This window comes from Duganella fentianensis (genome assembly GCF_009857835.1).
Taxonomy (GTDB): Bacteria; Pseudomonadota; Gammaproteobacteria; order Burkholderiales; family Burkholderiaceae_D; genus Rugamonas; species Rugamonas fentianensis.
Window position 1 is genome coordinate 1,256,396 of sequence record NZ_WWCL01000001.1, and the last position, 113,199, is coordinate 1,369,594.

The following is a 113,199-nucleotide window of genomic DNA, read 5'->3' on the forward strand; positions in this document are numbered from 1 at the left end:
CTGCGGCAGACTGGGCCAATCAGGCCGAAGCTGATGCGCGGCTGGCCCAGAGCAAGGCCAATTCGGCCAAGGCGGCGCAGGCGGCGGAAGAAGTCCAGCGCAGCATACAGGCGTTGCGCGACGAGCTGTCGCGCAGCTCGGCACCGGTCACACGCTAGGGAGAACTATCATGTACATCAAGAAAAAACCTGAGACGGCCGCCGCAGCGCAGGCCGTACGGCCTGTGCAACGCTGGCCGCAGCTGCTGCCGAATCTGCTGTTGATCGTGTTGCTGGCACTGTGGCTGGCTGCCTGCGCGACCACCCCCATGAGCACCATGCTGCTGGACGAAACCCGCAATGACTATCAGGCAGCGCAGAACGATGCGGCCGTGGCCACGTATGCGGCGACGGAGCTGCGCGAGGCCGGCACGGCGCTGGAGAAAGCCAACGCGGCAGCCGGGCGGCGCGACAGCAGCGAGCAGGTGGACAAACTGGCCTATGTGGCGCGACAGAAGATCGCGACGGCACAGGAAGTGGCGCGCCAGAAGCAGGCCGAGGCCAGCGTGGCCCAGGCCGGACGCCAGCGCGACGAGCTGCGTCTGCAGCAGCGCACGGCCGAAGCAGATCAGGCGCGCAACGAAGCTCAGCGCGCCAAAGCGCAGGCCGACGCGGCCGCCAGCAGCGCGCGCGAAATCGAAGCGCGCAATGCCGCACTCCAGCAGCAGCTGGCCGACCTGCAGGCCAGGCAGACCGAACGCGGCATCATCATCACGCTGAGCGATGTGCTGTTCCAGGTCGATAAGGCGGAACTCAGTGCGGACGGCATGCGCACGGCGCAGAAGCTGGCCGATGTGCTGATGCAGGCGCCGCAGAGCGTGGTGCTGATCGAAGGCTTTACGGATAGCACGGGCACGGCAGACCACAATCTGCAGCTGTCGCAGCGGCGCGCCGAAGCCGTGCGCAATGCCCTGATCGGTCTTGGTGTGGCGCAGGAAAAAATCGCCACGCGCGGTTATGGCGAGGCCTATCCCGTAGCCAGCAATGCCGATGCGGCCAGCCGCCAGCTGAACCGCCGTGTCGAAATCGTACTGTCGCAGAACGGCGCCCCCATCGCCAGCCGGCGCTAAGCAAGGAGATCATCATGAGCGAACATACCATGCCCCATGCGGGCGGCATCGACGTTGCAGCCATCCGGGCAGCAGCACGCAATCTCAAGGACGGCCCCGTCACGGCCGGCTATCAGGGTGACCGCGTGGCCGTGCTGGCCATGCTCAACGATGCGCTGGCCACGGAGCTGGTCTGCATCCTGCGCTACAAGCGCCACTACTACACGGTGACAGGGCGCGAGCATGCCTCCATCAAGGCCGAGTTTCTGGAACATGCGCTGCAGGAGCAGGAACACGCGGACTGGCTGGCCGAACGCATCGTCCAGCTGAATGGCGAACCTGATTTCAATCCAGCAACATTGCTCGCCCGTAGCCATGCCGAGTATGATGTCTGTGTAGATGTGCAATCGATGGTGCGCGCCAATCTGGTGGCCGAGCGGGTAGCGATAGAGTCTTACCGGCAGATGGTGGAACAGATAGGCGATAGCGATCCCACCACACGGCATTTGTTGATCCGTATCATGGCCGTGGAAGAGGAACATGCCGACGATATGCGCGATCTGCTTGAATAAATGCTGTACAGTGAAGACTGCTGTACCGTTAAACCCCACCAGAACAGGAGCTTAATCATGCTGGAACAAAACTTCAGTACCGTGAACAACGATGTGAAAACCCTGGTGAAAGATGCCCAGGCATTGTTTACGGCCGCCACGGCGCTGACGGGCGAAAAAGCCGAAGAACTGCGCGGCCGCGGCATGCGCGCCCTCGACACGGCACTGGCCAAGGCACAGGAAGCCCAGCAGAGCGCCATTGCCGCCAGCAAGGAAGTGGCGAAGCAGGCGGATGAATACGTCAAGGAAAACCCATGGCGTTCCATCGCTGCAGCAGCCGGCATCGGCCTGCTGATCGGCGTGATCATCGGCCGCAAGTAAGCCATCGTGACGGAAACTCCGCAACGCCCGCCCGGCCTGATTGCTTCGCTGGGCAATATCGCCCGCAATAGCATAGGGCTGGTGCTGACGCGGCTGGAACTGGCCGCACTGGAACTGTCCGAGGTGCGCAACCATCTGCTGCAGCTGGTGCTGGTATTTGCCCTGGCGGTAGTAGCGGGCTGTTTCGCGCTGGCCTATGCCACCGTGACCATCGTCTATCTGGCGTGGAATGCCATGGGCTGGCTGATCCTGCCGCTGATGACGGCCGTGTTCGTGGCGCTGGCGGTGGGCATGATCGTGTATGCACGGCGTTTGATCCGTAGTGGCAAGCTGTCGATGCCAGCCACCATGGCGGAACTTAAAGCCGACCGTGACATGTTGCTGTGAGGGGAGGGACGATGAGTAAAGAAGCCCAACGTGCCGCCCTCGAAGCAGAAAAACAGCGGCTGATACGCGAAGGTGAGCTATACCGGATCAAGGTAGTGCATGCCAAAGCGCTGGTCGGCAATGCGCTGCAGCCTGATGCGCTGGTGCAGGGCGTGGTCGAACACGCGGTCGGGCTGGCCCAGTCGCGGCTGGGCGGCTTGCTGCAGCCCGGCGGCCTGCAGGGGGTGGACGTGAAATGGCTGATGCCGTATGCCATTACCGTCGGCTCCTATCTGATGCGCAAGCGCCTGTTCAAACCCATGCTGGCCCTGGTGGCTGCGGCGGGTCTGGGCGCGGCGTGGCTGCGACGCCGACGTGATAGCGCCGGTCCGGAACAGGAATGATGTAATGAACGCCGCTCTGCGGCGTTTTTTCGTTGGAGGGAATGGATGAGCAAGCAGGAACGTAATCTGAATCCGGCACGCCTGCGCGTGGTGCTGGTGCTGCAGGGCGGCGGTGCGCTGGGGGCTTATCAGGCCGGCGTGTTTCAGGCCATGCACGAGCACGGACTTGCGCCGGAATGGATAGTCGGCACCTCCATCGGTGCCATCAACGCCGCCATACTGGCTGGCAATCCCCACGAGACCCGGCTCGAGCGCCTGCGCGAATTCTGGCAGAGCATCGCCCATCGCGACAGCTACGATATGCGCCGCGTGCCCGACCTGCAGCGCCGCTCTAACGTGCTGCTGCAAACCTGGGATACGCTGATCCGTGGCGTGCCCGGCTTTTTCAGTCCGCGCTGGCCCAGCATGTTTCCGCTGGGCGCGGCCGTGGCGCCCGAACAGGCCAGTTTTTACGATACCAGCGCGCTCGAAACGACGCTGAACCGCTTGATAGACTGGGATTATCTGAATCAGCCGGGCGGCATGCGCCTGACCGTGAATGCGCTCAAAGTCACCTGCGGCACGCTGCGCAGCTTCGATAACCGCCAGCTCGCCATCAGCGCCGACCATATCCGCGCCAGCGGTGCCTTGCCGCCCGGTTTCCCGCCCGTGCGCATCGATGGCGAGCTGTACTGGGATGGCGGCCTGTATTCGAATACGCCGCTGGAGACGGTGCTCGACGACGACGAACACGTCGATACCCTGTGCTTCATGGTGGACCTGTGGAGCGCCGATGGTCAGGAGCCGACCACGCTCGATGAAGTGCAGACGCGCCAGAAGGATGTGACGTTTGCTTCGCGTTCGCAGCGCCACCTCGACGATTACGTCAAGCGTCATCGCATGCAGCAGAAAATCCGCGACCTGTATCTGGCTTTGCCCGGGCATGCGCAAAGCGAGCAGGGTGCGCGCGATCTGGCCGAACTGGGCTGCGGTTCCACCCTGCATGTGGTGCGCCTGCCGTATGCGGGACGCGACTGGAATATGGCGGCCAAGGATATCAATTTCTCGCGTGGCTCTATCGAGTGGCGCTGGGAGCAGGGCTATCAGGATGCGTTGCGCGGCATCCAGGCGGCTGGCTGGCTGAGTCTGGTCAGCGAGGATACGCCGCTGGTGGTGCACGAACTGCCGCCGCTGCAGAACGCGCCGCACAGCCAAGTTGCCTGAGCCAGCAGCGCGCCGCACGGCACGTGGCAGCACCGCCGGACCACTGGCGCAGCGCTGCCGCGGTACCAGAGTTTAGTAGCGGTAGACCCGGCCATCGATCAGACGCACGCGGTTGCCCACGCGCAGATCGTCGAGCATATCCTGGTTGATGATGCGGTAGTCGCCATTATCCATGCGCACGCTGATCTGGTATTGCTGGCGCGTCTGGGCCTTGCGCTGGCTCTCGATATTATTGCCGACCACAGCACCGCCGACGGCGCCCGCCACGGTGGCCGCTGTACGGCCGCTGCCCGAACCTACCTGATTGCCCAGCAGGGCACCGACCACACCGCCGGCCACGGCACCGGCGCCGCTATTGCTGTTATTTACCGCCACCACCTTGATGGCATCGACGGTGCCATAGCTGGCCGCGTCCGACTGATTGGCGTAATAGCCCTGCTGCACGGCAGGCTGGTTGCTGGCACAGCCGCCCAGCAGGGCAGCGCTGGCCAGCAGGAGACTGAGGGTAGTGGTTTTGGTGCGCATGGTATTCCTCCTTAAACAATGTCCACAGGGTAAGCCGCAGCTCAGGGATGGTCTGTGCGCTGCTGCACTCAGAGGGGGAAACGGTGTTTTTGTACGCTAGCGTACGGAGTACTGTCGGGATAGCGCGTACAACGTCAGACATCGGTGGTCATGTCGATCACCCGATAGCACAGCAAAATTCAACTGATAACAGCAAGGAGAATGCCATGAAACTGACCCGACATATTGCGACTGCTCTATTCACTGCCTCGCTGCTGGCTGCCGCAGGCTGCGCGCCGACGGCGACGCGCGAAGGCACGGGCGAATACGTTGATGACTCCGTTATCACCACCAAGGTGAAAGCCGGTATCTTCAATGAACCCAGCCTGAAGTCGACTGAAATCAACGTCGAGACCTTCAAGGGCACGGTGCAGCTGAGCGGCTTCGTGGCCCAGCCTGACGATATGGCCAAAGCCGCTGAGATTGCCCGCAATGTCAAAGGGGTGAAAGCCGTGAAGAATGATATCCACGTGAAGTAAGCGTGATGGCAGACCTCGCCCTGTTGCGTGATGGCTTGTCTCGGGCTGAATCTTGGCTAAGATAGGAACATGGGCGCAAGCCGGCATCGTGCTGGCCGCGCGCCGCAACAGGGGGATGCCATGGAACCCGAACACGAAAGACGCCAGCAATGGCAGGACGGAGTGAAAGCCGAAGGCTGGCAATCGCTCGAACATATCGTGCGGCAGGCTCTCACTGTGCAGCGTGATCTCGGCACGGCGAATGCCGTGGAATTTCTGCGCAAGATAGGCGTGAGCCCGGCCGTGATCGCCCGCGTGCTGGCGCCCGAAGCCCAGCTGCGTGAAGCGGATCAGCTGGCGCTGGCCAACAGCGTGGCGGTGGCCGAGCTGCCCGTGGCCTCGGCCGCGTATTACTGGCGCTGCCGCCAGCAATAGGCGCTCAGGCGGGGCGCATGCTGCCGCGCTGTAAAGCGTACTGGCGGGTGAATTCTGCCCCGAGGAAAAAGATCTGCGCCGAGTAATACACCCACAGCAGCAGCGCCACCATGGCGCTGGCAGCGCCATAGCTATCGGCCAGTGCACTGTGGCCGATGTAGACCCCGATGACATGCTTGCCTAGCGTGAACAGCGCTGCCGTGCCCAGTGCACCGGTCAGCACATCGCGCCAGGCCAGCCGCGCTTGCGGCAGCAGTTTGAAGATGGCGGCAAACAGGGCGCTGATGACCAGATAGGCGAACAGGCTGTTCAGCATGCCCAGCAGGGCGGCAAGGTAGCGGTTGTCGGCCGCACCCAGCTGGTCGAGCACGCTGAGGGCCGCACTCACGGCCAGTGACACCAGCAGCAGAAAAGCCAGTACCAGTATCATGCCCAGCGATAGTAGGCGGGTGTGTAGCAGTGCTAGCAGCGCGCTGTCGCGTACGGGCGGGATGTGCCAGATCTCGTCCAGACTGGCTTTGAGCTCGGCAAATACGGTGGTGGCGCCCACTAGCAGGATGACGGCGGCCAGCGCCGTGGTCCAGCGTCCGGCGGCGGGATTGCGGGCGCCGGCCAGCAGCAGTTCGATGGCTTGTGCGCCGTCGCGCCCCAGCAGGCTGCGCAGTTCGCCGAACAGCTGGCCGCGTGCGGCTGCTTCGCCATACAGGCTGCCGGCGATGGCCAGCACCAGCAGCAGCACGGGCGCCAGCGAAAACAGCGTATAGAAGGCCAGTGCTGCGCCCTTGCTGGCAGCCCGGTGCGCCAGCCAGTCGTTGAAGGTGGCGTTCAGCAGCCTGGTCAGCGAAGCTGGCGCACCCTGCATGGCTGCCCGCGCTTACTGCACGCGCCGCTCGATGGTGATCTGCTCGACTTCCACGCGGCGGTTGGGCGCGAGGCAGGCGATCAGGGCGCTGCGCTGTTTCTGCTGGCACTGGGCCACGGGATCTGCTGCACCCTTGCCCACGGCGTTGAGGCGCTGGGCTGCCACACCTTTGCCGACCAGATAGTCCTTCACAGCCTGAGCGCGCCGTTCGGAGAGCTTCTGGTTGTAGCGCGGATTGCCCAGCCGGTCCGTGTAGCCGGTAATCACCACTTGCTCCACGGCCGGATTGGCCGCCAGCAGATTGGCGATCTCGTCCAGTTTGGGCTGCATGTCCTGCAGCTTCGCGCTATCGAAGGCGAATAGCTCGGTGGCCGACATGGTGACTTTCTCGAAGCGGGCCGGTGGTGGTGGCGGCGGCACAGGCGTAGGCGGCGGTGGCGGTTCGGCCGCCACTGGCGGCGGTGGCGGCGGCGGTGCTACCGGCGCGGGTTTGGGGGGCGCATCGAAGGCGATGTTCAGGCCCACGGTAGCGTAGTAGTTGTTGCTCTTGCTGCTGGGGAAGGTGTCGCCGCGCAGGAAGCCATGCACATTGCGCAGATCGGCCTGCAGGCTGACGCGCTCGTTCAGGTCGGCCTGAAAGCCGATACCGGCACTCAGATAGGGCGAGGTCTTGCTGCGTTCGGCCATCAGCGGCAGATTGCTCTTGTCCCGCTCCGCGCCCGCGCCTATCAGCAGGAAGGGGCGGAAGCTCTGGCGCGAAAACAGATAGAGCCCGTCCACGCCCAGGGTGTTCTGCTGGTAGCGCCGGCCGCCGTCGCGCGAGCGCGCATAGCTGGTGCCCAGTTGCACGTCCCAGGCTTCGCTGACGGGTTTGCCGATGCGCAAGCCGAGGCCGTAGCCGCGGTGGTCCGTGCCGAAATCGCTATCGGGTTTGAGGCCATTCAGGCTGGGTTGCAGATACCACGAGGGATTGATGACCGCATCCTGCGCCTGCACCAGGCAGGGCAGGCAGAGGGCGGCGGTGGCAAGAGGAAGTGTTCGGGTGATGAAGTTCACAGTGTCGCTCCGTTTCTGATTGTTTGAGTGGATCGGCAGCAATGGCCGGACATCGCTGTTGGAGTGGAGATTAGGCCGATAGTTAGGCCTCATCCGTACGCTGACGCACGGAAGCTTGAGCTATCTCAATCGGACAACAATCGATGCAACTTCTGCCATTGCTATGGGTCACACACATAAACCCAGCTTCTGTGAGCAATGTTCGCTGCCGCACAGACTGAAACACTGCCTGCCGTCATTCTTGGCGCCAGAGTAGCGCGTACGCTGCGAATAAATCCGGCAATCGAGATAAGGAGTGTATCCATGTATGCAGAGCGACCAACCCAGACGGGGCCAGAGAACATGCCTGTACCTGCCGCCACCAGCAAGCCATCCGGACTGATAGAGCGTCCGGCGCCGCCACTTGATCGCAAGCCGGGCCTGTGCATGGCTTCCATCGAACGTGTACGGTCCACTTCGGCCACCATGCGCCGCATCGAGAATATGCAGAAGCTGATCGGCGAGCTGCAGCTGCATGAAATGCTGGCCGACGAAATTGCATGGTTCCTCAAATTTTCCCCTTCCGGTGCCCGCAAATACATCCGCGACCTGCGCGAAGCGGGCGTGATCGAACTGGCCCGCTATGTGGAAGGCACGGCCACCTATCTGGGCAAGGCGGTGTACCAGCTGACGCCCGATCCGGAGCGGGTGCGGGCGTTTCTGGCTGCCATTGTGCAGCCCAAACGCGAAGGCGCGCCCGCACGCAAGGAACGCCCCGGTCTGCGCGAGCAGGCCATGGCCGGCGCCGGCCGCCACTTCCACATACTGGCCGACGATACCCACTATGCCATCCGGGTCAACCGCAGCCCCGTGACGCGCGATCCCTTGGTGGCGGCCCTGTTCGGCTCTGCGCCGGCCCAGCAGAAAGAGCACAGTCTGTAAGGCTGCCGCCAGTGCGCTATGATGAACAGCCGGCCCTGCCGGCTGTTTGCATATTGAAAAGCCGTTGCAACGCCCCATGTAGGCTGGACTCGAACACTGAGGGATGCGCAAGCGATGGATGCATTGCTCTGGATAGCCTTGACGGCGCTGCTGATAGCGCTGCCGCTGTATTACCCGCGCTGGCGTTTGCGCCGCGTGCTGGCGCAGCCATTGCCTGCTGCGGCCCAGACCACGCTTGAGCGCTATCTGCCCGTCTACCGGCGCATGCCGGCCGAGCTGCAGCAGCAGTTGCAGCGCCTGGTCCGGCAGTTTTTACACGAGAAAAAATTTATCGGCTGCGAAGGGCTGGAAGTGACGGATGAAATGGCCGTGCTGATTGCCGCGCAAGCCTGCCTGCTGCTGCTGAACCGTCCCAGCAAAGTGTATCCGGCGCTGCACACCATCCTGCTGTATCCGGCCGAATTCGTCGCACCGCGGGCCCATGTGGGGCCGGGCGGGGTGGTCACGCCGGGCCACCAGAGCATGCTCGGTGAATCGTGGGATGACGGGCGGGTAGTGCTGGCCTGGGATGCGGTGCTGCGCGGCATGGCAGACTGGAGCGACGGCCACAATGTGGTGCTGCACGAATTTGCTCACCAGCTCGATAGCGAATCGGGCCGGGCCAATGGCGCGCCCTATCTGGGCAATCCGGCCAGCTACCGCGAATGGTCGGAAGTGCTCACGCGTGACTACAACAACCTGCGCCTGCATGCGCTGTACCGGCAGGATACGGTGATGGACCCTTACGGTGCCACCAGCCCCGCCGAATTTTTTGCCGTGGCGACGGAAACCTTTTTCGAGAAGCCGTATCAGATGGCAGAACACCATGTTGAACTGTATGCCGAACTGAGCAAGTATTACCGCGTCGATCCGCGTCAGTGGACCAGCGCGCCGCCACCTGTCATGCCAGCCAGTTACGGGGCGCCGGCCTACTGGTAAAGCCTTGGTCAGGCTGGCAATCATGCCGTTTCGGCACTGTTGTGATGGATTGTTGCTTATGCGAGACGCTGCCTGCACACCGCGCTTTTTTCGGTATGATAGGCGCATCAGGTTTTCAACCGGCAGCCGTTGCGACCGCGCGTTCTGATAGGAGATGCGTCAATGACTCAGGCATGGCTAGAGCTTACTCGCCCCGATGGCCGCGATGTGCGGGCACCGTCTGAAGCCCAGATGGCGGCGGCGCTGGCAGACGTCTACAGCGGCAAGGTGGCCAGTCCCGATGGTGGCCCCGGTAGTGCCGTGCTGCGCTTCGGCTATGACGACGGGCTGATGTATGAAGTGGAAGTCTCTGGCGGTGGCAATGTGCGTTTTGCCGAATGGTCGGACCGGGATTGCGAAATTGCGCTGGCCACACCGCGCACCATGCAGGCACTGAAACAGGCCGATGCCCTGCAACTGTGGCGCTTGCTGGCACAACGGCAAGTGGCCAAAATCCGCAGCCAGCCCTGGCTCAATAACGATTAGACGGCACTCGCTCATTCTAACCAGCGGCATGCCACGCGGCCTTACGCGGGCTGGGGACGGCCGTGCAGTTCGGCACGGGTCTGGCAATCGATGCACAGCCGCGCGTCGGGCCGCGCATTCAGGCGCGAGTAGCCGATATGGTCGCCGCAGCTTTCACACAGGCCGTAGCTGGCTTCCGCGAATTTGGTCAGCGCATGGCGCACGCTCTGCAACTGCTGCAGCGTGTGCGCGGCTGCTTCCATCTGCTGGGCTTCGAAACTGCGCTGGCTGGCGTTGTCCGAGGGCGAGGCTTGCGTCTCATGGGGCAGGGGACGGCGCAGCGCAGCCGTATGCAGCGTTTCGTCGGCGAGCTGGGCCAGCAAGCCGGCGTAATCCTGCCGCAGGCGCTCCTGCAAAGTCTCCCATTGCTGTGTTTCCAGTCCGTTCATGATGCTGCTCCCTAGGCCTCTGCGATTAGACCGGAGCGCCGGCGATTTGTTCAGTGTCAGGGCGCCCCGTGGTCCAGCGCATCGAGCTGGTGCTTGATATTTTCCAGTGGCTTGAGCACATGTTCGGGTTTGCCGCTGGCAATGGCGGCACCGAGCGCTAGCAGTTCGGCGCTGAAGTCGAACACGTCCTTGATGTGCTGGATGTGCTCCAGCGTGGCGCGGGCACGCGCTGTCACGGCCAGCACCTGCTGCTGGGCCGGATCGAGGCCGCTGGCGGCCAGCCGGGCGGCATCCAGATACAGGCCGTTGGCACACATGCGCAAAGCCACTTCACGCCCGAACAGCGCCTGTATTTCTGCCTGCGGTGCGGCGGGCGGGCGCATGGCCAGCAGGATGCGGCGGTGCAGGGCGGCGGCGCAGTCGCTGAGCTGACTGGCGACGGCTTCGATATTGCTTGCTGGGCTCATGGCTACTCCCGGGAAGTTGGTGCGGCCGGCAGTTGCGCCAGCAGGGCTTGATGGCTTGCGATGATGCTGTCCAGATGCTGGCGCGCCAGCGTGCTGCGCAGGCCGAATAAACGGTATTCATTGCGCTTTTCCTGCTGCAGCACCCCGGCCAGTGCACGCAGCAGGCGCTGGCGCTGCGGGTCGGCATACGGCAGTTCCGTTTCCAGCATGCCCAGCACAATGGCTTGTTCGTTCTCGCTGCTGCGCTGATAGAGCCGCAGCAGCGTCTGCATGGCGTCCAGCAGCTGCTGGACAGCCGGCGCGCCCGAGCGCAGCAAGTCCTGCAGGGCCGCCTGCTGGGCCGGCGCCGTCACGGCCCGCGCCAGCAGGCGGCTCAGGCCGGCAAACGCCGATACATGGCGGTCGTCCAGCCCCTGCTCGGGCCAGGCGCGCAGGCCGCTACCCATGGCTTTGACCTGATCTTCCAGATCGTACTGCTTGTCGCCGGCCAGCCGGCCCAGTGCCTGCATATAGGCTTGCACGCCGCCCTGCAGCTTGACGAAGTCGTCGCAGGCCTGCTGGCGCTGGCGGTCCTGCTGGCGCTCAAAAGCATCGGCCTCGGGCGTGAGAAAGGGCTGTTCGCGCTGGTAGGTGTGGCGGTAGCGTTCGGTCAGCTCGTGGTAGCTCTGCAGATTGGGTGCCAGCGCGGCGAATTCGCGCACGGCCGCCGTCTGCGGCGTGCTGCTGGCGCAGCCGGACAGTAGCAGGGTGGCAGCGAGCAGGCAGCCGAGCATGCCGCCCCGTAGCGCGGTGAAGGTGTAAGCAGGCATGGGCTCTCCGGTGTAGAAAAGGCCCAGTTTGGTATGCGTCTAGCGTGCGGTATTGAGCTAGCTCAAATGTGTGGCGGAATTTTGCCGGCGTTTAGCCCCGTCGTGCTGACTTCTTCGCCGCTAGCTGGCCAGTGTCTGGCGCCAGCCCAGCCCGGCCAGTGTTTCGCCGGCCGGCAGGTATTCGCAACCGAGCCAGCCGTCGTAAGCGAGTTCGTCGATCAGGCGGAACAGGAAGCGGTAATTGATCTCGCCGGTGCCCGGTTCGTGCCGGCCCGGCGTGTCGGCAATCTGCATGTGGCGGATCAGGGGCAGGCGGGCGCGGATGGTATTGGCCAGCTCGCCTTCCATGCGCTGCATGTGATAGATGTCGTACTGCAGGAACAGATTGGGGCAGCCCGCTTCGGCGATGATGTCGGCCGCCTGCTGGCTGGTATTGAGCAGATAGCCGGGCATGTCGTAGTGGTTGATCGGCTCGATCAGCAGATTGATGCCATGGGGCGCCAGCTGATCTGCGGCATAGCGCAGATTGTCGATATAGCTGGCGCGGGCCCGTTCGGGGGCCAGTCCGGCCGGCAGTTTGCCGGCCATGCAGTGCAGCTGTTTGACGTCGAGTTCCAGCGCATATTCGATGGCCGTGTCGACCCCGCTGCGGAATTCGTCCAGCCGGCGCGGATCGCAGGCCATGCCGCGGTCGCCCGCATTCCAGTCGCCGCATGGCAGGTTGAACAGCACCAGCTGTAACTGATGGCGGCGCAGGCGCTCGGCCAGCTGGTCCGCGTCGTAGGCATAGGGGAACAGGAATTCCACGCCATCGAAGCCGGCGTCGCGCGCCAGCGCAAAGCGCTCGAGGAAGGGCACCTCGTTGAACAGCATGGTCAGGTTGGCGGCGAACTTGGGCATAGTGATTCCGGCAGTCAGGCAGAACCGCTATCCTAGCTGAAAATCTGCCGGCCCAGATAGTTGCATGGCACTAGATGCCTGGCGCTGGCCTGTGAGGGAAGGCGGCCGTGGCCGCCAGTTGCAGCAGGGCGGGGCTGGCGCAGCGCATAGTGCTACGTAGCCCCGCCACGGGGGATTAGCGGCCGCGGCCGCCAGAGCGGTGCTGGGCGGCGCTGCGCGGAGCATTGCCGTTGCCACTGCTGCGTGGACCTGCCGCATTGCCGCGCGGGCCGTTGCCGCCATTGCTGCGCGCCGGATTACCGCCGCCATTGCCGCCACCGTTGCCGCGTGGAGCATTGCCGTTGCCGCCAGCATTGCGGCCAGCGTGATTGCCGCCACCGCCATTGCCACCACCGGCGCCAGCACTGCGCTGACCACCACCACTGCGTGGCTTGTTGCCGTGACGGCTAGGGCCGTTGCGGTGGCCGGGGCCGCCGCTGCGCAGCTGGATAGGCTGGGCGCGGGCATTCAGGTCCGGTTCGAAACCGGCGATCACTTCGCGTGGCAGGGTCTGCTTGATGAGCTTCTCGATATCTTTCAGCATCTCGTGCTCGTCCACGCAGACCAGCGACACGGCTTCACCCGTGGCGCCGGCGCGGCCGGTACGGCCGATGCGGTGCACATAGTCTTCCGGTACATTCGGCAGATCGTAGTTGACCACGTGGGGTAGCTGGTCGATATCGATGCCGCGCGCGGCGATATCGGTCGCCACCAGCACCTGCAGCGTGCCATCCTTGAACTCGGACAGGGCGCGGGTACGGGCCGACTGGCTCTTGTTGCCGTGGATGGCCATGGCGCCTATGCCGTCGGCGCCGAGCTGGTCTACCAGCTTGTTGGCGCCGTGCTTGGTGCGGGTGAACACCAGCACCTGGGTCCAGTTATGTGCCTTGATCAGGTAGGACAGCATGGGGTGTTTCTTGTCGCGGTCGACCGGATGGATTTTCTGCGCGATGACTTCTACCGTGGAGTTGCGGCGTGCCACTTCGATGGTAGCCGGCTTGTCCAGCAGGCCATCGGCCAGCGCCTTGATCTCGTCCGAGAAGGTGGCCGAGAACAGCAGGTTCTGGCGCTTCGCTGGCAGAGCAGCCAGCACTTTGCGGATGTCGCGGATGAAGCCCATGTCCAGCATGCGGTCGGCTTCGTCGAGGATCAGGATTTCGATCTGGTCCAGTTTGACAGTGCCCTGTTCCATGTGGTCGAGCAGGCGGCCCGGCGTGGCCACCAGAATATCGACGCCATGCTTGAGCTGTTTGATCTGCGGGTTGATGCCCACGCCGCCGAAAATCACGGTGGAATTGAGCTTGGTGTATTTGCCATACACGCGTACGCTTTCTTCCACCTGGGCCGCCAGTTCGCGGGTCGGGGTCAGAATCAGGGCGCGGATAGGACGTGGCGAGCTGTTATTGCTCAGTGCCAGGCCGCGCGCGTCGGTGGACAGGCGGTGCAGCACGGGCAGGGTAAAGCCGGCCGTCTTGCCGGTACCGGTCTGTGCGCCTGCCAGCAGGTCGCCGCCATTCAGGACGGCCGGGATGGCCTGCTGCTGGATGGGCGTGGGCGAGGTGTAGCCCGCTTCGGTAACAGCGCGGACGATGGCATCGGACAAACCGAGGGATGTAAAGGACATGGTAACTCTAAGTGAGGATAGGCCTGTCGCCAGTTGCTGGCGCCAGTCGCAGGCAATCTAGGTGGATGATACTGCGGCAGAGGACTGGTCAAGGGAGCCGCAGCGCAGAGTATAGCAGCTTCATCTATAAATTGTTTCAATGCGGAAATGAAAAAGAGAGCAAACGCTCTCTTTTTTTGTAACAAACTAGCCATTCCGCCTGAAAACCGCAGGGCAGGGCTGGCCTGCCCGCAAGCTTATTCGGCGGCCGGAGCGGCCGGCGCTACCGGCGTGGCGTGGAACGGAGTCAGCAGACCGACCATCTGGCCGAAGATTTTCGGGCTGGCGGCAATGATGTCGCCCTTGTACAGGTAGTCCGATTCACCGTTGAACTCGCCAACGATACCACCGGCTTCCGTCACCATCAGCGAACCGGCGGCGATATCCCATGGCTTCAGGCCTTTTTCGTAGAAGCCGTCCAGACGGCCCGAAGCGACGTAGGCCAGATCCAGCGCAGCGCTGCCGGGACGGCGCACGCCGTGGCAGCGTTCGGCCATGATGCCGTACATTTTCAGGTATTCGTCGAGCGCCTTGGCATTGCCGGCCACATAGCCGGTCGATAGCAGGGCGTTGGCGATGCGGTCCAGTTTGGTAACACGGATACGCTTGTCGTTCAGATAGGCGCCGCCGCCTTTGGTGGCGGTGAACAGGTCGTTGCGGACCGGATCGTAGATCACGGCCTGCGTGACCACGCCGCGCTGGGCCAGCGCGATCGAGATCGAGTACTGCGGGAAACCGTGCATGAAGTTGGTGGTGCCATCGAGCGGGTCGATGATCCAGGTGTATTCACTCTCGTCATGGGCGTTGGCGGAAGCGCCCGACTCTTCGGCCAGGAAAGCGTGCTCAGGATAGGCTTTGGACAGCACTTCGATGATCGCCTGCTCGGCGGCCTGATCGACATCGGTGACGAAATCCTTGTGGTTTTTCTCGTTGACGATCAGACGATCCAGATCGAACGAAGCGCGGTTGATGACCGCGGCGGCGCGGCGGGCGGCCTTCACCGCCGTGTTGAGCATAGGGTGCATGTAAGCTTTTTCCGTTAAAAGAACGCTAACGCCCAGCGGGGGCCTCAGCCTGCCCGGCAGCACGATAGAGTACAAGAGTGAATTAAAGAGCGGAGCGGCGCCGACAGGGTAAAATTCCGGAAAATCTTAGTATCGATACCGCGCAATAGCGCTATTTTAAATGAACCTGCCCGAAATCAACACGAATCTTTTCAAACGGCTGCGATTTATTCTGGTAGAAACTAGCCGTGCAGGCAATATTGGTGCTGTGGCAAGAGCCATGAAAACCATGGGTTTCACCGATCTGGTGCTGGTCACACCCCGTTTCGAAGGGGCGCTGGACGACCCCGAAGCCATCGCCTTTGCCAGCGGCGCCAGCGATATTCTCGCTTCGGCCCGGGTGGTCGGCAGCATGGCCGAAGCGCTGCAAGGCATTAATTTCGCGGCCGCCGTCTCGGCCCGTCTGCGCGAATACTCACCGCCCGTACTGACGCCGCGCGCGCTGGCCAGCCAGTTGCTGGCCCAGCCCGAGCTGCATGCGGCCTTGATCTTTGGCAATGAACGCTTCGGCCTGCCCAACGAGATCGTCGAGCAGTGCAATGTGCTCATCAATATTCCGGCCAATCCCGATTATTCCTCGCTCAACCTGTCGCAGGCGGCGCAGGTGCTGGCCTACGAATGCCGCATGGCCGCGCTGGACGGTGCCCCCAGCGTACGCCAGCCCGGCGGCGACGCCAACGATATCGGCTTTCAGGGCGAGGCGGCCAGCGTGGCCCAGATCGAAGGCATGTACCAGCATCTGGAACAGGCACTGGTCGAGATCGGCTTCCTCGACGCCAGCAATCCGCGCAAGCTGATGCCGCGCCTGAAGCGCATGTTTGCCCGGGCCCAGCTGGAACAGGAAGAGGTCAATATTCTGCGCGGCATTGCCCGCCACATGACAGGCCGGCGCCCGGCCGGCAGCGATAAATAGAACGTTCACTCTATTTTTGCTGACTCTGCGGTTAGTTGATTCACGTACACTAGTTAGACAAAAAAATAACCAGTAGGACGGAGACATGAGCAACCGCAGATCTTTTCTGAAGATAGGCGCTGCCGCGGCCATTACTTTGGCAGCGGGCGGGGCCATCTATCGCATGGTGACCCCGGCACCAGCGCCCCATCCCTTTGCCCTCGACGGTCAGGCCCGTGCGGCCCTGAACGCCATCATCCCCGTGCTGCTGGGCCCGCTGTTGCCGACCGAGGCCACGGCGCGCGCGCAGGCGCTGGCCGCCACGCTGGAACGCACCCATGGCGCCATACGTGGCCTGCCGCTGAGTACCCAGAAAGAAGTGCAGGACCTGTTCGGCCTGCTGGCACTGGCACCGGCACGGCGTCTGCTGGCCGGCGTCAGCGCCAGCTGGGAGCAGGCTGATCCGGCCGAAGTGGCGGACTTCCTGCAAAGCTGGCGTAGCCACCGGCTGGCCATGCTGCAGACGGCCTATCTGGCCCTGCACGATCTGGTGCTGGGCTCGTGGTATGCCGATCCATCTTCCTGGGCTGCCATCGGCTATCCCGGTCCGCGCAAGGAGTTGCTGAAATGAGCCGCACGAATATCCCGATTAATCAGACTAAGGCCCTGATTCCCGACCCGATACAGGCCGGGCTGGCCAGCGGCTGGCAGGTGACGGACGCCAGCCGGCTCGACACCGACCTGACGCTGGAAGCGGACGTGGTGGTGGTGGGCAGCGGCGCCGGTGGCGGCGTGACGGCGGAAATTCTGGCCCTGTCCGGCCTGCGCGTGCTGATCGTGGAAGAGGGGGCGTTGCATTCTTCCAACGATTTCAATATGAGCGAGGCGCAAGCCTACCCCCAGCTGTATCAGGAATCGGCCGCACGCAAGACGCGCGACAAGGCCATCAACATTCTGCAAGGGCGCACCGTGGGCGGCAGCACCACCGTCAACTGGACCAGCAGTTTCCGCACGCCCGATAGCACGCTGGGCTACTGGCAGCGCAAGTTCGGCCTGCATACCTACAGCACGCAAGCGCTGGCACCGTGGTTCGAACTGATGGAGCAGCGCCTCAACATCAGCGAATGGAATGTGCCGCCCAACGAAAACAATGACATCCTGCGGCGTGGCGCCAGCAAGCTGGGCATACCCACGGCGCTGATCCGGCGTAACGTCAACGGTTGCTGGAACCTCGGCTATTGCGGCATGGGCTGTCCCACCAATGCCAAGCAGTCGATGCTGATTACCACCATCCCTTCGGCGCTCAACCATGGCGCGGCACTGCTGACGCGGGCACGCGCCGAGCGGCTGGTGCTGCAGGGCGATAAGGCGGTGCAGCTGGACTGTCTGGCACTCGATGCGGCCGGTCTGGCGCCGACCGGGCGCAAGCTGACGCTGAAGGCGCGCCACTTCGTGGTGGCCGGTGGCGCCATCAACTCGCCGGCCCTGCTGATGCGCTCGGGTGCGCCGGACCCGCATGGCCTGCTGGGCAAGCGTACTTTCCTGCATCCGGTGGTGGTGTCGGCAGCCACCTTCGAGCAGCCCGTGAACAGTTTTTCCGGTGCGCCGCAAACCGTGTATTCCGACCACTTCCTGCACACCGAGGCCATTGACGGGCCTATCGGCTACAAGCTGGAAGTGCCGCCGCTGCACCCGCTGCTGCTGGCCACCACCAAGGCCGGCTTCGGCGCAGACCATGCGCACGATATGGCGCAGTTCCCCTACAAGCAGGCCACGCTGGCGCTGCTGCGCGACGGCTTCCACGCCGATGCACCGGGCGGCAGCGTCATCCTCGGCAGCGATGGCGCGCCCACGCTCGATTATCCGATCAGCGATTTCATCTGGGATGGGGCACGGCGCGCCTTGCTGACCATGGCGGAAATCCAGTTTGCCGCCGGTGCCAAAGATGTCGCGCCCGTGCATGAAGCCACGCCGCTATACCGCAGCTGGGCCGAAGCACAGGCCGGCATCAAGGCACTGCCCATGAAGCAGCTGGCCATGCGCGTGGTGTCGGCCCACGTGATGGGCGGCTGCGCCATGGCCGACGATGCGCGTCAGGGCGTGACGGCGGCCGATGGTCGCTATCAGGGACTAAGCAACGTATCGGTGCACGACGGTTCGCTATTCCCCACCTCGATCGGTGCCAATCCCCAGCTTTCCATCTATGGCATCGTGGCGCGGCTGGCCAGCACGCTGGCCGAACAGCTGAGCGGCAAACCGGCCGCGCGTCCGCTACGCAGCTGATTGCACGCCATTTCTCGAGTCGGGTTATGATGGCAGCATGATCCGACGCGTGGTGTTCCTCTTACTGGGTTTGCAGCTGGCAGCGGCCCTGATCGTCGCGGCCACGCTGCATAAATTCTGGCAGCCGGCCGGGCCGTTGTACTGGCAGTTGCTGCTCGAGCTGTGCTATCTGCTGCTGGGTGTAGCGCTGGTACTGGTACTGCGTCTGCTGATTTCGGCCAATAACTTCCGACTCAGCCTGCGCGACCAGCCTGCCGCACCCGTGCTGTCGCTACCGCGCTTGTGCATGCTGCTGGCGCACGAATACTGCTCCAACCTGAAAACCACCAGTTACGACATGCTGCATCCCGTGGGCCTGCAACTGCCGGCCGGACGGCATGGCTTGCCGGTGCTGCTGATACACGGCTATGGCTGCAACAGCGGTTACTGGCGTCCTTTGAGCGACCTGCTGAATCAGGCCGGCATCGCCCATCTGGGCGTGGATCTGGAACCACCGGGCGCGTCCATTGACGACTTTGCGCCGCAGGTGCGTAGCGCCATCGAACAGCTGTGCGCCGCGACGGGCCAGCAGCGCGTGGTGATTGTCGGGCATAGCATGGGGGGACTGGTGGCGCGGGCCTATCTGCGCCGCTACGGTGCCGATGCCGTGGCGCGCGTGATCACGCTGGGCACGCCGCATCAGGGCACGGCGCTGTCGCTGGCCCGTTACGGCATAGGCCAGAATGTGCAGCAAATGCTGTATGACAGCGAATGGCTGCGGACTTTGGCAGCCGGTGAGGCGAATCTGCAACGCGGCCTGTTCAGCACAATCTATACCTTGCATGACAATATCGTTGCGCCGGCGCAATCGGCGTTGCTGACTGGTGCGCGCCAGCTGGCGTTCGAGGGAATCGGCCATGTTGCACTGGGACGGCATGCGGAAACTCTGCCGCGTGTCATGGACGAAATTTTGACCGCCATACGCCCGTGACATTGTGTGAGTATTTTCGTTGACGGTTGCTGTATGTTGGTTAAGCTATAGCTAGCAGACAAAACAAGGTGCCACTATGCCTACTGATTTTGGTAGCTTGATACTCAATGAAACGCCGGATGCCGTCATCGTCACGACACTGGAGGGCGAGGTGGAGTGCTGGACCAATGGCGCGCAGGCCGTGTTCGGCTACACCCGCGAAGAAGCGCTGGGGCGCCGGCTGACCGAGTTGATCGTGCCACCCGGATTGCTGGACCAGGAGGCGGCAGTGATTGCCCAGACGCTCAGCAGCGGCTCGGCCAATTACGAATCCATGCGCCATGCCAAAGACGGTTCGCTGGTGTATGTCGATAGCAGTTCCAAACTGGTGCGCGACGCTACGGGCCAGCCTGAGCACATCCTGTGGAGCAAGAAGGACGTGACGGCACTCAAGGTGCTGCGCGACGCCAAGCTGGTGGAGGCGCGCTTCGACGGTCTGCTCGAATCGCTGCCGGATGCCATCCTGCTGGCCAATTCGGGCGGACGGGTGGTGCTGGCCAATCGTCAGGCCCATGCGCTATTCGGTTATCCGCAGGGCGCCATGCGCGGACTGCCGCTGGAACAGCTGATGCCGCCGCGTTTCCGTGGCCCCCATCTGCAGCACCGCAGCGAGTACATGAAGCAGCCGCAGGTCCGGCCCATGGGTTCGGGGCGCGATCTGTACGGGCTGCGCAGCGACGGCATGGAATTCCCCGTCGAGATCAGCCTCAGCCCTATCGTGACGGAAGAGGGCACGCTGATCATGAGTGCCATCCGCGACAACACGGAGCGCAAGCGCATCGAGCGTACGCTGCAGGAACAGAACACGGAACTGGCGCGTGCCAGCGCTGCCAAGGACCGCTTTCTAGCGGGTATGTCGCATGAATTGCGTACGCCCCTCAACGCCATCATAGGCTTCACCGGCACCATGCTGATGAAGCTGCCGGGGCCCATCAATGACGAGCAGGAAAAGCATTTGCGCACGGTGCAGAGCAGTGCCCGCCATCTGCTGTCGCTGATCAACGACCTGCTCGACCTGACCAAGATCGAAGCGGGCAAGCTGGAGCTGGAACTGGCGCCGCTACAGTGCCGCCAGCTGATCGATGAAGTGCTGCTGCTGTTCCGGCCGCAGGCGCGGCAGAAAGGGCTGGAGCTGGAATTCGTCAGCAGCGAAGACGACCTGACGGTGATGGCCGACCGCCGCGCGCTGCAGCAGATTCTGATGAATCTGGTACACAACGCCATCAAGTTCACCGAGCATGGCACGGTCAAGGTGAACCTCGATACGGCACAGGTGAGCGAGCGCGATTGCGTCACCATCAGCATCAGCGATACCGGCATAGGCATCGAAGCGGAAGACCGCGGCGCGCTGTTCCAGGCCTTTTCCCAGCTCGATGCGGGCAAGGTGCGGCAGTTCGAAGGAACGGGGCTGGGCCTGCACCTGAGCCAGCGGCTGGCTGCGCTGCTACAGGGCCAGATACTGTTCGATAGCGAATACGGCGTGGGCAGCACTTTTACGCTGGCCCTGCCCAGAGAATAGACCAGGAGGCAGCACGGTGACAGCACGGATCCTCATCATCGAAGACAATGCGACCAATCTGGAACTGATGGTCTATCTGTTGCGCGCCTACGGCCATAGCACCGTCAGCGCAAGCGATGGCGAAAGCGGGGTAGCGCTGGCACGCCAGCATCGTCCCGATCTGATCCTGTGCGATGTGCATCTGCCCAAGCTCGATGGCTATGGTGTGGTGGCGGCGCTCAAGGCCGATGCCACCATGCGCCATATTCCGCTGCTGGCCGTCACGGCGCTGGCCATGCTGGGCGACCGCGAAAAACTGCTGGCGGCCGGTTTCGACGGCTACATCGGCAAGCCGGTGGAGCCGGAACGTTTTGTCGGCCAGATCGAAGCGTTTCTGAAGCCGCGCGAACTGACCGCGGCCACCATTCTCATCGTGGATGACCACGTGCTCAACCGCGAATTCCTCATGACCCTGCTCGGCTATGACGGCCACCGCCTGCTGGAAGCGTGCAACGGCGTGGAAGCCTTGCGCATGGTCGAGGCCGAGCAGCCCGATCTGGTCATCTCCGACATCCTCATGCCCAGCATGGATGGCTATGAATTCGTCACCCGCCTGCATGCCAATCCGGCGACGGCCCAGGTGCCGGTGATTTTTTACACCGCCATCTACCGCGAACGCGAAGCCATGGCCGTGGCCCAGACCTGCGGCGTGCGCTGGGTGCTGCCCAAACCGTCCGATCCGGAAGTGATACGCCGCACCGTGCAGGAGGCGCTAGGCATGCAGGCCGAACTGGCGCCGGCACGGCATATGCCGGAGCCGCCGCTGGATGGCCGCTTCCACCATTTCGACGACAAGGTCGCCCAGTATCTGGATGAACTGGAGAACAGCAGCCGCCAGCTGTCGCGCATTGCCGACCAGTCGGGCGAAGTCGATAGCGCGGCGGCCGAACATCTGGAACGCATGACGCAGCGCCTCACCAGTTCGCTCTCCAGCCTGCAGGCCGTCAGCCTGCGCCTGACGGCACTGATAGAACTGGGCATAGAACTGGGCGCCGAGCGCGACCCCGGTGCGCTGATCGAAATCGGCTGCCGCGTGGCGCAGAATATCTGCGTGTCGAAATATGCCTGCATCGGCATGCTGGACGCCGAGGCCAGCGAACTCAGTTACTTTGCCAGCTGCGGTGCCGGCGTGCCGGCGCGGGCGCTGACCAAGGCGCCACGGGCCGGTGTGCTGCGCGGCCTGCTGGAATCGCGCCAGGCCTGCCGCCTCAACGATGTGAACGGCGATCCGGCCAGCGTAGGCTTGCCGGCCGAGCATCCGGCCGTGCATTCCTTCCTCGGCGTGCCGATTGCTTCGCACGAACGCGTGCATGGCTGGCTGTATCTGGTCGATAAGCTCGGTTCCGAGGGCTTTTCCGAAGTGGATGAAAGAGTGGCCGTGACGGTGGCGGCGCAGATTTCCGTGGCTTACGAAAACCTCGCGCTGTACGAAGAAATCAAGCAGCATCATGCCCAGCTGACGGCCGACATGAATGCCCGCATCCGTCTCGATGAAGACTTGCGCCGCTTCCGGCTGGCCATGGATGCCACGGCGGATGCCATCTTCCTGCTCGACCGCAGCACCATGAGCTTTGTCGATGTGAATGCCACGGCCTGCCGCATGCTGGGCTACGCGCGCGAAGATTTTTTGCGCGTGCATCCCGATGGCAGCGGGGTGGGCGAACTGGAGCCGCTGGAAGAGCTGTTCCGCAAGCTGCTCTCCGGCGAGCAGAGCGGCACCATGAGCGAACTGCAGCTGCATTGCCAGAATGGGGCGCTGCTGTCGGTGGAAGTGCAGCGCCGCACGCTGCGCTCGGGCTCGACGTGGATCATGGTGGCGGTGGCGCGCGATATCACCGAGCGCAAGGAGGCCGAGCAGCGCCTGCTCAAGCTGGCCCACTTCGATACGCTAACGGGGCTGCCCAACCGCAGCCAGTTCTACGATTCGCTGGGTCACTCGCTGCATCAGGCGGCCGAACATGGCTGGTCGCTGGCCGTGCTGTTCCTCGATGTGGACCGCTTCAAGAATGTCAACGATACGCTGGGCCATACGATAGGCGATGAACTGCTGCGCCAGTTCTCCAGCCGGCTGGTGGATTGTCTGCGCGTGCGCGACACCATAGGCCGCTTCGGTGGCGACGAATTTGCCGCCATCCTGATCCTGCCGGAAGGGCCGCAGGCGGCCGTGACGGTGGTGGACAAGATACGCGAATCGATGCGCCGTCCGTTCGATCTGCGCGGCCATGAAGTCACGCTGACGTCCAGCATAGGTATTTCCGTCTACCCCGATGATGGCGACGATCCCGACACCCTGATCCAGTATGCCGACACAGCCATGTACCGCGCCAAGGAAGCGGGGCGCGATGCCTTCCGCTTCTTCACGGCCGAGATGAATGCCCAGTCGATTGCCCGGCTGGATCTGGAAATCGCCTTGCGCCGCGCCATCGAGAATGAAGAATTCGTGCTGCATTTCCAGCCCAAGGTGAATATCGCCACGGGCCGCATCAGCGGTGCCGAAGCGCTGATCCGCTGGCGCCGGCCCGGCCACGGCATGGTGTCGCCGGCCCTGTTCATCCCTCTGCTGGAAGAGACGGGGCTGATCGTGCGGGTGGGGAACTGGGTGCTGCGCGAAGCCTGCCGCAAGATCGCCGAGTGGAGCCGGTCGGGCGTGGGCGCCGTGCACCTGTCGGTCAACGTGTCCGGCATCCAGTTCTTCGTGGGCGGGCTGGAAGAGGAAGTGCTGAAAGTGATGCGCGAATTTGATATCGCGCCCGAGTTGCTGGAGCTGGAGCTGACGGAAAGCTCGCTGATGTCGAATGCGGAAGAAACCATCACCGTGCTGCAGCACCTGAAAGCGCTGGGCATACGCATTTCCATCGACGATTTCGGTACCGGCTATTCCTCGCTGGCCTATCTGAAACGCTTCCCCATCGATAAGCTGAAGATCGACATTGCCTTCGTACGCGAAGTGACCAGCAATCCCGATGATGCCGCCATCGTGCTGGCCATCATCAATATGGCGCACAGCATGCAGCTGGAGGTGATCGCGGAAGGGGTGGAGAAAGATGCCCAGCTGGCCTATCTGCGCCGGCATAACTGCGACGAAATGCAGGGCTATCTGTTCAGCCGTCCGCTGCCGGAAGAAGAGTTCGAGCAGATGCTGCGTCAGGGCCAGTGTCTGCAGGCGCCGCAGGAAGTGGGCCTGGTCAGCCAGCCTACGCTGCTGATCGTCGATGACGATGCCTTCATGCTCGATGTGCTGTCGGACTTTCTGGCGCAGGACGGCTACCGCATCCTGACGGCGCAGACGGCGGCCGAAGGCTTCGACCTGCTGGCGCACAACCAGGTGCAGGTGATCCTGTGCGACCAGTGCATGCCGTCCATGAGCGGCACCGAATTCATGGAGCGGGTCAAGAATCTGGCACCCGATACTTTCCGCATCATGCTGTCGGCCTATACGGATCTGTCGCCCATCATGGAAGCCATCAACCATGGCGCCATCGACCGCTTCTATACCAAGCCGTGGCAGGGGACTGCGCTAAGAGAGAACATACGCGAAGGATTCCGTCTGCAGACCCAGCAGCACGGCACTGTGTTGCTGGCATCGCATTAGACCCATGGCTCTAGTTTTGCTGATTACAATAAAAAAATAATAACGCAAAACAACACGGGGACTTTCCATGATCAAGAAGTTGAAGCCGGAAGATGACGATCAGCGCATGGCCGATGCCATGCACATGTCGTCGCAGGAAATCTGGCAGGCCGGCCTGCACGCCTTTGCCAAAGCGCAGGAAGAGGGCGGCAAGATGTTTTCCATGCAAGTATTCGAAGAGCGCGTGCTGCGTGCCCTCAGTGCCATCGGCGTGCCCACGGCGGCTGAAGTGGCGCAGCTGCAGGCGCGCGTGGATGAACTGAGCGCCCAGCTGGCTGCCCTGCAGGCCAGCCATGCCGAGCGCTCGTCTGCACGCTGACAATATTTCTAACTTCGCGGTAACGGTGTTATGCTTGCAGGAGAATAAACAGAGGTTTCCTTGCTATGCTACAAAAAGCACCCCGCCGTACCCGCGAACGCATACTCGAGCTGTCGCTGCGCTTATTTAATGAATTTGGCGAACCGAATATCACGACCACCGTGATCGCTGAAGAAATGAATATCTCGCCGGGGAATCTGTACTACCATTTCCGCAACAAGGATGACATCGTCAATTCCATCTTCGTGCAGTTCGAGGCGGAGATCAACCGCATACTGACGGTGCCGGACGGGCGCCGCTCGAATATCGAAGACGTGTGGCTGTATCTGCACCTGATGTTCGAGCTGATCTGGCGCTACCGCTTCTTCTACCGCGACCTTAACGACCTGCTGTCGCGTAACCGCAAGCTGGAGCTGCACTTTAAGCAGATTCTGGCGCACAAGATCAAGGTCGCCAAGCAGCTGTGCGAAGACTTGCGCAGCGAAAAATCGCTGGAAGCGTCGGATACGGCGATCGACGCCATGGCCACCAATATGGTGGTGGTGGCGACTTACTGGCTGTCGTATGAATATGTGCGCAATCCGCGCAAATATAGCGAGCAGCAGTCGATGGCCGATGCGCTGGCCCGCGGCTGCTATCAGGTGCTGTCGCAGATCGGCCCTTATCTGCGCAACGAGACCAGTTTGCTGTTCCAGAAACTGTCCGAAGAATATCTGAAGAAACTCAAGTAGGCCGACCCGTATGGCGTGGACCCCTTTCCCGTATCCCGATCCCGCCTATGTGCAGACGCCGGAAACTCTGGCGCGCCTGTGGCCGCGCCTGCATGCGGGTGACCGCGAGCCCTGGCCCGATAATCCCAAGCTGGTGCAGGCCTGGATCGCCTTCCATGCGGGCGAGTTCGAACATGCGGCCCGCATCGGGCTCGATGTCGGCGTGCCCGGTTACTCGGTAGCACACAAGGCCATCTGCATCTATGCCCAGTATCTGGAACCGAGCCTGATGAAGAAGCTGGCCACCTTCGAATGCGTGGCCGAACGCTGCGAGCGCCAGCAGCAGGAGCAGCCCGATAATCCGGCCGGCTTTTACTGGCACGCCTATGCGCTGGGCCAGTATTCGCAAGGCATCTCGGTGGTCAAGGCGCTGGCCCAGGGGCTGGGCGCCAAGGTGCGCGGCAGTCTGGAAACCACGCTCGCGCTGGCGCCCCAGCGCGCCGATGCACAGGTGGCGCTGGGCATCTACCATGCCGAAATTCTCGACAAGGTGGGCGCGCTGCTGGGCGGCCTGACCTACGGGGTGAAAAAGGAAGAAAGTTATGCTGCGTTCGAACGGGCGCTGGCCCTGACCCCGGACTCGGCTATCGTCAAAGTGCGCTATGCGCGGGCCTTGCAGATGCTGGACGGAAAACGCAAACTGGCCGAAGCGCGTGCCCTGTATCAGGCCGCCGCGCGCTGCGTTGCACTCGACGCGCTGGAGCGGCTCGATGCCGATCTGGTAAGACGTCAACTGAATGAGGAAGAAGAGATTTGAAAGCGATTTGTGTGTATTGCGGTGCCAATCCCGGCCATGATGCCCGCTATGCGGAAGCTGCCCGTGCACTGGGACGGGCCATGGTGGAACAGAATCTGGCACTGGTGTACGGTGGCGGCAATGTCGGCCTGATGGGCGTGATAGCCGACGAAGTGCTCAAGCATGGCGGCGAAGTGACGGGCGTGATTCCCACCGCGCTGGTCGAGCGCGAAGTGGGCCATACCGGCCTGACGCGCCAGTTCATCGTCAAGGATATGCATGAACGCAAAGCCATGATGGCCAGCCTGGCCGATGGTTTCATTGCCATGCCGGGCGGCATGGGCACGCTGGAAGAACTGTTCGAAATGCTGACCTGGTCGCAGCTGGGCATACACCGCAAGCCGGTCGGCCTGCTGAATGTGGCGGGCTTTTACGACCAGCTGGCTGGCTTTATCAGTCACGCCAGCGCGCAAGGCTTTATCCGCCCCGAGCATGTGGGGCTGATGCAGATCGAAGCGGAACCTCAGCGCTTGCTGGCACGCCTGAAAACTCCCGACGTGTAAGCACGCCGTACGGCGGGCGCGTAGCGCTACACGCGCGGCGCCCTCAGGTCCATAATTTCTCGCCCTGGTTGTCGAGGTGAGTCAGGTAGAGGCGCAAATCGAACTCGTACTGGTGGTAGTTCGGTTCCATGTGCGTGCACAGCTGGTAGAACGCCTTGTCGTGCTGCTTTTCCTTCAGGTGGGCCAGCTCGTGCACGGCGATCATGGTGAGGAATTCCATAGGCACGGCCTTGAACATGGTGGCGACGCGGATTTCATGCTTGGCCTTGAGCTTGCCACCCTGGACGCGGGCGATGGCCGTATGCAGGCCTAGCGCATGGTTGATCACGTGGATCTTGCTATCGTATTCCACCTTGTTGACCGGTTCCGCATTGCGCAGATAGGCGCTGCGCAGTTCCTGCACATAGTTGTACAGCGCCTTGTCGGTGCGGTAGTCGTGTGCCTTGCCGTAGCGGCTGTTGAGTACAGCGGCCAGCTTGTCCTGCGCGATCAGTTGCGCTACCTGGCTCTGGGTCTGTTCGGAATAGGCACTCAGGTACTTCAGGCGGGACATGGGGCGGACCAGAAATCATCGAGGCGTGAATGTACCACAGCCGCCGGGGCTGGCGCTAAAAGCACGGTTTTTTCAATCGCTATATAATCGCGTATATTACGATTCTTGCCATAGGAGAACACATGTCCCGCCCTCGATTGAAGTTGGCTTGCGCAGCAGTCCTGAGTTTGGCTTTGACGCCCGTCTGGGCCGCTGATCTGATGGTGTCGGCCGCTGCCAGCCTCAGTAATGCCTTCAAGGAAATCGGTTCGGCTTACGAAAAGCAGCACGCCGGCGATAAAGTGCAGTTCAACTTTGCGGCCTCGGACCCACTGGTGCAGCAGATCGCCAAGGGGGCGCCAGTCGATGTGTTTGCTTCCGCCGATCAGGAGGCTATGGATAAGGCGGAAGGCCTGAAGCTGCTGGCGGCAGCGAGCCGGCGCAACTTCGCCAGCAATACCCTGGTGCTGATCCGGCCGGGCGATAGTAAAGTCGCGCTGGGTGGTGTACGCGATCTGGCTCAGGCGGCGGTACAACGTATCGCCATCGGGAATCCCGCCAGCGTGCCGGCAGGCCGCTACACGCAGCATGCCATGGAGCAGGCCGGCTTGTGGAACGGGATCAGTAACAAGCTGATCTACGGCACTTCGGTGCGCCAGTGTCTCGATTACGTGGCCAGAGGCGAGGTCGATGCCGGCTTTGTCTATGCCACGGATGCGGCGCTGTTCAAAGATAGGGTACAGGTGGTGGCCACGGTGCCGACGGAAACGCCGGTGACCTATCCGATCGCCGTGATCGCTGGCAGTGCGCAGCCTCAGGCTGCACGCCAGTTTGTCGAGTTCGTGCAATCGGCGTCAGGGCAGGCCATCCTGCTCCGTTACGGTTTCGGTCGGCCGTAAATGCTGGCGAGTTTGATGGCCGAGCCTGCCTGGATCGCGTTGCGCCTGTCGCTCAAGGTGGCGCTGTGGGCTACCCTGATCGATCTGGTGCTGGGCGTGGCATTAGGCTATCTGCTGGCACGCAAACGCTTTGTCGGGCGCGAACTGCTGGATGCCTTGCTGACCTTGCCGATGGTGATGCCGCCGACCGTGCTCGGCTATTACCTGCTGGTGCTGATAGGCCGCCATGGTCCGCTCGGTGCGTTCTTGCAGCAAGTGCTGGGCATACAGCTGATCTTTACCTGGCAGGCCGCCGTTATCGCTGCGGCCGTGGTGGCATTTCCGCTGGTGCTGAAGGGCGCGCGGGCAGCGTTCGAGGCGGTCGATACGCAGCTGGAACAGGCGGCCTATGTGCTGGGCTTGTCGCCGTTCGCGGTGTTTTTGCGGGTCACGCTGCCACTGGCCTGGCGTGGCGTGCTAGGCGGGACCTTGCTGGCGTTTGCCCGTTCCATGGGCGAATTTGGCGCCACCCTGATGGTGGCGGGCAGCATACCCGGTAAAACCCAGACGCTGTCGATCGCCGTGTACGAAGCCGTGCAGGCGGGGCAGGACGATACGGCCAATCTGCTGGTGCTGATTACTTCTCTGGTTTGTATCGTGGTGCTGGTCAGTGCCAACAAACTGACGCCGAACCGAACCTCGCAGGCCTGATATGACACTCGACGTTGATATACGCAAGACGCTGGAAGCCGCCGGGCGCCGCTTCACGCTGCAGGCACGCTTCCGCTCGGACAGCCAGCGCGTGGTGATCTACGGCGCCTCCGGTGCCGGCAAAAGCATGCTGTTGAAAGCGCTGGCGGGGCTGGTGACGCCGGATCAGGGGCGCATCGAGCTGGGCGGGCGCTGCCTGTATGCGTCGGCGCAGGGCATCAATCTGCCGCCGCAGCAGCGCGAACTGGCGTATCTGTTTCAGGACTATGCCCTGTTCCCCCATCTGAACGTGCGGCAGAATATCGCCTTCGGTCTGCAGCGTGGCTGGCGTAACCCGTCCAGCCAGACGGCACACGCCACGGTACGCCATTGGCTAGCCGCGCTGGAACTGGATACGGTGGCAGGGCAGATGCCGCATCAGCTGTCGGGCGGCCAGCGCCAGCGGGTGGCACTGGCGCGCGCCCTGGCGGCTGCACCGCGTGCCTTGCTGCTCGATGAGCCGTTTGCTGCACTCGATCCGGCGCTCCGTCAGCGTATGCGGGCCGAACTCGATAAGCTACAGCGGCAGCTGGGCATCCCCATGCTGCTGATCACCCACGATAAAGATGATGTGGAAGCGTTTGGCGATCACCTGCTCAGGATGGAGCAGGGTACACTGGTCGATACCGCGCTGGAACTGAAAGGTGTCACATATGAAGGATGAGGCGGGCGCGCAGAACGCCGGCATGGCCTTGCAGGGCAATGTCTGGATGACTGTCGACGGGCAGAAACTGGGCGGACGGGAACGCATGGATCTGCTTGCGGCGATAGGCGAACATGGTTCGATCACGGCGGCCGCCAAGGCGGTCGGGCTGAGCTACAAGGGCGCCTGGGATGCCATCGAAGCGATGAATAATCTGGCTGGCGAAGCCTTGCTGGAGCGGCTGGCAGGGGGTAAAGGCGGCGGTGGCACCCGTTTGACGGCACGCGGCCAGCAGCTGGTAAAAAATTTCGCCCAGATAGACGAAGCGCACCGGCGTTTCGTTGCTGCCCTGAGTAGCCAGTCGCATGCGCTGGCTGATGACCTTTTGATGATAAGGAATATCACTATGAAGACTAGTGCACGTAATCAGTTCAGTGGCAAAGTCGCTTCGGTGCAGCAGGGTGTGGTCAACGACGAAGTCACGCTGGGGCTGGCGGGCGGCCAGCAGATCGTTGCCACCATCACGCGCGACAGTAGCGAGAGTCTGGCGCTGGCGCCCGGTGTCAGCGCCTGGGCTTTGATTAAAGCCAGCTCCGTCATCGTGGTGACGGAACCTGAAGGTGCGCGCTTTTCGGCGCGCAACCAGCTGAGCGGCACCGTTAGTCGCGTACAGGAAGGCGCCGTCAATACGGAGGTCAGCATAGCGCTGGCAGGAGGCGCCACCATTGCTGCCATCGTTACGCGTGAAAGTGCTATCGCACTGGAACTCACCGTTGGTAAGCCTGCTACGGCGATTTTCAAGGCGTCCGCCGTCATCCTCGGCACCTGACTCCGCACGGTGACTTGCCCGCACCTGGGGCAATAGTGCGGAATCTGGCGGGAAGGAAGAGGGGATGGGCTTAGTGGCTGGCAGCCTTGCTGCTCTGACGGCTGGCGCTCTTGCTGGTTTGCTCGGAACTTCCCTGACCTGCAGTGCTGCCAGCGGCCTGCTGGGCTTTGGCCCGGGCAGCCGACTGCCGGCTTTCCCCGCCTTTGCGGCCTATGGTGGCCATGTGGGCGCGGTCGCGGCTGACGGCTTCGCCCCCTTTCTGGCCCGCCCGGCGTGCCTCTTCACTGTCGAACTCGTGCGCCGTACCTTTCTGGTGTGCGGCCTGGCCGCCTTTGCTGGCGATGCTGCGCTGGGTGGCTTCGTCCATGGCGGCAAAGCCCCGCTTGGCGCTGCTCTTGGGTTTGATGTTTTCATTGCCGGAATTACTGGCCATATGTCCTCCTAGATGGTGTGGCGACCTTGCGTCGAAGTGGCGGGCAGTGCTCGCTGCCCTGCATGATTAGAGAAGCAAGGTTGACGAAAGTTCCAGTGTGAGGCGGCTTTTAGTGGTGCGTAGCCGATGTTGCCACAGTGGTCTGCACGCTGGCGCGCGGTACAGCGTTGCTGGCCGCTTTGCCGGTTTGCTCCATGCTGCGTTCCAGTGCGGTCAGGTGCTCGTGCGTCGTCTGCAGCATGTTGGAATGGGCCATGCTGAGGATGTCGATCAGCTGCTGCTGGTAGTGCTGCCATGGTTCCAGCGTGGGGCTGTACAGTCCCGCATCCTTGCCCGCGAGCCAGCGGCCGTGATTGTCGCTGAGGTCGGACAGCAGTTCGCGCCCCAGTTGCAGGTGCAGTTCGCTCAGGCGCTGCATGGCGGTGACGATGTGCTGTCCCAGTTGCTGGTACAGCGTGATGAATTGCTCGTAGTTGGGCGAAGGCAAGGCGGGTTGCGGCAGCTTAGGCATGATGGAAGCTCCTGTTGCAGTGGCGGAATACGGCGAGAGAGGGCGAGGCCGGATCTACGATAGAGGCTGGCCGGCGCCAAAAGTTCCCCGTTTAGCCCCGGCATGTGTTGCATCCAGCGCCCGGTGGCCGCGCCAGACTGCTGATGAATTGGGCAGTTCCCGCCCAGCCGTGCGACAATACCGGCCTTGTATGAATTCTAACGATGGTGGATATGAGCAATCCCGAATACATTCTGACTCTCTCTTGCCTCGATCAGCGCGGTATCGTGCATCGCGTGTCGGGCTTCCTGGCCGAACATGGCTGCAACATCATCGACTCGGCCCAGTTCGGGGATAGCCAGTCGCAGCTGTTCTTCATGCGCGTGCATTTCTCGCTGGAAGACAGTGGCCTGAGCGATGCGGCCCTGCGCGCCGATTTCGCCACGCTGGCGGCCAGCATGGGACTGGACTGGGAGCTGCGCGATGCCCACTACAAGCCGCGCGTGATGCTGATGGTGTCGAAGATCGGCCATTGCCTGAACGACCTGCTGTTCCGCTATAAGAGCGGTTTGCTGCCGGTGGAAATTCCGGCCATCGTGTCGAATCACATGGATTTCTACCAGCTGGCTGCCAGCTACAATATTCCGTTCCACTATCTGCCACTGGCCACCGGCGCGTCGGAAGAAACCAAGCTGGCGCAGGAAGCCAGGATCATCGAACTGATCAACTCGCACCAGATCGATCTGGTGGTGCTGGCGCGCTATATGCAGATCCTGTCGCCCAGCCTGTGCGCCGCCCTGAAAGGCAAGGCGATCAACATCCACCATTCCTTCCTGCCTAGTTTCAAGGGCGCCAAGCCGTATGCGCAGGCGCACCAGCGTGGCGTCAAGCTGATCGGTGCCACCGCCCACTTCGTTACGGGCGATCTGGACGAAGGCCCTATCATCGAGCAGGATGTGGAGCGGGTCGATCATTCGATGGATGCCGATACCCTGTCCGCCATCGGCCGCGATGTCGAATGCGTGGTGCTGGCGCGCGCCGTGAAATGGTTTGTCGAGCACCGCGTTTTACAGAATGGCGACAAGACCGTCGTCTTCAAATAACACTAAAGAGTAGTCCTGATGGCCCTTAAAGCAACAATTTACAAAGCTGATCTATCGATTGCGGACATGGACCGCAATTATTACGAGTCGCCGTCGCTGACCATGGCGCGCCACCCGTCCGAAACGGACGAGCGCATGATGGTGCGGCTGGTGGCGTATGCCATCCATGCCAACGAAGCGCTGACCTTTACCAAAGGCCTGTTCGACGTGGAAGAACCCGATCTGTGGCAGAAGGACCTGACCGGCGCCATCGAACTGTGGATAGAAGTGGGCCAGCCGGACGAGAAGGTGCTGCTCAAGGCCTGCGGCCGTTCCGAGCATGTGGTGGTGTACAGCTATGCGGCCACCAGCCATATCTGGTGGAAGGGGCTGGCCAACAAGGTAGAGCGCTGCAAGAACCTCAGCGTGATCAATCTGAACGCCGATGCCACCGAGCAGCTGGGCCGCATGGCCCAGCGCACCATGCAGCTGCAATGCACCATACAGGATGGCCAGATCTGGCTGACCGACGGCACCACCACGGTGGAAATCGGCCGCGAAATCTTCAAAAGCGAGCGCGATTAAGCGCCGCAGGGGGCGGGCCTTGCGCGCCGCCCCCGTTCAGCTTCAGCCCGTCCTATTTGACGACGGCGCCACCCTTCATCACCCACTGCACGCGTTCCAGCGTGCTCACATCTTTCAGCGGATCGCCGTCGACGGCGATGATATCGGCGAATTTACCCGCTTCGATACTGCCCACGCGATCGGTCCAGCCCAGCAGCTCGCTGGCATTCACGGTGGCCGTGCGGATGGCCTGCAGCGGCGTCATGCCCAGCTTCACCAGCACGGCAAATTCGCGCCCGTTCAGGCCATGCGGATACACGGCCGCGTCGGTACCGAAGGCTATCGGCACGCCGGCCTTGATGGCGCGCGCTATATTCTGCCTTGCCGTCGGTAGTACCACCTTGGCCTTGGCCAGCAGTGGCGCCGGCAGCTTGATGGCTTCGGCGTTCGCGATCAGCCAGTCGCCCAGATACACGGTAGGCACCAGCCAGGTCTTGTGCTCCTTCATCAGCTTGATGCCTTCGTCGTCGATGTAGGAACCGTGCTCGATCGAATCCACGCCGGCCAGCACGGCCAGCCTGATACCGTCGCCGCCGTGCGCATGGGCGGCCACCTTGCGGCCCAGCCGGTGCGCATCGCTGATGATGGCCTTCAGTTCTTCCAGCGTGTACTGGGAAGTGCGCGGATCGTCGCCGAATGAGAGCACGCCGCCGGTGGCGCAGATCTTGATCACGTCGGCACCGTATTTGATATTGCGGCGGGTGACTTTCAGGGCTTCTTCCACACCGTCGGCCACGCCCAGTGCAACACTTTTGAATTCGGGCGCGTGCATGGTGTCGTCGCAGTGGCCGCCGGTAATCCCCATCGGCGGGCCGGAGGCGGCGATGCGCGGGCCGGGTACGTCGCCGGCATTGATGGCGTCACGCAGGCCGATGTCGGCATAGGCGTCCGCCCCCACGTCGCGCACCGAGGTGAAGCCGGCCTGCAGGGTCAGGCGGGCATTCTTGGCGCCCGTCAGGGTAATGCGCGGTACCGACTTGGCGATCACGGAATAGCCGAGATCGGCCGGATCGCCCGTCAGGTGGGTGTGCATATCGATCAGGCCGGGCAGCACAGTCTTGTCGCCCAGATCGATCACCTGTGCGCCGGCCGGTATCGCCAGCTTGCTGCCGGCCGCCGTGATGCGCTCGCCGTCGATCAGGATGACGGCTGCTTCGATCGTGTTGCCGCTGCGTACATCCAGCATGCGCGCGGCCTTGATGGCGGTGACGGCTGCGCTGGCGTGGCTGACTATGCCCAGGCCCAGCAGGGCCAGACTGAGGGCGCTGAGGCTAGCCCAGCGTGGGTAGTTGAGTTTCAAATCATGCTCCCCTGAGGTGGTGGTTGAGATGTCCGAACGGTGCTGCCCGAATTGCAGCATGCGGCTAGCGTAACTGCGTGGCCGGCAGGACGCCATCAAATTGTTGATGTTTGCGCCAGCCGTGCCGAACTACAACAGCCGGCCGGGGCTGGCGATGCGGTATCATGCGCCCTTGAAACGAACTACCGACGCTGCAACGCAGCAGAAACTGGACTCACATGCTGATCATCACCATCAAACAGGGCAAGGAAAAGAGCTTGCTGGCCGGCGACCCGTGGATCTATCCCACCGCCATCGAACGCGTGGATGGCAAGCCGCAGGAAAAATCGAAACCGGGTTCGACTGCCATCGTGCAGACTTCGTCGCGCCAGTTCATCGGCCGCGCTGCTTATAACGCCCATGCGCAGATCCGTGCCCGCATGTGGAGCTACAAGGAAGACGAGCCGGTCGATCACGCCATGATGAAGCGGCGCGTCAAGGCCGCCGTGGCCAAGCGTCTGCCGGCACTGCGCGCGGCCGGCCCGAATGCGCTGATGCCGGTGGTGCTGGGCGAGGAAGATGGCTTGTCCGGCCTGCTCGTGCATAACTGGGGCGGGCAGGATGGCTATCTGATCTGCCAGTTCAATTCCGGCGGCGTGGAAGCCTGGAAGGTGGCCATCGTGCAAGCCCTGCTGGCCGAGACGGGCTGCCCGAATGTGTACCAACGTTCCGATGAACTGATCCGCAAGGGCGAAGGCTTGCCGGTGATCTCGCGGGTACTGGCCGGCGAAGAACCGCCTGATCATGTATTGGTGATTGATGGCAATCAGCGTTACAGTATGGACCTGTGCACGGGATTCAAATTCCCCAAATTGCGTAGCTAATCACGGAGAGCATTGAGCTGATGGACCAATACCAATCGTCGCAAATTCGTACCCTGACCTATATCGAGAACGAAGACCATCCGGTTTTCGGTACCCTGGTCGAACAGATCCTCCACCTGCTCAACACCAAGCTGATATTCAGCGACATCCTGATCCACCAGAACAGCCCGCTGCTGCTGCGCCAGCCGGGCGGGCTGGTGGCCGTGACGGATTCGCCCATCACGCGCGAAGAGCTGCAGGAATTCTTCGAAGTGGTGGAGCCTAACTGGGCCGAGCGCATCCAGGACCGCGCGTTCGACCGCGCCGTCGATCTGCATACGGCGCGCATCCGCGCCAACTGCTTCAGCTTCCAGGGCAAGAAGCGGCTGGGCTGCGTGATCCGCCGCTTCCCGCGCGAGCCTATGCCGCTGGCGCAACTGGGCCTGCGTCAGGCCGAGCAAAATTTCGCCAAACTCACCAGCGGGCTGGTGCTGATCATCGGCGATACCTGTCAGGGCAAATCGACCACCATCGCAGCCATGCTGGACGAGATCAACAAGCACCGCTCGGGCCACATCATCACCATCGAAGATCCGGTAGAGACCTTGATACCGCAGCGCCAGTGCGTGATTACCCAGCGCGAAGTGGGCTATGACGGCGACGTGGAAAGCTTTTATCTGGGCGCGCTCGATGCCTTGCGCGAACGTCCCGATGTGATCGTGATCGGCGAAATCCGCGATGCCCAGACGGCGCAGGAAGCGCTGGCGCTGGCTGAATCGGGCCCGCTGGTACTGGCTTCGCTGCATGCCCGTTCGACCGAGCTGGGTCTGCAGAAAATGCTGCGCCTGCTCGGCAATACCGAACCGCAGGCGCAGGCGCTGGCCCATGCGCTGCGCGGCGTGCTGTGCCAGGCGCTGCTGCCTTCCGTCGAGGGCGAGCGCTATTATCTGGCCACGGAATGCCTGACCTCGAATCCCGACGTGGTGGCCATGATCGCCAATGGTCAGATCGCCGCCTTGCGCAGCTGGATGGTCAGCAAGCCGCAGGAAGGCTGCCACACCATGAACGACTCGCTGCGCAAGCTGCTGGCCGAAGGCAAGGTGCGGCTCGACGATGCGCGCAATGCCACCACCGACCGGCTCGGTTTCGCGGCCCAGACCTGATGCGTGCCGTGCTGGCCGCTGCCGCGGCCAGTGGCGGCGATGGCCAGTGCTTCAGCCGGGCCCGGCCGGTTTAATCGAGCGGTACGCTGCGGTACCGGTTGACGTCGCTGGCGCTGACGGGTTCGGCCTGATTGCCCCAGCTGCTGCGTACATAGGTGAGTATCTGCGCCACTTCCAGATCGCTGAGCACCGGGCCGAACGGTGGCATGCTGTAAGGGCGCGGATTGCCCGCCGTGGCTGGCGCAAAGCCGCCATTGAGCACCATGCGGATAGGGTTGACGGTCTGGGCCAGCGTCAGCCCGCGGTTGCCGGCCAGCGCAGGATAGGCCGGTGCCTGTCCCTGTCCAGCGCTGCCATGGCAGTCGGCGCAATGCTGGCGATACAGCTTTTCTCCTGCCGCCAGAAACGCGGGCAGCACCACGCCGGCTTCGGCCGCTGCCGGCCGCTGCGCAGCGCCGGCGGGCAAGCTCTGTAAATACTGCGCCATGGCGCGCAGATCGGCATCGCTCAGATGCTGCAGGCTGCGGCTGACCACTTCGGCCATGGGCCCGCTCACGCTGGCTTCGGCACTCACACCCGTCTGCAGCAATTGCACGATGCGTTCGGCCGGCCAGTGCTGCACACCGGCCTGATGGGCCGCATTCAGGGCCGGCGCATACCAGCCCTGCATGGGAATCAGGCCGCCGGCCAGTGATTCGCCATCGCTGGCGCCCAGCCAGTTGCGCGGGCTATGGCAGGCGCCGCAATGTGCCGGCCCCTGCACCAGATATGCGCCCCGATTCCATTCCACCGCTTTGCTCGCATCGGGCCGGAACACGCCGGGGCGGAAGTACAGCGCGCGCCAGCCGGCCAGCATCAGTTGCTGGTTGTAGGGGAAGCGTAGCTGATGCGGCAGGCTGGCGCGATTCACGGCCGGTAGCGATTGCAGATAGACGTAGAGCGCATCGCTGTCTTCGCGCGGCATGCGCGTGTAATTGGTGTAGGGGAAGGCCGGATACAGCAGACGACCATCCTTGCTGACGCCGTTGTGCAGGGCACGCCAGAAATCGTCTGCGCTCCAGCTGCCGATGCCGTACTGGCGGTCAGGCGTGATGTTGGGCGTATGCAGGCTGCCGAACGGGGTCGCCAGCAGGCGCCCGCCCGCATAGGGTGCGCCACCGCGTGCCGTGTGGCAGGCCATACAGTCGCCGGCCAGCGCCAGATAGGCGCCACGGCTGCGCTGCTGTTCGGTGCTGAAGGCGCCAGTGCGGGCCGGTGGTCCGGGGTCGTCGCGGCCGGCCAGAGCCAGCCAGCCGGCCAGCAACAATACGAGCAGCAGTACGGCGACGAAGGTGATCAGGAGGCGGCGCATACGGTTCACCTAGGGCCTAGCTGCAGCAGGCATACTGCCGCATTCCAGCGGCAGCGGACGGGCAGGGCGGGCAGCCACATGGGCGGCGGCGGGCGGCTGCCGGCTGAGCCACTGGGAAATGGCGGCTACGTCAGGCTCGGACAAACGTCCCGCGATCTCTGCCATGCAATCCGGTGCGGCCGCACGGCGTGTATGGTTGCGCCATGCGCCGAACTGGGCGTTGATGTAGTCGGCAGGCAGGCCCAGCAAGCCCGGTATGGCGGGCTGGACGCCGCCCAGCGAGGCGCCGTGGCAGGCCGTGCAGGCCGGTATCTTGCGTGCGGCATCGCCATGTTCGACCAGCGCCTGGCCCCGTTCCAGCTGGGCCGCGGTGGCGCTGGCCTGCTGGCCGGCCAGCGGCGGATAGCTGGGCGCGAGGCGGGAAAAATAGTCGGCCATTTCAGCCAGATAGGCATCGCTCTGGTGCGCCACCATATACGTCATCAGCGGATAGTTGCGCCGGCCTTCGCGGAAGTTGAGGAGCTGGTTGTACAGATAGCCGGCCGGCTTGCCGGCGATGCGGGGGAAATAGGCATCGCGCTTTTCTTCCCGTGCATGGCAGCTGATGCAGGCAGCAAGGCGCTGGGCCAGCGTGTCGGGCACGGGCGCGGCAACGGTGTGCCCGCTGCTGCCCAGTAGGATGGCGAGCAGCGCGGCACGGCATAGGGCAGGGGAAGAAACCATGCCGCAAGGATACCAGAAGCGTGGCGGCGTGCACGCCTCCGGCATTTAGCCGGCCGGCTGGACCGGCTTGGGGAATTTGATAGGCTTCACCGGCGGCAGTTTGCGGCCGCTAGCGTGCACGTGCTGGTAGATGCGCAGCGCCACCTGGGCATCATCGGCCGCATACAGAATCTGCTTTTCGTTCAGGTGGGGCAAAGCCCAGTTGGTGACGGATATCTTTTTCGATTTCTGCAGCGTCTGGCCAAAGAACTTGGCCACGGCTGTCTTGGCGCCCAGATCGTTGCGCTGGCCCGGCTCGCGCAGCGCCACCGAAAGGTCCATGATGCCGCCGCAGCGTATGCCCAGCTTGGCAAACACGCGCTTCACATCGTCGGACAGGCCGAAGCCGATTTTCAGTGGCGCGACTGGCTCCAGTATGGCTTGCAGCACGGCCAGCATAGGCTCGGCCGTATGGCTGCCGATCTGGAACAGATAGGCATGCGTGCTGGTGGCTAACTGGATCAGATGGGGACCGGTGGAGACTTCACCCTTGGTGAAAGTGGGTTTGGATTCCGTGTCGAAGCCTATGGCCGTACAGGCCAGCAGGACATCGCGCGCCGCCATGGCTTGCTCGAGCGAGCGGACCATGGTGACGTCGGTTATCCGTATGCCCGGGTAGGGCGGTAATTCTGCGGCCGGATCGGCCGCTGGCAGTGCCTGCTCCAACTTAGCCTTTGCGCGAGAATTTCGCGGCCAGCTGGCTCAGTTTTTCTGCGTGCACGCGGGCTGCTTCGGCCGCAGCCGCCGCTTCGCGTTCCGCTTTCTTGCGTTCGGCTTCTTTCTTGTGGCGCTCTTTCAGCACCTGGGTGGCGTGGGCGCGGTGTTCGTCGGTGACTGCAGCACCCGGTTTGCCATCGAGGTCGTGCCGTTGCTTGGCCTTTTCCATCACTTTCAGGTAGCGCAGCGAGCCCGTGTGGATGCCCAGCGCAGCGCGCATGGTTTTGCGGTCCAGTTCAGGCAGGGCAGCCAGCACCTGTTTATCGATACCGATGGACAGGGGCAGGAAATCGCGGAAAGCGGGGAATTGCGTCTGTAACTGCTTCAGCAGGCTGCGCGGGGTATAGGCAGCTTTGGCCGGCGTGGCGGCTGGAGACTCGGCTGACAGCTCGGCTGGTGGCGTTGGGGTAGTGCTAGTGTTCATCGACTTCATAATTTAAAGCAAGAGGCGTGAGCATATCATGGGGGCTAGGGGAATGCAGTGCATTTTGGTTCATGATATCAAATCGACCATGAATGCGCTGCGCGGCAGAGCAGCACATGATGTGGGCAGGCAGGTGCGCGCGCCCCCTAAACCGTGTATAATAGCCGACGCACTAATGCAGGACAGTGCGATTCAGTTTGGTACAGGATACGTTTTGCCCTCTTCCCTATTCTTCACTGAAAAGAGAAATCAGCCCGTAGCAGGACGCGGGCTTTTTTTATTCCGTTAGTTATTCCGTTAGAACCTCGTCAGCAAAATTACAACACCCGCTCAGAGCGCACCGGTGCACCGGCAGCGCCAGCCATGGCAATGTAATTTCTGGCGTAAGCGCAAGAGAGATTTTTAATGACGAAAACGCCGAAAACTTTAACGCTGTCCGGTAAGGCCGCCCGCTCCAGCTCCGCGACGCTGGTGGTGCCGAAAACGACTTTATCCTACGTGATCGATAATGCGCAAGAGGCAGCGAGTAAAGTTACGGTGGTCAAAAAGAAAACCCGTCTGAGCGCCGCAGCGGAAGCCGCCGATACGGCCGTCGCATCGCAGGCCGCAACCAGCGCCGATGCGCCGGTCAAGGCCGTGCGCGTGAGCCGCAAGGCTGCCGCGCCCGTAGCCGCTGCCGACAGCGAGGCGGCTGCCGCAGCGCCGGCCGTCGCCGTCAAGACCAAATCCAAACTGGTGAAAACGGCCAAGGCCGAACCGGCACCGGTGATCATCGCCACGGCTGGTCCGTCCGTCAGCCAGGTGACCGACGCCGCCACGCTGGCTTCGATCGATACCTCGGGCTATCTGCTGCCTAGCGTGAAAGTGCCGGGCCGCCGTGGCCGCAAGCCATCCGAATTCACGCCGGAAAACGATGAAGTCGCGGCACTGAACGCGGTGGAACGCGCCGAACTGAAAGCCGTGTCCAAAGCGCGCGAACGCAAGGCCAAGGGCGCGGCCGATCTGATGGGCATGGACCCTAAAAGCTCGGCGGAAGATCTGGAACGCCGGCGCAACCAGATCAAGAATCTGATCAATATGGGTAAGGAGCGCGGCTTCCTGACCTATGCCGAGATCAATGACCAGCTGCCGGAAAACATCATCGATCCGGAAGCCATCGAAGGCATTATCGCCACCTTCAACGACATGGGCATCGCCATCTACGAGCGCGCCCCGGATGCGGAATCGCTGCTGCTGAGCGATAACGTGGCCACCGTGACGTCGGACGATGAAGTGGAAGCGGCTGCCGCAACGGCACTGTCGACGGTGGATTCGGACTTCGGCCGTACCACTGATCCGGTGCGTATGTATATGCGGGAAATGGGCGCCGTGGCGCTGCTGACGCGCGAAGGCGAGATCGAGATTGCCAAGCGTATCGAAGGCGGCCTGAAAGACATGATCCAGGCGATTTCGGCCTGCCCGACCACCATCGCGGAAATCATCGCGCTGGCCCGCAAGATCGAAGCGGACGAACTGAAAGTGGACGAAGTGGTCGATGGTTTCGTTGACCTCAACGAAGCCAATGCCGCACCGGCCAGCGCTGCTGCTGCCACCGTAGCGGGCGACGAGGACGAAGAAGAGGAAGAAGAAGTCGAGGAAGAAGAAGGCGACGCCGGCGGCGGCGCTGCAGGCTTCTCGACCGAACAGCTGGCACAGCTGAAAAAATCGGCGCTGGAAAAGTTCGATCTGATCTCGGCCCAGTACGACAAGATGCGTAAAGCCAGCGGCGGCTATGGCTCGAAAGGCTATATGGCGGCACAGGAAGCGATTTCGGCCGAACTGCTGGGCATACGCTTCACCGCCAAAGTGGTGGAAAAGCTGTGCGACACCCTGCGTGGCCAGATGGAAGAAGTGCGCCACATCGAGCGCGCCGTGCTGGAACTGTGCGTGAACAAATGCGGCATGCCGCGCGCCCACTTCATCAAGGTCTTCCCCGGCAATGAATGCGATCTGGACTGGGTAGATGGCGAAGTCGATAGCGGCTATCCGTACAGCGCGATTCTGGGCCGTAACGTGCCAGCCGTGAAAGAACTGCAGAAGAAGATGATAGACCTGCAGGCGCGCGTAGCGCTGCCGCTGGCGGATCTGCGCAAGATCAATAAGCAGATGGCGGCTGGCGAGAAGCGCGCCCGTCAGGCCAAGCGTGAAATGACGGTGGCTAACTTGCGTCTGGTAATTTCCATCGCCAAGAAATACATCAACCGCGGTCTGCAATTCCTTGATCTGATCCAGGAAGGCAATATCGGTCTGCTCAAGGCGGTGGATAAATTCGAATACCGTCGTGGCTACAAGTTCTCGACCTATGCCACGTGGTGGATCCGCCAGGCGATTACCCGTTCCATCGCCGATATGGCCCGTACCATCCGCGTGCCGGTGCACATGATCGAAACCATCAACAAGATGAACCGTATCTCGCGCCAGATCATGCAGGAAACGGGTAGCGAGCCGGATCTGGCCACCTTGGCTGTGAAGATGGAAATGCCGGAAAACAAAGTGCGTGAAATCATGAAGATCGCCAAAGAGCCGATCTCGATGGAAACGCCGATGGGTGAAGACGGTGATTCGCAACTGGGTGACTTCATCGAAGACAACACCACGCTGGCGCCGCTGGACGCCGCGCTGCACGCTTCGATGCGCAACGTCATCAAGGAAGTGCTGGATTCGCTGACCCCGCGCGAAGCCAAGGTGCTGCGTATGCGCTATGGCGTGGAAATGTCCAACGACCACACGCTGGAAGAAGTGGGCAAGCAGTTCGACGTCACGCGCGAACGTATCCGTCAGATCGAAGCCAAGGCCATGAGCAAACTGCGTCAGCCTTCGCGCTCGGACAAGCTGAAGACCTTCCTGACCCAGAACTAAGCAGCAGCCAGACGGCAGCGAAAAAAAAGGACAGCCGAGGCTGTCCTTTTTTACTTTTGGGGCAGGTCGGCTTAGCCGGTGTTGCGCAGGCCAGCCGCCACACCATTGATGGACAGGTGGATGCCGCGGTGCACGCGTGCATCGGCCTTGCCCGGCTCGCTCGACAGCGCACGGTGACGCTTGATCAGTTCAACCTGCAAGTGGTTGAGCGGATCGAGGTAGGCGAAGCGGTTCTGGATCGAGCGGGCCAGCAGCGGATTGCCGGCCAGTCGTTCGGTTGCGCCCGTGATGCTCTGCAGGATGGTCAGCGTGTTGGCATGTTCTTCCGTGATGCGGTTGAAGATGCGCTCGCGCAGTTCCTTGTCCTGCACCAGTTCGGCATAGCGCGAGGCAATCGCGAGGTCGGTCTTGGCCAGCACCATGTCCATATTCGACAACAGGGTGGCGAAGAACGGCCACTGGCGGAACATGGCCTGCAGCTGACCCAGACGCTCGGCCTGATCGCCGTCGGCCACCCAGGCGCCGAGTGCGCTGCCGAAACCGTACCAGCCCGGCAGCAGCAAGCGGCACTGGCCCCACGAGAAGCCCCACGGAATTGCGCGCAGGTCTTCGATACGCTTGGTCGACTTGCGCGAAGCAGGGCGCGAGCCCAGATTCAGCTCGGCGATTTCAGCGATAGGCGTGGCCGAGAAGAAGTAGTCCGTGAAGCCCGGGGTTTCATACACGAGATTGCGGTAGGCCTTGTAGGCGCGGTCGGAAATCTCGGCCATGATGGTTTCGAACTGGCGCAGCTGCTGCAGCTGTGCGGCGTCTTCGGTGGCGGGCATCAGACTCGCTTCCAGCGTGGCGGCCACCAGCAGTTCCAGATTACGCCGGCCGATGTCCTTGTTGGAGAACTTGGACGCAATGATCTCGCCCTGTTCGGTCAGACGGATCTGGCCATTCACGGTGCCATGCGGCTGGGCCAGAATCGCTTCGTAGCTCGGACCACCGCCGCGGCCTACCGTACCGCCACGGCCGTGGAACAGGCGCAGCTTGACGCCAGCGTGTTCGAACACTTTGACCAGATGGGTTTCGGCCTTGTACAGCTCCCAGTTGGAAGTGAGGAAGCCACCATCCTTGTTGGAATCCGAATAGCCCAGCATGACTTCCTGAATCTGGCCCTGCTTGGCGATCAGTGCTTTCACCAGCGGGATGGCCATCACAGCTTCCATGATGCCGGCCGCGCGCTGCAGGTCGGGAATGGTTTCGAACAGCGGGATCACCATCAGGTCGAGTTCCTGTTCGGCGATGCGCAGCAGGCCCATTTCCTTTTGCAGCAGCAGCACTTCCAGCAGGTCGGACACGGTTTCCGTGTGCGAGATGATGTAGTTGCGGATCGCGCGCGCACCGTAGCGGGCACGGATTTCACGCGCCGCACGCAGCACGCCCAGTTCCGAATTGGTCTCGGCCGAGTAGCTGATGTAGGGCGAATACAGCAGGCGTGGCTGGGCCAGTTCGCTCAGCAGCAGCGCTACTTTGGCATCTTCGTCGAGTGCCGAGTAGTCGGCCTGTGCGCCGGCCTTGGCCATCAGTTCGGCCAGCACGCGCTCGTGGATATCGGACGACTGGCGCATGTCCAGCGAAGCGAGGTGGAAGCCGAAGATGTCGGCCGCGCGCTTCAGGGTGGACAAACGCGGCTGCACCAGCACAGCGCCGTGGTTGGCGTTGAGCGAATCGATCAGCAGCTGCAGGTCGGCACCGAATTCGGCCGCGTTGGCATACGGCTCGGCGTGGCCCACTTCCTTGCGCAGGATGTTGGTGGCGCCCAGTGCACGCGCCGTGCTGGCCAGACGCGCATAGATGCCGATCAGGGCGCGGCGGTAAGGTTCGTCGGCGCGGTGGTCGGAGGTGTCGGGCGAACGGTCGGCCAGTGCCTGCAGTTCGGGGCTGCAGCCTATCATCAGGGTGGACACCGACAGCTCCGAACCCAGCGTGTGGGCTTCTTCCAGATAGAAGTCGAGGATAGTCGTGGCCTGACGGGTCAGGGCGTGCTCCATGGTGCTGCCGTTGACATTCGGGTTGCCGTCACGGTCGCCGCCTATCCAGCTACCCATCTGCACATATGGTGCATCGACAGCCTGACGCTCGCCGTAATGGCTGGCGATATCGGCTTCGATGTCGTCGTACAGGCCGGGCAGTTCGCGCAGGAAGGTAATGCGGTAGTAGGACAGGGCGTTTTCGATTTCGTCGGCCACGGTCAGCTTGGAGTAGCGCAGCATGCGGGTCTGCCACAGCGTGGCAATGCGGGCGCGCAGCAGGTGCAGATTGGCCGCCTGTTCCTTCGGCGTCAGCGGCAGATCGCGCTCGGCCAGCAGGCGGGCGATGTCGTGTTCCGCATCAAGAATCGACTTGCGCTGGACTTCCGTCGGGTGGGCCGTCAGCACGGGCGAAATCAGCGCCTGCTGGAAGAATTCGCCCACGGTGTCCGCTTTGACACCGGCTTTTTTCAGCTTGTCGAGCGCAAAGATAACGCTACCTTGCTGGGGCGCAGAACCGGCCAGCAGGTGTGCGCGGCGGCGCCGGATGTGATGTTGGTCTTCGGCAATATTGGCCAGATGGGAGAAATAGGAAAACGCCCGTACCACGGAAATCGTCTGTTCGCGGGTCAGGATCTTGAGCATGCCGTCCAGTTCCTTGGCGGCACCGGCGTCAGCCTCGCGGCGGAAGCGTACAGCAGTCTGGCGGATGGTTTCGACCACGGCGTAGACTTCTTCGCCTTCCTGGTCACGCAGTACGTCGCCCAGCAGGCGACCTAATAAACGTATGTCTTCTTTGAGTGGAGCATCCTTGTCTGGATTTACTTCTACGCGTGGTGATTCGTCGTTTGCACTAAGTTGTTTTGCCATGTGATAAGCCGCAAAGATGTGAAATGTCGGTGCAAAGGCTTGTGGCCCGGTTCTGCAAGAAGGTGAGCATGCTAGAATTTGTGGTCCTTAACATGCGCGAATTAACTGGCCTGCGCCGGTTAGCGTCAGCTACAGCGAAAGAACTGGTTTTGAAAACATCCGAATTGGTCCCAACTCCCCCGTCCCAATTGGTCATCGCCTCGCGCGAGAGCCGTCTTGCCATGTGGCAAGCCGAACACGTTCGCGTGCGCTTGCAGCAATTATATCCTCAGTGTGATGTCAAAATTCTAGGAATGACGACCCGAGGCGATCAAATTTTGGATCGCACCCTGTCCAAAGTGGGCGGCAAGGGTCTGTTTGTGAAGGAACTTGAGGTCGCCATGGCCGAAGGCCGCGCCGATCTGGCCGTCCATTCGCTCAAGGATGTGCCGATGGAACTGCCGGAAGGCTTTGCGCTGGCCGCCGTGCTGGAACGCGAAGATCCGCGCGACGCTTTCGTCTCCAACGACTACGACTCGCTCGACGCGCTGCCGGCCGGCGCCGTACTGGGCACCAGCAGTCTGCGCCGTCAGGCCCTGATCGCGGCGCGCTACCCGCATCTGGTGATCAAGCCGCTGCGCGGCAACCTCGATACCCGTCTGGGCAAGCTTGATCGCGGCGAATATGCGGCCATCATTCTGGCTGCCGCCGGTCTGAAACGTCTGGGTCTGGCCCAGCGCATCCGCGCCGTGCTGCCACCCGAAGCCAGCCTGCCGGCCGCAGGGCAGGGCGCGATGGCGATCGAAATCGCCGAACGTCAGGATGGCCTCGATCTGCAGGCGCTGCTGGCGCCACTGAACGATCTGCCGACCGCGCAAGCGGTAGCGGCCGAGCGCAAAGTGTCGAAAGTATTCGGCGGTAGCTGTCAGGTACCGCTGGCCGCATTCGCCACCGTGGATGCCGGTCAGATGCACCTGCGCGCCATGGTGGCTACACCCGATGGCCTGCGCATGGCCAGTGCCGAAGTCAGTGGTGCTGCGGCCGATGCCGAAGCGCTGGGCCTGCAGGTGGCCGAGCTGCTGAAGGCGCAGGATGCCGTGGATATCCTGTCGTCCTGCCTGAGCGAAGCGGCGCAGGCCGAAGCTGATGCCCGTTCCGCCACGCTGGCGGCACCGGCGCCAGACGCCTGATCCATCCATGAGCGCTACAGTCGCCAAGCCGGGCGACACCGTGGTGATCACCCGTCCGGCGGCGCAGACGCAGCCGCTGGCCGCGCACATCGCCGCGCTGGGCCGCCCCGTGGTGGAATTGCCGCTGCTGGAAATCAGTCCCCTGCCGGAACCGGCGGCTCTGCTGGCGGCGCTGGCGCGCCTGTGCGCGCCCACGCCCGGCTATGCGCTGGTGGCTTTTGTGTCGCCCAATGCGATCGATGCGGCGTTTGCCCACCTCGATCACTGGCCGGCCGGCGTCAAGCTGGCCGTGCTGGGCGAGGGCAGCCGCGCGGCGCTGGCCAGGCATGGCATCCGGCCCGATGAAGTGGACATCGTCAGTCCGGCGGCCGACGTGCCCAGCGATACCGAACACCTGCTGCAGGCGCTTGATCTGGCTGCGCTGCAGGGCCAGCCCGTGCTGATCATCCGCGGCGAAAGCGGACGCGAACTGATGGCCGACGGCCTGCGCGCCGCCGGTGCCGTGGTGGACGTGGTGCCGGCCTACCGCCGCCAGCTGCTGCAGCTAACACCGGCGCTGGCCGTGCTGCTGCGCCAGCTGCTGGCGCGCCCGTGCGACTGGATCATCACCAGCTCGGAAGCGCTGCGCGGCCTGATGTCACTGCTGGCGGAACTGGACTTGCGCTACCCTGATGCGATGCAGCAGAATGCTGTTGTATCAATGCAACGTCAACATCTGATCATTCCGCATGCCCGAATTGCCGAGACGGCAAAAAATTTGGGCTTTACCCGACTGACGCTGACAGGTTCAGGCGACGAACGCCTGCTGGCCGCGTTACAATCACGCCTATGAACGAAACGCCTATCCTCCCCGATCCCGTCGTCTCCGCTGCCAAACCGGCCGAGACCCCGAACGCGGCGCCGCCGCAGCCTGAGCCTAGCCTGCTCGAAACCGTGCAGCAGCCGCAGACGCTGCTGGTCGGTATCGTGGTGCTGGCCATCCTGCTGGCCGGCCAGACCTGGTCGTCGCACAATCAGGTGCGCAATCTGCGCGAAGAAATGGCGCGCCGCCTGCAGAAGGGGGATGCCAGCAATGCCGAAACGGGCGCGCTGGTGCGCACCGTGCAGGAGACCAGCAAGGAATTGCAGGCCAAAGTCAGTCTGCTGGAAAGCAAACAGCAGGAAGCCCAGAGCCAGCAGCTGGCACTGGAACAGCTGTATCAGGATCTGTCCAAGAACCGCGACGAGTGGGCGCTGACGGAAATCGAACAGGTGCTGTCGACTGCCAGCCAGCAGCTGCAGCTGGCCGGTAATGTGCCGGGCGCGCTGATCGCGCTGCAGAATGCCGACCGCAGCCTGTCGCGCTCCGACAAGCCGCAGTTCATCAGCATCCGCCGCGCCATCGCCAAGGATACCGAGCGCCTGAAGGCGCTGCCGAATGTGGATTCGGTGGGTCTGGCACTGCGTCTCGATAACGTGATCGCGCAAGTCGACACGCTGCCTATGCTGGCCGACGAAAAACCGACGCTGCCGGCAGCACCGGAGAAAAAAGTCGCCGCCAAGGCGGGCAAGGATGGCAAGGGCAAGGCCGATGCCAGCGAGACTAGCCCGTGGCTGCAATCGGCCCAGGCGATCTGGCAGGGCTGGAGCAGCGAGATGTGGACTGATGTGCGCCAGCTGATCCGCGTGCGCAGTGTGGAAACCCCGGATGCGCTGATGCTGTCGCCGACCCAGGCCTATTTCCTGCGCGAGAATCTGAAACTGCGTCTGCTGAACGCCCGTATGGCGCTGCTGTCGCGTAACGAAGCGGCCTTCCGCGCCGATCTGATTGCGGCGCAGGAAGCGCTGAGCAAGTACTTCGACGTGCGCGCCAAATCGACCCAGACCGTGCAAGCCATGCTGCGTCAGGTCCAGGGTAACAACCTGACCATCGAGCTTCCGACCCTGTCGGATAGCCTGAACGCCGTGCGTAACTACAAAGCGAAACCCTAGTCATGCGTTTATTTATCTGGATAGTGTTGCTGATGGCTGCGGCCATCGGTATCGCCGTGACAGCCCGCTTCAATCCGGGCAATGTGGTGCTGTTTTACCCGCCGCACCGCATCGACCTGTCGCTGAACTTCTTCGTGGTGCTGGAAGTGGCGCTGTTCGCGCTGCTGTATGTGCTGATCCGCGCCTTCCGTGCCACCGTCAAAATGCCGTCCAAGGTGGCGGCCTATCGCCAGCAGAAGCGCGAGCGTGACGGTAACAAAGGCCTGCGCGAAGCCCTCAAAGCCCTGTTCGAAGGCCGTTTCGGCCATGCCGAAAAAGCTGCGCTGCGGGCCGGCGAACTGGCGGAGAACGCCGGCGTGGCCGCCCTGATCGGCGCCCGTGCGGCGCACCGCATGCGTCAGGCCGCGCGGCGTGACCAGTGGCTGGCCAAAATAGCCGACGACAATGGCATGAAAACGGCCCGTCTGATGACGATGACGGAGCTGCTGGTGGACGACCACCAGCCGGAAAAAGCGCTGGAAGCCGTGCATGAACTCAATGCCAGCGGCACGCGCCACATTCACGCACTGCAGATGTCGCTGAAAGCCCAGCAGCAGGCCAAGAACTGGCCGGAAGTGCTGCGTCTGGTGCGCTCGCTGGACAAGCACCACGCGCTGCATCCGGCCCTGTCGGCCCGTCTGCGCGAGCTGGCCTATGACGATATGCTGTCCGATGCCGGCCACGATGCCGAATCGCTGCTGCGGGTATGGTCTACTGTGCCGAGTGCCGACCGCATCAAGCCTTATGTGGCCTGCCGTGCGGCCAGCGCGCTGAACGCCCGTGGCCTGCACGACGAAGCGCGGCTGGTGGCGGAAGAATCGCTGGCCGCCGACTGGGATGACCGCGTGGTGCGGGCTTACCGCGACGCGGCCGCACCAGCCGGTTCGGCTGCCTTGCTGGCCCAGATCGAGCATTGCGAAGGCTGGGTCAAGCAGCATCCGGCTGATGCCGAACTGGCCCTGACGCTGGGTTCTTTGTGCCTCAAGCAGAAGCTGTGGGGCAAGGCCCAGCGCTATCTGGAGCAAGCCCTGTCGGACGCCACGGAAGCCCGCATGGTGCGCGTATCGCACCTGAAACTGGCGCAGCTGCATGAAGCGCTAGGTCAGGCGGAGGAGGCGGCCAGCCACTATCGCCAGTGCGCGCTGGCCACCATCCTGTAGTTTTTACCGTCACCAGAGGCCGGAAATGCGGTGCTGCGCCGCACAAACGGCCGCTGTTTCGCTATAATGACGCGATCCCCTATTTGTCAGTACACACGAGGAAACCCCCATGAGCTTGAATAAAGTCCCATCCGGCCGCGATCTGCCGAACGATTTCAACGTCATCATCGAAATCCCGATGAATGCCGATCCGATCAAATACGAAGTGGATAAAGAATCGGGCGCGATCTTCGTCGACCGCTTCATGGGCACCGCAATGCACTACCCATGCAACTACGGTTATGTGCCTAACACCCTGTCGAAAGACGGCGACCCAGTGGACGTACTGGTGATCACCCCGTTCCCGCTGATCCCCGGCGTGGTAGTGCGCTGCCGTCCTATCGGCGTGCTGAAAATGACCGACGAGTCGGGCGAAGATGCCAAAGTACTGGCTGTGCCAGTCGACAAAGTGCTGCCTATCTACAGCCACTGGCAGAAGCCGGAAGATCTGAACGAACTGCGTCTGCGTCAGATCCAGCACTTCTTCGAGCACTACAAAGATCTGGAAAAAGGCAAATGGGTGAAGATCGACGGCTGGTATGGCGCCGACGAAGCCAAAGCTGAAATCCTGAGCGGCGTTGCTGCTTACAAGGCAGAAAACCCAGAAGCGTAATGCCTTACGCGCTCTGATACGGAAAGCCCCGAGTTGATCGGGGCTTTTTTCATTTCCGGCTCAGCTGCGGTAAGGGCTGTGCTCACCCAGTTCGTCGAGATAGTGGTTGATGGCGTCGGTTTCGCGCGCGAGGAAATCGGCGATGGCATCGGCGAAGCGGGCATCGGCGATCCAGTGGGCCGACCATGTAGGCGTGGGCACGAGGCCGCGCGAGATTTTGTGCTCGCCCTGCGCGCCGCCTTCGAAGCGGGAGAGGCCATGGGCGATGCAGTAGGCGATGCTCTGCATATAGCAGGTTTCGAAATGCAGGCCGGACAGGTATTCTTCGGTGCCCCAGTAGCGCCCGTACATGATGTCGCCGCCGATCAGGTTGAGAGCAGCGGCCACCGGCTGTTCGCCGCGCAGGGCGATAATCAGCAGCAGGCTGTCCGGCCGGGCGCTTAGCAGGCGCTGGAAAAAATCCAGGGTCAGATAGGGGCGCGAGTAATGGGCGCGGTAGGTGCCCACATAGCAGCGGTAGAAGAAGGCCAGCATGTCGGCGCTGATGGCGTGGCCGCGCAGGTGCTGGTAGTGGATGCCGGCCTGCGCCACGCGGCGCTGGTCCTGCCGCAGCTTCTTGCGCTTGGCCATTTTCAGGCTGGCGAGGAAGGCTTCGAAATCGGCATAGCCGGCATTCTCCCAGTGGAACTGCACGCCCTCGCGCAGCATGAAGCCGGCCGCGCTTAACGCGGCGCGGTCTTCCTCGCAAGGGAACAGGATGTGCAGCGAGGAGGTATCGAGCTGGCGCGCCAGCGCAATCGCGGCCTGTGCCAGCAAAGGCCGGTCGGCCGCGTCACGCACCAGCAGGCGCGGACCGGTGACGGGCGTGAATGGAATCGCGCCCAGCAGCTTGGGGTAGTAGGGCAGGCCATTGCGTTCGAAGGCCTGCGCCCAGCCATGGTCGAACACGTATTCGCCACGGCTATGGCTTTTCAGGTAGAGCGGCATGGCGCCGACCAGATGGCCGGCGCGCCGCATGATCAGGTAGCGCGGTGCCCAGCCGGTGGCCTCGCTAGCGCAGCCGCTATCGTGCAGCGCGTGCAGAAAAGCGTGGCTGAGCATGGGCTGGTCGCCGGCCAGCGCCTGCCATGCGTCGGGGGCGATCTCGCTCAGGCTATCGATCAGGCTAAATTCTGCGGTCTGCTCGTCCGCCATGGTGCTTGCTCCGCTCACGCGCTTCTCCGTGCTTATACTTGACCTATGCTCGGCCAATACTGGGCCTATACTGGGCCTATATTCGGCCGATACTCAGCCTTTAGTCTAGCCTATCTGGCCTGCGGACGTCGCCGCAGCGCTGATTTTGTCGGCCTTGCTGGCCCATGCGATAATGACTTTTTGCCTGATGGCGCTGTGCGCGAAAGACTTCCATGAGTACCAATTTCCTCAATCTGTATGCCCACGATTTTGCCCGCGTCGCGATTGCCGCGCCGGTCAGCCGCATCGCCGATCCGGCCCACAATGCAGCGCAGACCATTGCACTGGCCACGCAGGCGGCCGGGCAGGGCGCAGCGCTGGTGGCTTTCCCGGAGCTGGGGCTGGCCGGCTATACCTGCGAAGATCTGTTCCACCAGCGCGCGCTGCTCGATGGCTGCCTCGATGCGCTCGAGCAGATAGTGGTGGCGTCGCAGGAATGGCGCATGGCACTGGTGGTGGGCGTGCCGCTGCGGGTCGAGCATCAGCTATACAACTGCGCGGTGGTGATTGCCGGCGGCCAGATACAGGGCGTGGTACCGAAGAGCTATCTGCCCAACTACGGCGAGTTCTATGAAGCGCGCCAGTTCAGCAGCGGCGATTACGCGGTGGCGACGGAAATCGATCTGCTGGGCGAGCGCGTGCAGTTCGGCTCGGGCCTGCTGTTCGAGGTGGCGGATCTGCCGCTGTTCAAATTCCATGTCGAGATCTGCGAAGACGTGTGGGTGCCGATTCCGCCTTCGTCGTTTGCAGCGCTGGCCGGTGCCACGGTGCTGGTCAATCTGTCGGCCTCGAATGCGCTGGTGGGCAAGGCCAATTACCGCAACCAGCTGGTGTCGCAGCAGTCGGCGCGCTGCATCGCGGCCTATCTGTACACCTCGGCCGGCGAAGGCGAATCGACCACCGATCTGGCATGGGACGGGCAGGGCGTGATTTGCGAGAACGGCGAGCTACTGGCCGAAGCCCAGCGCTATAGCGATACGGCCACGCTGACCTTGGCCGATATCGATCTGGAACGTCTGTCGCGCGAGCGCATGCGCATGAACACCTATGCGCAGTCGGTACAGCGCCATGCAGCGGAAGTGAATAAATTCCGCACCGTGTTCTTCCAGCTCGAGATCGACCAGAGCGCCACGCTGCCGCTGCAGCGCCAGATCGAACGCTTCCCCTATGTGCCAGCGGACAGCCGCCGCCGCGACGAGCGCTGCAACGAGGTGTACCACATACAGGTGCAGGCGCTGGCGCAGCGGCTCAAGTCCAGCGGGCTGAAAAAAATCGTCATCGGTGTATCGGGCGGGCTCGATTCCACCCACGCGCTGCTGGTGTGTGCACGGGTGATGGATAAACTGGGTCTGCCGCGTACCAATATTCTGGCCTACACCATGCCCGGTTTCGCCACCAGCGAACGCACGCTCAAGCAGGCACACGCGCTGATGAAACTGGTGGGCTGCAGCGCCAGGGAAATCGATATTCGTCCGAGCTGCCAGCAGATGCTGCAGGATCTCGAACATCCCTTCATCAACGGCCAGCCGCAGTACGACATCACGTTCGAAAACGTGCAGGCGGGCGAACGTACCAATCACCTGTTCCGTCTGGCCAATCACCATAACGCCATCGTCTGCGGCACGGGTGATCTGAGCGAGCTGGCGCTGGGCTGGTGTACTTACGGTGTGGGCGACCATATGTCGCACTACAACGTCAATGCCAGTGTGCCGAAAACCCTGATCTCCCATCTGGTGCGCTGGGTGGCCGAATCGGGCGTAATCGGGCGCAGCGATGCGCAGGTGCTGCTCGATATTCTCGCCACGGAAATCAGTCCTGAACTGGTGCCCGGCACCGCTGATGGCCAGCCCGAGCAGCGCACGGAAAGCACCATCGGCCCTTACGAGCTGCAGGACTTCCATCTGTATTACGTGCTGCGCTTCGGCTTCCGCCCATCCAAGGTGGCCTTCCTTGCGCTGGCCGCGTGGCAGGACAAGACGCGCGGCCGCTGGCCCGATGGCGACCACGTCACGCGCAATCAGTATGATCTGGTGGCGATCAAGAAATATCTGGGCATCTTCCTCGACCGCTTCTTCCGCACCAGCCAGTTCAAGCGTAGTTGCGTGCCGAATGCACCGAAAGTGGGCAGCGGCGGTTCGCTCTCGCCACGCGGCGACTGGCGCGCTCCCAGCGACAGCCAGAGTGTGGTGTGGATGGAAGAATTGCATGCCATTCCAGTGCAGGACGCGAGCATTTGAACGAAGTTCAAGTGGGATCGCAGCGCGCGCGGTACAATATGTGCAAGCGCTAGAGGCATGCCCGGCACCAGATTCTCGATAGATATAACGAAGGAGTAGTGATGAAACAGATTACCGCTGTGATCAAGCCGTTCAAACTGGACGAGGTGCGTGAAGCACTGGCTGAAGTCAATGTCACCGGCCTGACTGTGACGGAAGTAAAAGGTTTCGGCCGTCAGAAAGGCCACACCGAGCTGTATCGCGGTGCCGAGTATGTGGTGGATTTCCTGCCGAAAGTAAAAGTCGAAGTGGTGGTGGACGATAGCGTGGCCGAACAGGTAGTCGATGCCATCATCAAGGCGGCCCGCACCGGCAAGATCGGCGACGGCAAAATCTTCGTGCAGAACGTCGAGCAGGTGATCCGTATCCGTACCGGTGAAACGGGCGCCGACGCGGTGTAAGCCGTCGCGCAGTTTCAAGCTAAAAAAATGCCGCGTATGCGGCATTTTTTGTATATCGATGTTTGGTTATATTAGTTCGGATTTACTACGTCGATTAGTAATATAGACACACCATTATTCCAAGAAGAAAGTGTGTCATGTCCCTACGTTCCAGTCTGCTTGCCCTGTCTCTGCTGGCCGCAACCGCTCCTGCCGGTGCCTCGCCCAGCGTCTATCCCACCGGCGTTACGCGCTACGATCCGGCGCTGGCCTATAACCAGTACGTACTCTTCAGCGGTCAGGACCGGAAGACGCATCTGATCGATATGAATGGCCATGAGGTGCAGCGCTGGGATGCCGAAGGTTTCCCGCCCGTGCTGCTCGATCCGGCGCTGACGGGTGGCCAGCGTGGCCATGTGCTGGTGCAGCTGGCCAGTACGCCGGGCACTAGCAACGAAGGCAATGGCTTGCGCAACCAGTCCATCGGTGAACTGGACTGGAACGGCAAGTTGGTGTGGCAATGGGGCGCGGCCGGCGCGGCGCAGGATGCCTACGGGGCGCCGGCGGAAGGCCAGCCGGCGCAAGTGCCCGGCGGCAGCGCCAAGCAGCACCACGACTGGCGCCGTCTGGCCAACGGCAATACGCTGGTGCTGGCCAACCTCGTGCATCCGGTGGCCGGTTTCGCCGCGCCGCAAGTGCTGGACGATGTGATCTACGAAGTAACGCCGCAAGGCCAGATCGTCTGGCAGTGGGTGGCTTCCGAGCATCTGAAGGAATTCGGTTTCACTCCTGCGTCGCTGAAACTGGTGCGGGGCGGCCATTCGCCGCGCGGCAAGGCGGTGCCGTATGACTTCCTGCATGTGAACAATCTGTCCGTGCTGGGGCCTAATCGCTGGTTCGATGCAGGCGACCAGCGCTTCCATCCCGACAATCTGATGATCGATGCGCGCGCAGCCAATTTCATCGCCATCCTCGACAAGCACAGCGGCAAAGTGGTGTGGCTGCTGGGGCCTGACTATCCGGCCCAGTTGCGCGCGCCGGCCGCGTTGCCGCGCCCCGTTGACCAGATCGTCGGCCAGCATGATGCCCATCTGATCGCACCGGGCTTGCCCGGCGCCGGCAATCTGCTGGTGTTCGACAATCAGGGCGAGGCTGGCTACCCGCGTGTCAGCGTCGGTGTGCAGCCCCGCTCGCGCGTGCTGGAAATCGATCCCGTCAGCAAGCAGATCGTGTGGGAATACACGGGCCGCGATTCCAATTTGCCGGACTGGGGTTTCTACAGCTCCTTCATCAGCAGTGCACGCCGTCTGCCGAACGGCAACACCCTGATCGACGAGGGCATGAATGGCCGCATCTTCCAGGTCACGCCCAAGGGTGAGATTGTGTGGGAATACATCAGCCCCTATTTTGCCCAGACGCCCGTGGCCGGTGCCGGCAAAGCTGTGCGCAGCAACTGGGTCTACCGCGCCCAGCCCGTTCCTTACCAGTGGGTGCCTGATGGCACGCCACGATCCGAGCAGGCGGTGATCCCGCCAGATCCGGCCCAGTTCCGCGTCGCCACCCACTAGACGCGACCTGACGGCGCCCGCGCGCCACCTCTTACCTAGCTACCGTTCCTGCCCGCGTCTGCGCGGGCGGGCAGGGCCGGTGTCGCCCGCTTTTTTGAATAGGAATTGTCATGCAACAGAAAAAACTCGTCGTAGCACTGGCTGCGGCATATGGATTAGGCTGGACCGTGCTGGCGCAAGCCAGTCCGGCAGAACTGGCTGTGGCCACGGCGGCCCTGAACGGGACAACGCTGGTGGCCGCTGCAGGGGGCGGCGCTTTAGCCGGCACTCTGGCCGCAGCGGATGCCGGTGCCGCACCAGCGGCGGCAGGTGGCGCCGCGGCAGGCGCGGAGAGTGCTGACGCTGCAAGTGCGGATGGCAGCGCCGCCACCGCCGCGGCCGATGCTTCGCTCGATGTGATCGCCCGCGTTACCGTGTCGGCACGGCGCCGGGTGGAATCATCGCAGAGCGTGCCGACCACACTGAGCGTACTCGATAGCAGCGCGCTGGAAGGCAACCGCGTCTACCGTGTGCAGGATCTGCAGCAGCTGCTGCCCAGCACCACCGTCAACTATGTGCATGCACGCCAGATGAGCTTTGCCGTGCGCGGGCTGGGCAATAATCCGGCCAGCGACGGGCTGGAAGGCAGCGTGGGCGTGTACCTCGATAACGTCTATCTGGCCCGCCCCGGCATGGCCGCCTTCGATGCGCTCGATATCCAGCAGCTGGAATTGCTGCGCGGCCCGCAGGGCACGCTGTTCGGCAAGAACACCACGGCCGGCGTGCTGAACATCACCAGCAAGCAGCCGACCTACCGCAGCGAGAACAGTGCCCAGCTAGCATACGGCCAGCAGGGCTATGTGCAGGGCAAGGCTGTGCTGTCGGGCGCTTTTTCGGATACGGCCGCGGGCCGCATCGCCGTCTACAAAACCCATGAAGACGGCTATATCACCAACATCCATACGGGTAAAAAAGTGCAGGGCGGCGACCGCGATGGCGTGCGTGCGCAAGTGCTGCTGGAACCCGATGCGAACTTCAGCGCACGCCTGATTGCCGACTACAACCGCGAGGATTCCAACAACGGCACGCTGGTGTTCTACAACGCTGGCCCCAGCGGCAAATTTCTCGCGCAGGCGGCTGCCGTGGGCGGCCATCCCGTGACGGACCCCTCGCTGCGGCAGGTGAATCTCGATAGCGGCTCGCATGTGGAGGTGCATCAGGGCGGTGTATCGGGTGAACTGAACTGGAAGCTGGCTAATGATTACAAGCTGACTTCCATCAGCGCCGCGCGCTTGTGGAACTTCACGCCGCATAACGATGACGGGCTGGATGTGCCGGTCACGCTGAATGTGGGCTCGGCCGCGCGCCATCGCCAGTTCACGCAGGAGCTGCGGCTGGCCACGCCGCTGGGCCAGCCGGTGGAATCCGTGTTCGGCGCGTATTACTACTACCAGAATCTGGATAACATCAACTTCACTTACAACGGCCCGCTGGCCGACAAGTTCAACGGCACGCCGGCCGGCGCATGGAGCAATGTCACCAGCATAGGTAATGGCCATCTGCGGGTGAACAGCTATGCGCTGTTTGGCCAGAGCATCTGGCACATCGATCCGCAGTGGGATCTGACGGGCGGCGTGCGCGCTACCTATGAAGACAAGCTGGCGCAAGTGACGCGCGATGCGCCGTATGGCGGTGTGGCCGTCAGCGGCGCAGCGCTGGCTTCGCGCAATGCCCGCTTTGGTGCCTATAACTCGGGCGAGGTGCACCTGAATAAGCTTAGTCCTTCGGCCTTGCTGACGCTGGCCTACAAGGTCGACACCGATGTACTGGCCTTTGCCAGCGCTTCGCACGGCGAGAAATCGGGCGGCATCAATCTGTCCGTGCCCGGTGCAGCGGGCGTGTCCTCGCTCAAGGTGAATAACGAGAAGGCCAATAATCTGGAACTGGGCGTGAAGAGCAATCTGCTGGGGCGCCGCGTGCAGCTCAACGCCAGCCTGTTCTGGAACGATGTGTCGGGCTACCAGAGCAATGCCTATGATCCCGTCAGCGCCACTTCCTATCTGACCAATGCCGGCACGGTGCGCAGCCGCGGGCTGGAACTCGATAGCAGCGTGGTACTGGCGCGCGGCTTCACCGTCAGCGCGAATGGTTCGTTCAATGACGTCAAGTACAAGGAGTACAAGAACGCGCCATGCCCGCCTGAACGTACGGGCGCTTTCTGCGACCTGTCCGGCCGTGCGGCGCTGGTCAACGCGCCACGCTGGATAGGCAATCTGGCAGCGCAATATGCCACCGCCGTGGCGGCCAATGTGGAAGCCTATGGCAACGTCAACTACGCCTATCGCAGCAGCACCTACGGCACGCTCGATGCGTCCGAATATGCACGGATTCCCGCCTACAGCCTGACCAATCTGTCGGCCGGCCTCAAGCTGCGCCAGGGCAGCACGCGCTGGGATGTGTCGCTGTGGGCCAAGAACCTGTTCGACAAGCAGTACTACACCAGTATGTGGAATACCAGCCCCGGTGCCTATAACACGGTAATCGGCACACCGCGCCAGATCGGCCTGACGGCCCGCGCAGACTTTTAAGGAGCCGCAGCATGACTGATACCCGTCGTCGCAATTTACTGAAAACCCTGCCCGCACTGGCGCTGGCCGGTGCGCTGCCACGTGCGCTGGCCGCCAGACCGCAGCAGCCGAATATCATCTTCATCCTGGCCGATGACCTCGGCCACGCCGATCTGGGCGTGTACGGCCAGACGGAGATCCGCACGCCCCATCTGGACCGGCTGGCCGCGCAGGGCCTGCGCTTTACCCAGGCCTACGCCAATTCGGCTGTGTGCTCGGCCACCCGCTTTGCCCTGATTACGGGGCGCTATCAGTACCGCCTGCGCGGCGGGCTGGAAGAGCCTATCGCCGGCGCGTCCGACACCATAGGCCTGCCGCCCAGCCACCCGACCCTGCCATCGCTGCTGAAAAAGCAGGGTTATGGGACGGCGCTGATCGGCAAATGGCATCTCGGCTATCTGCCCACCTTCGGCCCGCTGAAGAGCGGCTACGACAGCTTCTTCGGCAACTATGGCGGCGCCATCGATTACTTCACCCACAAGCCCGGCGTGGGGCCGCAAGTGAAGGAAGACTTGTACGAAGGCGAAGTGCCGGTGCAGCAGATCGGCTACTACACCGATCTGCTGGGCGCGCGCGCGGTCGAGTATGTGCGCACCCAGCAGGCCGGCAAACCCTTCCTGCTATCGCTGCACTACACGGCGCCGCACTGGCCATGGGAAGGACCGGGCGATGAAGCCGTGTCGCGCGAGATCAGCAACATCTTCCATTATGACGGCGGCGATCTGGCCACCTACGGACGCATGGTGGAAGCGCTCGATGCTTCGATAGGAAGGGTGCTGCATGCGCTGGAACAGCAGGGGCTGGCCGAGAACACCATCGTGATTTTCACCAGCGATAACGGCGGCGAACGCTTCTCCAAGACCTGGCCGCTGACGGGGCAGAAGACCGAGTTGCTCGAAGGCGGCATACGGGTGCCGGCCATCGTGCGCTGGCCGGCGCAGATCAAGGCGGGGCAGGTGAGCGAGCAGGTCGCCATCAGCATGGACTGGCTGCCGACGCTGCTGGCCGCAGCCGGTGGCGCGCCCGATCCAGCATATCCCAGCGATGGCGAGAATCTGCTGCCCCAGTTACTCGGGCAGGCAGCGGTGCGGCCGCGCACGCTGCTGTGGCGCTACAAGGCGAATGCCCAGCGTGCTATCCGCTCCGGTGACTGGAAATATCTGCGCATAGGCGGCAATGAATTCCTGTTCGACGTTGTAAAAGACCAACGTGAACGGGCCAATCTGGCGCAACGTCATCCCGCTATTTTTAAGCGCCTGCAAGAGCAGTGGGAACAGTGGAATACGCAGATGTTACCAATCACAGCCGATGTGCGTACCCATGGCGTCAGCGCTCAGGTGCAGGCCGACCGTTATGGCGCCAAGGGGGCCACGCGGGACGAATAGCCTGCTGCGGTGGCGCTGCCGGCTACCCCTCAATGCTTGCCGATGCGCAGGTCGAAGGACCAGGTCAGCAGGCGGATGATGGTAATGGCGGCGGCGCTGGACCACAGGGCAAAGTCGTCCGAAACTTCGGTGTATTGCAGGCCGATGTACATCCAGCAGCCGAAGAAGGCGCAGATGGCATAGGGTTTGCCGTCGCGGAACACCATCGGCACTTCATTGCAGACGATGTCGCGCAGTACGCCGCCGAAGATGCCGGTAATCACCCCCATCATGGCAGCGATGAATAGCGGCATATGGGCCGCCTGGGCCTGCGACACGCCGGCCACGGCAAACAGGCCCAGACCGATGGCGTCGGCAATCACGATCAGCCGTTCCGATAATATCTGGCGCAGGGTGCGCATCAGCGGCGAAGCCACCAGCGCCAGAATGAAGATCAGAATCGCATATTCCTGATGCATGACCCAGAACAGGGGGCGCTTATCGAGCAGGATGTCGCGCAGCGTACCGCCGCCGAATGCCGTGATGAAGGCCACCGTGAAGATGCCGACAATGTCCATGCGCTTGCGGCGTGCTTCCACGAAGCCGGAAAACGCGCCCACCAGAATCGCGACGATTTCGATGACGGTGATCAGGGAGACGTGGGGAACGGCGACGTGCTTCATGTTTGCTATGGACAAAGTGGTAATGTCCATAGGTTAACATGTCCACCGCCTAGCGTGTAGGATTGTTTCTTACCGGGAATTAGTAGCGGGTCGGCTGCAGCGCGGCGCGCAGCAGGACGATCAGGGCGCCTTCGCCGCCTTCGTGGTTGCGCGCCTGGCAGAAGGCCACGACGCCTTTCTGTACCAGCCAGCTATGCACCATGGACTTGAGCACGGGCTCCTGTCCGCGCGAGCCGAAGCCGCGGCCGTGGATCACGCACACGCAGCGGTAGTTGCGCTGGCCGGCACGGGTCAGGAATGCAACCAGCGCATCGCGCGCCTGATCGCGGTTCATGCCGTGCAGATCGAGTTCGTCCTGCACGGGCCAGTGGCCCTTGCGCATTTTCTTCATGACATCGGGACCGACGCCGGGCGCGCTGTAGTTGAGCGCCGGATCGTCTTCCAGATAGTGATCGACTTCGAACAGGTCGGACAGCGATTCGCGCAGCACGGCCGCATCGTCCTCGGCCTGGGTCAGCTTGCGCTTGGGCGCAGGGGCGGGCGTCGCCGTCTTCGGCGCCTGTGGCACGTAGCGGTTCTGTTCCGGCATGCGCTGCACGCCGCCCAGACTGGACTGGAACAGATTGGCCTCGCGCGCCTGCTGCGCTTCCCGCTGGACGCGCTCGGCTTCGGCCACCGCGCGCGTCTCGGCCTGTTCCCTGAGCTGTTTGCTCAGGGATTTCAGGTCGGCGAAGTCTTTCAGGGCCACGCTTACTCCTGTGCTTCGAGGTAGCGCTGGGCGTCCAGTGCCGCCATGCAGCCCGTGCCGGCGCTGGTGATGGCCTGACGGTAGACGTGGTCCTGCACGTCGCCGGCGGCAAACACGCCGGGCACGCTGGTGGCCGTGGCCATGCCTTCGTTGCCGGCGCGGGTCTTGATGTAGCCGTTGTTCATGTCCAGCTGGCCTTCGAAAATGCTGGTGTTCGGCTTGTGGCCGATGGCCACGAACAGGCCGTGCACATTCAGTTCGGTGACGCTGTTGTCTTCGGTCGACTGGATCTTCAGGCCCGTCACGCCACCTTCGTTACCGACCACTTCCTGCAGCGTGTGGTTGTACTTGATGACCACTTTGCCTTCGGCCACTTTGGCGTTGAGGCGGTCGATCAGGATGGCTTCGGCGCGGAACTTGTCGCGGCGGTGGATGATCGTCACTTTGTTGGCGATGTTGGACAGGTAGAGCGCTTCTTCCACGGCCGTATTGCCGCCGCCGATCACGGCTACTTCCTGATTGCGGTAGAAGAAACCGTCGCAGGTGGCGCAGGCGGATACGCCGCGGCCCATGAATTCCTGCTCCGATGGCAGGCCCAGATACTGGGCCGACGCGCCGGTGGCGATGATCAGGGTGTCGCAGGTATATTCGTGGCTGTCGCCGATCAGGCGGATGGGTTTTTCCTGCAGTTTGACGGTATGGATGTGGTCAAACACGATATCAGTATTGAAACGTTCTGCATGCTGCAGGAAACGCTGCATCAGGTCCGGACCTTGCACGCCCATCGGGTCGGCTGGCCAGTTTTCCACGTCGGTGGTGGTCATCAGCTGGCCGCCTTGCTCGACACCCGTCACCAGCATAGGCTTCAGGTTGGCGCGGGCCGCATAAATGGCGGCGCTGTAACCGGCTGGGCCGGAACCGAGGATCAGTACGCGTGCGTGTTTAGGAGTGGTCATGGCAGGCTTCTTCTGTGTGTTGGATTAATCCGATGTGGGGCCGGCGTGGCGAATAGCAAGCGCAGCAGTGTTGTAGCGCTGCCTGCTTTCGCCCGGGCAAGGCTAGATTATAGTCCAAGCAGCGTTTCCGTATGAATCGGCGGTCCCGTTCGCCGCTGTATGGCTTAGAATAAGCGTATCCGAACATTTCTCGGCATATAACATTGCCGGATATTTCTCTTGGCCTTCTCTTTGCTTTGTCTTCTTTCTATTTATGAGCAGTAAAAAAGTGCAGGAACGGGCGCCCAAGGCCGTCGTTTCCGGCTATACCCGCACGCCTACCGAACGCCAGCCTCTGCCCAACCGGCTGGTGCGGCTCCTGTCCGAAGCGCGCTGGCTGGCGCTGGCCGTGCTGGGCGTGTATTTCGTGCTGATACTGGCCAGCTACGACAAAATGGACCCGGGCTGGTCGCACGGCACGCTGGTGCCCAAGGTACACAATCTGGGTGGCCGTGCCGGCGCCTGGCTGTCCGACCTGCTGCTCTACATCTTCGGTTTCTCGGCCTGGTGGTGGGCGTTCTACCTGCTGCGCCAGGTCTGGCTCGGCTATCGTGGCCTGACCCATAAATATGTGCTGGCCAAAACGCCGGAACCGGAACATGCGCAGGAACCCCTGATCCGCGCCATCGGTTTCGTGCTGCTGTTCGTCGGCTCGATCGGCCTCGAATTCCTGCGCATGTACACGCTGCGTGTGCAGCTGCCCCGTGCGCCGGGCGGCGTGCTGGGCGAGCTGGTGGGCCATTCGGCCCATGTGGCGCTGGGGTTTACCGGCGCCACCCTGCTGCTGCTGCTGATGTTCGGGCTGGGCCTGAGCCTGTTCTTTCACGTCTCGTGGCTGACGCTGGCCGAGAAGGTCGGTACCGCTATCGAACTGGGCATAGAGTGGATAGTGCTGCGCTACCAGTACCGCGAAGACCGCCGTCAGGGCGAAGTGGCGGCCGTCAAGCGCGAAGAGGTGGTGGTGACGGAACGTGCCAAGCATGTGGAGAAACATGTGGTGGCGGCGCCCGTGAAGATAGAGCCGCAGGTGGTCACCGTCGTCAAATCCGAGCGGGTGGAGAAAGAACGTCAGGCCAGCCTGTTCCAGGATATGCCGACCGACAGTACTTTGCCGGCCCTGTCGCTGCTCGATGAAGCGGCCGAAGTGCAGGAAACCGTGTCGATCGAGACGCTGGAATTCACCAGCCGCCTGATCGAGAAGAAGCTGTCCGACTTCGGCGTGGAAGCCAAGGTGGTGGCAGCTTATCCGGGCCCCGTGGTGACGCGCTACGAGATCGAACCGGCGACGGGCGTGAAGGGCAGCCAGATCGTCGGTCTGGCGCGCGATCTGGCCCGTTCGCTGTCGCTGACCTCGATCCGCGTGGTGGAAACCATCCCCGGCAAGAACTACATGGCACTGGAACTGCCGAATCCTAAACGCCAGATCGTGCGTCTGAGCGAAATTCTCGGCTCCAAGGTCTACCATGACAATGTCTCGCCGCTGACGGTGGCGCTGGGCAAGGACATTGCCGGCAAGCCGGTGGTGGCCGATCTGGCCAAGATGCCGCACTTGCTGGTGGCCGGTACCACCGGCTCGGGTAAGTCGGTGGGGATTAATGCCACCATTCTGTCGCTGCTGTACAAGGCCGATCCGGCCGATGTGCGCATGATACTGATCGATCCCAAGATGCTGGAAATGTCCGTGTACGAAGGCATCCCGCACCTGCTGGCACCGGTGGTGACGGATATGCGTCAGGCCGGTCACGCGCTGAACTGGGCCGTGAACGAGATGGAGCGGCGCTACAAGCTGATGTCCAAGCTCGGTGTGCGTAATCTGGCAGGCTACAACGCCAAGATCGCGGAAGCCAAGAAGCGCGAAGAACATATTCCGAATCCGTTCAGCCTGACACCGGATTCGCCGGAACCGCTGGAAAAACTGCCGACCATCGTCATCATCATCGACGAGCTGGCCGACCTGATGATGGTGGTCGGTAAGAAGGTGGAAGAGCTGATCGCGCGGATTGCGCAGAAAGCCCGTGCTGCCGGCCTGCACCTGATTCTGGCGACCCAGCGTCCGTCGGTCGATGTGATTACCGGTCTGATCAAGGCGAATATTCCTACCCGTATCGCGTTCCAGGTATCGTCCAAGATCGACTCGCGTACCATTCTGGACCAGATGGGGGCGGAAACCCTGCTCGGCATGGGCGATATGCTGTACATGCCGCCCGGCACGGGCCTGCCGGTGCGCGTGCACGGCGCCTTTGTTTCCGATGATGAAGTGCACCGCGTGGTGAAACATCTGAAGAGCACGGGCGAGCCGGATTACATCGATGGCATACTCGAAGGCGGCACGCTGGAAGGCGGCGAAGGCGGCGAGGGTGCGGCAGCAGGCGAGGGTGGCGGCGAAGCCGATCCTATGTACGATCAGGCGGTACAGGTGGTGCTGAAGAACCGCCGCGCTTCGATTTCGCTGGTGCAGCGCCATCTGCGTATCGGTTACAACCGTGCGGCGCGCCTGCTCGAGCAGATGGAACAGAGCGGGGTGGTGTCGGCCATGCAGTCGAATGGCAACCGCGATATTCTGGTGCCAGCCGCCAGTGCCGAATAACCAGCGCCGCATTAAGGCCACGATAAGCGGCGCCGTGTAGGCTGGGCTGCAGTTAGACTCAACAGGATAAATCGTATGCATCGTTTTAAATATCTCGCGCTGGCACTGGCCGGCTGGCTGGCCGTAGCGCAGGCGCAGGCCAGCGCACTGGAGCAGTTCAAGAGCTTCGTCAGTTCGACCAAGGCTGCCCGCGGCGAATTCAGCCAGCGGCAGGTGAAGAGCAGCACGGGCGAAGCGGCCAAAGTGTCGTCGGCGGCCAGCGGCACTTTCCTGTTCGCCCGTCCCGGCAAATTCATCTGGACTTACAGCAAGCCTTACGAACAGGTGCTGCAGGCCGATGGCGAACAGTTGTTCATCTTCGACAAGGATCTGAATCAGGTCACGGTGAAGAAGCTCGGTGATGCGCTGGGCTCCTCGCCGGCTGCCATCCTGTTCGGCAGCAACGATCTGGAAAAGAATTTCACCCTGTCGGAAGCGGGCAGCAAAGATGGGCTGGAATGGCTGAAAGCCGTGCCCAAAGCCAGGGACACCAGTTTCGAACTGATTACCATAGGCTTGCGCAATGGCCTGCCCGAAGCCATGGAGCTGAAGGACAGCTTCGGCCAGACGTCCGTGCTGGCGTTCCGCAAGATCGAGAAAAATCCGCCGCTGACGGCCACCACGTTCAAATTCGTCATGCCCAAGGGCGCGGACGTGTTCAATAATTAAGGCGCTGGCCTGACCAACCCGATTGCGCATGGCTGATCTTTTTACCACCGAACCGCGCCCGCCACTGGCCGAAGCACTGCGTCCGAAGACGCTGGACGAAGTGATAGGCCAGTCGCACCTGCTGGGGCCGGGCAAGCCTTTGCGTCTCGCATTCGAATCGGGCCAGCCCCATTCGATGATATTGTGGGGCCCGCCCGGCGTGGGCAAGACCACGCTGGCCCGGCTGACGGCCACGGCCTACGATTGCGAATTCATCGCCCTGTCGGCCGTGTTCTCCGGCGTGAAGGATATCCGCGCCGCCATGGAGCAGGCCCAGCACAATCTGGAGCGGGGCAAGCACACCATCCTGTTCGTCGACGAGATTCACCGCTTCAACAAATCGCAGCAGGATGCCTTGCTGCCGTATGCGGAATCGGGGCTGGTGACGCTGATCGGTGCGACCACGGAAAACCCTTCGTTTGAAGTCAATTCGGCGCTGCTGTCGCGCTCGCAAGTGTATGTGCTGCAGTCGTTCACGCCGGAAGAACTGCGCCAGCTGGTGGACAAGGCGCGTGCGACGCTGCTGGCCCACTTGCAGTTCGATGAAGCGGCCATCGACACGCTGATCGGCTATGCCGATGGCGACGGGCGCCGCTTGCTGAATCTGCTGGAACAGACCAGTCTGGCGGCTCAGGCAGCCCGCAACAGCCATATCACGGCCGAGTTCATCCAGAACGCCCTGACGCTCAATGCGCGCCGCTTCGACAAGGGCGGCGATAATTTCTACGACCAGATTTCGGCCCTGCACAAGTCGGTGCGCGGTTCCAATCCCGACGCGGCGCTGTACTGGCTGTGCCGCATGCTCGATGGCGGCGCCGATGCCAAATACCTGTCGCGCCGCATCGTGCGCATGGCGTGGGAAGATATCGGCCTGGCCGATCCCCGTGCCATCCAGCTGGCCAATGATGCGGCCAGCACTTTCGAGCGGCTAGGTTCGCCGGAAGGCGAGCTGGCGCTGGGCCAGGCCGTGATCTATCTGGCCATCGCGGCCAAGAGTAATGCCGGCTACAACGCCTTCAATCAGGCCATGGCCTTCGTGAAAAAGGATAAGTCGCGCGAAGTGCCCGTGCATTTGCGCAATGCGCCAACCAGGCTGATGAAAGAGCTGGGCTATGGCCACGAATACCGCTATGCCCACGACGAGCCGCATGCCTATGCGGCAGGGGAAAGCTATCTGCCGGATGGCATCGCAGAGCCGGGCTGGTATCAGCCCGTGCCTCGCGGGCTGGAGAGCAAGATCGCCGATAAAATGGCTTTCCTGCATCAACTCGATGCGGATGCTGGAAAACGTCGATAGTTACGGTAAGATACTGTTTTATTTGATAACAGGGCGAGGGGTAGCATGTCGCAGGTGAAGAAGGTGGATGGAATCGATATCCATATCGATGGCGAGGGTGAAGAGACCATCGTCATGATCCATGGCTGGCCTGATACCTACCGCATGTGGGATGCGCAGGTGGCCGACTTCAAGCACCGCTACCGCTGCGTGCGCTTTACCTTGCCCGGTTTTGATCCGGACTCGCAGCGCCGCGTGTATTCGCTCGATGCGGTGGTGCGCAGCATCTCGTATGTCATCAATGCCGTCAGCCAGAACAAGAAGAAAGTCATCCTGATGCTGCACGACTGGGGCTGCGTGTTTGGTTATGAATACTATATGCGCAACAAGCAGCAGGTGGCGGCGATTATCGGCGTCGATATCGGCGATGCCAATTCCGTCGAGACCCGGCGCGCGCGCAGCTTTGCCCAGAAACTCGGGGTCAGCTCCTACCAGAACATGCTGTCGCTGGCCTGGGCCATAGGCGGGCCTATCGGCAATATGATTACGCGCAGCATGGCCAACAAGCTGGGTGCACCGTCCGTGCGCGAGTACATAGGCTCGCAGATGAATTACCCGTACTACATCCTGTCGGCCGGCGAAGCGGGGTCTTACCGCAACCTGCAGGCCTTCGTGCCCAAGGTGCCCATGCTGTACATCTACGGCGTGCGCAAGCCCTTCATGTTCCATTCGAATTCATGGCTGGAAAAGGTCGAAGCGCGCAAGGGCAACAAAATCGTGCCTTTCAATACGGACCACTGGCCCATGGTGCGCCAGCCCGAACGCTTCAACAAGGTGGTGCAGGACTGGCTGCCCATGCCGTCCGCCCAGCCCGAGCATGAAGGCGAGAGCCCGGCCGAGGACGAGGTGGCCGACGGCTGACGCCGGGCCGGCCATGGGCTGCCGTAGCGCTAGCGCAGGCGGATAGGCTTCTGGTAAGGCGCAAACGGCGGCGGCGGCAGTTGCACGGCCGCGTAAGCCTGACGGAAGCATTCTGCCTTGGCATTCATCACATCGGTGGTGGAGCTGAGCACTTTGCCGCTGGCGTCCAGCGTCAGCACGATCACCACGGGATATTTGGAACGCTCGTGGCAATTGCCCCGTTCATCGAGCTTGAGGTTGTTGTTGTAGTTGATCGACACTTCTTCGTAGCGACTGGCTTTTTCGTTAGGGAACTGGGCATTGAACTTGGCCATGGCGCTGGCGAAATCGGGATTGGCCGGTGGCGGCGCTTCCTCGCTGGCGGTGGGGTGCATGCTGGCGCAACCGCTGATCAGCAGCATGGCGGCGCTGGCCAGTGCCAGAGTACGGGTCATCATTATCGTCTCCTTGAGCTGTCTATCGTGTGGTCATCTTAGCCAGCATGGCGATGGCGTGGCGCACGATAGGTTGCGTAGGAGAAATCCTACAGTCCAGTCCGGTCAAAACTAGCGAATAAGTGCCTGCCTCTTGGTACAATGGCTGTTTTCGATACAACGGCACTTGTTCTCATGATTGATATTCAACTTCTCCGCAAAGATATAGCCACCGTTGCCGCGCGTCTGGCAACCCGCAAATTCCAGCTCGACGTCGAGGCCTTCAATGCGCTCGAAGCTGAACGTAAAGCCATCCAGATGCGCACTGAAGAATTGCAGAGCAAGCGTAATTCGCAGTCCAAGCTGATCGGCATGATGAAGGGCAAGGGCGAAGACACCACGGCCGTGATGGCCGAAGTGGCCGGTCTGGGCGACGAGCTGAAAGCCAACGAAGTGGCGCTGGGTGAAGTGCAGGCCAAGCTGAGCGACTTCATGCAGGCGATCCCGAATCTGCCGCACGAGTCCGTTCCGGTCGGCACCGACGAGTCGGGCAATGTGGAAGTGCGCAAAGTGGGCACGCCACGCAGCTTCGATTTCGAAGTCAAGGACCACGTCGATCTGGGCGCACCGCTGGGGCTGGATTTCGATACGGCCACCAAGCTGACCGGTTCGCGCTTCTCCGTGATGAAGGGCGGCATCGCCCGTCTGCACCGTGCACTGGCGCAGTTCATGCTGAACACCCACACCGACGAACACGGCTACACCGAGTGCTACACCCCGTACATGGTGAACGCTGATTCGTTGCGCGGCACGGGCCAGTTGCCGAAATTCGAAGCCGACCTGTTCTCCGTGAAAAAAGGCGGCGCGGAAGGCGAGGGTGAAAACTTCTACCTGATTCCGACCTCGGAAGTATCGCTGACCAATATCGTGCGCGACGAAATCGTGGCCGCCGACAGCCTGCCGCTGAAGATGACGGCGCACACTCCTTGCTTCCGTTCCGAAGCGGGCAGCTATGGCCGCGATACGCGCGGCATGATCCGCCAGCACCAGTTCGACAAGGTCGAAATGGTACAGGTGGTGCATCCGGACCAGTCGTATGCCGTGCTGGACGAAATGGTCGGCCATGCCGAAACCATCTTGCAGCGTCTGGGCCTGCCGTACCGCGTGATGGCCCTGTGCACGGGCGACATGGGCTTTGGCGCCACCAAGACCTTCGATCTGGAAGTCTGGCTGCCAGCGCAGAACACCTACCGTGAAATTTCCTCGCTGTCGAACTGCGAAGCCTTCCAGGCGCGCCGCATGCAGGCCCGTTTCCGCAATGCCCAGGGCAAGCCGGAACTGCTGCATACGCTGAACGGTTCCGGTCTGGCCGTAGGCCGTACCCTGGTCGCCGTACTGGAAAACTACCAGCAGGCCGACGGTTCCATCGTGATTCCGGAAGTGCTGCAGCCGTATATGGGCGGCCTGAAAGTGTTGCAGGCGTAAAAACTCCTTTTATTTTCCCGTAAGCCTGCTATAATCTTGCCTTCTCGCAGCAGCAGGTGGGAAAACGGAGAGGTGGCAGAGTGGTCGATTGTACTTGACTCGAAATCAAGCGTCGGGGCAACCCGACCGTGGGTTCGAATCCCACCCTCTCCGCCAAACGCTGCAGAGGGAAAAGTAGTACCAGGAGAGGTGGCAGAGTGGTCGATTGTACTTGACTCGAAATCAAGCGTCGGGGCAACCCGACCGTGGGTTCGAATCCCACCCTCTCCGCCAGAACATCGCCCAGCATGCTGGGCTTGAAGAAACCGCCGTCTCGCAAGGGATAGGCGGTTTTTTTATGTCTGTTCTTGCGCCAGTCTCAGGCCTGTGAGAGGCTCTCCCTGCCGTCACACCATGGATCAGAATAGCATGCCAATTTCCGCTACCGACCTGCAGCACTCGCGTACCCCGCCTCTGGTCATGGCCTTGCTCTTGCTGCTAGGCCTGCTTGCCGCCAGCGGCATCAGCCCCTACGACCGCGCCACCTGGGCCATGGAAGTGTGCCCGATCTTTATTGCCGTTCCCGTGCTGTGTGCCAGCTACCGCCGCTTTCCGCTCACCACGCTGCTGTATGTCTGCATCTTCCTGCATGCACTGGTGCTGATGCTGGGCGGGATGTACACCTATGCACGGGTGCCGCTGGGCTTCCAGATCGCGGACGCATTCGGCCTGCAGCGCAATCCCTACGACAAGATAGGCCACTTCTTTCAGGGTTTCGTGCCGGCTCTGGTAGCACGCGAAATTCTGCTGCGCGGCGCTTATGTGCGCGGCCGGAAGATGCTGGCGTTCATTGTGGTCTGCATCGTGCTGGCAATTAGCGCGAGTTATGAATTCATCGAGTGGGGTGCGGCGCTGGCGCTGGGGCAGGGGGCCGACGAATTTCTCGGCACCCAGGGTGATCCCTGGGATACCCAGTCCGATATGTTTAGTGCGCTGATAGGTGCTATCGCTGCCCTGGCGCTGTTCTCGGGCCTGCATGACCGGCAGATGCGCCGCATCGCGCACATTCAGGAAGTGGCCTGAGCGCTTCCTGTCGTCACGCCGGCAGTGCCGTGCGGGCGCGATGTGCCGCCGCAGCCGCAGCAGCCTCAGCGTTTCAGGCGCCGCAGCACTTCTTGTATTTCTTGCCGCTGCCGCAGGAGCAGGGATCATTGCGTCCCACCTTGGCCGCTTTGGGCGGATTCCAGTAGGCCTGCATGCTGATGACGGCCGACGGGATGGCGTCGTAAGCCGTGTCTTCCGCCACCTCGGCGGCAAAGGGTGCCAGCCATTCCGGATGGGCGGCACGCAGGCCGTCCCATGCGGCCGTGTCCAGCGCCATGGCGGCACGGAAGCCTGCAGCCCACTGGCTCGCAGTCCAGCTGCCGCCGCATTCGTAGATAGGCTCGAAGCTGGCGGGATCCTTGCTCATCCAGGTCTGCATGTAATGGTGGTGGCGTAGCGCCAGCGCTTGCGCCTGCGGATCTTTCAGGGCAGCCGTCAGCCACTCGGCCTGCGCGGGCGCCTGCGGCGTGAGCACGATGGCCGTCAAAAAGCCTTCCAGCCAGGCGACATCCTGCAGGGCGTCGAGCGCGGCGTATTCATCATCATTGAGCGGGGTGGTGGACATGGCAGGCCTTGTTGTGCGGGAAAGCCGGTATTGTAAGGCAGCGGGCGCCATGTCGACGATCAGCACATGCTTGTCGACGGCACCGCTATGGTGCTGCTGGACCAGTTGTACTGCGACGGGGCGATGGTCGAATACGGAGACAGGGCGTTGTGGGGCCAGCATGGCGCAGCTTTCGTAGTGGGCAGATGCGGCCTTACGTGGGTGGTCTGAGTGAATTTGCAAGTTATCGGGAAATAAATATTTGCCAGTGTGGGGTGGCGCACCCTGATCCCGCGTGTGCGGCTTGTGGCCCGGCCTTGCTTGCCCGATCTTGGAGTTCTCTCCCTTACACCATCAGGAGTATCGCCATGTCACCACACTGCCATCACACCAGCGTCGCCGGACAGCACGGCCATAGCACCCCCGACCCCGAACAGCCGCCGCCACAGCCGGACGACGATCCTCAGCCGAACGAGCAACCTCTGCCCCAGCACGCACCGATCGAAGAACCGCAACCCAAGCCTCATCCGGTGCAGGCGGGGACGCGGTGAGAATCCGTGATAATTGTTGCCGACCGGCTACATTTTTTAAACTTTGTGTTCATCGTCACACCTTGGTCATGAAACAGTTTCTATAATTTAGTCATGGCAGCAGTTTTCGTTCAAGGAGGAGATCATGGGCAATTCTTTACACAATAAAATCTATCTTGGCCGTCGCAGTATTGCCCTGAGCAGTAAGCGCACGCAGGCGCTGTTGTGCCTCGCAACGTTTGCTACCGTGGGTCTCATCTGGCTGGCTATCCGTGCATTCTGACGCTTGAACGCAGCGCTGGCAGGGCAGGGGCGACCTTGCCGTGGCAGCGCGCTGCGCGTACCATAAGGGCCAGTCTTTTATGGAACGTATGGTAATGAGCAACGAAAAATTAACGCAAGACGAATACGACGCCCTGAGCGAGGTCAAGCGCGGCATCAAAGGGGAGCGCGTCAGCGCATGCGTCGGACGCAACACTAAACGTCTGGCGGGTCTGAAACTGTTTACGATCGCTAAAAATGGCCGTATCTCGCTCAGCGAGAAAGGCGAGCAGGTGTTGTTCCTGCGCCGCTGTCTGCAAGCCATGCGGGCACTGGCGAGCGATCCGGCCACGGTGCCGGATGCCGATGTCGCCCTCTTCCTCGGCAAGAAATCCCACATTACTGCCATGCCTGATGGCAGCTACGCTCTGAGTGACAAAGGCCGCGAAGCGCTGGCCGACATTAACCAGCTGGGTCTGTAACCGCAAAAAGCTGACACAGCAGCGTTTTTTTTGCGGTAATGTTACGTTATACCGATAAAAAAATAGCTGCTGGATATGAAATTACATACGCTGCAGAAGTTCCGCAAACTGTTTGGCATACTGGTCGCCGCTGTGGCGCTGGTGCTGGTTGTGGTAGCAGTATTTGTAGCACATGTTTTGCAGGAGAGCCGCGAGCGTTACTACGCCAACGCCGGTGCTACGGCCCACAATCTGGCCATCTCGCTGGAAAACTTCCTCCAGTCCCATTTCGAAGAAGTCGATCTGGCCATGCGCCGGGCCGATGTCGAGTTCCGCACCATGCAGCTCGAGCATCGTTACAGCGACGAGAAGTTCAGTGCCTATCTGCGCACGCTGCGCGAGCGCATCCCGAATGCGCAGGCGGTGCGCGGTTCCAATGCGGAAGGCAAGGTGATTTTCGGCGAGCAGATCGACCTGTCACGTCCGCAGGACCTGACCATACGCGAATTCTTCCAGCGCGCTAAAGCCGAGCATGAACTGATCATCTCCGTGCCCGTCAAGTCGCGCATCAGCGGCGAATGGGTGCTGCCCATGGCCTTTCCGCTGACGGCGGCCGATGGCAGTTTCGGCGGCACCGTGTATGCGCTGATGAATAGCGACCGCCTGACCGAGCTGTTCTCGTCGCTGAATGTGGGGCCGAATGGTTCCATCCTGCTGCTCGATGACCGCCGCCGCGTGCTGCACCGCTATCCCTTTGTCGACGACATGCAGTTTGGCGCCACCATCGCCGTGGCGCCACAGACCCGCGCCATCCTGGAAGGCAAGCAGCGCGGCACCACCTACAACGTGGTCAGCCCGCACGACGGGCGCGAGCGGGCGCTCAGCATCGAGCGCGTGGGCAGTTATCCCATCGCCATTCTGGTGGGGCTGGCCAGCGAAGACTTCCTGCAGCCATGGCACCGCGAAGTGCGCAATGCCGTGCTGTTCCTGGGGGTGGTGGCCGGCATTGTTGCGCTGCTGCTGGCCAGCGTCTGGTATTCCATGCAGCGCCACTACCAGTCGCTTTCCCGGCTGGTGGATACGGATCTGGCCTTGCAGGGTTCGCTGACCCAGTTGCAGGCTTCGGAAGCGCGCTGGCGTTCGCTGGCCGAAGGCTTGCCGCAGATGGTGTGGACGGTGACGCCGGAGCTGCGCGTCGATTTCATGAGCCAGCACTGGGAGCGCTTCAGTGCCGTGCCCTCGGCCCAGCTGATCGCCGCCGGCAGCTGGGCACCCGTGCTGCATCCCGATGACCGTGCCGTCCTGCTGGCCGAATGGCAGCGCGCTGCCGCCGCCGGCGACGAGTTCCGCTGCGATTGCCGCCTGCGTCGCCATGACGGCGCGTGGCGCATCTTCGACAACCATGCGCTGCCGCGCAAGAATGCGGCGGGTGTGATACTGGGCTGGGTAGGCAGTAGTACCGACTGCACGGAAGCGCGCGCAGCCCATGTGGCGCTGCTGCAGGCCAAGGAAGAAGCGGTGCAGGCGGGCCGTGCCAAATCCGATTTCGTCGCCAATATGAGTCATGAAATCCGTTCGCCGATGAATGCCGTACTGGGCATGCTGCAACTGCTGCAGCAGACCGAAATGAGCGAGCGCCAGTGCGACTATGTGGCCAAGGCCCATGCAGCTGCCAGTGCGCTACTGGGCCTGCTCAACGATGTGCTGGATTTCTCCAAAGTGGAAGCGGGTAAACTGGAACTCGATCCCCACCCGTTCCGGCTCGATAAGCTGTGGCGCGATCTGGCCGTGATCCTGTCGGCCAATGTGGGCAGCAAGGATATCGAAGTGCTGTTCCGCATCGATCCCGCACTGCCGCAGATGGTGGTGGCCGATGCCCTGCGCCTGCAGCAGATTCTGCTCAACCTGGCCGGCAACGCCATCAAATTTACGGCCCACGGCGAAGTGCTGCTGTCCGCCACGCTGAAGCAGCGCAGCGCCCAGGGCCTGACCATCGCCTTCGCCATCCGCGATAGCGGCATCGGCATTTCGGCCGAACAGTGCCAGTATATTTTCGACGGTTTTGCCCAGGCTGAAGCTTCCACTGCGCGCCGCTACGGCGGCACGGGACTGGGGCTGGCCATCAGCCAGCGGCTGGTGCAGCTGATGGGCGGCCGCCTGCGGGTGGAAAGCACACTGGGACAGGGCAGTCTGTTCGAGTTCGAGCTGCCGGTGCAGGCGGTACAGCAGGAAGCTGCCATGCCGGCAGAGCCGCTGCCAGCCAGTCTGCCGCTGCAGGATATGCAGTGTCTGGTGGTGGATGACAACGAGGTGGCGCGCACGGTACTGAGCGAGATGGCGCGTTCGTTCGGCTGGCAGGTGGAGCTGGCATCCAGCGGCCAGCAGGCGCTGGCTGCCATCGAAGCGCGGCTGGCGCAGCAGCGCAGCTACGATGTGGTGTTCATCGACTGGCGCATGCCGGGGCTGGATGGCTGGGAAACCAGCTGCGCCATCCGCCAGCTGGCCACGCCGGGCAAGATGCCGCTGATCGTGATGGTGACGGCGCATGACCGCGAACTGCTGGCGCAGCGCCACCAGAGTCTGGCGCCCGTGCTGGATGGCTTTGTGGTCAAGCCGGTCACGGCTTCGATGCTGTTCGATGCCGTGGCGGATGCCCGGCTGGGGCGGCGCGCGCCGCTGGCTGCGGTGGCCGTGCCGGCCATGCACCGCCTGCAGGGCCTGCGTCTGCTGCTCGTGGACGACAATCCGGCCAACCAGCAGGTGGCCAGCGAATTACTGAGCAACGACGGCGCCCATGTGGTGGTGGCCAGTTCGGGGCCGATGGCGATCGCCGCCGTGACGGACGGCAGCCCGCTGCCCGATCTGATACTGATGGATATACAGATGCCGGAGATGGATGGCTATCAGGCCACGCGCGCCATCCAGGCCTGGCTGGGCGCAGCCGCGCCACCTATTGTCGCGATGACGGCCAATGCCATGGCGGCAGACCGCCAGGCTGCGCTGGCCGCGGGCATGGTGGACCATGTCGGCAAGCCGTTCGATCTGTCGCAGCTGATTTCCGTCATCCTCAGCCACACCCGGCCGCAGAGCATGGCGCTGGCCAGTCTGCTGGCCGGCGACACAGCTGCCAGCAGCATGGCGGCCCGGCCAGCCGCTGGCGAGGCCGCCGGCTACGGCGGCGCCGACCATGCGCTGGCACCGGCGCCGGGCATACGCTATGAAGCCGCCATCAAACGGCTGGGTGGCATGCAGTCGGTGTATCTCGCCACGCTGCGCGGATTTATCACGGAAGGGCCACGGCTGGCGGCCTTGCTGGGGGCGGCGACGGAAGCGGCCGATATGGCGGCAGCCATGCCGGCCCTGCATACGCTCAAAGGTCTGGCCGGCACGGTGGGGGCGGAGCGCCTGCAGGCGCTGGCGCAGACGGCCGAACTGCTGCTGCATGAAGAGGCCAGCACGCCGTTCTGGGCGCAACTGGCGCTGGTGCTGGAAGCCACGGCGCCGGTGCTGGCGGAAGTGGAAGAACTGCTGGCCAGGCTGGAAAGCACCGTCTAGCTCCAAAAAAAACGGCGCCGCAAAGGGCGCCGTAATTTTCAGCCGCGCTCAGGGCTGGAAGCCGTCGGCACTGATCTGCAGCTCCGTCACATCGCCATAGCTGGCCGCTGTGGCGCGGATGGCATCCGCTTTACCGATCAGCAGGGTCTGCAGCTTCAGGCGCGGGAAGTGGGCATCCACCAGCTGCTTGGCGCGCTGTGGCGTCAGGCTGTCGACATCGCGCATGAAGTTGTCGATCTGTTCCCGTCCCACATCTGCGGCATACATATCGCCCAGCAGGCCGGCCAGCTGTTCGCCGGTTTCATAGCGCGGCGGGAACTGGCCTTTGACATAGGCTTTGGCCGATTCCAGCGTGGCTGCATCGATCCCCCTGGTCCACAGGCGCTGGTAAGTCTGGTGCGCCAGCTCCAGCGCGGCGGCAGTTTTCGGCAGCGCCGTGAAGCTGGACATGGCAAACGTGCCGGTCTGCGACAGCGTGGCAAACTCGCTGCGCGCGCCATAGGTCAGGCCGGAGTTGACGCGCAGCTCGTCGTTGAGCCAGGACGTGAAGCGGCCACCGACGATGGTGTTGAGCACTTGCAGCGGCACGTAGTCGGGATCGTTACGGGCGATGCCTACGCCGCCTATCATGAAGGTGGTTTCGATGGCATCGGGCTTGTTGACCAGCCAGACGCGCGCGCGCTCGGCCTGCACCTTGCCATAGTCGGGCGTAGTCAGGGCCGGGCCGCTGGCCTGCCAGCTGCCGAACTGGCTGGCCAGCTGGGCGCGCATGGCCGCCGTATCGAAGTCGCCCACCACGATAATGGCCGCATTGTCGGGCCGGTAGTAGCGCTGGTAGTACTGCTGCACGTCGTTCTGGTTCAGCGCCGAGACACTTTGCACGGTGCCGCCGGCCGGCTGGCCATACGGCGTGGCGCCAAACAGCATGGCGCGGTAGTACTGGTTGACCACATTGCGTGGCGATTCCTTGGCCTGCTTCAGGCCATTCACTTTGCGCGTGCGCAGCTTGGCCAGTTCGGCCGCGTCAAAACCGGGCTGCTGGATGATTTCGGCGAACAGGGGCAGCAGGGTGGCGCTGTCCTGTTTGGCGAAGTTGGCCTGCACTGTGCTCGATTCCGTGCCGGCAGCGCCGGCCAGACGGGCGCCGCGGAAGTCGAAAGCCTGATCGATTTCGGCCTTGCTGTGGCTGCGGCTGCCCAGCAGCAGGGCGTCGCCCGTCAGATTGGACAGGCCGGCCTGTGCGCCATCCTGCACGGCGCCGGCCTTGATCACGGCGCGCACGGAAATCAGCGGCACTTCATGGCGCTCCATCAGGTAGAGCGTCAGGCCGCTGGGCAGCTTGACGGTTTCGAACTGGGGCAGGCGGAATTCGGCGCCATGGGCGCTGCTGGTGGCGAGCGCGATGGCGCCCGCCACGGCAGCGACGGCGGGGCGCAGGGTATGCTTGAGCGTGTGATGCATTTAGTCCTCCCGGGCGGCCAGTACACCGACCGTACGTTGTGATTTTTTCAGATAGCGTGCGGCCACCGTCTGGATGTCGGCCGGCGTCAGGTTCTGGTAGGCGGCCGGTACATCGAACAGTTTTTTATAGTCGCCGAACAGCACTTCGTAATTACCCAGCTGCTGGGCCTTGCCGTTGATGGTTTCCAGCGCGCGGTAGTAGTTGAGCAGCTTCTGGTTCTTCACCTTCTGCAGCTCCTCGGCCGTAACGCCGTTCTGTACCAGCTCATTGACGGCGGCCAGCGTGGCCTGTTCCAGCTGGGCCGGGGTGACATTGGCAGCGGCGACGGCGGAGACATACAGCAGGCCGGGATCGAAGCCTTCCATGCTGCTGGCGCCTACCTGCGTGGCCAGCTGCTGCTCGACCAGCGCACGGTAGAGGCGCGAGGTCTTGCCTTCGCCCAGCAGGCTTTGCAGCACTTCCAGTGCGTAGTAGTCGGCGTGATTGGCCTGCGGGATTTTATAGGCCAGCACCAGATTGGCCGAGGTAGCTGATTCCTTGGCGACGAACACGCGGCGTTCGCCTTTCTGCTCCGGCTCTACCGTGCGCACGGCTGGCGGCAGGGCGCGTGCCGGGATGGCGCCGAAATAGCGCGTTGCCAGCTTCTTCACGGCGTCAGCCTTGACGTCGCCGACGATCACGGCCACCGCATTATTCGGCGCGTAGTAGGTAGTGAAATAGCGCTGCAGATCTTCCTGCGTCCATGCCTTGATGTCCGATTCGTTGCCGATCACCGACCACGAATAGGGATGGGCGCGGAAGGCCACGCCGTTGATCTCTTCCTGCAGCATGCGCATATTGGAGTTCTCCAGCCCCGTGCTGCGTTCGGACAGCACCACGCCGCGTTCGCTGGCGACCATTTTCGGATCGATATTCAGGTGGGCGATGCGGTCGCTTTCCAGCGTGAAGATGGTTTCCAGCGAACTGGCGGGGAACCAGTCCTGATATACCGTCAGGTCATTGCTGGTGTAGGCGTTGTTGGAGCCGCCCTTGGCTTCCATGGTGCGGTCGAAGGCCTTGGGGCCGAAGTTTTTCGAACCGTTGAACATCATGTGTTCGAAGAAGTGCGACAGCCCCGTGATGCCGGGCGCCTCGTTGCGCGAGCCCACCTTCCAGAAGGTGTACATATTCGCATTGGGGATGGTGTGCGATTCCAGCACGATGAACTTCATGCCGTTGGCCAGCGTGAAGGTATGCACTTCGCCGGCACTCAGCGCGTGGGCGGCGGAGGATAGGCCCAGCATGATGCTGGCGGCCAGAACTTTCCATTTCATACGGGACTCCTGAAAGCGTGAAGCGCAAAGCATACGCCAAAACTTGAAGTATTTGATAACTAATTGCCGAGCCGGCGTTTAGCCGTTAGCATGGCGCAAACAACTATGGAGCTGGGAATGGAAAAACCGATGAGCTGGAGTGCCCATGAACTCACCATGACGGTGCTGATGACACCCGATATGGCCAATTTTTCCGGCAATGTCCACGGCGGTACCATCCTCAAATTCCTCGATAGCGTGGCCTATGCCTGCGCCAGCCGCTATTCGGGCAGTTATGTGGTGACGCTGTCGGTGGATCAGGTGATGTTTTTGCAGCCCATCCATGTGGGCGAGCTGGTGACTTTCCTCGCCTCGATCAACTACACGGGCCGCACTTCGATGGAAGTGGGTATCCGTGTCGTGACGGAGAATATCCAGCAGCGGCTGGTGCGCCATGCTAACAGCTGCTACTTCACCATGGTGGCCGTGGACGAGCAGCGCAAGCCGGTGGAAGTGCCGGTGCTGGTGCCGGAAACCGAGGTGCAGAAAGCCCGCTGGGATCAGGCCCTGCTGCGCAAGCAGGCGCGCCAGATGGTGCACGGCGCCCGTAAAAAATAGCCCGGCCTGGCGGCGCTGGCAGGCTGCTGGCGCCGTCGCCTAGAGCCGCACGGGGCGGCCCTGTTCGAGCCGGCGTACCACCCAGTGCGCCAGCAGGCGATTGAGCGTGCTGAAGGCAAACAGGGCGCTGCGCTGCACGCGGCGCAGCATGCCCAGTGCCGGCGTGGCCTGCTTGCCCGCGACGGCGAACAGCAGATGGTTGTTGCCGGCGATGCCGTGGAAGCGGCATAACTGGCCGTCGAAGGCGGCATACAGGCGCATGCGCATATCGGTATAGGCCGGATCGTAGCTGAAGATATTCGCCACCAGCACGCCGCCGGGCCGCAGCACGCGGCGGCAATGGCGGTAGAAGCTGCTGCTGCCCAGCGCGGGCGGCAGGCCCAGTTCATCGAAGCCGTCGATCAGCAGTACGTCGGCGCTCTCCTCGCAGTGTTTCAGATAATCGCTGGCGTCGGCGTGGATGATGCGCAGGCGCGCATCGTCGGGCGGAATGGCAAACTGCTCGCGCAGGGCGATCACATCGGCGCGCAGTTCCAGCACCGTGATGCGGCTGTGCGGCAGATAGCGGTGGCAGAACTTGACCAGCGAGCCGCCGCCCAGCCCCACCATCAGGATGTGGGTGGGCTGTGGCTGGAACAGCACAAAGCACATCATGGCGCGCGGATAGGCCAGCACCAGCTGGTCCGGATCGGAGAGCCGCATCTCGCTCTGTATCATGCCGGGCGAGAATTCCAGCGTGCGGGTATTGCCACTGGTGCGCACCAGTGGCGGGTCAGGAGCTAAACTCAAGATGGCCAGGCGTCGGAATCGGACGAAAAATCTGCCGTGCAGAGACGGTCGTCGCGGCACAAAGAGTGTCGCTTGACGGCTAGTGTAGACGACATTGCATTTACAGATGGAAAAATTGTATGTACATTGACGTTAGATTAAGCCAGCCCTCTGGGCGGCACTACTGGAGAGTATGACGATGTTTCTCGATCACCCTACGCTGACCGCCACCAATAGCTTTACCGAACCGGATCGTCTGGAACGCCTGACCCGTGTCTACGGCTATGTGGTCGCGCTGGCCGACATGGCCGGCAAACAGGCCTTTATCGAAAAGGTCAGCCAGCTGCATGACCACAAGGGCACGCTGATCGTGTTCTGGCACGACTCGCCGACGGAAGATGAAAAAGCCTTCTTCGGCCAGGCCTGGGCCAGCAAAGTGGGTGACGGCACCCAGAACGTGGAACACGAAGTCTGATCAGGGTATCGACCAGTAGTTCATGGATATCAAGACTCTGGTGCTGGCGCTAGCGCTGGGCAATTTCAGCCTGTGTGCGGCGCTGTTCTTCTACCAGCAGCAGGAGGTCCGTAGCGCCCCCTCGGCCGGCCTGCGTAGCTGGCGCATCGCCCGCCAGTTGCAGGCCGTTGCATGGGGCTTGCTGTATCTGCGCGGGGCGCTGCCCGATTTCCTCACTATTCCGTTTGCCTATGCAGTGCTATTCAGCGGCTTTGCCTTCGACGCTTCGGCGTGGTGGGAGCTGGCCGGACGGCGCGTGTGGCGGCGCTATCTGCTGCCGGCGCTGGGCGTTTCCATTGGCCTGTTCACGGGGGCCTGGCTGCTCGACATGCCAGCCGGCGACCGCATCGGCATCGCTGCGCTGGTGGCCGGCTTCTTCGCGCTGGCCAGTGCCGGCGCACTGGGACGCGGCTGGCGCCGTGGCACGCTGCTGCGCCGCTATCTGGTGCTGTCCACCCTGAGCCTGACGCTGGTAGTGGTGCTGCGCGGCGTGCTGGCGGTGCTGCTGCCAGATGGCGCCGAATGGCTCAGTCCTGCGCTGGTGCAGGCGGCCGGCATCGTGGCGCTGTATCTGCTCACCTTCGGCAATGTGTTCGGCTATCTGCTGCTCAGCCGCGAACAGCAGGAAAGCGAACTGGCACGGCTGGAAGTGGCCGATCCGCTGACGGACGTGCCGAACCGGCGCGGCTTTTATCTGGCGCTGGCGCCATGGATAGCGCTGGCGCGCCGTCCCGGCCAGCCTACTGCGCTAATCCTGCTGAAGTTCGACGATTTCAAACGCATCAATGAACACTATGGCCATCCGGTCGGTGATCTGGTGCTCAAGACGCTGGTGGAAGTGTGCCAGAAGCAGCTGCGCGACAGCGATCTGATGGGCCGTATGGGCGGAGCGGAATTTGCCATCCAGCTGCCGCGCACGGGGCAGGAAGATGCCTGCATGGTGGCCGAGCGTATCCGTCTGGCCATCGCCGCGCTGCCCGTCAAGGCCGGCAAGGCTGTGATCAATATGACGGCCAGCCTGGGCGTGACTACCATCCGGCCCGATGATGCGGCCGTGAGCCTGTTCAAACGTGCCGACGAAGCGCTGCAGCAAGCCAAGCGGGAAGGGCGCAACCGCGTGGTTGCGGCCGACAGCACACCGGAAGTCTGAAACACTATTGTCAGGCTGTCATTAAGCCGTCACAAACAGCGCTTATCGTGATCTATAATCATGTAAATCGTTTAGTTTGATTTCAGCCTAATCAGGCATGAAACTGATACCCAGTTCCGGGAGAGACTTCCAAATATGTATGCAGCTGTAGATCTGGGTTCGAATAGCTTCCGTCTTCACATCGGCAAGCATGATGGCGAAGCCATACGGGTACTGAAAAGCGTGCGCGAGCCTATCCGGCTGGCCGCCGGTCTGGACGAGCAGGGCAACCTGACGCCGGCCGCCATGCAGACTGCCCTCAACTGTCTGAAAAATTTTCGTAGCGTGCTGGCGGCCTACAAGCTCGATGCCGTGCGGGTGGTGGCCACTTCGGCCATGCGGGTGGCGCGCAATAGCGCCGCCTTCCTGCCGCAGGCCGAACAGGCCATAGGCTATCCGATTGAAATTATCTCGGGCGAGGAAGAGGGGCGCCTGATCTATATGGGCGTGGCAAATGCGCTGGCCACACCGGGCGAGCGCCGGCTGGTGATCGATATCGGCGGCGGTTCGACCGAGCTGATACTGGGCCGCGGCCAGGAGATCGAAAAAGTCGAGTCGTTCAGCGTCGGCACGGTGAAACAGAGCCTGTCCTTCTTCATCGGCGGGCGGGTCGATGCGGCGTCGTTCGAGGCTGCCATCCTGTCGGCGCGCAGCCATTTCGAAGATGCGGCGCCGCCTTACCATCCGCAATACTGGAAGCAGTGCTATGGTTCGTCCGGCACGGCACGCACCATCGCCGATATCATTATCAAGAACGGCATAGGCAAGGAAGTCAACGGCAGCACCCTGAGTGCGCTGAAACAACGCTTTATCGAATTCGGCCATGTCAGCAAGATCGATATGCCGGGCCTGCGGCCTGACCGTGCCGGCACCATCATCGGCGGACTGGCGATTCTGATCGGGCTGGTGCGCGAACTGGAAATCCCCGTGGTGCAGCCTATCGAAGCAGGCCTGCGCATGGGCGTGATGTGGGATCTGCATCTGCGCTCGACCAAGCGTGACCGGCGCGAACAGTCGGTGCTCGATTGCGTGCAGCGTTTCCACTGCGACGAGCGGCGCGCCAACCGCGTGGCCGATGATGCGCTGGCCCTGTACGCCCAGACCAAGCCGGCCAGCGACCAGTACACGCGCCACCTGTACTGGAGCGCGCTGCTGCACGAAATGGGCATGGTGGTGTCGCATACGGGTTACCACAAGCATGCCGCCTACATGATAGAAAACGCCGACCTGCCCGGCTTCACGGCGCGCGAGCAGAAAACCATGGCGCGCCTGATCGCGGCGCACAAGGGCAATCTGCGCAAGGTGGCCGAAGCGCTCAACGAGCCGGATTTCGTCAAGGCAGTGGTGGCCTTGCGGCTGGCCGTGCTGTTCATGCACTCGCGTATGGATGTCGATTTCAGCCAGATCAGGTTGCGCGTCAAGAGCCGCATCGAACTGGAGCTGCGCCGTAACTGGATCAGCGAGCATCCCACGCTGTCGTACTGGCTGGAGAAGGAACAGGAGCAGTGGGACGAAGTTGGAGTAGACTTCAGCTTGCGCAGTTCTACTTGAAGCGGAGACGGAGATGAATAGCACAGGCCTGCCTAGCGTTGCCATGGGATTGCTGATGGCATTGCTGCTGGCTCCCGCTACGGCGGCGGAGCGGCGCGAGCCTTTGCGCCTGTGCTTCGAACAGACCAATGTGCTGCCATGGCGCACCGAATCGGGCGCCGGACTGAATTTCGCGCTGCTGAATATGGTCGAACAGCGGCTCAATCTGCGTTTCGAATACCAGAGCATACCGTGGAAGCGCTGTCTGGCCCAGCTCAAGGCGAATGCCGTCGATGGCGCTTTCGCCGTCAGCTACAAGCCGGACCGGCGCGAACTGGGCGAGTATCCGGGCGGGCAGGTGGTCGATGCCAGCAAGCGTATGCATATCGACAGCTATATGGTGTTGCGCCGTAAAGGCAGTAAAGTGGAATGGGATGGCAAGAGCTTCCGCAACCTCGATGGCACGGTGGGCTTCCAGCTCGGCTATTCGGTAGGCGATGTGCTGCGCGGACTGAACGTGGAAGTGGATGAAGGCAGCCAGCGTGCCGACGAACTGGCGCGCAAGCTGATTGCCGGGCGGGTGGCGGCAGCAGCGGTGGGCGGCAGCGATGCGTATAGCCTGATGCATGGCCCGCTGGCAGGGCAGCTGGAGCAGCTGCCCATCCCGATTATCGAAAAACCGTATTTTCTGATACTCTCGCACGGGCTGGTCGCAGCCGACCCGCAACTGGCCGAGCGCATCTGGCGCACGGTGGAAGAAGTGCGCAACAGCCCCGCTTACCGCAAGCTGGAGGCGGCAGAAGGAGCCCGTCATTGATCCCTTGAACGTCCCCGGCGACAGCTTGCTGGCGCGCGTGCAGCGCCTCTGGCGGCGCAATATTCTGCTGCGTCTGGGCGTCGGGATTTTTCTCGCGGTGGCACTGTCCACGGCGGTCTACACCACCTATATCATGCGCTCGCTCAGCGCCGAGGCCGAGCAGAACCTGCAGGAACGGGCCGAGCGCCTCGCTGCAGTGCTGTCGCAGGCATTGGCGCGACCGCTGTTCGACATCAATAGTGCGGCCATCAACAGTGTGGTCGATGCGTCGGGCGCGACGCCGGAAGTGCTGGTGCTGCGCGTGCTGGCACCGAACGGCACGGAAGTGGCCAGCTATGTTTCGCCCACCGATGTGCCGGTGGCGGCCATCAAGGTGCACCGGGATATCAGTTTCAGCGATGCGCGCCGCAGCTATGCGGTGGGCTCTATCGATCTGGCATTTTCGCGCCAGCAGATAGACCGCGATCTGCGCCGGCAGATTTTCAACACGGTGGCGGCCAACCTGCTGCTGGCACTGGCCATCGTAGTATCGATTTTTCTGGTGGGACGGCGCGCCGCGCGGCCTTTTGCCGATATCCAGACCAGCCTCGAAAAGCTGACGCGCGGCGAGACCGACATCAAGCTCTCGGGCATAGACCGGGAAGATCAGGTGGGGCGCCTGTCCGGTGCCGTGCTGCGTTTCCGTGATGCGCTGACCCGCGTGCGTGACGCCGAGCGCGAGCTGCGCGATCTGAATAGTGTACTGGAAGAGCGCATCGCCACCCGCACCCGTGAACTGACCGAATCCATGCAGCGCCTGGGCGATAGTCAGACCAAGCTGCAGACCATCGTCGATACGGCGCTCGATGCCGTGGTGCGCATGGACCTGAGCGGGAATATCGTCGGCTGGAATACCCAGGCCGAGCGCACCTTCGGCTGGAGCCGCGAAGAAGTCATGGGCATGTCGCTGGACCAGACCATCATTCCGCAGCGCTTCCGTTACGAGCACCGGCGCGGCATGCAGCGTCTGGCTGCCGGCAATAGCGTGACGCGGGTGCTGGATGCGCGCATCGAAGTGGTAGCCCTGCGCCGCAATGGCGACGAGTTCCCGATCGAACTGGCGATTACCAAAGTGCGCTCGGATGGCCAGCACAGCTACGAGTTCTGCGCCTTCATCCGCGACATCAGCGACCGGCGCGAGCGCGAACAGAAGCTGCTCAATGCGAACGTGATGGCGGAAGCGGCGAATATCGCCAAGTCCGAATTCCTCGCCAACATGAGCCACGAAATCCGCACCCCCATGAGCGCGGTGATCGGTATGGCCTATCTGGCGCTGCGCACGGAAATGACGCCCAAGCAGCACGACTACATCACCAAGATCCACCGCGCCGCACTGTCGCTGCTGGGCATCATCAACGACATACTGGACTTCTCCAAGATCGAGGCGGGGCGGCTGGAAGTGGAGCAGATTCCCTTCCTGCTCGACGATGTGCTGAGCAATGTCTCCAGCGTGACCACCCAGCGCGCCAGCGACAAGCATCTGCGCTATCTGGTGACGACGGCCGACGATGTGCCGCGCTATCTGGTGGGCGATCCGCTGCGGCTGGGGCAGGTGCTGATCAATCTGGCCAATAACGCCGTCAAATTTACCGAGCAGGGCGAGCTGGAACTGCGCTGCCAGCTGGCGCCGGGCAAGGCGCCGGATGGCATGGTGCGGCTGCGCTTCTCCGTGCGCGATACCGGCATAGGCATGACGGCCCAGCAGAAAGGGCGGCTGTTCCGCGCGTTCAGCCAGGCCAACGGCTCGACCACGCGCAATTACGGCGGCACGGGGCTGGGCCTGTCGATTTCGCAGCAGCTGGTGCGCCTGATGGGCGGGAATATCGAAGTCGAGAGCCGCCCCGGCTTTGGTTCGACCTTCTATTTCGACCTGCAGCTGGCCCGCTCCGATGCGGCGGCACTTTCGGTGCAGGCCGTGCTGCATCAGGGCGCCGTGGCCGATCTGCCGCTGGAGACCAGCGAGCGGCGCACCGCGCGGGTGCTGCTGGCCGAGGATAGCCCCGTCAACCAGTATGTCACGCGCGAGCTGCTGGAGCTGCAAGGCCTGCAAGTGGATACGGTCTGTAACGGACAGGAAGCGCTGGACCGGCTGAAACAGGTGGGGCCGCAAGGTTATGATCTGGTGCTGATGGATCTGGCCATGCCGGTGATGGATGGCCACGAAGCCACCCGATTGCTGCGGCAGGATAAGCGCTTTGACGACCTGCCCCTGATCGCCGTGACTTCGCGTGCGCTGGCAGGCATGCAGGCGCGCTGCATCGAGGAAGGCATGCAGGACTACATCACCAAGCCTATCGATCCGCAGCGTCTGTATGGCGTGCTGTCACGCTGGCTGGGCATGTCGATCAAGGTGATACCGCCGCTGCCGCCGCGCGACGACAAGCTGGCCGTAGCGGGCGATGCGCGTCAGGCTGTGGCCGGCCTGCGCAAACTGCTGGCCGAATTCAGTGGCGACAGCGGCGACTATTTCGAGCGGGTGCGGCCCGCGCTGGCGACCCTGCTGACGCCAGTGCAAATGAGCCGGCTGGCCGATTACATGGAACATTATCAATTTGAGGCCGCCGCGAAGCTGCTGGCAGTGCTAGACGGGGAGTGATCATGAGCACAGTCCAGCAGCGGAAAACGGTATTGATCGTCGACGATACGCCGGACAATATTACGCTGCTGGCCGGTCTGCTCAAGGATCAGTACAACACCAAGGTGGCGACCAGCGGCGCGACGGCGCTGCAGATCGTGGCCAGCTCGCAGGTCGATCTGATCCTGCTCGACATCATGATGCCCGGGATGGATGGTTACGAAACCTGCCGCCGGCTGAAAGCCGATCCGGCCAGCAGTGGCATACCCGTGATCTTCCTCACGGCGAAAAGCCAGCCCGAAGATGAAGCCAAGGGGCGCAGCGTGGGGGCGGTGGAATTCCTGCGCAAGCCGGTCAGCCCACCCGTGCTGTTCGGTTATGTGGCGGCAAATTTGCGGTAATTCAAGCAATAATGACATAAATAGTATATATTGTTTATAGTATTAACATCATCTGGAGCAGGTATGAATAAATCCGTGAATGGCACCGTCAACAGCAAGGCGCCGGTAGCTGCGAAAAACACCGTGACCCGTGCGGCTGCAAAGCCGGCTGCCAAGGCTGCGCCGAAAGCAGCCGCCAAGGCCGCAACCAAGGCGCCGGCCATTAAGCCCGCCGCTAAGCCCGCCGCTAAACCCGCTGCCAAGCCAGCCGCAAAGCCAGCATCCAAGGCCGTTGCTAAACCGGCTTCAGGTGCAGCGAAGGTGGCAGCCAAGCCGGTAGCGGCCAAGGCTGCGGCCAAGCCGGCCAGCAAGGCAGCACCGAAAGTGGCAGTCAAAGCACCCGCGAAAGCACCCGCCAAAGCTGTCAGCAAAGCACCTGCCAAAGTAGCGGTGAAGGCTGCCAAGCCGGCCGGCAAGGCGCCGGTAGTCAAAGCAGTGAAGAAGCCGGCGATCAAGCCAGCCGCCAAGCCGGTAACTGCGCCAATACTGGATGCGTCCAAGGACAAGGCACGCAAGGAAAAGCTGGTGCGCGACAGCTTCACCATGCCCGAGCAGGAGTACGCCGTGCTGGGTCACGTCAAGAAAGCCTGCCTGAAGGCCGGTTTCGAAATCAAAAAGAGCGAACTGCTGCGCATCGGCGTTGCGCTGATCAGCCAGATCGATCTGGCCACGCTGCAGAACGTGCTGGCCAGTCTGCCGCAACTGAAGACCGGCCGTCCGAAAAAAGTCTGATGCGAGGCCCCGGGCTACAGTCTGGGGCGACAGGGTGGTTTTTCAGCCCGGGGCAGGTCTGCGCTGCAGATTTCTGCCCTTTTTTTTCATTAGAGGTCTTGCCTGAACCTGGCGGCGGGCGACTTTTTATGTCGGATATGCCACGGTTTGATGTATGTCATGCAACTGACATAGCCATGTCATGTTCCTGAAGTATTCCACCGTTACGCTTGCTTCGTCTCCCACAGAAAGGATGAAGCATGCAAACTTCGATCATACAAGCCGACGTCCGAGCAGCGTCCGGCAAGCTGGTACTCAGTATGGCAAGCACACCGGAGGAGCTGCGCGAGGTTCAGCGCCTGCGCTACAAGGTGTTCATCGAAACCCTGGGCCTGACGTCGCTGATGCGCGAGGACGGCCTCGATTGCGACGAGTTCGACGAGCATTGCGATCACCTCATCGTCCGCGATAGCGCCAGCCTGAAAGTGGTCGGCACCTACCGCCTGCTCAGCGCCGCGCGCGCCCGCAAACTGGGCCGCGTATATTCGGAAGGCGAATTCGATCTGGGTCGCCTGAATCATCTGCGTGGCCGCATGGTGGAAGCTGGCCGCGCCTGCATCCATCCTGATTACCGTGGCGGCAGCGTGATCATGCTGCTGTGGTCCGGTCTGGCCGAATACATGCGTCGCGAGAATTGCGACTACCTGATAGGCTGCGCCAGCATCAGCCTGGCCGATGGCGGCCACAATGCCGTCGGCGTCTATCAGCAGCTGGCAGCGGCCCATATGGCGCCGGCCGAATACCGCGTTACGCCGCACCTGCCATTCCCGTTCTCAAAGCTGGAAGCAGCGCAGAAGCCGCAGATACCGGCACTGCTGAAGGGGTATATGCGCTCCGGCGCATGGATCTGCGGCGAACCGGCATGGGATCCTGATTTCGAAAGCGCCGACCTGTTCCTGCTGCTGCCGCTGGCGAATCTGGATAACCGCTATGCGCGCCACTATGGCGTGAACGGCGAGGCCTGATTCCGGGCCTGGCCCGGGCCGCGCCAGACTGCCTTTCCCTGCCGCGCCGTGTAGAATAAGCCGTAGTGCTTATCGACCGGAGCGGGAATGAAGTTTGAAACAGGGGTGGACCAGGCTGGCGCGCAGCAGCGTGCCGTACGGCGCCATAGGCTGGCGCAGCCGCCACAGGCGCTGGACGACAGTGTGGCCGAAGAAGCGCCGGTGGCGCTGGTATTTAATGGCATCTCCCATGCCGTGATGATGGTGACGCCACGCCAGCTGGAAGCATTTGCGCTGGGGTTTGCCCTCACCGAAGGCCTGATTACGCAGGCCGCCGATGTCTACGATATCGAAGTCAAGTCCCACTCCGGCAGTCTCGAAGTTGCCCTCACCGTGTCCCAGCAGGCATTCCATGGCCTCAAGCAGCAGCGCCGCTCGATGGCGGGGCGCAGCGGCTGCGGCGTGTGCGGACTGGAAAGCCTGGAGCAGATCGACCTGCATCCCGAACCGATCAGCACGGCGCCGCTGCATGACGATGCGGCGCTGGCCGCTGCCGTGGTCAATGCAGTAGCGCAGTTCGGCCAGCATCAGCAGCTGATGCGCGTATCGGGCGGGGTGCATGCGGCTGGCTGGTGCGATGCGGCCGGCAATGTGCTGCAAGTGTGCGAGGATGTGGGGCGCCACAATGCGCTCGACAAGCTGATAGGCGTACTGGCCGCAGCCGGGGTGGATATGCGGCGCGGCTTCGTGTTCATGTCCAGCCGCGCCAGCTACGAGCTGGTACGCAAAGTGGCGCGCATGCAGATTCCTCTGCTGGCCACCATCTCGGCACCGAGCACGCTGGCCATCGATGTGGCCAGCCACGCCGGCGTCAAGCTGGTGAGCTTCTGCCGGCAGGATGCCTGCGTCGAGTACACCTGAAGGTGCGGTGGCTTATTCGGCCGATTCCTGTAGCGCCGACCGCTGCAGCAGCACGGGGATGGATTTGGCCGTTGGTGTGCCGGCACCATCGGCCGTGCTGTGCAAAGGCAGCAGGGCATTGGTCTCGGGGAAGTAGGCGCCCAGACAGCCGCGCGGAATATCGTATTCCACCAGCAGGAAGCGTTGGGCGCGCCGCTCGACGCCATCGTCCCACACGCTTTGCAGGTCCACAAATTCGCCGCGCTGCAGGCCCAGCATGGCCAGATCGTCGCGGTGGATGAACAGCACGCGGCGCAGGCCGAACACGCCGCGGTAGCGGTCATCGAGGCCGTAGATGGTGGTGTTGTACTGGTCGTGCGAACGGGCCGTCATCAGCACCATCAGGCGTTCGCCATGAATGGCGCGGGCGCGGTGGATGGGCGTATCCAGATCAAGCGGGTGTACCAGAAACTGGGCTTTGCCGCTGGCGGTGCGCCATACACGCTGGCGCGAAGCCACCTTGAGATGGAAGCCGCCCGGCTGCGCCACGCGCGCATTGAAGTCGTGGAAATCGTCGAACACGCGGGCGATGGCGTCGCGGATGCGGCCATAGTCGGCCGCGTAGCCTAGCCAGTCCACCTTGCTGCTGCCCAGCGTGGCATGGGCCAGCTGCGCCACGATCATGGTTTCCGACAGCAGCTCGCTGGATGCGGGGGTGTTCTGGCCATACGACAGGTGCACCATGCTCATGGAATCTTCTACCGTGACGCCCTGTGGCACGCCATTCTGCAGGTCGATTTCCGTGCGTCCCAGCGTGGGCAGCAGCAGCGCTGCCTTGCCGTGCACCAGATGGCTGCGATTGAGTTTGGTGGCGATGTGCACGGTGAGGTCGCAGGCACGCAGGGCGGCAAAGGTCAGCGGTGTGTCGGGCGTGGCCATGGCGAAGTTGCCGCCCAGCGCGATGAAGACTTTGACTTTCCCGTCCAGCATGGCCTGTATGCTGTCCACCGTATCGTAGCCATGGTGGCGCGGCGGGGCGAAATCGAACACCTGCTGCAGGCGGTCGAGGAAGGCGGGCGTGGGCTTGTCTTCTATGCCCATGGTGCGGTCGCCCTGCACATTCGAGTGGCCGCGCACGGGGCACAGGCCGGCGCCACGGCGGCCGATATTCCCGCGCATCATCATCAGATTGGACAGCATCTGGATGGTGCGGACAGCCCCCTTGTGCTGGGTCAGGCCCATGCCCCAGGTGCTGATCACGTTGGCGCTGCGGCAGTAGATCTCGGTCAGCTGGTCGATCTGTGCGCGCGGCACGCCCGATTCTTCCAGCAGGCCAGGCCAGGGCTGCTGGCGTAGATCCTCGGCGAAGGCGGCAAAACCGCTGGTATGTTCGGCGATGAAAGCATGGTCGAGCAGGCTGGCGGTGCCGCGGGCCAGCGCCGCATCGTCGAGTTCCAGCAGGCGCTTGGCCACGCCTTTGATCAGGGCGAAGTCGCCGCCCAGGCGCGGCTGGATGAATAGCGAGCTAATCGTGGTGCTGCCATTGCCCAGCATTTCGCTCGGATGGGTGGGGCTGGTAAAGCGCTCCAGCCCCCGCTCGCGCAGCGGGTTGATGGAGACGATGCTGGCGCCCCGTCGGGCGCAGGCGCGCAGCTCGCCCAGCATGCGCGGGTGGTTGGTGGCCGGATTCTGGCCGAAGATGAACAGCGCGTCGGCATGCTCGAAATCTTCCAGCGTCACCGTACCTTTGCCCACGCCCACGGTGCCGGGCAGGCCGCGGCTGGTGGGTTCGTGGCACAGGTTGGAGCAGTCGGGGAAGTTATTGGTGCCGTACATGCGCACGAATAGCTGGAACAGGAAGGCGGCCTCGTTGGCGGTGCGGCCCGAAGTATAGAACGTGGCCTGATCGGGATCGGGCAGGGCGCGCAGGTGTTCTGCCATGATGGCGAAGGCGCGCTCCCAGCTGACGGGCCGGTAATGGTCGCTGGCGCTATCGTATTCCATCGGCGCGGTCAGGCGGCCGTGCTGTTCCAGTTCGTAGTCCGATTGCTGCAGCAGCGCGCTGACGCTATGGGCCGCGAAAAACTCGGCGCGTACGCGTTTGCTGGTGGCTTCCGCTGCCACGGCCTTGACGCCGTTTTCGCAGAAGGCAAAGCTGGCGCCGGCGGCGCGGTCCGGCCAGGCGCAGCCGGGGCAGTCGAAACCGCCGGGCTGGTTCTGGCTAAGCAGGGCTCTGGTATGGCCGGCGCTGACCTTTTCGCGCACCAGATTGACGGCGACCTGTTTCACTGCACCCCAGCCTGCGGCGGCGTGCGGGTAGGGCTGTATGCGTCCGGGCGCTTTGTTGTTGGGCATCGGCGAGTTCCATGTTTTCCGTTGTGCGGAGTATAGAGCAGATTGCCCGGCTTGCGGCGCTACATTAGGGCTTGAGCAGGTCCTCCATGGCCTTGCGCTGCTGCGCCAGATAGAGCGGGCTGCGGCGCAGACGGCCTATGGTATCCCACAGCTTTTCGATCAGCGCCGCGTGCGCCTCGTAGAAGGCGGGCGATATGGCCAGATAGTAGTTCTCGTCGAGGAAGGGCGCGGGCAGCATTTCGATTTTGCCGGCAAACTGGGGCAGCAACAGCAGCTGTGCACCATGGGTTTCCAGTGCCACGGCGACATCGGCGCGGCCGGCCAGCATTTTCTGGAAGTTGGCCTGCATGGTGCGCCCGTTGGCATCGATAGGCACGTTCAGTGCCTGCAGTTTTTCGCGCGGCATGACGGTGCCGAACGGTGTCAGTACGGGTGTGCTCAGGTGCGCAAAGCGCACGCCATCCCATTCCACGCTGCTGCCGACGCGGCGGAATACCATGGTGCGCCCGCTCGCCACGGCGTCGCCGGTTTCGATTTCGCCCCGCTGCAGCGGGTAGCGGAATTCGGCTGCCAGGGTGGGGATGTAGGGAGCGGCAGGGAAGGCATCGGCGCTGCCCGTGCGTACCAGTTCGCGGCAGCGTGCCAGTGGTGCGGGATGATAGATCAGGGTGATATCGAGTTCCTGTGCGGCCATGCGGATCAGCAGATCCGCCGTGCCCTGTCCCTCCGGCGTGATGTATGGCAGCACTGCGCTCTCCATGGTGCATAGGCGCAGCGTGACGGCTTGGGCCGGTGTCAGCATCCACAGCATCAGGATCAGTGCCGGCAGCAGTGCAGGCAGACGGGAACGGTGCATAGACTTCTCCGCGAGGGGGTACTGACATTCTACCGTTGCGCGCATGACTTTTGGTATATTGATGCCTTCCGCCAACACGACAGTCTCTTTTATGCCGACGCCAGATCCCCGCGTAGACGCCTATATCGCCCAGGCGGCGCCGTTTGCCCAGACCATTCTGAACCACCTGCGCGCCGTGGTGCACGAGGCCTGTCCCGAGGTGGAAGAGACCATGAAGTGGAGCTTCCCGCACTTTATGTACAAAGGCATGTTGTGCAGCATGGCGGCCTTCAAGGCGCATTGCGCGCTGAATTTCTGGAAGGCCGAGCTGCTGATGGGCGATGCAGCCCAGCGCGATGCGATGGGCCAGTTCGGCCGCATCACGGCGCTGGAAGACCTGCCGCCCGTCGCGCAGTTGCAGGCCTATCTGCAGCAGGCCATGCAGCTTAATGACGCAGGCATAGCGCCGCTGCGCACCCGCACTGCGCGCAGCAGCACGGTGACGCTGCCGGACGATCTGCAGGCGGCGCTGGCGCAGCTGCCGGCAGCGCAGCAGCACTTCGCCGCTTTTAGTCCCAGCAAGCAGCGCGATTACATCGAGTGGCTGGAAGAAGCCAAGACGGCAGCCACCCGCACGCGCAGGCGCGAACAGGCAGTGGCCTGGATAGCCGAAGGCAAAGCACGCAACTGGAAGTACGAAAAATAGCGGGGAGGGGAGTGCTGCGGGTGTGGCAGGGAGAAAGTCGTTCAGCAGGGTTTGGGCTGTACGTTGTTACTACTGAGGGCGCCGGGTACCGCATGCCGGCGCCTGGCATGGCACTAGCAGCATGGCTGTTTAGTGCATAGAAGCGGTCGACAGGTCTTTCAATTCCCGTATGCTGATGTCCGACTTTTCATGCATACGCAGCAAAATGGTCGCGCCCACGGTGAGTTTGCGATGACGAATTTTGCTGATAATCGGAGGTTGCACCTCCAAAACTCGGCAGAGTTCTGCGTCGTTTTTCAGGTTCATCTTTTCGATCAAAGTGTCAAGCAGCTTGTTCGGGACGAAACTGGATGGTTCCAGCGCCCGAGCACGATTCATGGCTTCGATCAGTTCCAGCTTTTTTTGCCGTACGTTCATGATTGCTCCTCCTTTGCTCAAAACGTAAATCAAAGATGACGTTTCCTGGCAGGGCTAGCGCCCACACTCTTATCTGAATGCGGAGCGCTACTCAACATTCTTGATAACCATGCAAGTTAGGCAAATCATACTACGCCGCGTGACGAAAGGCACGATTTGACAAATAAATTAGCTTGTTTATTGGTCAAATAGCTTGACGTTTGTTGTTTCTTGTATGCCAATCTTTGATAAATGAAGGATTTTGTCGCTTTTTGCAGCAGCAGAGTTGGCGTGCGTCACCATAATCGCGCAAGCACCTGTGGCCTTGATCTCGCGCTGTAGCAGTTCGAGGATGCTGTGCGCCGTGTCCGGATCGAGGTTGCCGGTAGGTTCGTCCGCCAGCACCAGTGCCGGCCGGTGCACCAGTGCGCGGGCGATGGCTACGCGCTGCATCTCGCCGCCCGATAGCTGGTGCGGGAAGTCGTGATCGCGTCCGCCCAGTCCTACGGCGGCCAGCATGTCGCTGGCCGCCGCTGTGGGCAGGTCGTTCAGCAGCAGGGGCAGGGCCACGTTCTGCACCAGCGTCAGGTGGGGCAGTACGTGGAAGGCCTGAAAAATGAAGCCCATGCGCTGGCGCCGCAAACGGGTGGCGGCATCGTCATCGAGGCTGGCCAGCGCCACGCCATCGACCATGATGGCATCGGCAGGGCAGCTGGCATCGGGCGTATCGAGGCCGGCGATCAGATTCAGCAGGGTGGACTTGCCGACCCCGGAATCGCCCATGATGGCGACGAATTCGCCGGCCTTGAAGTGCCAGCTCACATCGTTCAGCACAGTGCGGCCATTGCCGTAGGTCTTACTCAGGTGACGCAGTTCTAGCATAGGGTTTTCAGCCTATCATCGGGTCAGGGCGCGGCGCAGGGCAAAGCTGACGCCATCGACCATGGCCACCAGCAGCAGCATGGCGAGGATGACGGTGGCGGCGGACTGCATCTGGAACAGCGACAGGTGGTATTTCAGCATCTGCCCCAGCCCGCCCGCACCGACCACGCCGAGGATGGCGGCGGCACGGATATTGTTCTCCCAGCGGTACAGGGTGTAGGACAGCATCTGCGGCAAGGTTTGCGGCAGGGTGGCATAGAAGAAGGCGGCGCTGGCGCTGGCGCCGTTGGTGCGCAGGGTCTGCTCCGGCAGGGGCGCGGCATTTTCCAGTGCATCGGCAAACAGCCGTCCCAGCACGCCGGCCGTGTGCGCGGCCAGTGCCAGCGTGCCGCCGAACGGCCCCAGACCGGCAGCGATCAGCAGGATGGCGGCCCACACCAGCTCCGGTATCGAGCGCAGGACATTGAGCATGGCGCGCATGGCCGCGCGGGCCGTGCGTCCCATGCGGCCGGAAGCGGGCAGCGAGAACAGCAGCGCGGCTGCCACGGCCAGCAGCGTGCCCAGTGCCGACATGGCCATGGTTTCGATGGCGGCCCAGCCGGTCTTGATCAGGAAGGGCGTGGCCAGTTCCGGCGGCGCAAAGCCGGCCAGCAGTTCCAGCACGCTGTGCACGGCATCCAGGGTAAAGAACTCGCGCCATTTGAGCGGCAGCGAGGTGAAGCTGGCGACGATTAGCAGCAGCACCAGCAGCATCAGGCTGATGACGGTCCAGTCGCGTGCTGGTGGCGGGGGCAGGCGGGATTTCATCCTAGTCGGCGGCGTAAGGTTTTGGAGAACAGGTCGGCCAGCGCCACCAGTGCCACGAACACCAGCAGCATGGAACTGACTTCAGCGCCGGCCAGCATCTTCATCGATTCGTCCATGCGCTGGCCCAGACCGCCGGCGCCGACAAAGCCCATCACCACCGAGCCGCGGATCGCGCACTCCCAGCGGTACACGGTGTAGGACATCAGTTCGGCCGCCGCTTCCGGCAGCGCGCCGTACAGCAGGGCGGCCAGCCGCCCGCTGCCATTGACCAGCAGGGCATGGCTGGCGCGTGCGTCCGACGATTCGAGTATCTCGGCGTACACCTTGCCCAGCATGCCGCAGTAAGTAAGGGCGATGGCCAGCACGCCGGCGGTGGGGCCGAGGCCGATGATGCGCACAAAGATCAGCGCCCACACCAGCTCCGGTACGCTGCGCAGCACCACCATTTTCCAGCGCACCAGCTGGCGCACGGCGCGCGCCAGCCCATGCATGCGGCCCGTACCCAGACGCGAAATGGACAGCTGTTCGTTGATGATGAGGGTGGCGGGAATGGCGCCTATCAGGGCCAGCGTCAGGCCGGCCGTGGCGATGGCCACGGTCTGCCAGGTCTGCTCGGCCAGCATCAGCAGGAATTCGCTGCCATGGGCCGGCACCAGAAAGTCGGCCAGAAAACGGCCGGTGGCGCTCAGGCTCTGCCAGTCCAGCAGCAGCCACGGTTTGAACTCCGTCACCACCAGCATGGGCCACAGCAGGATCAGCGCCACGGCGCTGGCGGCGAGGCGGCCGCGCCATGCGGGATCGGGATGGGTGCTGGTGAGCGTGCTGGTCATCGGGCGGGTTATCGGCGCAATCGGCGCTTTCGGTTAGTCTGCCGCTATGATAGCAAAGAACCCCGCGGCGCAGAGGCAGGCGCGCCGTGCCCGCCCCCGTGCCGCTGCGCGCGCAGCTACAGCGCTTTGAGGAAGGCGGCCAGATCGGCCGCCTCCTGCGCCGTGTAGCCGATATTGAAGCGGGTGTCGTAGAACTTCACCAGCTGTTCGATGCTGGCGGCCGAACCATCGTGGAAATAGGGCGAGCGTGATTCCAGTCCGCGCAGGCTAGGCACCTTGAAGCGGGCTATATCCTTCCATTTTCCGCTCAGCATGGCGGCGCCCGGGTCGCTCACGGCGATGGTCTCGCCGGTGGCACTGTTACGCAGGGTGTACAGCGGCAGGTCGGGCGTGCGCCGGCCGGCAGCGGCCACACCCGTGTTGAACATGCGCGCAACCGATTGCGAACCTATGCCCGGCGCATCGTGGCAGCTGGTGCAACTGCCCCGTGCCAGCGGACGGCGCAGTTCGTCATTGAAGCCGGCCACGCCGCTGATGTTGAAGCCCTTGTTGTTGAAGATCTGCTCGCCCCGGGCGATGGCGGCGCGCGCCACGTCGGTGGCGCTAGGGGGCACGGGCGGGCGGCCGCGCTGGGGCGCTGCCTGCGGCCGGTCCAGATTGCGCCATGCGCCGAACAGGGTGATCACGTCGCGGCTGAAGGGGACGCCAGTCTGGTAGTCGCCCGCATCGAGATCGTTGATGCCGAAGTAGTAGGCGGTGTGCGACAGTGCCAGCGGCCCGCCCAGCGCACCGGCCGCCGTCAGGCTGCCGGCGCTGGCAGAATTGATCTGGGCGGTGAACAGGGTCTGCTCGAAATCGACGATGGCGCGCTGCTGGGCGGCGCTCAGATCGCGCGCTGCTTCGGCGTGGCCGCGCACGGCGTCGTTGGCCTGATGTAGCAGGCTGCTGTCCATGCTGGCAAAGCACAGGGCCGGACGCACATTGCGCAGGCAGTTGGCGCCCGTGCCGGCGCTGGCCGTTTCGCGGCTATCCCACATCACGCTGCTGAGGAATTTCAGGTTGGTGCTGGGCAGCGGGCGGCGGAACAGCGACAGCTCGGCAGCGCTGGCATAGTGGTAGGGATCATCCACGCTGGCGAGAGTGAATTCGGCAGCGGCAGGCAGGGGCAGGCCTACCCGTATCAGGCCTTTGCCCAGCAACAGCGCGTAGGCCAGGCGTTTCTGTTCCAGCGTGGTGGTGGGCGCCAGTGGCGAGACGGCGCCATCGACACTGCGGAATACGGGATCGAGACCGGCGCTGCCATTGAAACGGGCGGTCAGCTTGTCCGGCCCTATGCTCCAGCCGTTGTCGGGCTGGTGGCAGCTGGCGCAGCTGCGGCCATTGCCCATGGCCTGAAAGAAGGGATTGCCGCTATCGATGCTGCCCGTGCTGCTGATGGTGAGCGCGCTGCCGGCTTCGTTGCTGACCGGCTGCAGGGGGTCGATGGCCAGCGAGGTAGCCAATGAGGTCGCCAGCGCGGTAGCCGCCGTGGTGGCACCTGCTGGTGCGGCACTGCTGCCGGCCGTGCTGGCACCCTGCAGCACGCGGGTGCTGGTGCTGGCCGTGTCGGAGCCGCCGCCGCAGGCGACCAGCAGGGTGGCGCCGAGCAGGCTGGCGGCCAGTGGTGCCAGAGGCAGTTGCTGAAGTTGGCGCATGGTGGTCCCCTTGTGGTTTTGTTGATGGCGCCAGCTTGGGCAGCAAATGTGCAGGAAAAATGCAGAAGGCATTTTCTGTTGCTCAAAAACACCATCCATGCAAGCAGGGCGGCTCATCCACATTTCATGCACATTCGGCAGGTATGATGGCAACACACCATGTGGTGCAACCGGAGTGACAGGAAACCCATGCTCAAACGATGGCGCTGGACGATCGCACGCAAGCTGGCGCTGGCCATCACGGCCATCGTGCTGCTGTGCCTGGGTACCATGGCATGGGTGACCAATCTGAGCCTGCAACGCGGCTTTGTGTCCTACCTTAACCAGCTGCAGACTCAGGATCTGGACCAGCTGCGCGTGCTGCTGGAGCAGCGCTACCGGCGCGAAGGCAATTTCGAATGGTTGCGCGGACGGCCGCGCGTGCTCGGTGATCTGGTGGCCGAAATGCAGCCGCAGCTGCAGGCCGATGCGGCTGATCCGCGGCCACCCCGTGGCCGGCCGGAAGGGCGGCGCGGCCCGCCCCCTGCCGATGGCCCGCCCGGCTACGGCCGGCCGGCGCCGCCACCGAGGCCGCGCGCCGACCCGCCGCCCAACCGGCATGATCCGGTGGGTTTTCTGTCGCGCATCTCCATCGTCGATGCGGATGGGCGTAATCTGATCGGGCCGCCCGATTTCCCGCCCGGCATAGAGCGCGATATCAAGGTAGACGGACAGGTGGTGGGGCGCATGCGGCTGCTGCCGCTGCGTCAGGCCAGCGGTAGCGACGCCAGCGCCGCCGGTTTTCTGCGCGACCAGCTGCGCAACATCGTGCTGCTGGCCTGCGCCTTGCTGGGTCTGGCCATCCTCGCCGCCATCTGGCTGGCACGCCACCTGCTGCGCCCTGTGGCCGCGCTGCGTGATGTGACGGCGCAGCTGGCACGGGGCGAATTTGCCGCCCGTGCACCGCTGCTGTCGCGCGATGAACTGGCCGAGCTGGCGCTGCACGTGAATGCCATGGCCGAAGCGCTGCAGGCCAGCGAACAGCAGCGCCGCCAGCAGCTGGCCGATGTGTCGCACGAACTGCGTACGCCGCTGTCGGTGATACGCGGCGAAATCGAAGCACTGCAGGACGGCATCCGTCAGGCCGATCCACAGGCACTGGCCTCGCTGCATGCGGAAGTGCTGCACCTGAACCAGCTGGTGGATGATCTGCACCAGCTCACCATGGCCGATGCGGGCGATCTGCAGTACGACTGGCAGGTGGTGGAACTGGCGCCGCTGCTGCAGCCGCTGCTGCTGCGTTACCAGTCGCGCGCGCGCGATCGCGGGCTGGATCTGAGCTGGCAGCTGGCGCCGCAACCGCTGCGCGTGCGCGCCGATGCGGGCCGGCTGACGCAGGTGCTGATCAACCTGCTGGAGAACAGCCTGCGCTACACCGATAGCGGCGGCCAGATCGTGCTGACGCTGCAGCTGCTGGGCGCGCAGGCCGAAATTACGCTGGAAGACACGGCACCCGGTGTGCCGGCCGGTGCCCTCGGGCAATTGTTCGAGCGGCTATACCGGGTGGATGCGGCGCGCACGCGCGAGCGCGGTGGCAGCGGGCTGGGGCTGGCGATCTGCCGCGCACTGGTACAGGCGCACGGCGGCGAGATTAGCGCCAGCGCTTCGGTGCTGGGCGGGGTGCGCATGCAGCTGCGCCTGCCGCTGTGCAAGGGCAGCTGACGTCAGGAGAACAGGGCAAATATGGAACAGCTGCAGCACATACTGATCGTGGAAGATGACAGCAAGATCGCGGCACTGCTGAACGACTATTTCGTTGCGGCCGGCTACCGCTGCAGCCATGTGGCGGACGGCCTCGCGGCTGTGGAGCTGGTACGCACTGGCGGCGTCGATCTGATGCTGCTCGACCTGATGCTGCCCGGGCTCGATGGCATAGGCGTGTGCCGTGCCGTGCGCGGATTTTCCCAGCTGCCCATCATCATGCTGACGGCGCGCGTAACGGAGCTGGACCGTCTGCTGGGGCTGGAAACGGGGGCGGACGATTATGTCTGCAAGCCTTTCAGTCCGCGCGAAGTGGTGGCGCGGGCACGCGTGCATCTGCGCCGCAGTGCGGCCATGCCGCTACCCATGCCGGCGCCGCAGGGTATGGCCACATCGGCAGCGGCAGGGCTGGTAGTACAGCGCGCGCAGATGCGCATCACGCTCGATGGTCAGGCGCTGGTTCTGACGCCGGTGGAATTCCGCCTGCTGGCCGAACTGATAGCCCAGCCCCAGCGCGTGTATTCGCGCCAGCAGCTGCTTGATCTATCACACGAAGATCAGCGCGATACCAGCGACCGTACGGTGGATTCGCATATCCGCAATCTGCGCCGCAAGCTGGGTGCCCGCGCCGAGTGCCTGCAATCGGTGTACGGCGTGGGCTACCGCTACGAGCCCGAGCGCTGCCACTAGCCTACAGGCAGGCGCCGGCGCCGGGGATTACGGCCAGCGGGTCGATGGCGATTTCCGCTGCCGGTGCGGCCGGCACTTCGCCCTGATACAGCGTGGCGATCATGGCTGGCGTGACCTGTTCGCGCGGCAGATCGAAGGCGATGCGGCCATCGCGCAGCGCGACGATGCGGGGGAAGTGGGCCAGTGCCAGCTCCACCTGATGCAGGCTGCAGATCAGGGTGGCATTGCGCTGGCGCGCTTCATCGCGCAGCGTATTGAGCGTAAGGCTGGACAGGGCCGGATCAAGTGCCGATAGCGGTTCGTCCACCAGCAGCGCCTGCGCCGGCGACAGCAGCAGGCGTGCCAGTGCACAGCGCTGGCGTTCGCCGCCGGACAGCCGGTCTACCCGCGAGTACAGCTTGTCGCCCAGATTGAAGCGCGACAGGGCTTGCCACGCCGCTTCCGGATCGGCCGGTTTGAACAGCGAAGCCAGCGCGCGCCACAAACTCCATTGCGGCAGACGGGCGGCCAGCACGGCCGTCACTACGCGCTGGCGCGGCGGCAGCGGCGGTGTTTGCGGTGCCAGAAACAGTTGCGCGCGCAGGCGGTGGCGTTCGCTGTGCGAGAGCTGCCACGGTGTCACGCCGAAGGCCTGCAAGCTGCCGCTGGCCGGCTGCTGGGCCAGTGCCAGCGTGGCCAGCAGCGTGGTTTTGCCCGCGCCCGAGGGACCGATCAGGGCGATCTGCTCGCCCTGCGCGATGCTCAGGTTCAGGCTATGCAGCGCGGCCTGCTGCGCTGCGCCGGGATGGCGCACCGTCAGCTCCTGCAGTTGGTAAGTCAGCATCGATTACTTCTTCAGCAGGCCGGCGTTCTGGGCTGCGGCTTCGATGGCAGTGTAGTTTTCAGCCTTGGTAGGAATGAATTTGGAGGCACGCTGCAGATCCATGATGACCTTGTCCTGCGGGTTTTTAGGGTCCAGTGCGAGGAATGCGTCGGTCAGCTTTTTCTTCAGATCGGCGTTCATGTCGGTGCGCACGCTCCAGTTGTAATCGTAGTAGCCGGGAGTGGTGTAGAACACCCGCACGACGGCCGGATCAACCTTCTTCTCGCCCACCAGTTTCTCCCACACGGAGATATTCAGTGCACCGGCATCGACCTTGCCGCCAGCAACGGCAGCCACGGTGGCGTCGTGCGCGCCGGAGAAGGCGATGCGTTTCAGGTCGGTATCGGGATTGATCTTGGCGGCCAGCAGGAAGGAGCGCGGCATCAGGTGGCCCGAGGTGGACGACTCGGAACCGAAGCTCAGGGTGCGGCCTTTCAGGTCTTCCAGCTTGTTGATGTCCTTGTTGGTGGTGATGAAGACGGAGCGGAATTTCTCGTCTTCGGCGCGCTGCACCAGCGGGGTAATCTGGTTCTTGCTGCGGTCCTTGGCCTGCACGAAGGTAAAGCCGCCGAACCAGACCATGTCCACTTTCTTGTTGATCAGAGCTTCCACCGAGGCAGCGTAGTCAGTCACCGGAGTGAATTCCACCTTCATGCCTATCTTCTTCTCCAGATACTCGCCCAGCGGCTTGAACTTGCGCTGCAATTCGGTCGGGGCTTCGTCAGGAATGGCCGAAACGCGGAAAACGTGGTCGGCCGACTGTGCCTGAGCAAAGGCGGTAGCTGCCAGCAGCGAAGCGGCAAACAGGGATTTGAGCGTGTTCAGAGGAGAGAACTTCATGGCGGTGACCTTATCCTTATGGTGGTTGATTACTGGTCTGGGTGGGACGCCGCACTGAAACAATGGCGTCACACGGGAAAATACGACTTCAGCTATCATAGCAAACATCGGCAGCCGGGATCATCACCTTGAAAGGGTTAGCAATGATGCAGATGACGGAAAGTTGCAGCACCCGGCCTACGGCCGCAGCACTTGGCGATACTTCCAGCAGTCCTTCCGCCAGCCCTTCCGGTAGTTCTCTCAGCAGTTTCCCTCCCATGCCCGCACTGGCCCGCAGCAGCGAGCCCGCTGTCGCGCAGGGCAGCTCTGCCGTGGTAGCGGAAATCGGCGCCGGCCTGCAGGCGCGCCGGCCCCATATCTCGCCCAAATACCTGTACGACACGCTGGGCTCGCGTCTGTTCGAGGCCATCTGCGAGCTCGATGAATACTATCCCACCCGTACCGAGGCGGCGATTTTTGCCCGCCATGGGGAAGAGATCGCCGCCTGCATAGGGCAGGGCGTCAGCCTGATCGATCTCGGGGCCGGCAACTGTGCCAAAGCGGCCAGCCTGTTCCCCCTGCTGCGGCCGCGCCAGTATGTGCCGCTCGATATCTCGGCCGAGTTTCTGGGCGAAGCCGTGGCCGGGCTGCAGCAGCGTTTTCCCGCCATCGCCATGACGCCACTGGGGGTGGATTTTTCCGCCGGCTTCCAGCTGCCCGAGCATGTCAGCCAGACGCGCCGGGTGTTCTTCTATCCCGGTTCCTCGATCGGTAATTTCTCGCCGCCCCAGGCGGTTGGCCTGCTGCGCAATCTGCGCGACAATCTGGGCGCCGATGGCGGCCTGCTGATAGGCATAGATCTGGTCAAGCAAAGCAGTGTGCTCGATGCTGCCTACAACGACGCGCTGGGCGTGACGGCAGCCTTCAATCTGAACCTGCTGCGCCATGTGAACCGTCTGGCCGGCGCCAATTTCGATCTGCGCCAGTGGCAGCACTGCGCCTATTTCGACGAAGCGGCCAGCCGTATCGAAATGCATCTGCAGGCGCAGTGCGATGTCACGGTGCGCTGGCAGGACGGGGTGCGCCAGTTTGCCCGCGGTGACCGTATCCATACGGAAGACAGCTACAAGTACACGCGCAGCGGCTTCCGCCAGTTGCTGGAAAGCGCAGGCTTCGAAGCGGTGCAGTACTGGACCGACCCGGCCAACTGGTTCGCGGTGCTGTATGCGCGCGCGGTGACGCGGTGAACCAGCTGTCCGAACACTACCGGCAGGTGCGGCGCCACACGCTGGCGCTGGCCGAACCCCTGTCCGACGAGGATTGCGGCGCCCAGTCCATGACCGACGCCAGCCCCGTGAAATGGCATCTGGCCCATACCACGTGGTTCTTCGAGACTTTTATTCTGGAGCGGCTGGAGCAGGATTTCGTGCCCTTCCACACGGCCTTCCGCGTGCTGTTCAATTCCTATTACAACGGCATAGGCGAAAAACACCCGCGCGCCCAGCGTGGCTTGCTGACCCGGCCTTCCATGGCGGAAGTGCGAGCCTACCGCAGCAATGTCGATGCGCGCATGGCCAGTCTGCTGGCAGCCGCCAGTGGGCACGACGGTGCGGGCCTGCAGGCCGGGCTGGCGTCACTGCTTACGCTGGGCTTGCAGCACGAGCAGCAGCATCAGGAACTGCTGCTCACCGACGTCAAGCATCTGCTGGCGCAGAACCCGCTGCTGCCGGCCTATCTGGCCCAGCCGCTGCTGCCGCCTCCTGCTGCGCCGGCGCTGGAATGGCGGTTGTTCGAAGGCGGGCTGTGCGAAATCGGCTATCAGGGCGCGGGCTTCTGTTTCGATAACGAACTGCCGCGTCACCGCCAGTATCTGGCGCCGTTCGAGCTGGCGACGCGGCTGGTCAGCAATGGCGAGTATCTGGCTTTTATCGAAGCGGGCGGCTACCGCGATGCCGGCCTGTGGCTGGCCGAAGGCTGGGACTGGGTGCGCAGCCAGCAGCTGGCGGCACCGCTGTACTGGCGTCAGGACGGGCAGGGACAGTGGCACGAGTTCACGCTGTATGGCGAACAGCCGCTGGTGGCGGCACGGCCAGCCTGCCACCTGTCGCTGTTCGAAGCCGATGCCTATGCGCGCTGGGCCGGTGCGCGCCTGCCTACGGAAGCCGAGTGGGAATATGCCGCGCAGCACGCCGGCGTGGCCGAGCCGTTGCAGGCCATGGCACTGCATCCGCGTTCGGCTGGCGAGGGCGGTGATCGTGGCAGTCTGCTGCAAATGCTGGGGCAGGGCTGGCAATGGACCAGCAGCAGTTATGCCGGCTATCCCGGCTTCCGTACGGCCGCCGGTGCGCTGGGCGAATACAACGGTAAATTCATGCTCAACCAGTATGTGCTGCGCGGTTCGTCGTGCGCTACGCCGGCCGGGCACGGGCGTATCAGCTACCGCAATTTCTTCCCCGCTGGCGCGCGCTGGCAATTTACTGCCATACGGCTGGCGCGCCAGAGTAGTGTCGCTGCCTAGGCCGCAGGCCATCAGGCGGCACGCTTCAGGCGGAAATGCGGAACTGGCTGACCATCTGGCTTAGTTCATCGGCCTGATCCTGCATGGCCGCTGCCGCAGCGGCAGCCTGTTCCACCAGCGCGGCATTCTGCTGGGTGACTTCATCCATCTGGCTGATGGCGATGTTGATCTGTTCGATGCCGCCTAGCTGCTCCGTATCGGCACGGGTGATATCGCCCACGATGGAGGTCACGCGGCGTATGCTTTCCTGCACCTCGTTCATGGTGCTGCCGGCCAGTTCCACCTGCCTGGCGCCGGCCGAAACCTTGTCCACCGAATCGTCGATCAGTTCCTTGATCTCTTTGGCGGCGGCCGCCGAGCGCTGCGCCAGATTGCGCACTTCCGTCGCCACCACGGCAAAGCCGCGCCCCTGTTCGCCGGCCCGTGCGGCTTCCACGGCAGCATTCAGCGCCAGAATATTGGTCTGGAAGGCGATGCCGTCGATGACGGCAATGATGTCGACGATTTTGCGCGAGGAATCGTTAATCGAGTTCATGGTGCCGACCACCTGACCCACTACTTCGCCGCCACGGCGCGCCACTTCGTTGGCGGCGCGCGCCAGTTCATTGGCTTCGATGGCGTGGCCGGCGTTGTGCTTGACGGTGCTGGTCAGTTCTTCCATCGAGGCTGCCGTCTCTTCCAGCGAGCTGGCCTGTTCTTCCGTGCGCGAGGACAGGTCCATATTGCCGCTGGCGATTTCGCTCGAGGCCGTGCGGATGGCCGTGGTGCCGCCCCGTACCCGGCCGACGATGTCGGACAGGTTGTCCGTCATCTGGCGCAGGGCTGTCAGCAGCTGGCCCATTTCATCGGTATGCTCGTGGCTGATGTGACAGGTCAGATCGCCTTTGGCGACAGCCTCCGCTGCGGCCACGGCCACGGCAATCGGTGTGGTGATCGAGCGCGTCACGCGCCACGCGGCAAAGGCGCCGAAGGCCATGGCGGCCAGCCCGACCCAGATCATCAGATGGCTGGCGATGCTGATGTGCTGCTTGATTTCCGCGCCATGGTCGGTCACCAGCGCGCGCTGGCGGTCGTTCAGCCGGCGTATGGTTTCCTGTAGCAGGGTCAGTTTGGGCAGCATGTCGGCGCGCAGGGCCGTCTGGGCCGCCTCGCGCTGGCCGGAACCCAGCAGCTTGCCTACCTGCGAGAACGAGGCCACATAGGCTTTGCGCTGTTCGCGTACTTCCTGCAGCAATGCTTTGCCTTCGGCGCGCATCACCAGCTGATCCAGGGTTTCCAGCGCGGCCGTGATGGCTTTCTTGTTGGCGTCGATTTCCTTGTAGATGGCAGCAATGCGGCCGGGGTCTTCCGTGGTGAAGAGTTCCAGCGTCAGCGCCGAATTGGCCCGTGTGGTGCTGCTGACCAGTGCGGCCGCATCGGCCTTGATCCAGTCCTGATCGATGATGGTGCTGCTCAGCGTGCCAATGCCGTTGAGCTTCTGCAGGCTGACGCCGATCACGATAGCCATGAGTAGTAACACTGCGCCGAAGGCAGCGCCCAGACGCGCGCCGATTTTCAGGTTGGAGATGAACATGGTGACACTCCTTGGCGGGTGGATTTCAATTGAGTATAGCCACATCGCCACGGCGAAGAATTTAGCGCGTTGCAACGCAACAACGAAAAAGCCGCGTATTTCTACGCGGCTTTTCATTATTTATTTACTATTTATTTGATAGCTTCAAGCAGGTGCAGTAGTCTTGCCTTCAGGTATGGTTTCATCGCGTTTGAGCTGGCGGTTGACAGCGCTCAGCACGGCTTTGAAGGAGGCCGTGACGATGTTGCTGTCGATGGCGGCGCCGAACAGGGTAGGGCCGTTGGCCAGGCGCAGTTCCACGTAGCAGGCGGCCTTGGCATTGGCGCCCGAACCGATGGAATGCTCGTGGTAGTCCATCAGCTTGATGTCCAGTCCCAGTGCATTGACGAAGGCATCGATAGGACCGTTGCCGCCGCCTTGCAGCGCCAGTGGCGTGTGCTGGTGCAGCAGAGCGATATCGATCTGTACCGGCTCGTCGCTGGTGGTGTCCTCGGTCAGCTTGTGGGCGCTGTAGGCATACGGCGTCACCGGCTCGAAATACTCTTTGCTGAAGATGTCGTAAATGCCCTGTGCCGTGATTTCGAGGCCGGTGGCATCGGCCACGGCCTGCACGGCGCGGCTGAATTCGATCTGCAGGCGGCGTGGCAGCACCAGACCGTAATCCTGCTCGAGCAAGTAAGCCATGCCGCCTTTGCCGGACTGGCTGTTGACGCGAATCACGGCGTCATAGCTGCGGCCCAGATCCTGCGGGTCGATAGGCAGATAGGGGATCTCCCACAGCGCGCCTTCCTGCTGCTGGGCGAAACCTTTCTTGATGGCGTCCTGGTGCGAGCCGGAGAAGGCCGTGAACACCAGATCGCCCACATACGGATGGCGCGGATGCACGGGCAGCTGGTTGCATTCTTCCACTACCTTGCGCACTTCGTCGATGTCGGAGAAATCCAGCCCCGGATGCACGCCCTGGGTGTACAGATTGAGTGCCAGCGTGACCAGATCGACGTTGCCGGTGCGTTCGCCGTTGCCGAACAGGCAGCCTTCGACGCGGTCGGCACCGGCCATTACGGCCAGTTCGGCCGAAGCCACGGCAGTACCGCGGTCATTATGCGGGTGCACGCTGATGATCAGCGAATCGCGCCGTGCCAGCTTGCGCGACATCCATTCGATCTGGTCGGCATACACATTCGGCGTGCTGCATTCCACTGTCGATGGCAGGTTGATGATCATTTTCTTCTGCGGGGTCGGTTCCCAGATGGCCGTGACGGCGTCGCAGATATGCTTGGAGAAATCCAGTTCCGTGGTGGAGAAGGATTCCGGCGTGTATTCGAAGCCCCAGTCAGTCTGCGGATACTGTTTGACCAGTTCCTTGACCAGTTTGGTGCCGGTGGTGGCGATGCTGGTGATCTGTTCGCGCGACATGCCGAACACCACTTTGCGGAACACTGGCGCCACCGAGTTATACAGGTGGACGATGGCGCGCCTGGCGCCCACGGCCGATTCCACCGTGCGGCGTATCAGTTCTTCGCGCGACTGGGTCAGCACGATGATGGTGACGTCTTCAGGGATGCGGTCTTCCTCGATCAGCATGCGCACGAAGTCGAAGTCGGTCTGCGATGCGGACGGGAAGCCGACTTCGATTTCCTTCAGGCCGATTTTCACCAGCAGCTCGAAGAAACGCAGCTTTTTCTCGGTGCTCATAGGCTCGATCAGCGCCTGATTGCCATCGCGCAGATCGGTGCTCATCCAGATAGGCGGACGGCTGATGATCTGGTTAGGCCACTGGCGGTCGGTCAATTGAACGGCGGGGAAGGCGCGGTATTTCGCTGCCGGGTTTTGCAACATCATGGGGTGCTCCTGAGTCTTGAAAAGAAAAGTGCTGGATGCCGGCCTGGGCTGGCGCTCTGCTGTGGCAACTGGCTGCCGGGCGGCCACGGGACACTAGGCCAGGCAACCGATCGGTAGCATTAGCAGTAGCGGCAGAGCGCATGCGTGCGCAGGCAGCGCGCGGTATGCGGCAGCGCAGGCGCTGGTGCAAACGCGGGTGCAATCGCTGGTGCAAAGTGCAGCATGGGTAGCCGGGTGGAGCATCGGTGCAAACTTTCCTGGGTTTTTGAAGACTGGAGGGGCTTGTGGCCGCCGCCGGGGGTACAGCTGGAACGCGATTTAGGCGCGTGCTAGGAGACGCGCTGCTAGCGATAGGGCGCTGGCAGGCGATAGCAGGAAAGCGGATAGGTGCAGATGCGAGGTCATGGCCTTAAATGTACGAGAAAGCCGGCGCAGATGTCAAGCAAAATTGCTTGAAGGATCATGGGAGTCTGGTATCGTGATGTTTTTTACTGAGTTCTGCCATGTTGATCTTCCGCCAGCTATACGATGCCGCTTCCTCGACCTACACCTATCTGCTGGGTGACCGCGCCAGCGGCGAAGCACTGCTGATCGACCCCGTGTACGAGCAGGTGCCGCGCGATCTGGCACTGCTGGCGGAGCTGGGCCTGCGGCTGGTAGCCACGCTCGATACCCACGTCCATGCCGACCACGTAACGGGTGCATGGCGCCTGAGCCAGCGCTGCGGTAGCCGCATTGCACTGGCGGCGGTGGCCGGTGCGCACGGTGTGCAGCGCGCCCTCAAGCACATGGACATCGTGACTTTCGGCAGCCGCCATGTGGCCGTGCGCGCCACGCCCGGCCATACCAATGGCTGCCTGACCTTTGTGCTGGATGACCAGACCATGGCTTTCACGGGCGACTGTCTGCTGATCCGTGGCTGTGGCCGTACCGATTTCCAGCAGGGCAGCCCGCGCCATCTGTTTGCTTCCGTGCGCGGCCAGATCCTGACTTTGCCCGACGACTGCCTGCTGTATCCGGGCCACGATTACCGCGGCATCACCGTCACCACGGTGGCGGAAGAACGGCGCTACAACCCGCGTCTGGGCGGCGACGTGGATGTGGGCGATTTCACCGGCTATATGGACAACCTGCATCTGCCCCATCCCAAACAGATGGCGGTGGCCGTGCCGGCCAATCTGCGCTGCGGCCAGCCGGAAGGCACGGCGCCGCCCATGGATAATCCGGACTGGGCGCCGTTGACGCTGCGCTTTAGCGGGGTGTGGGAAATCGAACCCATGGCCTTGCTGGAACTGGGCGATCGCGTGCAGATCGTCGATGTGCGCGAACAGGCCGAGTTCATCGACCAGCTAGGCCATCTGCAGGGTGCCAAGCTGGTGCCGCTGTCGCAGCTGACCGAACGGATGGATGAATTCGACCGCAACCGTCCGCTGGTGGTGGTGTGCCGCTCGGGCGTGCGCTCGGCGCAGGCCAGCGTGCTGCTGGCCAAGGCCGGCTTCACGCAAGTGGCCAATCTGGCCGGCGGCATGCTGCGCTGGCGTGGCGAAGCGCTGCCGGTGGACAGCGCAGCGGAATAAAATTATCCGGCGACTACCACGCGCGCTGCACCGGCCTGCATCTGGCCGATTACGCTGGCGTGTTCGAAGCCTTCGCGCCGGAACAGGGCCAGTACCTGATCCACGCTGGCCGGATCGCACGAGACCAGCAGGCCGCCCGAAGTCTGCGGGTCGGTCAGCAGCATGTGCTGGGCCTGAGTGATGCCGGGGGCCAGCTGCACATCCTTGCCATAGCCTTCCCAGTTGCGCCCCGATGCGCCGGTAAAGTAGCCATCGTGCGCCAGCTGTTCCACGCCCGGCAGCAGCGGGATATCGGCCATCTTCAGCTGCGCTTCGAGTCCGGCGCCACGGGCCAGTTCCAGCAGGTGGCCCAGCAGGCCGAAGCCCGTTACGTCCGTCATGGCGTGCACGCCGGCCAGTTCGGACAGTGCCTTGCCCGGCTTATTCAGCTTGGTGGTGTTGGCGATCATGGCCTGATAGCCGGCTGCATCGAGCTGGCCTTTTTTCAGCGCCGCCGACAGCACGCCCACGCCTAGCGGTTTGCCCAGTATCAGTACGTCGCCGGCCTTGGCATCGGCATTGCGCTTGACGCGCGACGGGTGCACCAGCCCCATCACCACCAGCCCGTAGATAGGCTCGACCGAATCGATGGTATGGCCGCCGGCGATGGGTATGCCCGCTTCGGCGCAAATCGATTCGCCGCCCTTGATAATCTGGCCTATGGTGTCGATCGGCAGTTTATTTATAGGCATGCCCACCAGTGCCAGCGCCATGATGGGCGTGCCGCCCATGGCGTACACGTCGGAGATGGCATTGGTGGCGGCTATCCGGCCGAAGTCGTAGGGATCGTCGACGATGGGCATGAAGAAATCGGTGGTAGCGATCAGCGCCTGTTCGTCATTGAGCTGATAGACAGCCGCATCGTCCGAGGTTTCTATCCCCACCAGCAGTTCTTTCGGTACGGGGAAGCCGCTGGAATTTTTCAATATCTGGGACAGGACGCCGGGCGCGATCTTGCAGCCGCAGCCGCCGCCGTGCGAGAACGAAGTCAGGCGGATAGGTTCATTGCTCATGGTGGATTTCCTGATGTCGGATCGATGATGGCAGATTATCGCCCAAGTGCGGCCGCTGCGCACGTGCGACGGGCGGGCCGGAATTGCGGCACAAAAGCGCGCGACGGCGCTACAATCGAAAGCATGACGCTACTTGCCCCTTCGTTTCGCACGGCCACACCGCAGCAACTGGCGCATGCCCTGCGTCAGGCGCGCAGCAACACGCTTGCGCTGTTCGAGTGTTTTCTAGCTGCCGGCATGGACCAGCCCACGCAGGTGCCGCAGCTACGCTACCTGAACCCGCCCGTGTGGGAAGTGGGGCATATCGCCTGGGTGGCGGAGTGGTACATCCTGCGTGCGGCCAGCTCCAGCGACCCGCAGGATGTGCATGGCAATTGTCTGCTCAGCCGTGGCGATAGCTGGTTCGATGCCAACCGCGTGCCGCACGCGCAGCGCTGGCAATTTGATCTGCCTGCGCCCGGCGCGCTGAAAACCTATTGCCACGAAGTGCTGGACCGCGTGCTTGATAAACTGATGCGCGAGCCCGACGACGCACTGGCGCTATACCCGTACCGGCTGGCGCTGGCGCATGAGGATCTGCATGGCGAAGCGCTGCTGGCAGCCCTGCAGGTGCTGGGACTGGAGGCGCCCGAACCGGCCACACAGGTGCGCCAGCTGGCATATGCACCAGCCGAAATTGCTTTCCCCGGCGGCAGCATCGAGATCGGCAGCGCGCGCGGCGCGGCCTTTGCGTTCGATAACGAACAGCAGGCCCATAGCTGCCGGGTGGCGCCGTTCAGCATAGACAGCACGCTGGTCAGCAACGCCCAGTTTGCTGATTTTGTCGATGATGGCGGCTATGACCAGCGCCAGTTCTGGAGCCCGGCCGGTGCCGACTGGCTGATGCGGCAGGAGCGTTCGGCCCCGCGCTACTGGCAGCGTGACGGTGCCCAGTGGCGCTGCCTGCGTTTCGGCCGGCTGGCCACGCTGGCTGGCGCCGAGCCGGTGCGCCACCTGAATCTGTACGAAGCGCAGGCTTACTGCGCATGGGCCGGGCGCCGTTTGCCGAGCGAGATCGAATGGGAATATGCGGCCCGCTCGGGCCATCCGGCATTCCGCTGGGGCCAGCTGTGGGAATGGACGGCGACGCCGTTCGAGCCTTATCCGGAGTTCCAGCCGGGGCCGGAGCGGGAGTACTCGGTGCCGTGCTTTAGCAGCCATCAGGTGCTGCGCGGTGCCTCTTTCGCCACACCCCAGCGCATGCTATCGGACCGTTTCCGCTACTTTCATCTGCCCGAACGCGACGACCTGTTTGCTGGTCTGCGCACCTGTGCCTGGCCGCGCTGATATCGCGGCATTTTTTTAAACCAGACGTACGTCTATCCCGTATTGCTCTGCTATGCTTTTCTTTTCCCGTGAAAAAGGCGTTCTCCATGAATTTCAAGCATCTCCTGATTTCCGCCGCCGTGATCGGCGCCGCCAGTTCCGCCATGTCCACCGTTGCTGCTGCCGATCATGGCAAGGTGGTGGTGATCCGCGCCGGCAAGCTGGTAGACGTGGTGGCGGGCACCGTTCTCAAGGACCAGACCATCGTTATTGACGGAGAGCGCATCAGCGCGGTCGGCCCCACGGCCAGCACCAAAGTGCCTAGCGGTGCCCAGCTGATCGACCTGTCCGGCCAGACCGTGATGCCGGGCTTTATCGACATGCATACCCACCTGACCAATGACGCCAAACTGGGCGGCTACAATGCGCTGGGCGTATCCGATACCCGTGCTGCGCTGTACGGCGTGCGTGCGGCCCGCCTGACGCTGGAAGCGGGCTTCACCTCCGTGCGCAATGTGGGCGCGGGCGGTTTTGGCGATGTGGCGCTGCGCGATGCCATCAATGACGGCGATTTCATCGGCCCGCGCATGCGCACGGCCGCTTACGCGATCGGCATACAGGG

Annotated in this window: 107 protein-coding genes and 2 tRNA genes (2 of these 109 only partly in view); 70 read left to right on the forward strand and 39 right to left on the reverse strand. The window is 62.7% G+C overall.

Annotated features, from left to right (window positions below; genetic code table 11):
* The 7 genes in view from GTP23_RS05410 to GTP23_RS05440 are tightly spaced (at most 57 nt apart) and all read left to right on the forward strand, a layout consistent with a single transcriptional unit that may run on beyond the window.
* Positions 1-158, forward strand: partial view of a DUF4398 domain-containing protein gene (locus tag GTP23_RS05410; RefSeq protein WP_161034176.1) — the end only. 241 nt of this gene lie to the left of the window's left edge; the window shows 158 of its 399 coding nt (coding positions 242-399); the start codon falls outside the window, past its left edge; the stop codon is at positions 156-158.
* A gap of 11 nt (positions 159-169) precedes the next feature.
* On the forward strand, positions 170-1,108 hold the full coding sequence (locus GTP23_RS05415) for an OmpA family protein (protein ID WP_161034177.1): 939 nt from the start codon (positions 170-172) through the stop codon (positions 1,106-1,108).
* A 14-nt stretch (positions 1,109-1,122) separates the two neighbouring features.
* Positions 1,123-1,659 (forward strand): ferritin-like domain-containing protein, encoded by a 537-nt coding sequence (locus GTP23_RS05420; protein WP_161034178.1) that lies wholly within the window; start codon positions 1,123-1,125, stop codon positions 1,657-1,659.
* A 57-nt stretch (positions 1,660-1,716) separates the two neighbouring features.
* On the forward strand, positions 1,717-2,019 hold the full coding sequence (locus tag GTP23_RS05425) for an ElaB/YgaM/YqjD family protein (protein WP_155433514.1): 303 nt from the start codon (positions 1,717-1,719) through the stop codon (positions 2,017-2,019).
* A 6-nt stretch (positions 2,020-2,025) separates the two neighbouring features.
* Complete coding sequence (locus tag GTP23_RS05430; protein ID WP_161034179.1) at positions 2,026-2,406, forward strand: phage holin family protein; 381 nt, start codon at positions 2,026-2,028, stop codon at positions 2,404-2,406.
* A gap of 11 nt (positions 2,407-2,417) precedes the next feature.
* The gene (locus GTP23_RS05435) at positions 2,418-2,789 is read left to right on the forward strand and encodes a hypothetical protein (RefSeq protein ID WP_161034180.1); all 372 of its coding nucleotides are present in this window, start codon (positions 2,418-2,420) and stop codon (positions 2,787-2,789) included.
* A gap of 45 nt (positions 2,790-2,834) precedes the next feature.
* Positions 2,835-3,992, forward strand: a complete 1,158-nt coding sequence (locus GTP23_RS05440; RefSeq protein WP_161034181.1) for a patatin-like phospholipase family protein — start codon at positions 2,835-2,837, stop codon at positions 3,990-3,992.
* Positions 3,993-4,064: 72 nt separating this feature from the next.
* Here GTP23_RS05440 and GTP23_RS05445 read toward each other — a convergent pair whose 3' ends face one another.
* Positions 4,065-4,517 carry a glycine zipper 2TM domain-containing protein gene (locus GTP23_RS05445; RefSeq protein ID WP_161034182.1) on the reverse strand — a complete coding sequence of 151 codons (453 nt, stop codon included), beginning with the start codon at positions 4,515-4,517 and terminating at the stop codon, positions 4,065-4,067.
* A gap of 206 nt (positions 4,518-4,723) precedes the next feature.
* On the opposite strand from GTP23_RS05445, the gene GTP23_RS05450 reads away from it, so the two are divergent.
* Both GTP23_RS05450 and GTP23_RS05455 read left to right on the forward strand, forming a co-directional pair.
* The gene (locus tag GTP23_RS05450) at positions 4,724-5,035 is read left to right on the forward strand and encodes a BON domain-containing protein (protein ID WP_161034183.1); all 312 of its coding nucleotides are present in this window, start codon (positions 4,724-4,726) and stop codon (positions 5,033-5,035) included.
* Between the two features lie 120 nt (positions 5,036-5,155).
* Positions 5,156-5,449 (forward strand): hypothetical protein, encoded by a 294-nt coding sequence (locus GTP23_RS05455; protein WP_161034184.1) that lies wholly within the window; start codon positions 5,156-5,158, stop codon positions 5,447-5,449.
* 4 nt (positions 5,450-5,453) lie between these two features.
* Here the strand turns inward: GTP23_RS05455 and GTP23_RS05460 are convergent, their stop codons facing one another.
* The gene (locus GTP23_RS05460; protein ID WP_161034185.1) at positions 5,454-6,311 is read right to left on the reverse strand and encodes a YihY/virulence factor BrkB family protein; all 858 of its coding nucleotides are present in this window, start codon (positions 6,309-6,311) and stop codon (positions 5,454-5,456) included.
* Between the two features lie 12 nt (positions 6,312-6,323).
* Positions 6,324-7,367 (reverse strand): OmpA family protein, encoded by a 1,044-nt coding sequence (locus GTP23_RS05465; RefSeq protein WP_503826610.1) that lies wholly within the window; start codon positions 7,365-7,367, stop codon positions 6,324-6,326.
* A gap of 342 nt (positions 7,368-7,709) precedes the next feature.
* Here GTP23_RS05465 and GTP23_RS05470 point away from each other — a divergent pair, with 342 nt between their 5' ends.
* From GTP23_RS05470 to GTP23_RS05480, 3 genes are all read left to right on the forward strand, one after another.
* The gene (locus tag GTP23_RS05470; RefSeq protein ID WP_202411925.1) at positions 7,710-8,288 is read left to right on the forward strand and encodes a winged helix-turn-helix domain-containing protein; all 579 of its coding nucleotides are present in this window, start codon (positions 7,710-7,712) and stop codon (positions 8,286-8,288) included.
* Positions 8,289-8,402: 114 nt separating this feature from the next.
* Entirely contained in the window at positions 8,403-9,266 is an 864-nt protein-coding gene (locus GTP23_RS05475) for a M90 family metallopeptidase (protein WP_161034187.1), read from the forward strand.
* Positions 9,267-9,428: 162 nt separating this feature from the next.
* Entirely contained in the window at positions 9,429-9,791 is a 363-nt protein-coding gene (locus GTP23_RS05480) for a hypothetical protein (protein WP_161034188.1), read from the forward strand.
* A gap of 41 nt (positions 9,792-9,832) precedes the next feature.
* Here GTP23_RS05480 and GTP23_RS05485 read toward each other — a convergent pair whose 3' ends face one another.
* The 6 genes from GTP23_RS05485 to GTP23_RS05510 form a co-directional block, all read right to left on the reverse strand.
* Complete coding sequence (locus GTP23_RS05485) at positions 9,833-10,219, reverse strand: TraR/DksA family transcriptional regulator (protein ID WP_161034189.1); 387 nt, start codon at positions 10,217-10,219, stop codon at positions 9,833-9,835.
* A gap of 56 nt (positions 10,220-10,275) precedes the next feature.
* Positions 10,276-10,686: a hypothetical protein gene (locus GTP23_RS05490; RefSeq protein WP_161034190.1), complete on the reverse strand. Its 411-nt coding sequence runs from the start codon at positions 10,684-10,686 to the stop codon at positions 10,276-10,278.
* Between the two features lie 2 nt (positions 10,687-10,688).
* Positions 10,689-11,495: a hypothetical protein gene (locus GTP23_RS05495; RefSeq protein WP_229255920.1), complete on the reverse strand. Its 807-nt coding sequence runs from the start codon at positions 11,493-11,495 to the stop codon at positions 10,689-10,691.
* A gap of 120 nt (positions 11,496-11,615) precedes the next feature.
* On the reverse strand, positions 11,616-12,395 hold the full coding sequence (otnI, locus tag GTP23_RS05500; RefSeq protein WP_161034191.1) for a 2-oxo-tetronate isomerase: 780 nt from the start codon (positions 12,393-12,395) through the stop codon (positions 11,616-11,618).
* A 175-nt stretch (positions 12,396-12,570) separates the two neighbouring features.
* Entirely contained in the window at positions 12,571-14,058 is a 1,488-nt protein-coding gene (locus tag GTP23_RS05505) for a DEAD/DEAH box helicase (protein ID WP_161034192.1), read from the reverse strand.
* A 236-nt stretch (positions 14,059-14,294) separates the two neighbouring features.
* Entirely contained in the window at positions 14,295-15,113 is an 819-nt protein-coding gene (locus GTP23_RS05510; protein WP_161034644.1) for an inositol monophosphatase family protein, read from the reverse strand.
* Between the two features lie 169 nt (positions 15,114-15,282).
* Here GTP23_RS05510 and GTP23_RS05515 point away from each other — a divergent pair, with 169 nt between their 5' ends.
* The 10 genes from GTP23_RS05515 to GTP23_RS05560 all read left to right on the forward strand — a co-directional run bounded on the left by GTP23_RS05515 (position 15,283) and on the right by GTP23_RS05560 (position 26,922).
* On the forward strand, positions 15,283-16,074 hold the full coding sequence (locus GTP23_RS05515; RefSeq protein ID WP_161034193.1) for an RNA methyltransferase: 792 nt from the start codon (positions 15,283-15,285) through the stop codon (positions 16,072-16,074).
* A gap of 85 nt (positions 16,075-16,159) precedes the next feature.
* The gene (locus GTP23_RS05520; protein ID WP_161034194.1) at positions 16,160-16,684 is read left to right on the forward strand and encodes a twin-arginine translocation signal domain-containing protein; all 525 of its coding nucleotides are present in this window, start codon (positions 16,160-16,162) and stop codon (positions 16,682-16,684) included.
* Positions 16,681-18,336 (forward strand): GMC family oxidoreductase, encoded by a 1,656-nt coding sequence (locus tag GTP23_RS05525; protein WP_161034195.1) that lies wholly within the window; start codon positions 16,681-16,683, stop codon positions 18,334-18,336. The genes GTP23_RS05520 and GTP23_RS05525 overlap by 4 nt, the downstream gene beginning before the upstream one ends.
* A gap of 37 nt (positions 18,337-18,373) precedes the next feature.
* Positions 18,374-19,306 carry an esterase/lipase family protein gene (locus GTP23_RS05530; protein WP_161034196.1) on the forward strand — a complete coding sequence of 311 codons (933 nt, stop codon included), beginning with the start codon at positions 18,374-18,376 and terminating at the stop codon, positions 19,304-19,306.
* A 76-nt stretch (positions 19,307-19,382) separates the two neighbouring features.
* The gene (locus GTP23_RS05535) at positions 19,383-20,864 is read left to right on the forward strand and encodes a PAS domain-containing sensor histidine kinase (protein ID WP_161034197.1); all 1,482 of its coding nucleotides are present in this window, start codon (positions 19,383-19,385) and stop codon (positions 20,862-20,864) included.
* Between the two features lie 16 nt (positions 20,865-20,880).
* The gene (locus tag GTP23_RS05540; RefSeq protein ID WP_161034198.1) at positions 20,881-24,495 is read left to right on the forward strand and encodes an EAL domain-containing protein; all 3,615 of its coding nucleotides are present in this window, start codon (positions 20,881-20,883) and stop codon (positions 24,493-24,495) included.
* Between the two features lie 67 nt (positions 24,496-24,562).
* A complete protein-coding gene (locus GTP23_RS05545) occupies positions 24,563-24,853 on the forward strand; it encodes a phasin family protein (RefSeq protein ID WP_161034199.1) in 291 nt (96 codons plus the stop codon).
* Positions 24,854-24,918: 65 nt separating this feature from the next.
* The gene (locus tag GTP23_RS05550) at positions 24,919-25,584 is read left to right on the forward strand and encodes a TetR/AcrR family transcriptional regulator (RefSeq protein WP_155433533.1); all 666 of its coding nucleotides are present in this window, start codon (positions 24,919-24,921) and stop codon (positions 25,582-25,584) included.
* A gap of 10 nt (positions 25,585-25,594) precedes the next feature.
* Positions 25,595-26,380, forward strand: a complete 786-nt coding sequence (locus GTP23_RS05555; protein ID WP_161034200.1) for a tetratricopeptide repeat protein — start codon at positions 25,595-25,597, stop codon at positions 26,378-26,380.
* Positions 26,377-26,922: an LOG family protein gene (locus tag GTP23_RS05560; protein WP_161034201.1), complete on the forward strand. Its 546-nt coding sequence runs from the start codon at positions 26,377-26,379 to the stop codon at positions 26,920-26,922. The genes GTP23_RS05555 and GTP23_RS05560 overlap by 4 nt, the downstream gene beginning before the upstream one ends.
* Before the next feature lie 43 nt (positions 26,923-26,965).
* Here the strand turns inward: GTP23_RS05560 and GTP23_RS05565 are convergent, their stop codons facing one another.
* A complete protein-coding gene (locus GTP23_RS05565) occupies positions 26,966-27,475 on the reverse strand; it encodes a M48 family metallopeptidase (RefSeq protein WP_161034202.1) in 510 nt (169 codons plus the stop codon).
* Positions 27,476-27,597: 122 nt separating this feature from the next.
* On the opposite strand from GTP23_RS05565, the gene modA reads away from it, so the two are divergent.
* Genes modA through GTP23_RS05585 form a run of 4 tightly spaced genes read left to right on the forward strand, consistent with a single transcriptional unit; the run spans position 27,598 to position 30,554 of the window.
* Positions 27,598-28,353 (forward strand): molybdate ABC transporter substrate-binding protein, encoded by a 756-nt coding sequence (gene modA, locus GTP23_RS05570; RefSeq protein ID WP_161034203.1) that lies wholly within the window; start codon positions 27,598-27,600, stop codon positions 28,351-28,353.
* Between the two features lie 15 nt (positions 28,354-28,368).
* Positions 28,369-29,043, forward strand: a complete 675-nt coding sequence (gene modB / locus GTP23_RS05575; protein ID WP_155433539.1) for a molybdate ABC transporter permease subunit — start codon at positions 28,369-28,371, stop codon at positions 29,041-29,043.
* A gap of 1 nt (position 29,044) precedes the next feature.
* Complete coding sequence (locus GTP23_RS05580) at positions 29,045-29,746, forward strand: ATP-binding cassette domain-containing protein (RefSeq protein ID WP_161034204.1); 702 nt, start codon at positions 29,045-29,047, stop codon at positions 29,744-29,746.
* A complete protein-coding gene (locus tag GTP23_RS05585; RefSeq protein WP_229255921.1) occupies positions 29,736-30,554 on the forward strand; it encodes a TOBE domain-containing protein in 819 nt (272 codons plus the stop codon). The genes GTP23_RS05580 and GTP23_RS05585 overlap by 11 nt, the downstream gene beginning before the upstream one ends.
* Before the next feature lie 70 nt (positions 30,555-30,624).
* On the opposite strand, the gene GTP23_RS05590 is transcribed toward GTP23_RS05585, so the two are convergent.
* Both GTP23_RS05590 and GTP23_RS05595 read right to left on the reverse strand, forming a co-directional pair.
* The gene (locus GTP23_RS05590; protein WP_161034205.1) at positions 30,625-30,987 is read right to left on the reverse strand and encodes a KGG domain-containing protein; all 363 of its coding nucleotides are present in this window, start codon (positions 30,985-30,987) and stop codon (positions 30,625-30,627) included.
* A gap of 109 nt (positions 30,988-31,096) precedes the next feature.
* The gene (locus GTP23_RS05595) at positions 31,097-31,498 is read right to left on the reverse strand and encodes a hypothetical protein (protein ID WP_161034206.1); all 402 of its coding nucleotides are present in this window, start codon (positions 31,496-31,498) and stop codon (positions 31,097-31,099) included.
* Positions 31,499-31,710: 212 nt separating this feature from the next.
* Between GTP23_RS05595 and purU the strand changes: the two genes are divergently transcribed.
* Positions 31,711-32,580 (forward strand): formyltetrahydrofolate deformylase, encoded by an 870-nt coding sequence (gene purU, locus GTP23_RS05600; RefSeq protein ID WP_161034207.1) that lies wholly within the window; start codon positions 31,711-31,713, stop codon positions 32,578-32,580.
* Positions 32,581-32,598: 18 nt separating this feature from the next.
* Complete coding sequence (locus tag GTP23_RS05605; protein WP_161034208.1) at positions 32,599-33,144, forward strand: YaeQ family protein; 546 nt, start codon at positions 32,599-32,601, stop codon at positions 33,142-33,144.
* A gap of 52 nt (positions 33,145-33,196) precedes the next feature.
* On the opposite strand, the gene GTP23_RS05610 is transcribed toward GTP23_RS05605, so the two are convergent.
* A complete protein-coding gene (locus tag GTP23_RS05610) occupies positions 33,197-34,483 on the reverse strand; it encodes a Xaa-Pro dipeptidase (RefSeq protein ID WP_229255922.1) in 1,287 nt (428 codons plus the stop codon).
* Between the two features lie 218 nt (positions 34,484-34,701).
* On the opposite strand from GTP23_RS05610, the gene GTP23_RS05615 reads away from it, so the two are divergent.
* Both GTP23_RS05615 and GTP23_RS05620 read left to right on the forward strand, forming a co-directional pair.
* Positions 34,702-35,346: a class I SAM-dependent rRNA methyltransferase gene (locus GTP23_RS05615; RefSeq protein WP_161034210.1), complete on the forward strand. Its 645-nt coding sequence runs from the start codon at positions 34,702-34,704 to the stop codon at positions 35,344-35,346.
* A gap of 20 nt (positions 35,347-35,366) precedes the next feature.
* A complete protein-coding gene (locus GTP23_RS05620; RefSeq protein WP_161034211.1) occupies positions 35,367-36,488 on the forward strand; it encodes a type IV pilus twitching motility protein PilT in 1,122 nt (373 codons plus the stop codon).
* Positions 36,489-36,558: 70 nt separating this feature from the next.
* Here the strand turns inward: GTP23_RS05620 and GTP23_RS05625 are convergent, their stop codons facing one another.
* The 4 genes from GTP23_RS05625 to GTP23_RS05640 form a co-directional block, all read right to left on the reverse strand.
* Positions 36,559-37,839: a c-type cytochrome gene (locus GTP23_RS05625; protein ID WP_161034212.1), complete on the reverse strand. Its 1,281-nt coding sequence runs from the start codon at positions 37,837-37,839 to the stop codon at positions 36,559-36,561.
* A gap of 9 nt (positions 37,840-37,848) precedes the next feature.
* Positions 37,849-38,562 (reverse strand): c-type cytochrome, encoded by a 714-nt coding sequence (locus GTP23_RS05630; RefSeq protein ID WP_161034213.1) that lies wholly within the window; start codon positions 38,560-38,562, stop codon positions 37,849-37,851.
* Positions 38,563-38,607: 45 nt separating this feature from the next.
* Entirely contained in the window at positions 38,608-39,189 is a 582-nt protein-coding gene (locus GTP23_RS05635; protein ID WP_161034646.1) for a 3'-5' exonuclease, read from the reverse strand.
* Between the two features lie 79 nt (positions 39,190-39,268).
* Complete coding sequence (locus tag GTP23_RS05640; RefSeq protein ID WP_161034214.1) at positions 39,269-39,751, reverse strand: ProQ/FINO family protein; 483 nt, start codon at positions 39,749-39,751, stop codon at positions 39,269-39,271.
* A 396-nt stretch (positions 39,752-40,147) separates the two neighbouring features.
* On the opposite strand from GTP23_RS05640, the gene rpoD reads away from it, so the two are divergent.
* A complete protein-coding gene (gene rpoD, locus GTP23_RS05645) occupies positions 40,148-42,640 on the forward strand; it encodes an RNA polymerase sigma factor RpoD (RefSeq protein ID WP_161034215.1) in 2,493 nt (830 codons plus the stop codon).
* A gap of 71 nt (positions 42,641-42,711) precedes the next feature.
* Here the strand turns inward: rpoD and ppc are convergent, their stop codons facing one another.
* Positions 42,712-45,528 carry a phosphoenolpyruvate carboxylase gene (gene ppc, locus GTP23_RS05650; protein WP_161034216.1) on the reverse strand — a complete coding sequence of 939 codons (2,817 nt, stop codon included), beginning with the start codon at positions 45,526-45,528 and terminating at the stop codon, positions 42,712-42,714.
* A 149-nt stretch (positions 45,529-45,677) separates the two neighbouring features.
* On the opposite strand from ppc, the gene hemC reads away from it, so the two are divergent.
* The 5 genes from hemC to ppa all read left to right on the forward strand — a co-directional run bounded on the left by hemC (position 45,678) and on the right by ppa (position 50,519).
* Positions 45,678-46,697 (forward strand): hydroxymethylbilane synthase, encoded by a 1,020-nt coding sequence (hemC, locus tag GTP23_RS05655; RefSeq protein ID WP_371866819.1) that lies wholly within the window; start codon positions 45,678-45,680, stop codon positions 46,695-46,697.
* Positions 46,698-46,704: 7 nt separating this feature from the next.
* Entirely contained in the window at positions 46,705-47,529 is an 825-nt protein-coding gene (locus tag GTP23_RS05660; protein ID WP_161034218.1) for a uroporphyrinogen-III synthase, read from the forward strand.
* Positions 47,526-48,668 (forward strand): uroporphyrinogen-III C-methyltransferase, encoded by a 1,143-nt coding sequence (locus GTP23_RS05665; protein WP_161034219.1) that lies wholly within the window; start codon positions 47,526-47,528, stop codon positions 48,666-48,668. The genes GTP23_RS05660 and GTP23_RS05665 overlap by 4 nt, the downstream gene beginning before the upstream one ends.
* Before the next feature lie 2 nt (positions 48,669-48,670).
* The gene (locus tag GTP23_RS05670; protein WP_161034220.1) at positions 48,671-49,867 is read left to right on the forward strand and encodes a heme biosynthesis protein HemY; all 1,197 of its coding nucleotides are present in this window, start codon (positions 48,671-48,673) and stop codon (positions 49,865-49,867) included.
* Between the two features lie 109 nt (positions 49,868-49,976).
* A complete protein-coding gene (gene ppa / locus GTP23_RS05675; RefSeq protein WP_155433559.1) occupies positions 49,977-50,519 on the forward strand; it encodes an inorganic diphosphatase in 543 nt (180 codons plus the stop codon).
* A 60-nt stretch (positions 50,520-50,579) separates the two neighbouring features.
* On the opposite strand, the gene GTP23_RS05680 is transcribed toward ppa, so the two are convergent.
* On the reverse strand, positions 50,580-51,713 hold the full coding sequence (locus GTP23_RS05680; RefSeq protein WP_161034647.1) for a GNAT family N-acetyltransferase: 1,134 nt from the start codon (positions 51,711-51,713) through the stop codon (positions 50,580-50,582).
* 212 nt (positions 51,714-51,925) lie between these two features.
* Here GTP23_RS05680 and GTP23_RS05685 point away from each other — a divergent pair, with 212 nt between their 5' ends.
* The 5 genes from GTP23_RS05685 (at position 51,926) to GTP23_RS05705 (ending at position 59,967) form a co-directional block, all read left to right on the forward strand.
* Positions 51,926-53,989 (forward strand): NAD(+) synthase, encoded by a 2,064-nt coding sequence (locus GTP23_RS05685; RefSeq protein WP_161034221.1) that lies wholly within the window; start codon positions 51,926-51,928, stop codon positions 53,987-53,989.
* A gap of 101 nt (positions 53,990-54,090) precedes the next feature.
* Complete coding sequence (locus tag GTP23_RS05690; protein ID WP_050408554.1) at positions 54,091-54,429, forward strand: P-II family nitrogen regulator; 339 nt, start codon at positions 54,091-54,093, stop codon at positions 54,427-54,429.
* A gap of 137 nt (positions 54,430-54,566) precedes the next feature.
* Positions 54,567-55,976 carry an aryl-sulfate sulfotransferase gene (locus GTP23_RS05695; RefSeq protein ID WP_161034222.1) on the forward strand — a complete coding sequence of 470 codons (1,410 nt, stop codon included), beginning with the start codon at positions 54,567-54,569 and terminating at the stop codon, positions 55,974-55,976.
* Positions 55,977-56,086: 110 nt separating this feature from the next.
* Complete coding sequence (locus GTP23_RS05700) at positions 56,087-58,543, forward strand: TonB-dependent receptor (protein ID WP_161034223.1); 2,457 nt, start codon at positions 56,087-56,089, stop codon at positions 58,541-58,543.
* Positions 58,544-58,554: 11 nt separating this feature from the next.
* Complete coding sequence (locus tag GTP23_RS05705) at positions 58,555-59,967, forward strand: sulfatase family protein (protein WP_161034224.1); 1,413 nt, start codon at positions 58,555-58,557, stop codon at positions 59,965-59,967.
* Between the two features lie 29 nt (positions 59,968-59,996).
* Here the strand turns inward: GTP23_RS05705 and GTP23_RS05710 are convergent, their stop codons facing one another.
* The 3 genes from GTP23_RS05710 to trxB all read right to left on the reverse strand — a co-directional run bounded on the left by GTP23_RS05710 (position 59,997) and on the right by trxB (position 62,333).
* Positions 59,997-60,629: a trimeric intracellular cation channel family protein gene (locus GTP23_RS05710; protein ID WP_161034225.1), complete on the reverse strand. Its 633-nt coding sequence runs from the start codon at positions 60,627-60,629 to the stop codon at positions 59,997-59,999.
* Positions 60,630-60,708: 79 nt separating this feature from the next.
* Positions 60,709-61,377, reverse strand: coding sequence for a Smr/MutS family protein (locus GTP23_RS05715; RefSeq protein WP_161034226.1), 669 nt, complete (start codon positions 61,375-61,377; stop codon positions 60,709-60,711).
* A 2-nt stretch (positions 61,378-61,379) separates the two neighbouring features.
* Positions 61,380-62,333, reverse strand: coding sequence for a thioredoxin-disulfide reductase (trxB, locus tag GTP23_RS05720; protein ID WP_155433566.1), 954 nt, complete (start codon positions 62,331-62,333; stop codon positions 61,380-61,382).
* A 253-nt stretch (positions 62,334-62,586) separates the two neighbouring features.
* On the opposite strand from trxB, the gene GTP23_RS05725 reads away from it, so the two are divergent.
* The 4 genes from GTP23_RS05725 (at position 62,587) to GTP23_RS05740 (ending at position 67,903) form a co-directional block, all read left to right on the forward strand.
* Positions 62,587-64,959, forward strand: coding sequence for a DNA translocase FtsK (locus tag GTP23_RS05725; protein WP_161034227.1), 2,373 nt, complete (start codon positions 62,587-62,589; stop codon positions 64,957-64,959).
* A 75-nt stretch (positions 64,960-65,034) separates the two neighbouring features.
* Positions 65,035-65,667 (forward strand): outer membrane lipoprotein chaperone LolA, encoded by a 633-nt coding sequence (gene lolA, locus GTP23_RS05730; protein WP_161034228.1) that lies wholly within the window; start codon positions 65,035-65,037, stop codon positions 65,665-65,667.
* A 28-nt stretch (positions 65,668-65,695) separates the two neighbouring features.
* Positions 65,696-67,003, forward strand: a complete 1,308-nt coding sequence (locus GTP23_RS05735; protein WP_161034229.1) for a replication-associated recombination protein A — start codon at positions 65,696-65,698, stop codon at positions 67,001-67,003.
* Between the two features lie 45 nt (positions 67,004-67,048).
* A complete protein-coding gene (locus GTP23_RS05740; RefSeq protein ID WP_161034230.1) occupies positions 67,049-67,903 on the forward strand; it encodes an alpha/beta fold hydrolase in 855 nt (284 codons plus the stop codon).
* 29 nt (positions 67,904-67,932) lie between these two features.
* Here GTP23_RS05740 and GTP23_RS05745 read toward each other — a convergent pair whose 3' ends face one another.
* Entirely contained in the window at positions 67,933-68,340 is a 408-nt protein-coding gene (locus GTP23_RS05745) for a hypothetical protein (protein WP_161034231.1), read from the reverse strand.
* A 171-nt stretch (positions 68,341-68,511) separates the two neighbouring features.
* Between GTP23_RS05745 and serS the strand changes: the two genes are divergently transcribed.
* The 4 genes from serS (at position 68,512) to GTP23_RS05765 (ending at position 70,863) form a co-directional block, all read left to right on the forward strand.
* Positions 68,512-69,801 carry a serine--tRNA ligase gene (serS, locus tag GTP23_RS05750; protein ID WP_161034232.1) on the forward strand — a complete coding sequence of 430 codons (1,290 nt, stop codon included), beginning with the start codon at positions 68,512-68,514 and terminating at the stop codon, positions 69,799-69,801.
* 66 nt (positions 69,802-69,867) lie between these two features.
* A tRNA-Ser gene (locus tag GTP23_RS05755) sits at positions 69,868-69,957 on the forward strand.
* Positions 69,958-69,984: 27 nt separating this feature from the next.
* Positions 69,985-70,074, forward strand: a tRNA-Ser gene (locus GTP23_RS05760).
* 135 nt (positions 70,075-70,209) lie between these two features.
* Positions 70,210-70,863, forward strand: a complete 654-nt coding sequence (locus tag GTP23_RS05765; RefSeq protein ID WP_202411927.1) for a DUF2238 domain-containing protein — start codon at positions 70,210-70,212, stop codon at positions 70,861-70,863.
* A 73-nt stretch (positions 70,864-70,936) separates the two neighbouring features.
* Here the strand turns inward: GTP23_RS05765 and GTP23_RS05770 are convergent, their stop codons facing one another.
* A complete protein-coding gene (locus GTP23_RS05770) occupies positions 70,937-71,611 on the reverse strand; it encodes a UPF0149 family protein (protein ID WP_229255924.1) in 675 nt (224 codons plus the stop codon).
* A 492-nt stretch (positions 71,612-72,103) separates the two neighbouring features.
* Between GTP23_RS05770 and GTP23_RS22560 the strand changes: the two genes are divergently transcribed.
* From GTP23_RS22560 to GTP23_RS05780, 3 genes are all read left to right on the forward strand, one after another.
* Entirely contained in the window at positions 72,104-72,241 is a 138-nt protein-coding gene (locus GTP23_RS22560) for a hypothetical protein (RefSeq protein ID WP_196308707.1), read from the forward strand.
* Between the two features lie 94 nt (positions 72,242-72,335).
* The gene (locus GTP23_RS05775) at positions 72,336-72,701 is read left to right on the forward strand and encodes a hypothetical protein (RefSeq protein WP_155433590.1); all 366 of its coding nucleotides are present in this window, start codon (positions 72,336-72,338) and stop codon (positions 72,699-72,701) included.
* 75 nt (positions 72,702-72,776) lie between these two features.
* Positions 72,777-76,235: a response regulator gene (locus tag GTP23_RS05780; RefSeq protein WP_161034233.1), complete on the forward strand. Its 3,459-nt coding sequence runs from the start codon at positions 72,777-72,779 to the stop codon at positions 76,233-76,235.
* A gap of 48 nt (positions 76,236-76,283) precedes the next feature.
* On the opposite strand, the gene GTP23_RS05785 is transcribed toward GTP23_RS05780, so the two are convergent.
* Entirely contained in the window at positions 76,284-77,696 is a 1,413-nt protein-coding gene (locus tag GTP23_RS05785) for a M16 family metallopeptidase (RefSeq protein WP_161034234.1), read from the reverse strand.
* The gene (locus GTP23_RS05790; RefSeq protein WP_161034235.1) at positions 77,697-79,010 is read right to left on the reverse strand and encodes a M16 family metallopeptidase; all 1,314 of its coding nucleotides are present in this window, start codon (positions 79,008-79,010) and stop codon (positions 77,697-77,699) included.
* Between the two features lie 117 nt (positions 79,011-79,127).
* Between GTP23_RS05790 and GTP23_RS05795 the strand changes: the two genes are divergently transcribed.
* Entirely contained in the window at positions 79,128-79,607 is a 480-nt protein-coding gene (locus GTP23_RS05795; protein WP_229255925.1) for an acyl-CoA thioesterase, read from the forward strand.
* A gap of 39 nt (positions 79,608-79,646) precedes the next feature.
* Here the strand turns inward: GTP23_RS05795 and GTP23_RS05800 are convergent, their stop codons facing one another.
* A complete protein-coding gene (locus GTP23_RS05800; protein WP_308494791.1) occupies positions 79,647-80,396 on the reverse strand; it encodes a spermine/spermidine synthase domain-containing protein in 750 nt (249 codons plus the stop codon).
* Positions 80,397-80,574: 178 nt separating this feature from the next.
* On the opposite strand from GTP23_RS05800, the gene GTP23_RS05805 reads away from it, so the two are divergent.
* The 9 genes from GTP23_RS05805 to fdhD all read left to right on the forward strand — a co-directional run bounded on the left by GTP23_RS05805 (position 80,575) and on the right by fdhD (position 90,115).
* On the forward strand, positions 80,575-80,850 hold the full coding sequence (locus tag GTP23_RS05805) for a hypothetical protein (RefSeq protein WP_161034652.1): 276 nt from the start codon (positions 80,575-80,577) through the stop codon (positions 80,848-80,850).
* 22 nt (positions 80,851-80,872) lie between these two features.
* Positions 80,873-82,039, forward strand: a complete 1,167-nt coding sequence (locus tag GTP23_RS05810) for a GGDEF domain-containing protein (protein WP_161034236.1) — start codon at positions 80,873-80,875, stop codon at positions 82,037-82,039.
* Positions 82,040-82,174: 135 nt separating this feature from the next.
* On the forward strand, positions 82,175-83,629 hold the full coding sequence (locus tag GTP23_RS05815; protein ID WP_161034237.1) for a Ppx/GppA phosphatase family protein: 1,455 nt from the start codon (positions 82,175-82,177) through the stop codon (positions 83,627-83,629).
* A gap of 13 nt (positions 83,630-83,642) precedes the next feature.
* A complete protein-coding gene (locus GTP23_RS05820) occupies positions 83,643-84,425 on the forward strand; it encodes a substrate-binding periplasmic protein (protein WP_161034238.1) in 783 nt (260 codons plus the stop codon).
* 4 nt (positions 84,426-84,429) lie between these two features.
* Positions 84,430-87,060, forward strand: coding sequence for a hybrid sensor histidine kinase/response regulator (locus GTP23_RS05825; RefSeq protein ID WP_229255926.1), 2,631 nt, complete (start codon positions 84,430-84,432; stop codon positions 87,058-87,060).
* 2 nt (positions 87,061-87,062) lie between these two features.
* Complete coding sequence (locus GTP23_RS05830) at positions 87,063-87,440, forward strand: response regulator (protein ID WP_161034239.1); 378 nt, start codon at positions 87,063-87,065, stop codon at positions 87,438-87,440.
* Between the two features lie 63 nt (positions 87,441-87,503).
* Positions 87,504-88,211, forward strand: coding sequence for a hypothetical protein (locus tag GTP23_RS05835; RefSeq protein ID WP_161034240.1), 708 nt, complete (start codon positions 87,504-87,506; stop codon positions 88,209-88,211).
* Between the two features lie 239 nt (positions 88,212-88,450).
* Positions 88,451-89,215, forward strand: coding sequence for a GNAT family N-acetyltransferase (locus tag GTP23_RS05840; RefSeq protein WP_161034241.1), 765 nt, complete (start codon positions 88,451-88,453; stop codon positions 89,213-89,215).
* 87 nt (positions 89,216-89,302) lie between these two features.
* On the forward strand, positions 89,303-90,115 hold the full coding sequence (fdhD, locus tag GTP23_RS05845) for a formate dehydrogenase accessory sulfurtransferase FdhD (RefSeq protein ID WP_161034242.1): 813 nt from the start codon (positions 89,303-89,305) through the stop codon (positions 90,113-90,115).
* Positions 90,116-90,127: 12 nt separating this feature from the next.
* On the opposite strand, the gene GTP23_RS05850 is transcribed toward fdhD, so the two are convergent.
* A complete protein-coding gene (locus tag GTP23_RS05850; RefSeq protein ID WP_161034243.1) occupies positions 90,128-92,449 on the reverse strand; it encodes an FdhF/YdeP family oxidoreductase in 2,322 nt (773 codons plus the stop codon).
* 64 nt (positions 92,450-92,513) lie between these two features.
* A complete protein-coding gene (locus GTP23_RS05855) occupies positions 92,514-93,305 on the reverse strand; it encodes a transporter substrate-binding domain-containing protein (RefSeq protein ID WP_161034244.1) in 792 nt (263 codons plus the stop codon).
* 91 nt (positions 93,306-93,396) lie between these two features.
* Between GTP23_RS05855 and GTP23_RS05860 the strand changes: the two genes are divergently transcribed.
* Positions 93,397-93,990: a YdeI/OmpD-associated family protein gene (locus GTP23_RS05860; protein WP_161034245.1), complete on the forward strand. Its 594-nt coding sequence runs from the start codon at positions 93,397-93,399 to the stop codon at positions 93,988-93,990.
* A 129-nt stretch (positions 93,991-94,119) separates the two neighbouring features.
* Here GTP23_RS05860 and GTP23_RS05865 read toward each other — a convergent pair whose 3' ends face one another.
* From GTP23_RS05865 to GTP23_RS05885, 5 genes are all read right to left on the reverse strand, one after another.
* The gene (locus tag GTP23_RS05865; protein ID WP_155433603.1) at positions 94,120-94,407 is read right to left on the reverse strand and encodes a hypothetical protein; all 288 of its coding nucleotides are present in this window, start codon (positions 94,405-94,407) and stop codon (positions 94,120-94,122) included.
* 177 nt (positions 94,408-94,584) lie between these two features.
* Positions 94,585-95,268 carry an ABC transporter ATP-binding protein gene (locus tag GTP23_RS05870; RefSeq protein WP_161034246.1) on the reverse strand — a complete coding sequence of 228 codons (684 nt, stop codon included), beginning with the start codon at positions 95,266-95,268 and terminating at the stop codon, positions 94,585-94,587.
* Between the two features lie 15 nt (positions 95,269-95,283).
* Entirely contained in the window at positions 95,284-96,075 is a 792-nt protein-coding gene (gene phnE / locus GTP23_RS05875; protein WP_161034247.1) for a phosphonate ABC transporter, permease protein PhnE, read from the reverse strand.
* Complete coding sequence (locus GTP23_RS05880) at positions 96,072-96,905, reverse strand: PhnE/PtxC family ABC transporter permease (protein ID WP_161034248.1); 834 nt, start codon at positions 96,903-96,905, stop codon at positions 96,072-96,074. Before GTP23_RS05880 ends, phnE begins: the two co-directional genes overlap by 4 nt.
* 116 nt (positions 96,906-97,021) lie before the next feature.
* Positions 97,022-98,599: a cytochrome C gene (locus tag GTP23_RS05885; RefSeq protein WP_161034249.1), complete on the reverse strand. Its 1,578-nt coding sequence runs from the start codon at positions 98,597-98,599 to the stop codon at positions 97,022-97,024.
* A gap of 189 nt (positions 98,600-98,788) precedes the next feature.
* Here GTP23_RS05885 and GTP23_RS05890 point away from each other — a divergent pair, with 189 nt between their 5' ends.
* Together GTP23_RS05890 and GTP23_RS05895 are read left to right on the forward strand one after the other, a co-directional pair.
* The gene (locus GTP23_RS05890) at positions 98,789-100,300 is read left to right on the forward strand and encodes an ATP-binding protein (protein WP_161034250.1); all 1,512 of its coding nucleotides are present in this window, start codon (positions 98,789-98,791) and stop codon (positions 100,298-100,300) included.
* 21 nt (positions 100,301-100,321) lie between these two features.
* Positions 100,322-101,029, forward strand: coding sequence for a response regulator (locus tag GTP23_RS05895; RefSeq protein ID WP_202411929.1), 708 nt, complete (start codon positions 100,322-100,324; stop codon positions 101,027-101,029).
* Position 101,030: 1 nt separating this feature from the next.
* On the opposite strand, the gene GTP23_RS05900 is transcribed toward GTP23_RS05895, so the two are convergent.
* Entirely contained in the window at positions 101,031-101,852 is an 822-nt protein-coding gene (locus tag GTP23_RS05900) for a phosphonate ABC transporter ATP-binding protein (RefSeq protein ID WP_161034251.1), read from the reverse strand.
* A gap of 3 nt (positions 101,853-101,855) precedes the next feature.
* A complete protein-coding gene (locus tag GTP23_RS05905; protein ID WP_155433611.1) occupies positions 101,856-102,731 on the reverse strand; it encodes a putative selenate ABC transporter substrate-binding protein in 876 nt (291 codons plus the stop codon).
* Positions 102,732-102,988: 257 nt separating this feature from the next.
* Between GTP23_RS05905 and egtD the strand changes: the two genes are divergently transcribed.
* Both egtD and egtB read left to right on the forward strand, forming a co-directional pair.
* A complete protein-coding gene (gene egtD, locus GTP23_RS05910; RefSeq protein ID WP_161034252.1) occupies positions 102,989-103,957 on the forward strand; it encodes an L-histidine N(alpha)-methyltransferase in 969 nt (322 codons plus the stop codon).
* Positions 103,954-105,228 (forward strand): ergothioneine biosynthesis protein EgtB, encoded by a 1,275-nt coding sequence (gene egtB, locus GTP23_RS05915; protein ID WP_371866826.1) that lies wholly within the window; start codon positions 103,954-103,956, stop codon positions 105,226-105,228. The genes egtD and egtB overlap by 4 nt, the downstream gene beginning before the upstream one ends.
* 25 nt (positions 105,229-105,253) lie before the next feature.
* Here egtB and GTP23_RS05920 read toward each other — a convergent pair whose 3' ends face one another.
* Entirely contained in the window at positions 105,254-106,801 is a 1,548-nt protein-coding gene (locus GTP23_RS05920; RefSeq protein WP_161034253.1) for a methyl-accepting chemotaxis protein, read from the reverse strand.
* 144 nt (positions 106,802-106,945) lie between these two features.
* Positions 106,946-108,643: a 2-isopropylmalate synthase gene (leuA, locus tag GTP23_RS05925; protein WP_161034254.1), complete on the reverse strand. Its 1,698-nt coding sequence runs from the start codon at positions 108,641-108,643 to the stop codon at positions 106,946-106,948.
* A 506-nt stretch (positions 108,644-109,149) separates the two neighbouring features.
* Here leuA and GTP23_RS05930 point away from each other — a divergent pair.
* On the forward strand, positions 109,150-110,220 hold the full coding sequence (locus GTP23_RS05930; protein ID WP_161034656.1) for a rhodanese-like domain-containing protein: 1,071 nt from the start codon (positions 109,150-109,152) through the stop codon (positions 110,218-110,220).
* 2 nt (positions 110,221-110,222) lie between these two features.
* Here the strand turns inward: GTP23_RS05930 and selD are convergent, their stop codons facing one another.
* Complete coding sequence (gene selD, locus GTP23_RS05935; protein ID WP_161034255.1) at positions 110,223-111,272, reverse strand: selenide, water dikinase SelD; 1,050 nt, start codon at positions 111,270-111,272, stop codon at positions 110,223-110,225.
* Between the two features lie 123 nt (positions 111,273-111,395).
* Here selD and senA point away from each other — a divergent pair, with 123 nt between their 5' ends.
* Together senA and GTP23_RS05945 are read left to right on the forward strand one after the other, a co-directional pair.
* Positions 111,396-112,598 (forward strand): selenoneine synthase SenA, encoded by a 1,203-nt coding sequence (gene senA, locus GTP23_RS05940; RefSeq protein ID WP_229255927.1) that lies wholly within the window; start codon positions 111,396-111,398, stop codon positions 112,596-112,598.
* Between the two features lie 86 nt (positions 112,599-112,684).
* A protein-coding gene (locus GTP23_RS05945) for a Xaa-Pro dipeptidase (protein ID WP_161034256.1) crosses the window boundary here: on the forward strand, positions 112,685-113,199 show its beginning. 781 nt of this gene lie beyond the right edge of the window; the window shows 515 of its 1,296 coding nt (coding positions 1-515); the start codon lies at positions 112,685-112,687; its stop codon lies beyond the right edge, outside the window.

Excerpts from the sequence above, each read along its gene's own strand:
- GTP23_RS05920 (WP_161034253.1), bottom strand. The coding sequence starts at position 106,801 with ATGTTCATCTCCAACCTGAAAATCGGCGCGCGTCTGGGCGCTGCCTTC.
- lolA (WP_161034228.1), top strand. The coding sequence starts at position 65,035 with ATGCATCGTTTTAAATATCTCGCGCTGGCACTGGCCGGCTGGCTGGCC.
- GTP23_RS05525 (WP_161034195.1), top strand. The coding sequence starts at position 16,681 with ATGAGCCGCACGAATATCCCGATTAATCAGACTAAGGCCCTGATTCCC.
- GTP23_RS05445 (WP_161034182.1), bottom strand. The coding sequence starts at position 4,517 with ATGCGCACCAAAACCACTACCCTCAGTCTCCTGCTGGCCAGCGCTGCC.
- GTP23_RS05415 (WP_161034177.1), top strand. The coding sequence starts at position 170 with ATGTACATCAAGAAAAAACCTGAGACGGCCGCCGCAGCGCAGGCCGTA.
- GTP23_RS05665 (WP_161034219.1), top strand. The coding sequence starts at position 47,526 with ATGAACGAAACGCCTATCCTCCCCGATCCCGTCGTCTCCGCTGCCAAA.
- GTP23_RS05470 (WP_202411925.1), top strand. The coding sequence starts at position 7,710 with ATGCCTGTACCTGCCGCCACCAGCAAGCCATCCGGACTGATAGAGCGT.
- GTP23_RS05865 (WP_155433603.1), bottom strand. The coding sequence starts at position 94,407 with ATGAACGTACGGCAAAAAAAGCTGGAACTGATCGAAGCCATGAATCGT.
- GTP23_RS05480 (WP_161034188.1), top strand. The coding sequence starts at position 9,429 with ATGACTCAGGCATGGCTAGAGCTTACTCGCCCCGATGGCCGCGATGTG.
- serS (WP_161034232.1), top strand. The coding sequence starts at position 68,512 with ATGATTGATATTCAACTTCTCCGCAAAGATATAGCCACCGTTGCCGCG.
- GTP23_RS05785 (WP_161034234.1), bottom strand. The coding sequence starts at position 77,696 with ATGCATCACACGCTCAAGCATACCCTGCGCCCCGCCGTCGCTGCCGTG.
- GTP23_RS05640 (WP_161034214.1), bottom strand. The coding sequence starts at position 39,751 with ATGAAGTCGATGAACACTAGCACTACCCCAACGCCACCAGCCGAGCTG.
- GTP23_RS05695 (WP_161034222.1), top strand. The coding sequence starts at position 54,567 with ATGTCCCTACGTTCCAGTCTGCTTGCCCTGTCTCTGCTGGCCGCAACC.
- GTP23_RS05680 (WP_161034647.1), bottom strand. The coding sequence starts at position 51,713 with ATGGCGGACGAGCAGACCGCAGAATTTAGCCTGATCGATAGCCTGAGC.
- GTP23_RS05670 (WP_161034220.1), top strand. The coding sequence starts at position 48,671 with ATGCGTTTATTTATCTGGATAGTGTTGCTGATGGCTGCGGCCATCGGT.
- GTP23_RS05770 (WP_229255924.1), bottom strand. The coding sequence starts at position 71,611 with ATGCTGGCCCCACAACGCCCTGTCTCCGTATTCGACCATCGCCCCGTC.
- GTP23_RS05580 (WP_161034204.1), top strand. The coding sequence starts at position 29,045 with ATGACACTCGACGTTGATATACGCAAGACGCTGGAAGCCGCCGGGCGC.
- GTP23_RS05615 (WP_161034210.1), top strand. The coding sequence starts at position 34,702 with ATGCTGATCATCACCATCAAACAGGGCAAGGAAAAGAGCTTGCTGGCC.
- senA (WP_229255927.1), top strand. The coding sequence starts at position 111,396 with ATGACGCTACTTGCCCCTTCGTTTCGCACGGCCACACCGCAGCAACTG.
- GTP23_RS05810 (WP_161034236.1), top strand. The coding sequence starts at position 80,873 with ATGGATATCAAGACTCTGGTGCTGGCGCTAGCGCTGGGCAATTTCAGC.
- otnI (WP_161034191.1), bottom strand. The coding sequence starts at position 12,395 with ATGCCCAAGTTCGCCGCCAACCTGACCATGCTGTTCAACGAGGTGCCC.
- GTP23_RS05905 (WP_155433611.1), bottom strand. The coding sequence starts at position 102,731 with ATGAAGTTCTCTCCTCTGAACACGCTCAAATCCCTGTTTGCCGCTTCG.
- GTP23_RS05840 (WP_161034241.1), top strand. The coding sequence starts at position 88,451 with ATGCAAACTTCGATCATACAAGCCGACGTCCGAGCAGCGTCCGGCAAG.
- purU (WP_161034207.1), top strand. The coding sequence starts at position 31,711 with ATGAGCAATCCCGAATACATTCTGACTCTCTCTTGCCTCGATCAGCGC.
- GTP23_RS05830 (WP_161034239.1), top strand. The coding sequence starts at position 87,063 with ATGAGCACAGTCCAGCAGCGGAAAACGGTATTGATCGTCGACGATACG.
- GTP23_RS05595 (WP_161034206.1), bottom strand. The coding sequence starts at position 31,498 with ATGCCTAAGCTGCCGCAACCCGCCTTGCCTTCGCCCAACTACGAGCAA.
- GTP23_RS05790 (WP_161034235.1), bottom strand. The coding sequence starts at position 79,010 with ATGAAATGGAAAGTTCTGGCCGCCAGCATCATGCTGGGCCTATCCTCC.
- GTP23_RS05775 (WP_155433590.1), top strand. The coding sequence starts at position 72,336 with ATGAGCAACGAAAAATTAACGCAAGACGAATACGACGCCCTGAGCGAG.
- GTP23_RS05565 (WP_161034202.1), bottom strand. The coding sequence starts at position 27,475 with ATGTCCCGCCTGAAGTACCTGAGTGCCTATTCCGAACAGACCCAGAGC.
- GTP23_RS05685 (WP_161034221.1), top strand. The coding sequence starts at position 51,926 with ATGAGTACCAATTTCCTCAATCTGTATGCCCACGATTTTGCCCGCGTC.
- GTP23_RS05420 (WP_161034178.1), top strand. The coding sequence starts at position 1,123 with ATGAGCGAACATACCATGCCCCATGCGGGCGGCATCGACGTTGCAGCC.
- GTP23_RS05860 (WP_161034245.1), top strand. The coding sequence starts at position 93,397 with ATGCCGACGCCAGATCCCCGCGTAGACGCCTATATCGCCCAGGCGGCG.
- GTP23_RS05520 (WP_161034194.1), top strand. The coding sequence starts at position 16,160 with ATGAGCAACCGCAGATCTTTTCTGAAGATAGGCGCTGCCGCGGCCATT.
- GTP23_RS05605 (WP_161034208.1), top strand. The coding sequence starts at position 32,599 with ATGGCCCTTAAAGCAACAATTTACAAAGCTGATCTATCGATTGCGGAC.
- GTP23_RS05625 (WP_161034212.1), bottom strand. The coding sequence starts at position 37,839 with ATGCGCCGCCTCCTGATCACCTTCGTCGCCGTACTGCTGCTCGTATTG.
- GTP23_RS05815 (WP_161034237.1), top strand. The coding sequence starts at position 82,175 with ATGTATGCAGCTGTAGATCTGGGTTCGAATAGCTTCCGTCTTCACATC.
- GTP23_RS05460 (WP_161034185.1), bottom strand. The coding sequence starts at position 6,311 with ATGCAGGGTGCGCCAGCTTCGCTGACCAGGCTGCTGAACGCCACCTTC.
- GTP23_RS05805 (WP_161034652.1), top strand. The coding sequence starts at position 80,575 with ATGTTTCTCGATCACCCTACGCTGACCGCCACCAATAGCTTTACCGAA.
- GTP23_RS05485 (WP_161034189.1), bottom strand. The coding sequence starts at position 10,219 with ATGAACGGACTGGAAACACAGCAATGGGAGACTTTGCAGGAGCGCCTG.
- GTP23_RS05435 (WP_161034180.1), top strand. The coding sequence starts at position 2,418 with ATGAGTAAAGAAGCCCAACGTGCCGCCCTCGAAGCAGAAAAACAGCGG.
- GTP23_RS05440 (WP_161034181.1), top strand. The coding sequence starts at position 2,835 with ATGAGCAAGCAGGAACGTAATCTGAATCCGGCACGCCTGCGCGTGGTG.
- leuA (WP_161034254.1), bottom strand. The coding sequence starts at position 108,643 with ATGATGTTGCAAAACCCGGCAGCGAAATACCGCGCCTTCCCCGCCGTT.
- GTP23_RS05880 (WP_161034248.1), bottom strand. The coding sequence starts at position 96,905 with ATGACCAGCACGCTCACCAGCACCCATCCCGATCCCGCATGGCGCGGC.
- GTP23_RS05535 (WP_161034197.1), top strand. The coding sequence starts at position 19,383 with ATGCCTACTGATTTTGGTAGCTTGATACTCAATGAAACGCCGGATGCC.
- GTP23_RS05745 (WP_161034231.1), bottom strand. The coding sequence starts at position 68,340 with ATGATGACCCGTACTCTGGCACTGGCCAGCGCCGCCATGCTGCTGATC.
- GTP23_RS05515 (WP_161034193.1), top strand. The coding sequence starts at position 15,283 with ATGAACCTGCCCGAAATCAACACGAATCTTTTCAAACGGCTGCGATTT.
- GTP23_RS05835 (WP_161034240.1), top strand. The coding sequence starts at position 87,504 with ATGAATAAATCCGTGAATGGCACCGTCAACAGCAAGGCGCCGGTAGCT.
- egtD (WP_161034252.1), top strand. The coding sequence starts at position 102,989 with ATGCCCGCACTGGCCCGCAGCAGCGAGCCCGCTGTCGCGCAGGGCAGC.
- fdhD (WP_161034242.1), top strand. The coding sequence starts at position 89,303 with ATGAAGTTTGAAACAGGGGTGGACCAGGCTGGCGCGCAGCAGCGTGCC.
- GTP23_RS05700 (WP_161034223.1), top strand. The coding sequence starts at position 56,087 with ATGCAACAGAAAAAACTCGTCGTAGCACTGGCTGCGGCATATGGATTA.
- GTP23_RS05620 (WP_161034211.1), top strand. The coding sequence starts at position 35,367 with ATGGACCAATACCAATCGTCGCAAATTCGTACCCTGACCTATATCGAG.
- GTP23_RS22560 (WP_196308707.1), top strand. The coding sequence starts at position 72,104 with ATGGGCAATTCTTTACACAATAAAATCTATCTTGGCCGTCGCAGTATT.
- GTP23_RS05585 (WP_229255921.1), top strand. The coding sequence starts at position 29,736 with ATGAAGGATGAGGCGGGCGCGCAGAACGCCGGCATGGCCTTGCAGGGC.
- modB (WP_155433539.1), top strand. The coding sequence starts at position 28,369 with ATGGCCGAGCCTGCCTGGATCGCGTTGCGCCTGTCGCTCAAGGTGGCG.
- GTP23_RS05795 (WP_229255925.1), top strand. The coding sequence starts at position 79,128 with ATGGAAAAACCGATGAGCTGGAGTGCCCATGAACTCACCATGACGGTG.
- GTP23_RS05450 (WP_161034183.1), top strand. The coding sequence starts at position 4,724 with ATGAAACTGACCCGACATATTGCGACTGCTCTATTCACTGCCTCGCTG.
- GTP23_RS05455 (WP_161034184.1), top strand. The coding sequence starts at position 5,156 with ATGGAACCCGAACACGAAAGACGCCAGCAATGGCAGGACGGAGTGAAA.
- selD (WP_161034255.1), bottom strand. The coding sequence starts at position 111,272 with ATGAGCAATGAACCTATCCGCCTGACTTCGTTCTCGCACGGCGGCGGC.
- GTP23_RS05885 (WP_161034249.1), bottom strand. The coding sequence starts at position 98,599 with ATGCGCCAACTTCAGCAACTGCCTCTGGCACCACTGGCCGCCAGCCTG.
- GTP23_RS05490 (WP_161034190.1), bottom strand. The coding sequence starts at position 10,686 with ATGAGCCCAGCAAGCAATATCGAAGCCGTCGCCAGTCAGCTCAGCGAC.
- GTP23_RS05505 (WP_161034192.1), bottom strand. The coding sequence starts at position 14,058 with ATGTCCTTTACATCCCTCGGTTTGTCCGATGCCATCGTCCGCGCTGTT.
- GTP23_RS05900 (WP_161034251.1), bottom strand. The coding sequence starts at position 101,852 with ATGCTGACTTACCAACTGCAGGAGCTGACGGTGCGCCATCCCGGCGCA.
- GTP23_RS05495 (WP_229255920.1), bottom strand. The coding sequence starts at position 11,495 with ATGCCTGCTTACACCTTCACCGCGCTACGGGGCGGCATGCTCGGCTGC.
- GTP23_RS05765 (WP_202411927.1), top strand. The coding sequence starts at position 70,210 with ATGCCAATTTCCGCTACCGACCTGCAGCACTCGCGTACCCCGCCTCTG.
- GTP23_RS05820 (WP_161034238.1), top strand. The coding sequence starts at position 83,643 with ATGAATAGCACAGGCCTGCCTAGCGTTGCCATGGGATTGCTGATGGCA.
- GTP23_RS05740 (WP_161034230.1), top strand. The coding sequence starts at position 67,049 with ATGTCGCAGGTGAAGAAGGTGGATGGAATCGATATCCATATCGATGGC.
- GTP23_RS05545 (WP_161034199.1), top strand. The coding sequence starts at position 24,563 with ATGATCAAGAAGTTGAAGCCGGAAGATGACGATCAGCGCATGGCCGAT.
- GTP23_RS05855 (WP_161034244.1), bottom strand. The coding sequence starts at position 93,305 with ATGCACCGTTCCCGTCTGCCTGCACTGCTGCCGGCACTGATCCTGATG.
- GTP23_RS05660 (WP_161034218.1), top strand. The coding sequence starts at position 46,705 with ATGAGCGCTACAGTCGCCAAGCCGGGCGACACCGTGGTGATCACCCGT.
- rpoD (WP_161034215.1), top strand. The coding sequence starts at position 40,148 with ATGACGAAAACGCCGAAAACTTTAACGCTGTCCGGTAAGGCCGCCCGC.
- GTP23_RS05630 (WP_161034213.1), bottom strand. The coding sequence starts at position 38,562 with ATGGTTTCTTCCCCTGCCCTATGCCGTGCCGCGCTGCTCGCCATCCTA.
- GTP23_RS05510 (WP_161034644.1), bottom strand. The coding sequence starts at position 15,113 with ATGCTCAACACGGCGGTGAAGGCCGCCCGCCGCGCCGCCGCGGTCATC.
- trxB (WP_155433566.1), bottom strand. The coding sequence starts at position 62,333 with ATGACCACTCCTAAACACGCACGCGTACTGATCCTCGGTTCCGGCCCA.
- GTP23_RS05780 (WP_161034233.1), top strand. The coding sequence starts at position 72,777 with ATGAAATTACATACGCTGCAGAAGTTCCGCAAACTGTTTGGCATACTG.
- GTP23_RS05555 (WP_161034200.1), top strand. The coding sequence starts at position 25,595 with ATGGCGTGGACCCCTTTCCCGTATCCCGATCCCGCCTATGTGCAGACG.
- GTP23_RS05590 (WP_161034205.1), bottom strand. The coding sequence starts at position 30,987 with ATGGCCAGTAATTCCGGCAATGAAAACATCAAACCCAAGAGCAGCGCC.
- GTP23_RS05550 (WP_155433533.1), top strand. The coding sequence starts at position 24,919 with ATGCTACAAAAAGCACCCCGCCGTACCCGCGAACGCATACTCGAGCTG.
- phnE (WP_161034247.1), bottom strand. The coding sequence starts at position 96,075 with ATGAAATCCCGCCTGCCCCCGCCACCAGCACGCGACTGGACCGTCATC.
- GTP23_RS05890 (WP_161034250.1), top strand. The coding sequence starts at position 98,789 with ATGCTCAAACGATGGCGCTGGACGATCGCACGCAAGCTGGCGCTGGCC.
- GTP23_RS05690 (WP_050408554.1), top strand. The coding sequence starts at position 54,091 with ATGAAACAGATTACCGCTGTGATCAAGCCGTTCAAACTGGACGAGGTG.
- ppa (WP_155433559.1), top strand. The coding sequence starts at position 49,977 with ATGAGCTTGAATAAAGTCCCATCCGGCCGCGATCTGCCGAACGATTTC.
- GTP23_RS05475 (WP_161034187.1), top strand. The coding sequence starts at position 8,403 with ATGGATGCATTGCTCTGGATAGCCTTGACGGCGCTGCTGATAGCGCTG.
- modA (WP_161034203.1), top strand. The coding sequence starts at position 27,598 with ATGTCCCGCCCTCGATTGAAGTTGGCTTGCGCAGCAGTCCTGAGTTTG.
- GTP23_RS05725 (WP_161034227.1), top strand. The coding sequence starts at position 62,587 with ATGAGCAGTAAAAAAGTGCAGGAACGGGCGCCCAAGGCCGTCGTTTCC.
- GTP23_RS05895 (WP_202411929.1), top strand. The coding sequence starts at position 100,322 with ATGGAACAGCTGCAGCACATACTGATCGTGGAAGATGACAGCAAGATC.
- GTP23_RS05710 (WP_161034225.1), bottom strand. The coding sequence starts at position 60,629 with ATGAAGCACGTCGCCGTTCCCCACGTCTCCCTGATCACCGTCATCGAA.
- GTP23_RS05425 (WP_155433514.1), top strand. The coding sequence starts at position 1,717 with ATGCTGGAACAAAACTTCAGTACCGTGAACAACGATGTGAAAACCCTG.
- GTP23_RS05870 (WP_161034246.1), bottom strand. The coding sequence starts at position 95,268 with ATGCTAGAACTGCGTCACCTGAGTAAGACCTACGGCAATGGCCGCACT.
- GTP23_RS05635 (WP_161034646.1), bottom strand. The coding sequence starts at position 39,189 with ATGGTCCGCTCGCTCGAGCAAGCCATGGCGGCGCGCGATGTCCTGCTG.
- GTP23_RS05850 (WP_161034243.1), bottom strand. The coding sequence starts at position 92,449 with ATGCCCAACAACAAAGCGCCCGGACGCATACAGCCCTACCCGCACGCC.
- GTP23_RS05735 (WP_161034229.1), top strand. The coding sequence starts at position 65,696 with ATGGCTGATCTTTTTACCACCGAACCGCGCCCGCCACTGGCCGAAGCA.
- GTP23_RS05530 (WP_161034196.1), top strand. The coding sequence starts at position 18,374 with ATGATCCGACGCGTGGTGTTCCTCTTACTGGGTTTGCAGCTGGCAGCG.
- GTP23_RS05705 (WP_161034224.1), top strand. The coding sequence starts at position 58,555 with ATGACTGATACCCGTCGTCGCAATTTACTGAAAACCCTGCCCGCACTG.
- ppc (WP_161034216.1), bottom strand. The coding sequence starts at position 45,528 with ATGGCAAAACAACTTAGTGCAAACGACGAATCACCACGCGTAGAAGTA.